The organism is Enterococcus sp. DIV1639a, assembly GCF_050530445.1.
Classification (GTDB): Bacteria; Bacillota; Bacilli; order Lactobacillales; family Enterococcaceae; genus Enterococcus_B; species Enterococcus_B hirae.
Window position 1 is genome coordinate 1,183,186 of record NZ_CP172886.1, and the last position, 115,343, is coordinate 1,298,528.

Consider the following 115,343-nt stretch of genomic DNA (forward strand, 5'->3'; position numbering starts at 1 on the left):
ATCCGCAGCAATGACCCAGTTGTATTTTTGGAACATATGAAACTTTATCGTTCATTCCGTGAAGAAGTTCCAGATGAAGCTTATGAAGTACCATTGGACAAAGCGGCAATTACTCGTGAAGGAACAGACGTTTCAATCATTACCTATGGCGCAATGGTTCGTGAAGCGATCAAAGCAGCTGACAATCTTGCGAAAGAGGATATTTCAGTAGAAGTCGTTGACCTAAGAACAGTCGCACCGCTAGATATTGACACAATCATTCAATCAGTTGAGAAAACTGGTCGTGTGGTAGTCGTTCAAGAAGCGCAACGACAAGCAGGTGTAAGTGCCCAAGTGATTGCTGAAATCTCAGAACGTGCGATCCTTTCATTAGAAGCACCAATTGGACGTGTAGCAGCACCAGATACTGTTTTTCCATTTGGACAAGCTGAAAACATCTGGTTACCAAATGCGGCTGATATTGAAGCAAAAGTCAAAGAAATTGCAGAATTCTAAGAAATAAGAAGGGACGTAAGTAAATCATGGCATACCAATTTAAATTACCTGACATTGGTGAAGGAATCGCAGAAGGCGAAATCGTCAAATGGTTTGTCAAGCCAGGCGATACCATCAATGAGGATGATACGTTATTAGAAATTCAAAATGATAAATCAGTAGAAGAAATTCCATCCCCAGTTACTGGGACAGTGAAAAACGTCATCGTACCTGAAGGAACAGTCGCGAATGTTGGCGATGTACTGGTAGAAATCGATGCACCAGGACATGAAGACAATGAAACAAGTGGCGATGCTGGAGTAGCAGCGAAAGAGCAAACACCTGAACATCCAGCTGCTGAACCAACTGAAGCTAGTGCCGATGGTGGGGTCTTTGAATTTAAATTACCCGATATTGGTGAAGGAATCGCAGAAGGTGAAATCGTTAAATGGTTTGTGAAACCAGGCGATACCATCAATGAAGATGACACATTGTTAGAAGTACAAAACGATAAATCGGTAGAAGAAATCCCGTCGCCAGTGACTGGAACGGTTAAAAACATCTTGGTATCAGAAGGAACAGTTGCAACTGTTGGTGATGTATTAGTAGAAATCGATGCACCAGGACATAATAGTGCGCCTTCTACTACATCAGAAAAAACAGCTGAATCAACTGATGCTAAAGTAGAAACTTCTGGTTCAGCATCAGTAGCTGAGGCAGCTGATCCTAACAAACGTGTTTTGGCTATGCCATCAGTTCGACAATTTGCTCGTGAAAAAGATGTGGATATCACACAAGTCACTGCAACTGGTAAAGGTGGACGTGTGACAAAAGAAGATATTGAAAGCTATCTATCAGGAGGGCATGCGAGTCAAACAGCATCAGCTGAACCAGCTGCACCTGCGACAGAAAAAGCGGTTGAAGCGAAAGCTGAAAGCAAGCCAGCAACACCAGCAAAAGCGTTCAAATCTAATTTAGGCGAATTAGAAGAACGTGTAGCAATGACACCGACACGTAAAGCGATTGCTAAAGCAATGGTTAATAGCAAGCAAACAGCGCCACATGTTACTTTACATGACGAAGTAGAGGTTTCTAAACTTTGGGATAATCGTAAGAGATTTAAAGAAGTGGCAGCTGCGAATGGGACAAAATTGACTTTCTTGCCATACGTGGTAAAAGCATTAACTGCTACTGTGAAGAAATTCCCTATTTTGAATGCGTCAATTGATGATGCGAACCAAGAAATCGTTTATAAAAATTACTATAACATCGGAATTGCAACTGATACAGATCATGGCTTGTATGTACCAAATGTAAAAGATGCAGACCGTAAAGGCATGTTTGCGATTGCGGATGAAATCAATGAAAAAGCAAAACTAGCTCATGAAGGTAAATTAGCAGCTGAAGATATGCGAAATGGCACTATTACGATCAGTAACATTGGTTCTGTAGGTGGCGGTTGGTTTACACCAGTAATCAACTACCCTGAAGTAGCAATTTTAGGTGTGGGAACAATTGCACAACAACCGATCGTTAATGGTGAAGGTGAAATTGTTGTTGGACGAGTGATGAAACTTTCCTTAAGCTTTGATCACCGTATCGTAGACGGAGCGACAGCTCAACAAGCAATGAACAATATCAAACGACTTTTAGCTGATCCTGAGTTATTGATGATGGAAGGATGATAAACAAATGGTAGTTGGAGATTTTGCTGTAGAATTAGACACAGTTGTAATCGGTGCGGGACCTGGTGGCTATGTTGCTGCCATCCGTGCTGCTGAAATGGGACAAAAAGTGGCAATCATTGAAAGAGAATACATCGGTGGTGTTTGTTTAAACGTTGGTTGTATTCCTTCAAAAGCGCTGATTGCTGCAGGACATCATTATCAAGAATCTCTTGATTCAACTTTATTCGGTGTCACGAGTGAAAATGTCACACTTGATTTTGCAAAAACACAAGACTGGAAAGAAAATAAAGTAGTGAAAACACTGACTTCTGGTGTTGGCTTCTTATTGAAAAAACACAAGGTAGAAACAATCGAAGGCGAAGCATTCTTCGTCGATGATCATACATTGCGTGTGATCCATCCCGATTCTGCTCAAACGTATTCTTTCAATAACGCAATCATTGCCACTGGCTCCCGTCCGATCGAAATCCCAGGATTCAAGTTTGGCGGACGTGTACTTGACTCAACAGGCGGCTTAGCTCTAAAAGAAGTACCAAAAAAATTCGTCATTATTGGTGGCGGAGTTATTGGAGCAGAATTAGGTGGAGCCTATGCTAACTTAGGTGCTGAGGTAACGATTCTTGAAGGTTCCCCTCAAATTTTACCTACCTATGAAAAAGATATGGTGAAATTAGTGGAAGACGACTTCAAGAAAAAAGGTGTGACAATCGTAACCAATGCAATGGCGAAAGAAGCTGTTGATAATGGGGACAGTGTGACAGTCAAATATACTGTAGACGGTAAAGAAGAAACAGTGACAGCAGATTATGTTATGGTAACAGTTGGCCGTCGTCCAAATACTGACGATATGGGATTAGAACAAGCGGGTGTCGAAGTCGGTGAACGTGGATTGATTCCAGTGGATCAACAAGGGCGTACGAATGTGCCAAACATTTTTGCAATTGGGGATATCGTACCAGGTGCTGCTTTAGCGCATAAAGCAAGTTATGAAGCAAAAATTGCTGCAGAAGCTATCTCAGGTAAGAAAGTAGCAGTTGACTATAAAGCAATGCCTGCGGTTGCCTTTACAGATCCAGAATTAGCTTCTGTTGGGATGACGATCAAAGAAGCAAAAGAAGCTGGTATTGAAGCTACTGCATATAAATTTCCGTTTTCAGGAAATGGACGGGCGTTATCGCTTGCAAAAACAGAAGGTTTTATCCGTTTAGTGACGACCAATGAAGACAATGTCATCATTGGAGCGCAAATCGGTGGTGTAGGTGCTAGTGATATGGTTTCTGAGCTTGCTTTAGCCATTGAATCAGGAATGAATGCCGAAGACATTGCGTTAACGATCCATCCACATCCATCGCTAGGTGAAATTACGATGGATGCTGCTGAACTCGCTTTAGGTTTACCAATCCATATTTAATTTAGCAATTGGGATATTTTATCCGAACTGTTTCAAAAAAAGTATGGACGCTGGCGATAGTTACCAGGTTAAAAACATCTTTTTGACAAATTGAATTGATACATGATCGATGAAACATCAAAGTTAGCAAAAACTGCTAGCTTTGATGTTTTTTTTGTGGTCTTTTCAAAACCTCTTTTTCTGAAAAAAGAAAAAAGAAAGTCAAGCTTTTTGAAAGAGGGTGTTAGAATAAATGTGGTAAAAGCAATCAGGTCAGCATATTTCTATATCAATGATTTAACTAGCGGAACTAGTTGTTTACTAATTAATTTTTAATCACTTTAAAGGAGATTGACTTTGTGAGAAAAGAAACGATTAAAACACTTCAAGGAGACTGTCATGAGAATGAAAAGAATAATGAAATTGGCGGTCCTAACAATTCAATTAAAAAGAGAAATGAAAGGATTATAGAAGCATACAAAACAGAAAATACATCGATAGCAGGACTTGCTGAGCGATTTGGAGTATCAAAGAGAACCATTGGAAATGTAACACATAGTCTAAAAGAGCAAAATCTGCAACAGCAAAGCTTAACGAATGAGACAACTAAAGAAAAGGAAGAGAGCAATAATCAAAATATCGAAGCATATTTAGCAGAAGACTTGTGGATAAGTAAACTTGTTAATAAATTTAACGGATCAGCGAGAACCATTTTGATGAAAATAAAGAAAGTAAGAGAACAGAAGGAAGAGATGCAGTATAAAACATCGTCAGAAAATGAAATTTTACAGTTAGATAGAAATAGTTTTGAGCAAAGGGAAGAGTTAGTGAAGCAACAAGAGCTGATTTCAGAAGTTCCTCTAAAAGATGAGCTGGAACAGGTACATCCTGCTCAGCCAAGGCCTTTAGAGGACAAAGTCGCTTCATTAAGAAAACAAAAAAGTGTTGATCATGACAGCCAGTCAAAAAAATACAATCTCAATGACAGTTCAAGCAGAAAAAGAAAGATGCAAGAAAATAAGGACCCAGAAAAGTTTTCACTATCGGCGTTCCCAATTGATAAAAATAGTTTGAAAACATCGAGTGTGAAACCTAAGAAGCCAAAGAAATCTCATGTACTTCATGAAGTAGAAGAATATTCACCCAAACTATCACAAATAAGCAAACAAATACATACAACAGAGAATGAGCATTTAATTGATGAGAACCAACAGGATAAACTTCAAGACATCGGTCCTCAACAAAATAAAAACTTTTCTTTATCACTTCCTTTACCAAATAAATTGGAGGAAGCAACAAGTAGTGAGAATCATATCTTCAATAGCAAACAAGTGCAAGTAACTGGAAGTCATCTAAGAGAAAATCAAGAGGAACATCCAATTTTATCAGAGACAGAAGGTGAATTTGGAAATAGCTTGTTCGATAGTTTATCTGATTTTGACTATTCAAATGAGTCCAATGAAGAACGTTCGTTTTTTCAAAATTCAGCAAATTTATTCGGTGAATTGTCAAATCATAATTTCACGACAGACGAAATAGTGGAAGCATTAATGGAAATTGATGAGACGTTAGACTCAGCAAAAAATCTAGTGGACTATGTGAACGGATCGAATGAACTTCCAAAACAATCTAATAATGATTTATTCGAAGATTTATCAAATGATAGTCTCACGACAGACGAAATAGTGGAAGCGTTAATGGAAATTGACGAGACGTTAGACTCAGGAAAAAATCTAGTGGACTATGTGAACGGATCGAATGAACTCCCAAAACAATCTAATAACGATTTATTCGATGATTCATCAAATGATAGTCTCACGACAGACGAAATAGTGGAAGCGTTAATGGAAATTGATGAGACGTTAGACTCAGGAAAAAATCTAGTGGACTATGTGAACGGATCGAATGAACTCCCAAAACAATCTAATAATGATTTATTCGAAGATTCATCAAATGATAATCTCATGACAGACGAAATAGTGGAAGCGTTAGTGGAAGTTGATGAGACGTTAGACTCAGCAAAAAATCTAGTGGACTATGTGAACGGATCGAATGAACTTCCAAAACAATCTAATAATGATTTATTCGAAGATTTATCAAATGATAGTCTCACGACAGACGAAATAGTGGAAGCGTTAATGGAAATTGATGAGACGTTAGACCCAGCAAAAAATCTAGTGGATTATGTGAACGGATCGAATGAACTTCCAAAACAATCTAATAATGATTTATTCGATGATTCATCAAATGATAATCTCATGACAGAAGAAATAACGGAAATATTAATGAGATTTGATGAGACATTAAACTCAGGAAAAAAACCAATGAAGTATGTAATGGAATTAAGTGAACGTCAAGAATCGAACAAATTATTCGATGAATCGTCAAATAGTCAACAGGTAGAATATCCTATAATGGAACAAACAATGGCAGGAAAAGCAGTTAATCAGCCTGGTTCGGAAAATAATCAAGTAAACTTTATAGAGGATCAGAATCAGGAATATCTGATTGATGAAGAAAAACATCCCCAGAATCCGCATAACATACATAATGATAGGGGCACAGGTGAGTTTATACAAAAGAAACAGGATAAGAGTATAAAAAATTCAGAAAACACCCCAGTGAATCAGAATCAGGAAACGGCGCTTGATGAAGAAAGACATCCAAAAAGAGCTGCTGCTCATTTATCTGAGAATCTACATAGTATACAAAACTTAGAAAGTAACCTAGGGCATCAAACAACCAAACAAACGGATAAGCAGACTATTCCTCAAACGGGGTATATTCTTGATCCTGTTCTTCCACAAAATGTCACTAAGAATAATTATTTAGAATATATTCAACTATATCAATCTATTCAGTCGACCATCAAAATAGAGACATTTTGTGACATAATGGAATTGTCACAAGATACATTTCAAGAGTTGCTTAAAGAAGCTGTTCCAGCTGAGTCAACTAATAGTGAATTAGGATATATAGAGAATAAAAGGGAAATTATACCGAGAGAATATAAATTAGAAAAGATCAATTTATATCTCAATTCTCAACATTCTTACGAATCTAAACGGCAGTTTTGTGATAAGAACAATTTAGACTATGATTCCTTTAGATCTTGGATAAGGGAACATAAAAAGGGGGAATTACCTCGTCAATCAATATCGACTATTGAAGAATTGATCAGTAGGGAACAAGATGGGAGAAATCTGTATTGTACTGCTAAGGTTAAGAAAGCCTGTGTACTTTTATGGAGAAGTAAGCGAATAGCACACAAGGTATTGTGTAAAAAATTGAACATTTCTGATGCGACTTTAAGAACTTGGAATAATAGATACGACCAGGCACGTGGTAAGAAGCAGGAGTTAATAACAACTCTCACAGAATTAAAAGAAAGGAAGTTAAAGCTAGGAAAGCTGTGTTGTACGGAGGAAGTTAAAAGAGAATGTGTTCTTTTATATAAGAATCAAGAAATGTCCATAGAGCAATTATGTAAGATTTATCATTTGACTCCGAATACGGTTAATGCTTGGATCGAAGAATATGACCGATTACTCCAAAATTCAGAAAGAACATCCCAAGCACGCCAAACTTTTTCAACTAATGTCGGGAATGCTAAATTTACAACAGTAGACAATAATGCGAGGTTAGCTCATGAACAAGGTAAGAGTCAAGGCAATCAAAGGATGCAACATAGTATACAAAACTTAGAAAGTAACCTAGGGGATCAAACAACCAAACAAACGGATAAGCAGCTTAATCCTCCAGCGAGGCACTCTCTTGACCCTGTTCTTCCACAAAAAGTCAATCAATCATACACTAAAAATGATTATTTAAAATATATTCAACTATACCAATCCATTCAAACGACCATCAAAATAGAGACATTTTGTGACATAATGGAATTGTCACAAGATACATTTCAAGAGTTGCTTAAAGAAGCTGTTCCAGCTGAGTCAACTAATAGTGAATTAGGATATATAGAGAATAAAAGGGAAATTATACCGAGAGAATATAAATTAGAAAAGATCAATTTATATCTCAATTCTCAACATTCTTACAAATCTAAACGGCAGTTTTGTGATAAGAACAATTTAGACTATAGTTCCTTTAGTTCTTGGATAAAGGAACATAAAAAGGGGTATTTAACTCGTAAATCAATCTCTACTATCGAAGAATTGATCAGTAGGGAACGAAATGGGAGAAATCTGGATTGTACCGCTAAGGTTAAGGAAGCCTGTGTACTTTTATGGAGAGGTTGCTCAATGACTAAGACTGAATTAAGTAACAAATTGAACATCAATGATATGGTTGTAAGATCTTGGGAAGATAGGTACAACCGGGCACATGGAAATGAGCAGAAGAAAATAATAACAACTCTCTCAGAATTAGAAAATAGGGATTTAAAGTTCAGGTATTTGAGTTGTACGGAGAAAGTCAAAAAAGAATGTATTCTTTTATTAAATGATACAAAAAATACCAAGGGACGAATATGTCAAAAGTATCATTTGAACGTTAAAACATTTTATAATTGGTACAATAAATATAAACCACTACTTAATGGTGCAGAAAAAGATTCAAAAGAACGCCAAACTTTTTCAACCAATGTCGGGAATGCTAAAATTACAGCAGCAGACAATAATGCGAGGTTAGCCAATGAGCAAAATAAGAGTCCAAATTTATTCTTGGGTAATCAAAAGATCCAATAAAATTCTAATAAGTTAATTATAGGTAAAGTGGAATGAACGTTAAATATAATTGAAATAAATTAAACAATTACTTTGAAAAAAACAATAGTTGGATCTTGATCGAACATTTTTTTCTAAAAAGGAGAAAGAATAAACTATTTGCTAGAAAATTTGATATTAAAATAGATAAATAATTAGAAAAGGAGATTACTATGGAAAATGAATGGACGGAACAACGATACATAACAAAGAATGTAATAGGTTCCAATGGAAATGGGCAACAGTCATATGGTGAGCTAGGACAAGATAATCATCTGGTTAATGAGTCCAGTCCGGAGGAGGAGCTAGTAAGTCACATAATCAACCAAGGTCCTCCAACTATTCAAGAATTAGAAGCGGCGTATACTCTTTTTTCTAATCTTGAACCAAAGGAGCAAAGGATAGGGCAAATAGAGGAACAAGGAATAAAAGATGTCAATATGTTTGATTCAGGAAATAAGCGAGTGCACCCTAGATCAGACGAAAACGTGGGATATCCAAAAAGGCTAAAAGGCGCAAATAACCATTTATTTAATGAGCGAGACACCATAAATGATTCACAATTCCCACCTCAAACGACAAGAGAATCGGTCAATAAGCCCAGTCCAGAAGAAGACCTAGTACGCTACGTGTTCGAACTGGGTCCTCTGACTCGTCAAGAATTAGAATTAGCCGATACTCTTTTTTCTAATCATGAAACAAAAGAGCAAAGGATAGCCGAGGAGAGGAAAGGACAAACAGAGGGACAAGAAATAGAAACTGGAAATATGTTTGATCTGGAAAATAATCGAATGAACTCTGTAGTGGGCCAAAATTCGGAATCTTCGATTGATGAAGAAAAACATCTCCAGAATCCGCATAGCGTACATAATGATAGGGACACAAGTGACTTTACACAAAAGAACATACAAGACAAGAGTACGAAAAATTCAGAAAGCACCCCAGTGAATCAGAATCAGGAAACGGTGCTTGACAAAGAAAGACATCCAAAAAGAGCTACTGCTCATTTATCTGAGGGTCTACATAATATACAGCACTTAGAAAGTCAAACAACCAAACAAACCGATAAGCAGCTTAATCCTCAAACGAGGCACTCTCTTGACCTAGTTCTTCCACAAAAAGCCAATCAATCAGACACTAAGAATGATTATTTAGAATATATCCAACTGTATCAATCCATTCAGTCGACCATCAAAATAGAGACATTTTGTGACATAATGGAATTGTCAGAAGATATATTTCAAGGGTTGCTTAAAGAAGCTGTTCCAGATGAGTCAACCAATAGTGAAATAAGATATCCAAGGGATAAAAGAATAGTTTTCCCGAAAGAATACAAATTGGAAAATGTTAAATTATATCTTAATTCTAAACATTCTTACCATTCTATCACTTATTTTTGTTATAAGAAAAATTTACCCTATATGCCCTTTCTAAATTGGCTCAAAGAGTATACAGAGGGGAAATTAACTCGTGAATCAATATCGACTATCGAAGAATTAATAAGTAGCAAACAAACTGATGGGTATCTGGATTGTACTGATAAAGTGAAGGAGACCTGTGTACTTTTATGGAGAGGTTGCTCAAAGACTAAGACTGAATTATGTGACAAATTGAACATCACTGATGGGGTTTTAAGAGCTTGGATGGATAAATACAATCAAGCACATAGAAATCAGCAGAAGAATATAATAACGACTCTTACAGAATTAAAAGAAAGGAAGCTAAATTCAGGAAAGCTGTGTTGTACGAATGAAGTTAAAATAAAATTAGTTCTTTTATATAAGAATCGAGAAATGTCCGTGAAGCAATTATGTAAGATTTATCATTTGAATCCGAAAACGGTTTATAACTGGATCAAGAACTATGACCGATTACTCCAAAATTCAGAAAGAACATCCCAAGAACGCCAAACTTTTTCAACCAATGTCGGGAATGCTAAAATTACAGCAGCAGACAATAATGCGAGGTTAGCCAATGAGCAAAATAAGAGTCCAAATTTAGTCTTGGGTAATCAAAGGATTCAATAAAATTCTAGCCAGTTAATCACAAGTAAAATTGGAATGAACATTAGATACAATGAAAATAAACCGACAAATTATGTTGACCAAGTCCAATGGATTAATCTTGGTCGAACATTTTTTTCTCAAAAGAAGAAAAAGTAAACTATTTGTTAGAACATTCGATGTTAAAATAGATAAATAATAAATGAATAAAAAAGGAAATGATTATGGAAAAGAAGTCAAATTCCTTAGATTGCATTATATGAACGTTTATAAGTCCCTGATAGTATTTTTAGCGGCTGGACAAAAGCTATAGTTAAGTTGTTATTAAACAGAAACTCACAAAAACGGTAAACTTGTTTTATAAATATTGAATACAACAAAGATTTAGCAGCAAAAATAATAATTGAAGCTCTATTAGCAACGTGACTGACTTAAATTTATTTGCTGAAAAAAATATATAAAATGAATCAAGTCAGATACGTTAGAAAGAAAGGTCGGGAATGATGAGTAAAAGAGAAGAAGGGGTTTATGTTGACCCTCATACAAAAGATGTCAGGTGCCATTCTCAATGGGACGATATTAGAAAAATCATCAACAAGAATCAAATGAACTATTTCAATCATCTATCAAAACTCTTTGAAAAAAAGCCGTTAATTTATTTTGAAATTGAAAAAAAAATGATGGATAAACAGAATATTAAAGGTATCTCTTTATTGGTTTTGTTAAAAAGGGAAGGAAAAGGTCTGGCATCCAGCGAATTATTTTATCCACCATTGAAAAATATTCGAGAGATTATGATAAAAGGATTAATGAAGGAATGTAGACAACAGGCATTCATTCAATTGAATGAAAAATACCAACAAAATGGGCATAGAATTGTTGAAATCACAGACCCATACTTTATATCATCTGACAATAAAGAAGAAAAACGTGATCTAGTGGGGATAAGAGAACATCTGAAGAAGGAGTTCGCAAAATATCCTAAAGAAGAACAAAGTGTAAAAATAGAGGAGAATCGAGATAATCGCTTTTAGCTCTTTGTCCAGCCGGATAAGGTTAGCTAATACATATCAAAATTAGGTTTTTTACAACTAATGTTGGTAAAGAGAAATCTTAGAATAAAAAGGACAGAAAGAAGAAAAATTCCTTTTTGTCCTTTTTATTAGCTATAGATTGTTAGGTCTAGTGTATTTAAGGTATCTTTGATAAGTTGAGTATAAGACAGTTTGAATCCTTTTATGACTTGGTTAATCAAATTCATTCTAAATGGTTTCGAGGTGTCTTTTCTTATTTTTACCTTTTTTTTTGAAAAATAAAAAATCAATTGGATGGACACATTTCGATATCAATTATTTGATCGTCTAGCGGAAGTAGTTATTTACTAACTTAATGTTTAATTACTTTAAAGGAGAGTGACTCTATGAAAAATGAAACGATTGTAATCCCTCAAGAGGGCTGTCATGTAGGTGATGAGAATGAGGAAATAAAAGGTTCGAATAATTTAAACGAGGCAAATGAAGATCATCGTTTGCTTCACCAAGACTCGGGCAATTTATTCAACCCTATATTAAAGGATAAACTTCCGATAGCTCAAACAGTGGAAGTGTCAGACAATACAGTTCACACAAAAAGAAAACAAATGTTTGATGAGCAGGAATCAGTTAATCTTCAAGGATGGGACGAATTATATAATCCGCTGTTAAATGGCAATTATACGATAGAGCAAGCAGTGAAAGTGTTAGGTGAGATATATGAACCAAAAAGAATACGAATATCTGATGAGGCGAAATCAAATGAACATCAAGAACAATCTGATCCTCATAATCGAAATATAAGTGACTTTACAGAAAAGGAAATACAAGATAAGCGTACGAAAAGTTCCAAAAACATCCCAGTGGCTCAGGCAATCAAACAAATTGATAAGCAGCCTATTTCTCAAACGGCGCACTCTCTTGAGCTTGCTCTACCAAAAAAAGTCAATAAAACATATCCTAAAGTGGATTACGTTCAACTATATCAATCCATTCAATCAGTTATCACAAGAGAGACATTTTGTGACATATTGGAATTATCAATTGATACATTTCAAAAGTTGCTTGAATATGAAGAGGTTGTCCCCGATCAGTCAGCCAATAGTGAATCAGAACATATAGATAAAAAAGAGAAGTTAACTCATAAAATAATATCGACTATCGAAGAGTTGAGGAGTAGGGAAAAAACTGAGGAGAATCTGAATTGTACTAATAAGGTTAAGGAAGCTTGTGTACTCTTATGGAGAAGTGAACGATTAACACAGAAAGAATTGTGTGACAAATTGAACATTTCTGATGGGAATTTAAGAAGATGGAATTATAGATACGATCAGGCGCTTGGAAATAAAAACACAATAACAACTCTCGAAGATTTAAAAAATAGGGAGCTAGGGCCAGGGAATTTGTCTTGTCCAGCTGAAGTTAAAGCAGCGTGCGTTCGTTTACTTAAGAATAAAGAAATGACTAAAAAGCAAATATGTGAATATTATCGTTTGGTTCCGAAAACGTTGCATAATTGGAATAAAAATTATGATCTATTACTAAAAGAAATAGAAAGAAAATCACACGGACTTCAAACTTTTTCAACGAGTGTTGGAAATGCTAAAATTACGGCTACAGAAAGTAATATAAGGATAGAACATAAACAAGATACGAGTCCAAATTTAATTTTTGGCGGAAGGACGTAATAAAATTCTAACAGGATAATCATTAGTAAAATCGAATAAACCTTAGAAAAAAATAAAACAAACAAAAAATTATTCAGAAAAAGACCAAGAATTTGATTTTGATCGAACATTTTTTTCTAAAAAGAAGAAAAAGTGAATTATTTGTTAGAACATTCGATGTTAAAATAGAGAAACAATAAATGTATTAAAAAGGAATTGATTATGGAAAATAAGTGAAATGCCTGAGAGTGGATGTATAGACGTTTGTACATAAGTGGTAGTGTTTCTGATAATTGAATAAAATGATCTGAGCAAGTGCTGTTGAACAGAATCTTACAAAAACAGTAAACTTATTTATTAACGGAACATACTAAAGATACAGCAGCCAAAATAATGAATGGAGATTTATTGCCAATAATAATGACTTGAATTTATTCGTTAGAAAAAGATTCAATAAAAATGAATCAAGTCAAATATAATAAAAAGAAAGGTCGGAAATGATGAGTCAAAGAGAAGAAGGCACTCAGGTACCTCCTAATATAGACGATATCAATCGTCTTCCACAACGGAACGATATTATGAAAATTATCAAAAAGAATCAAATGAACTATTTCAACCATCTATCAGATCTCTTTGAAAAAAATCCGTTAGCGTATTTTGAAATTGAAAAGACCATTATGGATAAATACGAAATTAAAGGTATTTCTTTATTGCTTTTGTTAAAGCGAGAAGGAAAAGGGCTTGCTTTCAGCGAATTATTTTATCCGCCATTGAAAAATATTCGAGATTTTATGATCGCAAGATTAATGAAGGAATGTAGACAACAGGCGTTCATTCAATTGAATGAGAAGTACCATCAAAATGGGCATAAAAATGCTGAAATTACTGGTCAATATATTAGTCAAACACTTTGTGATAAAGAAGAAAAACATGATTTAATGGCAATAAGAGAACGTTTGCAGAAGGGTTTCGTAGCATCTCATACAGAAGAACAACGTGTAAAAACAGAAGAGAAATCGAGATAATTATAGCTCTTAGTTCTTTATCAAATCTAATAAGATTTCTAATAAACATCAAAATTAGTAACTTCAACTAGTTTTGATGTTTTTTGCTTCACATTAAAGTATGTTCTTTCATCATTTCTTGTAGTAACTAGGAAAAAGTAGCGTTTTCTCAATCATAGTTAGTTGGTATCTCTTTGTGGTAACAATAAGCTGAAATTCATGGGGAAAGTAAATGATCCACGACTTCATTTGCTGTTGAATAGTGCTATAAAAAATTCCGCATAATAACCTACAACACTCCATTATACTAAAAATTTTTCATATACAGTGTTGTAATATGAACATAATTTTCAAAAAAAAAAATAAAAGGGTCCTCCTTGTAATCGATTTCATGATAAGCTTTTTTTATAAAAAAGTTAATGAACTTATCTAGCTTAATTGGCAATAATTTTAGACTACGGTGATAGAATATGAAAATTGGAGAAAAAAGAGAAAATATCAAAACAATTTGCACACGCACTTATCTAGTTTGAATGATAAGATCTCGGTTACAACACAGAAAATTCAAATCAATCAGATGAGCGATGCTCTACAAACCACAAATAAAAAATGATATAAAAGTAAAAAGTATTGAGAGGGACGTTAGAGAGTTATGTAAAAAAAGAAATGGGGTAAAAAGATGAAGTTTACTCAAATACAAAAAATTCATGTAAATCCAAATGTTGGCAATGTGAATCGACATAATGACTATCGAACAATCCAACGTATATTTGAGAAAAGTGCATACAATTATTATGTTCATTTAACAGATTTATTTGAGAGAGAACCATTGAGGTATGCTGAAATTGAAAATATTATATATGAAAAATATAAAATCGAAGGTCCTTCTTTATTAGATGCGCTAAAAAGAGAAGGAAAAGGGTTCCAACGCAGTGAATTATTATGTGCAAATGAAGGTTTTAGAAAAAGTGTCATCAGTGCGTTGTTTATAGAATGCCAAAAAGAATCTAGAATGGAAATTATTGCCAATTATTATAAAAATGGGAATGATATTGTAGAAACGACATTCCCTGATTTTAGTCGTCTAATAGGCGAAAATAATCGCAGAGAAAAAGAAGCATTCGAACAAAGAGAAAAAAAAAGAATAGAAGTAAAGCGATTGAACGCGATACATAAAGGTTTATCTCATAATAAGAAAATAAATGTAATTGATACTCGGAGCATCTCTCAGTCTATACTTAATGTAGAACTAAATAGATAGCAATTATTAATATTTTGTAGGAGGTAGTCAACAGATGAATAAAGAAGATAATAAACTAACAAAATCTTTTTTACTTAGGCCAGACAAAGATCTTCAAACTTTTGCACATTCAAATAAGATTAGTACCAAAAGTATGAAACAAATATTAGAAGAAAAGCTAAAATTTCCATGGGAAAAATTAAACGATTATTTACCAGAGCTATTAGAAAAATCAAGCTATCATTGTATCGTTGAAAAAATTTTGAGTGAACATTCAGAGTTTGGTAAAGTTGTTCCTCTCAGTGAAGAGGCCAATAGGGAAATAAGCATTATTATGAATAAAATAGGAATTTCTGAACAATCTCAGTTCAGTGAAATTTTACCCAAAGCAATTTTAGAAAATCCAATAAGTTTGGAGAGTTTTTCTGAAAATTTAGAAAAATATGTTTCTTCGTCTGAATTTACGATGTATATTAATGCAGCAGAGATTCCAAGTACTATATCATCAGAAGAGATACTTAGCGATAATATAATAAATTTTGAACTAAACAAAACGATTCAAAAATACAATGAACTAGCTGTTAATGGAGGAAATATCATTACTAAACGAGATGTTAAAAGCACCTTACTTCATTATTTAAGTAGAAAGGATAATGAATCATATAGGCCTAAGGTCGATACAGAAGTACTTATTGAAGTTGTTGTCAAAGCATTGCCACATTGTCATTATATTAAAAATTCGTCTTTATCCTCTCAAAATTGGTTCTATAAGATTTTTTTAGAAAATGAAGGGAATTCTAAATTTGCTGAGCTACAGAAGGGGATGTTTAAATTAATTTCAAAAGATGAAACATACACTGCCACTAAAATAAATGAACAATATCGGATAAATCATAGTTTTGCTAATGAAGCGTCTATGAGCTCGTTAAACATACCTGAACATGAAGGACGTTAGTTTCATATGAAATCCCTTAGGAAAAGTAAAAATGTTAGATCTTTTTCTCTTATCTTAATAAATAAACCTACGTCACCGACAGAATTTATTTTCTCTATTTTGTTAGTGACGGTTCTTTGTATGAACGTGTGAATTTTTATAGACTATTACTTATTTTTCTTAGCTAGCGATATAAAATAGTTATTCAACTATAAATTAATTATGTAAACTAGAAAATCAAAACTATTTGGTTATGTACTTATTCTTATGATACACTGATTTTGACTATAGGAAATAGGAGAATGAAGTATGCAAGATTATCAATACCCGCTTGATTTAGACTGGACCACCGAGGAAATGGTCATTGTGATGAAGATGTGGGAGGATTTAGAGTTAGCGAATGAAAAGGGCATCGATAATGCTCGGTTTCTAAAATCATACCAACAATTCAAAACGGTTATTCCATCTATTGGAGAAGAAAAAAAATTAGGAAAAGAATTTGAAAAAGTATCAGGTTATTCATTGTATCGAACAGTTCAAGCAGCAAAAAAGAATCAGAAAAAAATCCTAAAAATGAATGGGTGAGAACATGAATAAACAAGAACTGATCCATCAGATCAAAATTTGGCTTAAAGAAGCAGCTGAGAAAATCCGTAGGGTACAAATCAAGACGTTGAAGGTTGATCAAAAAACCAATCGAAAAGATCTGGTTACCAATATGGATCGTGAAGTCCAAGCTTTTTTGATTGAAAAGATTCAGGCGTATAATCCAGAAGCAAAGATTCTCGCAGAAGAAGAAGGTTACAGTGAGTTAGAAAGCTTTGAAGGGCAAGTATTTGTTATTGATCCAATTGATGGAACCATGAACTTCGTACTTGAACAAGAGAATTTTTGTATTATGTTAGGCGTTTATCAAGATGGTGTTGGACAACTTGGTTTTATTTATGACGTGATGAAAGAAGCGCTGTATTGGGGTGGAAAAGATTTAGGTGTTTATATGAATGACCATCCGTTAACTAAGCCAGAAGACCTTCGTTTAAAAGATGGACTTATTGGTTTGAACGGTTATCTTTTTAGTCATAATCGGTGGAATGTCCGAACAATTGGTGAACAAAGTATGGGTGTTCGTATTTATGGATGTGCAGGACTAGAAATGATTGCACTTTTAAAAGGGAAACATATTGGTTATATTGCAAATTTGAGCCCGTGGGACTATGGCGCAGGGAATGTTTTACTCGCTGAATTTGGAATGAAATATAGCGGTATCTCAGGAGAAAAGCTAAAATTTCGAGGAAGAGAATATTATATTGCGGCTACACCTCAAGCCTATGATGAAATTCGGGCACTTATTGTTGCGGCTGATTCGCTAAATAAGTAAAAAAAACCGCATAATTAAGAAAAATATGGCTAAAATATTAATTTTCTCGAAAAAATGAAAACATTTTACTATATTTCATGAAAAAAGTTTGCTATAATAAACAGTCGAGTAAAATTGCACTGTCATAAAGAACCGAGAAGGAGTTAGTTACATTGAACTATAGAAATGATATCCGTAACGTAGCGATCATCGCCCACGTTGACCACGGAAAAACCACATTGGTTGATGAATTATTGAAACAATCAGATACATTAGACGCACACACACAATTACAAGAACGTGCGATGGATTCAAATGCTTTAGAAAAAGAACGTGGAATCACGATTTTAGCAAAAAATACCGCAGTTGATTATAAAGGGATTCGTGTCAATATCATGGATACACCTGGGCATGCGGACTTTGGTGGCGAGGTTGAACGAATCATGAAAATGGTTGACGGCGTTGTCTTAGTAGTTGATGCTTATGAAGGAACGATGCCACAAACTCGTTTTGTTTTGAAAAAAGCGCTAGAACAACATATTACACCGATCGTAGTTGTGAATAAAATTGATAAACCTTCTGCACGACCTGAGTTTGTTGTTGATGAAGTATTAGAATTATTTATTGAACTAGGTGCAGATGATGATCAATTAGATTTCCCAGTTATCTATGCTTCAGCATTAAACGGAACATCTAGCTTGTCTGATGATCCAGCTGATCAAGAACCAACAATGGCACCGATCTTTGATACAATCGTTGAAAAAATCCCTGCGCCAGTAGACAATAGCGATGAACCATTACAATTCCAAGTATCATTGCTTGATTATAACGACTATGTTGGACGTATCGGGATTGGTCGTGTCTTCCGTGGAACGATCAAAGTAGGGGACCAAGTTGCCTTACTAAAATTAGACGGTTCAGTTAAAAAATTCCGTGTAACTAAATTATTTGGTTTCTTCGGCTTGAAACGTTTAGAAATTGACGAAGCAAAAGCTGGAGATCTAATTGCCGTATCAGGAATGGAAGATATTTTCGTTGGGGAAACAGTGACACCTGTGGACCACCAAGATGCTCTGCCAATTCTACACATTGACGAACCAACACTGCAAATGACTTTCTTAGTGAATAATTCACCATTTGCTGGCCGTGAAGGAAAATATGTCACTGCTCGTAAAATTGAAGAACGCCTGATGGCTGAGTTGCAAACGGATGTTTCATTGCGTGTTGAACCAACAAATTCTCCAGATGCTTGGACAGTTTCTGGTCGTGGAGAACTTCATTTGTCAATCTTGATCGAAAACATGCGTCGTGAAGGTTATGAACTACAAGTATCTCGTCCTGAAGTTATCGAAAAAGAAATTGATGGCGTGAAATGTGAACCTTTTGAACGTGTTCAAATCGACACACCTGAAGAATATATGGGTAGCGTTATCGAATCATTAAGCTTACGTAAAGGTGAAATGCAAGACATGATCCATACTGGTAATGGTCAAATCCGTTTGACATTTTTAACACCAGCTCGTGGCTTGATCGGTTATTCAACTGAATTTCTTTCAATGACTCGCGGCTACGGCATCATGAACCACACATTTGATCAATACCTACCAATGTTACCAGGTCAAATCGGTGGACGACACCAAGGTGCGTTAGTATCGATTGATACTGGAAAAGCAACAACTTATTCAATCATGAGTATCGAAGAACGTGGAACTGTTTTTGTTGAACCAGGTACAGAAGTTTATGAAGGTATGATCATTGGTGAAAATAGTCGTGACAATGACTTGACTGTTAACATCACGAAGGCAAAACAAATGACTAACGTTCGTTCTGCTACCAAGGACCAAACATCTGTTATCAAAAAACCAAAACAATTGACGTTAGAAGAATCGTTAGAATTCTTGAATGACGATGAATATTGTGAAGTAACACCGGAAAGTATCCGTTTAAGAAAACAAATCTTAAACAAAAATGCACGTGAAAAAGCTTCTAAAAAGAAAAAATAATCATTTGTTCACCTTGTTGATACAGTGATGTTTAGCTTTGAGAAATAAACCGAAGAAGTCCAAAAATAGGAGTAACTATTTTCGGGCATCTTCGGTTTATTTTTGTTCAGATGACTGGTAAATCAGCATTAATGTAGATGAAAAGAAAAATACTGTCGGCAAATTTTGCTTCTCAATTTTTTAGAACGTATTCAATTGTTTGAAATTAAAAGGAGAGAATTGTTTTTCCTTTTTCTAAAATTTTTATCTGTGGAGAAGTTAATAAAAACTATAAGAAAAATTCAATAAGTACGCTAAAAGTTTATTAAAAGTCTTTTTAAAATCTTTGATTACCTTGTTTTTTGTTTCACGAAAAGCGAAAGTTTCACAAAAAGCATGTTGTACTTGATTGCTTGGAGAAGTAAAATATAATTGACGTATTATAGTTATAGAGGGGCGATAGAAGGGTCAATAATAAAAGGTTGCTCTAGGCTTTTTATAAATAAAAAACAACTAAACCGTGGACGAGCGGCAGTTTTTTGACATAAAGCTGAGTTTCGTAAAACATGGGGAGCTGTTTCGAGATTATCATCCTTAATGCTCCTGCGATTACTCGGCGCAGTTTTTACTTGGTGAGCGCTCAGGTCAAAGCGCTCTTTTCACAACCTCTTATTCACGGTGTTCAAGCATCAGCTTCTTTAAATAAGCCTGAATTTTTCAAAACATGAGAAGCTGTTTTAAAAAATTCTTTCTTATTGTCATCGGAGCTTCCCGATGCTTTCACAACCTCTTATTCACGGTGTTCAAGAAGCAACTCCTCAGCAATAAGCGATGATTTTCTAAAATATGAGAAGCTATTTTAAAAAATCCTCTCTTATTCGCTCGGAGCTGATCGCTTCTTTCACAACCTCTTAAATCAACTAAAAAGTAGGGATAAAATGAATGATATATTAAAACAATACTTTGGTTATGAAGTATTTCGCCCTGGACAAAAAGAAATTATCCAAAAGGTCCTTGATCATGAAGACGTCCTAGGGATCATGCCTACAGGAAGTGGGAAGTCCATTTGTTATCAATTGCCAGCATTGATGCTGGATGGCTTGACTGTAGTCATTTCTCCTTTGATCTCTCTGATGAAAGATCAAGTAGATGCTGCCAATCAGTTAGGCATTTCAGCGACATTTATCAATAGTTCATTGGATAGTTATGAGACTGCTTCTCGGTTTCGATTACTCGAACAGCAACAAATCCAATTATTATATGTTGCGCCAGAACGGTTTATCATGCCAGATTTTATCCAATCAATGAAACGTTGGCACGTGCAACTGATAGCGATTGATGAAGCGCATTGTATCTCACAATGGGGACATGATTTTCGTCCAAGCTATCTTCATATGGCAGAAACATTAAACACGTTTAATCAACGACCGATCATTGTGGCATTGACTGCTACTGCAACAAAGCAAGTAGCAGAAGATATTAAAAGACTTTTAAAGATACCAATGGATAATCATATTCAAACGGGTTTTGCACGAGAAAATCTACGTTTACAAGTAGTAAAAGATCAAAAAAAAGAGCAGTACTTAATTGAGTATCTGCGTATCAATAAAAAGCAATCAGGGATCATTTATGCCGCTACCCGCAAAGAAGTTGATCGAATCTATCATTTGTTAAAGAAATTTGATTTCAGTGTTGGCAGATATCATGGTGGGATGAGTGAAAGCCAACGAACAGAAATCCAAGAAGACTTTTTATATGACCGTACAGAATTATTAGTTGCAACGAATGCTTTTGGCATGGGGATCAATAAGAGTAACATCCGCTTCGTCATTCATTATCAGATTCCTGGTTCTTTAGAAGCTTACTATCAGGAGGCGGGAAGAGCAGGTCGTGATGGGCTCTTAAGTGAGGCTGTCTTGTTGTTTGCTCCCCAAGATATCCAGGTCCAAAAATTTTTTATCCAACAATCCCAACGAGAAGAGTCACAAAAACAAAAAGAATACGAAAAATTAAAAGCAATGACGGAATACGTCTACATCGAATCCTGTCTGCAACAATATATTCTTACTTATTTTGGCGAAAAAAGTATCCCATGTGGAAGATGTGGTAACTGTTTAGATGAACGTGAACTAGTCGATGTAACGACTGAAACACAGATGGTGTTGTCTTGCTTGAAACGCATGGGTGAAAATTATGGGAAACAATTGTTGATGAAGGTATTAGCTGGTTCGAAAGAACAAAAAGTCAAGATGCTAGGTTTTCAAGCGTTATCAACTTACGGCTTATTAAAAAAATGGGCACAAAAAGATATTCTTCAGTTGATCGAGTATCTTATTTCTGGTGGTTATCTGTATTCAATGAACGGTGAATACCCCACGTTGAAAGTAACGGAACTAGGAATCGAAGTGTTAAAAGGGAAACAAAAAGTATTTAAAAAAGAAGCTGAAAAAGTCCAACAACTTTCTGATGAAGAAGCTGACACCTTATTTGAAACGCTAAGAGAGTTACGAACTGACTTAGCTTCTGAAGCAGGCGTGCCGCCTTATGTGGTTTTTTCAGATGCGACTTTAAAAGAAATGAGTCGACAACGTCCAAAAGATCGACTTTCTTTATTGCAGATAAAAGGGGTAGGACAAAGCAAGTTAGACAAATACGGGGACGCTTTTTTAGCACTGATACTTTCTAGTTAAGTAGTGTATCGTTTGTAAAATTAGTACATCTATTGTTTTTGCTCATGATAGGCTAGCAAATAGTAAAAAAAGAAGAAAATCCCTGAGCGAAAACTGGGATTTTTCCCCGTTAGAATTTTAAGTATGTTATAATAAATAAACTTAGAATGGGGGTAGGCTTAGATGGATTCTCTATCAAATGAATTTGCAGTTCAAGTGCTTAAAGATGAATCAGAACGAATCAAACGCTTGATCAAAAATCAAAAAAATAGCCTGTGTATCTCACAATGTAAGGCATTTGAAGAAGTAGTAGATACGCAAATGTATGGCTTCTCACAACAAGTCGGATTTGCCGTTCGTGTAGGCATCATCGATAAAACGGAAGGTCAATTGTTGCTGAGTGAGCTAGAGCGTGAACTGAACCGATTATATAGTGAGGTTTACCAAGAAAATTACGATAAAAAAGAAATTGGCAAGGAGGAGTAAACTTGCCTAAGAAAGTAAAAAAAAGGCATTTATTAAACTATAGTATTTTGATTCCTTACTTGATTCTATGTATTTTAGGTTTAATCATGGTCTATAGTTCATCATCTTATTTATTGCTAGAAAATGGAAGCAGTCCTTCCGCCTCTTTTTTTAACCAAAGTTTGTTTTGGGGCGTTAGCTTAGTAGCTATTGGACTTTTATATAAAATGAAAACATCCGTATTAAAAAATCAACGACTGATTATGGCAGCTATTGCTGTACTGACGATCTTGCTATTGATCGTTTTATTCTTCGGGAAAGAGATCAATGGAGCGAAAGGATGGCTTCAAATCGCTGGATTCTCTCTCCAGCCAGCTGAATACTTAAAGATCATTGTGATTTGGTACTTAGCATTAACGTTATCTAAAAGACAAAGAAGCGTTCAAAAAGATTTTGTTTCTACTGTTAAAAGACCGTTACTGTTAGTGTTGGCACTAACAGCGCTAGTTGCTATTTTACCCGATTTTGGTAATGCAACTGTCATTTTTTTAATTATCTTAGTCTTACTTTTGGCTAGTGGTATCAACTACGTTTATACGTTGATCGTTGGGGTCGGTGGGGTTGGCTTGAGTGCTTTAGCAATCTGGTTGATCAATATCACCCACGGGAAAATATTTCCCGGACGTTTACAATATATCTATAACCGATTTGCCATTTATCAAAATCCTTTTTCTGACGAGTTGAACAAAGGTCATCAATTAGCTAATGGTTATTATGCGATGTTCAATGGAGGGCTTTTTGGTCGAGGTCTTGGAAATAGTATCCAGAAAAAAGGTTTTTTAAATGAAGCGCAGACGGACTTTATTTATGCCATTGTGGTAGAAGAGTTAGGCGTGATCATGGGGATCTTGATTCTTGCTTTACTGTTTTTCATGATTGTTCGGATCTTTTTGGTGGGGATTCGCTCAAAAGATCCATTTAATTCTCTATTATGTATTGGGATTGGTGCCATGTTCATGATCCAAATATTTATCAATTTGGGAGGGATAACAGGCGTTATTCCGTTAACTGGGATCACTTTCCCATTTTTGAGTCAGGGAGGATCTAGTTTATTGATGTTATCCATTTGTGTTGGCTTCGTCTTGAATATCAGTGCAGATGAAAAACGAAAAAGTTTAGGTTTATACTAAAAAGATGTAGGAGTGGTTTGATGGAAAAAGTTTTAGTTGCTAACAGAGGAGAAATTGCTGTACGAGTGTTTCGAGCATGTACAGAATTAGGAATTAAAACTGTAGGTATCTACGCAAAAGAAGATGAGTATTCCGTGCACCGGTTTAAAGCAGATGAAGCATATCTAGTTGGCGAAGGGAAAAAACCGATTGATGCTTACTTAGATATTGAAGGGATTATTGCCATTGCGAAAGCCTGTGGAGCGGATGCGATCCATCCAGGCTATGGGTTGTTATCTGAAAATCTAAGTTTTGCAAAACGATGCAAGGAAGAAGGCATCACTTTTGTAGGACCAGACTTACATCATTTGGATATCTTTGGTGACAAGATCAAAGCAAAAGCAGCAGCTATCGCAGCTGGAATTGATTCGATTCCTGGGACTGATGGACCGATTGAAAAGGTCGAAGATGCTTTGTCTTTTGCTGAAACGTACGGTTATCCGATTATGATTAAAGCCGCTCTAGGTGGTGGGGGACGAGGAATGCGTGTCGCCCATGATGAAAAAAGCGCTCGAGAAGGCTATGATCGCGCGAAAAGTGAAGCAAAAGCGGCTTTTGGCAGCGATGAAGTGTATGTTGAAAAATATATTGCAAATCCTAAACACATCGAAGTCCAAATTTTGGGCGATAAACATGGAAATGTGATCCATTTATTTGAAAGAGACTGCTCTGTACAAAGACGTCACCAAAAGGTAGTAGAGGTAGCCCCTTGTGTCTCCATGTCGACTGAACAACGTGAACGCATCTGTCAAGCAGCCGTTCAATTAATGAAACACGTTGGTTATGTCAATGCTGGGACGGTTGAATTTTTAGTTGAAGGAAATGACTTTTATTTTATCGAAGTCAACCCTCGAGTCCAAGTGGAACATACGATTACAGAGATGATTACCGATGTGGACATCGTGACTACTCAATTATTGATTGCCCAAGGGAAAGATTTACACAGTGAAATTGGTCTGCCGCAACAAGCAGATATCAAACTAAATGGTTCTGCGATTCAATGTCGGATCACTACAGAAGACCCGTTGAATCATTTTCTTCCTGATACAGGGAAAATCGATACTTACCGTTCACCTGGTGGTTTCGGAGTGCGTTTAGATGTCGGTAATGCTTATGCAGGATATGTGGTTACCCCATACTTTGATTCACTTTTAGTCAAAGTTTGTACGCATGCGGCAGATTTTGATACGGCAATCCAAAAAATGGAACGTTGCTTAAAAGAATTTCGGATTCGTGGAGTCAAAACCAATATCCCATTTATGTTGAATGTGATTTCCCATCCTGAATTTCAATCGGGAAACGCTAAAACGACATTTATCGATAATACAAAAGAATTGTTTGAGTTCCCTCGTTTACGCGACCGTGGAAATAAAACAATGAAATACATCGGTGAAATTACCGTGAATGGCTTCCCGGGAATCAAAAATGGTGAAAAACCATTTTATGAATCTCCTCGGGTACCGAAAGATTTGATTAAACGCCCAGATTATCTGACAGCAAAAAATGTTTTAGATTCTGATGGTTCGGATGCGTTAGTCCAATGGATCAAATCGCAAGAAAACTTGTTATTGACTGATACGACATTTAGAGATGCTCATCAAAGCTTATTAGCAACTCGTGTTCGTACGAAAGACTTTAAAGAGATTGCTCAATTGACCGGTGAAGGATTACCTGAACTATTCTCAAGTGAGATGTGGGGAGGAGCAACCTTTGACGTCGCTTATCGCTTCTTGAATGAAGATCCTTGGCAAAGATTAAGAAAGATCCGAGCATTGATGCCAAATACGCTGTTACAAATGTTGTTCAGAGGTTCAAATGCAGTCGGTTATTCCAATTATCCGGATAACGTCTTAGTAGAATTTGTGAAAGAAGCAGCGGCTCAAGGAATTGATGTGTTTCGAATCTTTGACAGTTTGAACTGGGTACCGCAAATGGAAAAAAGTATCCAAGCGGTTCGAGACACAGGTAAGATTGCAGAAGCTGCGATCTGCTATACCGGAGATATCAATGATCCTAGTCGTGCAAAATATAATGTCCAATATTACAAGGACATGGCGAAAGAACTAGAACAACTTGGGGCGCATATCATTGCGATCAAAGATATGGCTGGCTTGCTGAAACCACAAGCTGCTTATCGCTTGATTAGTGAATTAAAAGAGACTACTGATTTGCCAATCCACCTTCATACACATGATACGAGTGGAAATGGAATCATTACCTATTCTGCAGCTTCAAAGGCTGGAGTAGATATCGTTGATGTGGCGATGAGTGCGATGAGTGGGAATACAAGTCAACCAAGTATGAGCAGTTTGTATTATGCTTTGGTCAACGGTCCACGGTTGCCAGAGATCAATATTCAAAATGCACAACAATTGAATCATTACTGGGAAGATGTCCGTATGTATTACAAACCATTTGAGAACGGTTTGAATGCACCAGAAACAGAAGTATATATGCATGAAATGCCTGGTGGACAATACTCTAATCTCCAACAACAAGCCAAAGCAGTTGGTTTAGGAAATAAATGGGATGACATCAAACAGATGTACCATACAGTGAACCTGATGTTTGGTGATATCGTGAAAGTTACCCCTTCATCAAAAGTTGTAGGAGACATGGCCTTGTTCATGGTTCAAAATGATTTAACGGAGGAAGATATCTATGAAAAAGGTGAAACAATGAGTTTCCCTGAATCTGTCATTACTTTCTTCCAAGGAGAGCTAGGACAACCGGTTGGAGGATTCCCGGAAAAATTACAAAAGATCATCCTTAAAGGACGAGAAGCGATTACTGAACGTCCTGGAGCTTTAGCTAAACCAGTTGATTTCCAACAAGTCAAAGCAGAATTAGCTGAAAAAATCGGCTATGAACCTAAACAAGAAGAAGTACTGAGCTACTTGATGTATCCGCAAGTCTTTTTAGATTATCAAGCGGCCTATAATCAATTTGGTGATGTGACATTACTTGATACACCAACATTCTTCCAAGGGATTCGCTTAGGAGAAACGGTGAATGTTCAAATTGAAAAAGGCAAGATTTTGATTATTCGCTTGGATGAAATCGGTGAACCAGATATTGAAGGAAATCGTGTCTTATTCTTTAATTTGAATGGGCAACGTCGTGAAATCACAGTGAACGACCATTCGATCATCAGTACTGTACAAACACGTGTGAAAGCTGAACCAACAAATCGTGAACATATCGGTGCAACGATGTCTGGTTCTGTATTAGATGTATTAGTCAAAAAAGGCGATCATGTCAAAAAAGGCGATACATTGATGATCACGGAAGCAATGAAAATGGAAACGGCAATTGAAGCTCGTTTTGATGGTGAAATTGCGCATGTCTATGTAACAGATGGCGATGCGATCGCTTCTGGTGATTTATTGATTGAAGTAACTGAAAAATAAAGGTGGGAAAAAGATGAAACGGCTAGGGTTATTTGGTGCGATATTGTTATCAGTGATCATTGCATTTTACATGCAGCCGGTGTTGTTTCCTCCTAAACTTGAAGTAAAAAAAAACTCAGAGCAAATCACTCAAAATCAAATGACTACGTGGAAATACCAGAAGTTGGAAACATCTGGCTTTTCCACGTATGTTGGTCAATCAGTTGATGAATTAGAGCAACGTTTTGGTGATCCCTATGAACGCTTGACGAGTGGGTTTGGTTTTGAAACAAGATATTACCATGATCAAATCAATCACTTATCCTTTGAAGCGAATATCACAAAAGATAAAGTTTCCACGATTAAAGTATTAAATACGGACAACTCAACGATTGCTCCTTTTTACTTAGGGATGACAATGCAAGATCTAACTGAGATCACCACGATCTATACGAATTTTAATTTTCAATACAATGGAACAGATGTCGGGATCGAATTGATGGAAGAAGATATGAATTATCGACCGTTGATTGCGTTTGATAATGATACGTTTGCTATTTTATTCTTCGACCAAAGTAGTAATGGACTGTTTTCGATCGTTTATTTGGATAAAGCTAGTTTGTTGAAACTTCATCCCTATCAAGTATTTGGTTCAGACTTACCGCAATATAAAATAGACGATCAAGTAGATTGGGCTGAAATCAATCAAGCAAAAGAAGGTCATAGTGTTCGGTTGTTGAATCAGTTAAGGCAATTGGATCGCTTACCACTTTATAAGCAGACGACCGGTTTTTCTACTCAAACGAAATTGCTTTTAAGTGATTATCTTAATAGACCAGAAGATATTTTGACGAAAGAACGATTAGCAGAATGGCAACAAATAGCGGGTAGTACAAACGCAACTGCTAAGTTTTCATTGACTACTGATGAAATTGATTCGTTAGTCGCAAAAAGAAAGCTTCCCCAATCGACCGGTGTCTTTACACATCCAGTGATTGATCCAACGTTTACATTTTTATTTTTGTATAGTGATCCGTACTATCACGACCGCTTTTTAGTTAACACTTCCGATCTATTAGGAATTGCTTTTTCAAAAGAAAATATGTTAGTCTTAATGCAAGAAGAAGGTAAGGAGAGTACCGATAGCAGTGATAATCAATGAGGAATTATTTGCCTTAGAAGATCAATGTCAGAGCTTATCCGATTGTATCAAAAAAAGCGAGACGATGAAAAAATATTTAAAAGCTAAAAAAGTGATGGAACAATCAGCGGATGTCAATTTATTGATTAATGATTTCTCAATAAAAAAAGAACAGTTTGAAAAAGTTGTTCCTTATCAAAAATATGCACCAGAATTTCGAGAGAAGCAAAGAGCTGTTCGGTTAGCCAAACGTCAACTTGATTTGCATGAAAAAGTAGCGGATTTTCGTTGTATGGAAACACAATTGCAAGATCTATTGGATAAAATTAGCCAGCAGTTAGCAGAAACGGTATCGTTGACGATTAAAATTGATGCGGGAAATCCTTTTTTTGAACAAAAGGGGCGTAGTGGATGTGGAGGTAACTGTCATGAATGATGAAAAAAATGAATTTCAACTAACGAAACGACGTGGGTTGATTGTCTGGGTATACAGTTTGAAACAATTAAAAAATTTGAAGAAATTTGGATTGCTTCATTACGTTTCACGTAAAATGAAATATGTCGTATTGTATTTGAATGAAGACACATTTGAGCAAACTGCAGAACGAATCAACAAACTTCATTTTGTTCGCAAAGTTGAACGCTCTTATCGTCCAGACGTCGAAATGAACTTTGCTGATAAGATTGGTACGAAGCAACCAGTCAAAGAAGAAGGTTTTGAGATTGAGGAGATCAACACTAAGATTCGTTTAGCAGACCATGTCTTTTAAACCTGTTTTGTGTAAATCATTCATCTCTTAAATAAAAAAGATAAAAATAACTTGAGAAAGCATGAAATTAATGGCGATCCAAGTTTTTTTATCTTTTTTTTTGGTATACTAGTAACAGCACGATTTTTAAAAGGAGTGAGTCAATGCGAGTAATATCAGGAACATATGGTGGACGACGCTTAAAGAGTTTAGCAGGGGCTAATACACGTCCCACCACAGATAAAGTGAAAGAATCGATCTTCAATATGATCGGTCCTTACTTCGACGGAGAAACAGTCTTAGACCTATTTTCTGGTAGTGGCGGGTTAGCTATCGAAGCAGTTTCTCGTGGCTGTGGGCATGCCTTTTGTGTAGACAAAAATTACCAAGCGCTAAAAATAATCCAAGAAAACATTAAAGTAACGAAAGAGCCAGAAAAATTCACCACGTTAAAACTTGATGCGGACAAAGCCATCGAAAAGCTGGCAAATGATCAGCAAAAATTTGATTATTTATTTCTTGACCCACCATATGCCAAACAAAAAATTCTTGACCAAATAATCAAAATGACGGAGCTGGACCTTTTTAATGATTCGGCAGTTATTGTATGTGAAACTGATAAAACAGTGGAATTACCAGAAAAGATTGCTGATTTTACGCAAATCAGAAAACAAACGTATGGTATTTCAACTGTGACTATCTACAGAAAAGAGGAAGACCTATGAAAAAAGCCTTGTTTCCAGGCAGCTTTGATCCGTTCACGAATGGGCATTTAGATATGGTCGAACGAGCAGCAAAAATGTTTGATGAGGTCATCATTGGGGTATTTGTGAATACGTCAAAAAAACATCTATTTACCGTTGATGAAAAAGTTACATTGATTACTCAAGCTGTTCGTCATCTTCCGAATGTTAAAGTGTACCACCAGGAAAATCAATTAACAGTCGAGATTGCGAATGAATTAGCTGTTCAAACCATCATTCGTGGTATCCGTAGTGTAAAGGATTTTGAATATGAACGGGATATTGCTCAAATGAACCATCATTTAAATCAAGAAATCGAGACGGTCTTTTTATTGGCTAAACAAGAATATAGTCACGTTAGTTCTAGTTTATTAAAAGAAGTCTTACACTTTGGGGGAGATGTCAGTGACTATCTTCCATCAGTAATCAACGAAGCGTTAGCTGGAAAGCGTGAAAATGATGGACTTTAAAAGATGGTTAAAGACAATTCTTGTCATTTTTTTAGGGATATTTATTATTGGGTTCGTGGTAATTCCACTTCCTTTTTATGTGGAAGCACCAGGAGCAACCATCAATTTGAAAGAGCTGATTACCGTCAATGGGAAAAAGGACAAAGATTCAGGTTCCTTTTCATTAACTTCAGTGGGCATCCGTCGAGCAACTGGTTTTACAGCAGTCAAAGCCAAGCTAGCACCGTTTGAAGATTTGATTAGCGCTGAGGAGTTGACTGGCGGGGCGACTAGCGAAGAATACAATCAAATCCAACAATATTATATGGAGTCTTCCCAAAATGCAGCGATTGAGCAAGCACTAAAATTGGCAGGGCGCTCTTACCAGATGGAATTTAAAGGTGTCTATGTCATGAGTGTCGAGAAGAATTCCAATTTCTATGGAAAATTAGCAGTTGGTGATACAGTCACAAAAGTTGATGGACAAACCTTTAAAAGTGCAGAAGCATTTATGAAGTATGTCAAAAGTAAAAAAGTCGGCGATACGGTCACGATCACCTATCTCCGAGATGGCAAAGAAAACGAAACTTCAGGTAAATTGATCGAACTGCCAACGGATAATAAAGCAGGGATTGGGATTACTTTAACCGATCATACGAGTATCAAGTCGGATACAGATGTAATGATTAATTCAGGATCAATCGGAGGGCCGTCTGCTGGTTTGATGTTTACCCTGGAAATCTATGAACAATTGACCGGTAAAAATCTTCGTCAAGGGAAAGAAATTGCTGGTACTGGAACGATCAATAGCGACGGTGAAGTTGGGCGAATTGGTGGTATTGATAAAAAAGTGGCTAGTGCAGACAAAGCTGGCGTTGAAATATTCTTTGCACCGGATGATCCAATCTCAGATGAAATCAAGAAGAAACATCCAGAAATCAAAACCAATTACGAAGAAGCCAAAGCTGCTGCGAAAGAATTGAACTCTTCAATGAAAATTGTACCAGTGAAAACCGTCCAAGATGCCCTTGATTATTTAGAAAAGATGAACTAAAGATTCATTATAAATCGTTTTGTTTCAACAACATTTTTTTATCATTGTTCATGAAACGTCTTTGAACGAATAAATAGACAGACAAAATTTCCTTTAAGATTGATGTTTTCAATGACTCAGCCTTAACGGAAAGCTTGTCTGTCTCTTTTTTATAGAGAAACTAAAATGAATAGAAACTAGCCATGAGGGGATCTATGTGTATGAGGTAAGCTTTTTATATTCGTTGGATCAGTAAAGGTAAAGTTATTTTTAACTGCGTCAGTTGATAAAGAGTTTAAACTTATAATGGAAAAATTTTCGGTGAAATGAAAAAATAGGAAATAAAGTGAAGATGTATGATATAATCGAAGGACAGAAAAATGAATACAGTTAGATGATCAGATCGTTCTAAGTCAGTGTTTTTTTACTGATTCCCTAGTAAAAACTACGTTGGCACACAGCTTTTGATTTTTACATTTATCCGATTCATTGGGTATTCTGAAAATAGAGGAAAGAGCTGGAGAATTTTATTCTTGAAATCTATTTAAAACCAACTACCACTTTTATTTTGTGATCAAGTCCTGTTTGTTTTTCTAAATTTACTTGGAGAGGATTAATGATGAGAAAAAAAGCGATTGTAATTATAATGATTCAATTAGTGATTTATGTTAGCTCAATCATAGGTGCGTTTATGAATAGAGGAGTTATTACAAATTGGCCTTTTTTACTTTTGTTATTCGGAATATGTATCGGTAATTTTGTGCCAATCGAGTATCGGACTAGTTTCAATTCTACTGATCCTGGGATTATTCTAAAAAATCATACAAGACGCTTAGAAAACATTATTTACATGATCGTTACATGTCTCGTAATCGTACTAGTTACCTATCTGGATATGGTATAACGACTAGTTTAGACAATGGAATATTTTGTCCGTAAAAAAATATCTTATAAAATCTATGTAAACTAGCTCACGATTGTTCATGAGGAGAAGCGAGTCTTTGACTTATTTAGGAGATTTGAACACTGGGAAAGTTGATATAATCGAGGCGTTGCGTTTTAGTATAGTGAGAATAATTGTACATAGCCTCTAGAGAGACAGTGGCAAAGATATCGTATTTAGGATTGCTTAGGTAAGTCGGGTACATGCTCAAAAAAATCAAGGAAGAGCTTCGCTAAGAGTGTGAACTTGAAACTATTTTTCAAAAACGGATAGAAAAATAGATAAACATCAAAGTTAGTAAAAGTGATTTTGATGGTTTTTGCTAGGTAATGAAAAGAGGAATATAGACCCTATGTCAACGCCTATTCCTGAAATGTTTAAAGGTATGAAAGATTCATTCTTCATAAAATAATTGTCCCAAAAGTAGGTTTATTTTCATGTAGAAAAATGGTTTGACGTATTTAATCATGAAGAGAAAAAACTTCTTCATAATTTAATGAAAGGAAGCCAATCGGAAAATAGTCACAATGAGCGAAGAATGGAAGAACAAACGAAAGCGTTTCTATACTACCAACTTTTCTTCACCAAAATTTGTGATTGGAGGGATCTTTGGTGTCATAGGAGTCATCATCCTTGGTGGAATGATGGTTCATTTTTTCAGTCAATCAAGTAAAAAGGATCAACTATTTTTGACAAACCAATCGATTGAGGCTCCGGAAAAGAACAGTTCTGAAACGAAGCCAATTGATGAAACGGTGAGTACATCGACTAGGTCAGTGATTTATGTCGATGTGAAAGGAGCGGTAAAACAACCTGGAATGTACGCTTTTGTGGCAGAAGATCGGGTCTTTGATGTCATTCAAAAAGCAGGTGGGCTGACGGAATCAGCTGACGAGAAACAGATCAACTTTGCAGCAAAAATAACGGATCAACAAATGCTGTACGTTCCTGAAGTAGGCGAAGAAATTCCAGAAAGCTCAAATGCTAGTCTAGCGACGGTAGATTCAGCGGACACAAACCCAGATCGAGTGCATCTTAATACCGCTGATCTTTCGCAATTGCAACAAATACCGGGGATCGGTGAAAAAAAAGCCCGAGAAATTATTCAGTATAGACAAGATAATGGATCGTTCAAAAGTATTGACGAGCTTCAAGAAATAGACGGAATTGGTCAGAAGACAGTTGAAAAAATCAAAAACTTCGTTACAATTACTATAGAATAAACGATAGAGGTGGCTAAAATGAGCAATGAACGGATTCCTTGGGACCAATATTTTATGGCTCAAGCAGTATTATTATCATTGAGAAGTACTTGTACACGATTAGAAGTCGGCGCAACTTTAGTAAGAGAAAAACGGATCATTGCTGGAGGCTACAATGGCGCTGTTAGTGGGGATGTTCATTGCATTGATGAAGGCTGTTATATCGTCGATGGTCATTGCTTGCGAACGATCCATGCGGAAATGAATGCTTTATTACAATGTGCAAAACTAGGCATACCTACGGAGGGCGCAGAGATTTACGTGACTCATTTCCCTTGTTTAGCTTGTACAAAAGCCTTATTACAAGCAGGAATCAAAAAAATCAACTATTTACATGATTATCGAAATGATCCGTATGCACAATCATTGATCGAACAATTAGGTGCAACTGTTCATCAAGTATCATTGGATTCTACTCACTTTTCTAAACTCCAAAAAGAATTATCAGGAGAACATGTTTAGTAGATTTTGTGATCAAACACAGAATCGATTCATTTTTCCAGCGATTTCTTCGATTTTTATTTGTTTGTTTTATTATACAGACAGATGGCATTATCGTTTGATTTTCGCTGGATTTTTTTTGTTTTTTTTACGGAAAGAAAATAAACAAATTATTGGTTTAAGTCTCATTTGTAGTACGCTGGTTTTATTTTCTTGCTGGCTTAAAGAAACAAAACCAATCGATGATCAAAGGACGTTTGAACGTATCATGGTCGCCTCAGACACAGTGAAAATGAATGGAGATTTAGTGACTTTTATTGGGCACACAACGGACAAGCAAAAGATTTCTTGCAGCTATTATGCCAAATCTGAACAAGAAAGAAATTCTTTTCTTGTTCTTAGACATGAAGCGATTGAATTAATTGTAGTCGGGGATTACCAAGAAACTTCCAAACAAAGGAATCCTTATGGGTTTGATCAAAAAAAGTATGACCAAATACATCGGATCAAAGGACGCTTTCAGATACGCCAGATCAAAGAACATTTGAATCGTAATGCTTGGCAGAATATGCTGAGCAGAACACGAGGAAGGTTTATTACGTTTATTCAAGAACACTTTAGTCACAAGGTGAGTGTCTATATGAATGCTTTGATCTTTGGCTATAAAGATAGTCAGTTTTTAGCATCAGAAGACACATATAAAGAAACTGGCTTACTTCATTTATTCAGTTTGTCAGGCATGCACATCCAAACTTACTTAGGTTGGCTCTATTATCTGTTTCGCAGAGGAGGGATGACATTAACTGCTAGTTATCTCCCACTAGTTGGGGGGACTTTGGGGTATTTTAGCTTATCTGGGGGCTCTGTGTCAGTGAAAAGAGCGGGGCTGTCATTCTTATTGAAATTAGGGCTAAAACTCCTCAATGTCAAATTTTCTTCTTTCGATCATTATTCGATTATTTTATGGATACTTTTGCTGATCGAGCCGCTTTGTCTTTTCCAAGTAGAGGGCCAGCTAAGTTTAGGAATGAGCTTCTTCTTTCTTTTGTTGTCTCACCCAACCACTAAGTTTCAAAAGTTCACTACTATCGTGTTATTTAGTATCGGCATCATGCCACTGACAGCTTGGCATTTTTATGAGTGGCCACTATTAGGGAGTATGTTGACTCTTCTTTTTGCTCCTGTTTTTAAGAAAGTATTTCTTCCTTGTTTGACGTTTTTATTTGTTTTTGGCAGGGTATTACCTCCAAGTGTTAGCGAGCTGCTTAATTCTTTTTTAGTCCATTTCGAGAGCTTACTAGATTCGTTGAGATTTGCCAATCTAGTGATTGGGCGACCGAATGGCTGGTTGTTAATATTTAGTTTAGGCTTTCTTTTATGGCTTATAGAGAAAAAACAACATAAACCTTGTCAATGCGTGACAGCTGCACTCCTTGTGCCCATTATTCTCATTTTTGGTCGTTTTCTTCAATTCGGAAGTAGTATCACTTTCAACGATGTGGGGCAAGGAGACAGTATTCTTTTCAAAGCGCCGTTTTTAAAAGAAATTGTTATGATTGATACTGGTGGGAAATTGGGTTTTCAAAAAGAAGCATGGCAAGAGCGAAGGGTTAGACCACCTGCAGAGTTTAATCTTGTGCCATTTTTAAAAGGAAATGGTATTCGGCGCATCAATAAACTGATATTGACGCATGACGATATCGATCATGTGGGAGAGATCACAACATTAGCAAAACATTTCAAGATCGATACGATTTATATTGGGTGGGGAGCTGGCAGGAGTGCTTGGCTTTATGCGCAGTTGCAGAAATTGGAAAAAGCAGGAACCACTATTTGTGAAGTCAGGCAGGGTGATTGGATCAAAGGTTATTTTGATTTTTTTGTGTTGTCTCCGATTACCCAGGGGAAGGGGGAGAATGAAGATTCAATTGGCTTGTCAGTGACTCATCAATCCTGTCGTTTTCTCTTTTTAGGTGATTTAGATCAGCATGCAGAAGAAAAGATCGGAAACGCTTATCCAGATTTAACAGCGGATGTGATCAAATTAGGACATCATGGCAGCCGCACATCTAGTCATCCACAGTTCATTTCGCAATTAGAACCAACCTATGGTGTTTTATCCTGTGGCGTGAATAATTTATTTGGTCATCCTCATGAAGACGTACTAGCGACGTTAAAGCAGAATAAAGTCACTCCTTTGCGTACCGACCGTCAAGGCGCAATTACTTTTAAATGGCATCCCTTTTGGTATCCAGAGGGGAAGATCCACACAATGATAGACTAGCAATTCCCAGCTACTCATGGTAGGATAAATTTGAAAGTGGTGAACGAAATGAGTATTCAAGCAGATTTACAAAAAATCCGTAAAGAAAAGCTTGCGCCTTGTTATTTGATTCTAGGTACTGAAAAATATTTACAGGATCAGGTAAGAGCAGAAATCCAGAAAAAAATTCAAATCGATAGTCAAGATGACTTGAATTTCTTAAGTTTTGATATGGGGAATGCTAGTATTGATGAGGTGGTTGCTGAGGCAGAGACTTTGCCATTTTTTGGTGATCAACGCCTAGTATTTGTAGAAAATCCCTACTTTTTAACAGCTGAAAAAGTGAATAATGGGATTGAACAAAATACGGATCTACTGATTGATTATTTAAAAGAACCTTTAGAATCAACAGTTTTAGTGTTTTTTGCTCCCTATGAGAAATTAGATGAGCGAAAAAAAGTAACGAAACAATTAAAAAAAGCTGCTGTGACCATCAATGTTCAGCAATTGAATGAAAAAGAAGTTCGTCAGTATTTATTGAATACACTGGAAAATGCACCGTTTCAAATGGACCGTAAAGCGATTGATCTGTTTTTAAGGTTAACGGATCTCGATCTATCAAAAATGATGAGGGAATTGAATAAATTACTATTGTATGGGCAACAACAAGAACTGATCACTGTTAAAGAAGTGGAACAGTTAGTCCCTAAAACCTTGGAACATAATCTTTTTGATATGACACAATATATTCTTTCCGGGAAAACAGAACAAGCGCTGCGGTTGTTTGAAGACTTAATTACCCAAGGAGAAGAAACCATTAAGATCAATGCCATCTTGCTTTCACAAATACGTTTGTTTTTACAGACCAAGTTTTTGATGAAAATCGGTTATCAGCAGGCTAATATTGCTGAGACTTTAAAGATACATCCTTACCGTGTAAAATTGGCGATGCAAGAGGTACGTAAATTTGATGAAAAGATCCTAAGGCGTTTATTTGACGATCTGGTTGAAATGGATTACCAAATCAAAAGTGGTAAAATCGAAAAAGAATTAAGCTTTCAATTATTTGTCTTACGAACAGGTCAGCTTTTGAAGAGTTAAAAAGAAGAGCAAAACAATCGAAATAAATCCAAAAAGAACGCTTGAAACGATGATGTTTTGAGCGTTTTTTAGACATCAATTGTTTTAGAGTAGGAAGTGCTGAGTCAGCCGCAGCTGGTTTACTAATAAAAAGAATGGAAAGAAACCCAACAGAAGGGTGATCGAATAGACTGTTTGAGACAAAATAAAAAAACCGGCCGTAGCCGATTTCCTTATTTAGCGATTTTTTTGCTTAAACGAGATTTGTCGCGGTTAGCTTTGTTTTTATGAATTAGACCTTTTGTTTCAGCCATATCAATAGCTTTAACAGCTTCTTTATATAACGCATCTACGTTTTCAGCACCTGAAGCTACAGCATCTTCAAATTTTTTGATTGCAGTACGCATAGCGCTTGTTTGAGATGAATTTTTAACGTTCGCATTTTCGCTTGTACGAACACGTTTGATTGCAGATTCAATGTTTGGCATTAGTTTCACCTCCGATAAATTAAGTTCTTACGCGTGTTACCGCATAATTCAACATTCATTATTATACCTAAATGAAGTAATCTTTGCAATATGAACATGACAAGTTTTTTTCCTTAACACTAAAAGAAACTTAATTCTAGGCTTTACTAGCATTGAAAGAGAAGGAAAATGGGCAAATAAAAAACGCTATTGTGGGAGACAATAGCGTTCAACCAAAGCAGATAAATTTATCTTTTTAAACAAAATTTGAATGGGACTGTTTGGTACTCGAACATTATATAACAAAGCGAACCGTTTGCAAAGCTTTTTTTGAAAAGGGATACGTTCCTTGTAGACTAAGCAATCATAACGATACCATTCTTTAGTTATTTTATAACCGTTAACCGTTGGTGTGTCTAAATTTATTCCGGAGTCCCAATAATTTTAATGTATTCATCAATATTTTTGATCATCATTTTTTTGATGACTAATTGATTGCGGCGGTTCCATTTTCCACTGACTTCTAATACATATTTATTTAAAGGGAGCCGAAGAATATATTTTGCCAAGTAACGATCTTTCAACAGACCGTTGATGACACGATTTTCCAGTTGAAGATTTAAGCCAGTCAACATCATAGGTTGTTCTTGTAAGACATACGTATCAATTAAAAGACCTTCAAAGGTTTCCATGAGCGTTTTCCTTTCTATATATAAAGCATAATAGCGAATGATTAAAAATATAAGTGATGCTATCTTGTGTTCTAGTATAACAAAAAATGAAAGGAGGAGCCAAAAAGAAATGAGGATTATTTAATAATATTTTAGGAAACATAAAAGGGGGTAAGTGGTGTAGGGGTAAGAGGAAGAGGTAGGAACATTAAAAACATACTTGATGAAACTCACGCAACTTTTATCAAGTAGATTCCATAAGTAAAGATAAATGAAAAAACAATAAACCCGATAGATAAAGTTTGTTTACTCCATCTATCGGGTTTACTTTTTTCACGATCAATTAAAGTAGGTATTGAACACATTTTGGATCAGATCTGGAAATAAAAGATAAGCTAGTCCTAAAATCAATACGATCGCTAATAAAAACCAACCAACCGTGCCGATAAAGTATTTTAATTTTTCTAACATGTGATCACCTCGGAATAAGTATATCACGAACGATTCGATTCAGAGGACTCAAAACACTTTAACTGTGATCGATTTTTTCATTTACTTAAAGAAAATAATTGCAAAAGACAATAGGTAATACCAGAAGCAATGACTGGACCAGCAGCGATCCCTTTTAAGAAAACGACTCCGAGAATTGTTCCAAAAACCAATGCAACAGTAATCTGCGGGTCTGAAGCAATCAAACCGACTCCTTTGGAAGAAAGGACGGCTACTAGACCACCACAAAACACAGCAATCCAACCGATGGGTGATTTAAAGGCATCTAGTAAATCTTTTAAGCCAATCTCGCCAGTAGCGATTGGAACTAAAATAGCAGCTGTGATGATGGTGACTCCTAGATTAATTCCTTTGCCTTGAAGCCAAGTAAGAAACACTTTCGATGTCGGTATCAATTTGACTAGTAATATAAAACCTGTAGCGATGATCAAGCTTTGATTTTTAGCAAGCAGGGCAACAAGCATGATCAATCCAAGAAAAATCCAACTTTCCATAAAAAAAGAACCTCACTTTCCTGCCATCAATCATATCATTTTTTCAACGGTTACAAAAGTGAGGTTCATCAGAGTGGAAAAACTAGATAGAGTGGTGATTCGGCTGTAAGGGACAGCCAGTGCAACGTGATTTTTTGGAAGTATCTTCAGGTAAGGGTTTCAATAAACGTAACCCATTTAAGATAACCAAGATCGTGCTTCCTTCATGACCAATCACGCCAAGAGGTAAATTTAAAAATTGCAGAAAGTTAGAAAGGATCAGTAAACAAATCACTGTAAGAGAAAAAATAATATTTTGCTTAATGATTTTCTTCATTCTTAGTGAAAGACGGTGGGCATAACTTAATTTTTGCAAGTCATTTTTTACCAAGACGATATCAGCGATTTCCATAGCGACATCCGTTCCTTGTCCCATGGCTACTCCTAGTGAAGCAGTCGCAAGAGCTGGGGCATCATTGACACCATCACCAACCATTGCTGTGACAGCGTACTTTTCTTTTTGCTGTTGTGCATAGTGTGTTTTATCCGATGGTGTGCAGTTAGTCAGTAAGTGTTGAACACCAATTTTCTCTGCAATAGCTGCAGCAGTCCCTTGGTTATCTCCAGTGATCATGCTGGTATCAATTTGCTGGTTATTGAAATAGTCAATGACTTGTTGGGCATTTTCTTTCGGCACATCTAATAAGCCGATGAGTGCTATCAATTGATTGTCTTTGGTTAAAACAATCACTGTCTTTCCCTGTTGTTCGAGTAAACGAATTTTATCAAGAAGTTCTTTTTCAGCTATCGACGTTTTTTCTGGTTCCCATTTACCTACAATCCACTGAGCTTCTTGGTAAACTGTTCGTAAACCAAACCCCGTGATTTCTTCGATTGGTAATTTTTGGATGTCTTTTGGTATAGCAATGTCAAAATGTGTTACGATTGCTTGAGCTAAGGGGTGCGTTGTTTTTTGTTCCATTGAAACTAAGATTTGTTGCGCCAGATTCTGATCTTTTACAAAATAGCTATCAGTTACTATCGGTTTACCTTTCGTTAAAGTTCCGGTTTTATCAAAGGCAATTGCTTTTAAATCAGCTAATTGTTCTAAATGGAGCCCACCTTTGATCAGCACACCGTTGCGGGCAGCGTTAGAAAGGGCTGCTAGTGTTGCAGGTGTCGCAGAGGCAACCAACGCACAAGGAGAGGCGACAACCAGTAAAACCATTCCCCGATAAAAACTTTCTTGAAAACTCCAGCCAAAAATGAAATATGAAACAAGAATCATTAATGGAACAACGACTAACACACCTTTAACGTAGGTATTTTCAATACGAGAGATAAAAGAAGCGGTCTTTGTAGGGGTGCTTTGTGCTTTTTCAACCAGCTGGATGATTTTAGCAAAAACGGTCTCATCACTTTTTTTAGTCACCTGTAGGATCAAAGGATTCCCTCGATTGATCGTTCCTGCAAATAACTCATCATGAGGAACTTTTTCAACTGGTACAGATTCACCACTCAATGTTGCTTCATCAATCGTTGCTTGTTGACTTTCTAAATAGCCGTCAATTGGGATCGTTCCACCTTTTGGGACAAATACCCGATCATCGATCTTAAGATCAGTTACAGCTATTTCTTCTAATTCTTCGTTTGCAGTTAAACGTTGTGCTTTTCGTGGCTGTAGATTCATTAAAGCGGTAATTTCTTGCTGACTTTTACTGGTCGTATATTCTTCGAGAGCGCCACTTAAACAGAAAATAAACGTAAGCATCGCACCTTCTAAAAAATCACCGATCAAACAAGCGCCAATTGCTGCCAAGGCCATCAATAAGTCAACATTCAATGTGTTTTCCTGCCAAAGTTCGGTCAAACCTTCACGAGTCTGCTTGAAACCGCCTAATGAGATGGCGCCTAAATAAAAGATGATACTTAGAAAAGGCACAAAAGATTGAGTAGCCAAACCTAAGATTATAAGTAATAAACAACCGATTGTCGGGATAAATGTCTGTATTAAACGAGTCATATTTGTTTCCTCCTTTACAAAATAAATATACCACACCAAATTTCTAATTGATAATGAAAATCGCTAAATGAGAACGATAATAGTTATCATTTAGAATAATGCTTTTTTGGAAAGGGGATAATTAGAATAAATATAAAAAAGCACCGTAATCATACGGTGCTTTGACTTCGTTTTATTCAGTTACATTGCGATAAACCAGTAACCAATCAAAATGATTCCTAAAATGATCCGATACCAACCAAAAATTGTAAAGTCGTTTTTCTTCAAATAACTTAACAAGAATTTGATGGCTAAAACGGAGACAATAAATGATACGAGGGTTCCAACGAGTAAAATAATCGTTTCTTCCATTTTAAAGGAGTTTCCTTCAGCTAGATACTTCACGATTTTTAAACCACTGGCACCAAACATCACTGGGATACCAAGGAAAAATGAAAATTCTGTTGCTACAAATCGAGAAGCACCAATCAAAATGGCTCCGAGGATCGTGGCTCCTGAACGAGAAGTTCCAGGAACTAACGCTAATACTTGGAATAATCCAACCAGTAACGCCGCTTGATAAGTAAAATCGTTTAAGGTTGTCCAACGTGGTGTTTTCGTCTTGTTTCTTTTTTCCACAACAATGAATGCAATCCCATAAACGATTAAGACGATCGCAACTGGTAGAAATTTATGAAAATGTTCTTCTAACCAATCATCTAAAGGTAATCCAATAATAATTGCTGGAATACAAGCGACTACGACTTTGAACCATAATGTCCAAGTATCTTTTTTCTCAATAGTGGTTTTGCTTGGAGAAAAGGGATTTAACTTATGAAAATATAAAACGACGACTGCTAAAATAGCACCTAATTGAATAACGACGTTGAACATCGACATAAACTGTGTGCTAGCGTCTAGCTTGATGAACTGATCTGCTAGGATCAAGTGACCAGTACTACTGATCGGCAACCACTCGGTAATCCCTTCGATAATTCCTAAGATAGCTGCTTTGATGATATTTGCAAAAAACATACTGACCTTCCTTCCCAAATAAAATACAGTATTAAGTATACCGTTCTTTCTAATGAAAACCAAATGCTTTCTTGATGTTAAGAAAAACTTGAGAAATAGCAAGAGGGCATAAGAAAGCGAGTACTCAAGTGAGTACTCGCAAACCAGTGTTTGATAACGGAATGATTATAAGAAAGAATCTCGCGTGTGGTTTTTTCCCTGCTCAATGTAACTAGTATCGTTGATTCCTTCAATTGAAAAATTGCCTTTTTCATACGTCACTTTTGTCACGCTGCCATTTAATAAGCCTGCTCGAACAGGTTGATGTACGTCAATTAGGCTGAGTAAAAAGCCAATTGTCAACCCATGAGAAACAACTAGGACGTTGCCACCACCATTTTTTTCGCAATGGTGCGCAATGTCTTCAAATCCTGACCATACACGATTTTTTAAAGTATCGTAGGTCTCAGCCCAGCCAGCAGTATCCAAGTTATAAATAGCATTAGCAATTTGTTCAAAAGTTACGTCCGTCGTGAACATCTCATCATAAGTTTTGAAGTTTAATACTCGGGGGATAACTCCCCACATTTCCATGTCATAGCCACCTTCTAAGGAGCCAAAACACCATTCACGAATCCTTTGATCGATAAAGTAAGGGATATCTTTTCCTTTGGCATGTTCACTGAGGATGATACGTGCCGTTTCAATAGCACGACCACTATCGCTAGAATAAGCAAAAGAAAAATCAACGTCTTTCAATCCTTTTCCAAGATAGTGGATTCCTTCTTGGCCTTGTTTGGTGAGTGGTGTGTCACACCAACCTTGGACACGTTCAATCGTATTGAACATCGTTTTTCCGTGTCTGACGATGTAAAGAGTGGTTTTAGTCATATTTACAGCCTCCAATCGATTTGTCAGTTAAGCATTAAAGAAAGGGTTGGTTCTTTTTTCATGTTCAATGGTCGTAGCATCTCCATGCCCAGGATAAACGGCAAATTCATCTGGCAACACAAACAACTGGGTTTGAATACTGTGTAGCAGCTGTTCCAGATTCCCAGTATATAGATCGGTTCGACCGATACTGCCTTTAAATAGTGCATCACCTGATACGACAAAATCATCAAAGATAAAGCTGACACTTCCAATCGAATGACCAGGTGTAGGGACGACCCGAAATGTCATATTCCCTAGACGATAGGGTTTCATTTCAAATTCATATTCAGCAGGTGAAACAATGATATTCGCAATGTCATCATGTCTTCCCAAACCAGAAAGATTTAATATCGGATCGCCTAACCAACTTTGTTCTAATGGACTAACATATACAGGGATCTGATAAAACTGACGAAGTTCTTCGACGGCTCCGATATGGTCATAGTGGGTATGTGTTAGTAAAATCGCTACGGGTTGTTGTTGCGTTTTTTCGATTTGCGTTTTGATTTTTGCTGCATCTTCACCAGGATCAATAATCAGTAAAGCTTCATCGTTATAAACCAAATAACAATTTTCTTCGATCATCCCAGTTTTGATTTGTTCAATATGCATAAAGAGTTCCTCCTGATCGCTTACTTAATTCTAGTATAACTCAATTGATAAGATGAAACAAAAGACCCTACTTGAGGAATGGTCCACGGTGAATCTAAATCGAATTGAATGAATAATAAATGAATTAATTGAATTAATTGAATTAATTGAATTAATTGAATATAGTAGAGCTGAGTCATGTTTTTTTGTAGCTGCGTTTTCTTGCTTCCTAAATGAACCACTTATTTCAATGACAAGATGTAAAATAAAAGTATTGAGAGATTTTAAACAAGAGGACAGAAAATTCTCACTTCTTTTTAATAAGTTGGTGTTAGAGTGAGCTCATCCAAAAATCCTAATTCTATATCCTATTCGAGCTTGCGACAGTGATGTCCAACTCTGAAAAACAAAGGAAAGCATCCGAAAATGCAAAAAGCTATTTTCGGATGTTTTACTTTACTTTCAAGTGAACGATGATGAATGTAAAGGGAGAGAGATATCTGAATAATGTAAACAAATCTATAGCTTTGTGATCCTACTTGTGAAAGGAAGAAGTGACTAAATAGCTGTAATACTTTCATCTGTTGAGGCGTATAAATCGGCAAATTGATAAGCTTGATTTTAGTATTTTGCGATTCTTTTCTTTTTCAGGTAAGCTTATAGTCAAAGGAGTGGGAGTGGTGAAGCAATCAAAAATATCGGTACGTAACCTTGTTGAATTTATCTTAAGGCGTGGCAGTATCGACAATCGTAAAAAAAGTAACCATACCGCACTGGAAGGTGCCAAGATCCATCGGAAGCTTCAAAAAGATGCTGGAGAAGACTATGAAAAAGAAGTCTTTTTAAAGACGACTGTCCACTTCGAGGAATACCAGCTAATCATAGAAGGGCGAGCAGATGGCGTGTTCCAAAAAGAAGGCATCTATTATATTGATGAAATAAAAACTTCGGAACCGAGGTATGAAGACTTAGAAAAAGAACAAATTGATTTATTTTTCCATCAAGCAAGAACCTATGCTTATATTTATTGTCATGAACATGATTTAAAAGAAATTAATTTGCAACTAACTTATTATCAAACTACTGAAGGAATCATTACCCGAAAAGTTGAGCATCAAACCATCGAACAATTAAATGAGTTTTTTAAAAAACTTACAGATGACTATAAAGAATGGCTGATTTTTCAAGAGAATTGGCGTACCGTTCGAAATGCTTCTTTGATGGCTTTGAAATTCCCCTATGACAACTACCGTAAAGGTCAAAGAGAGTTAGCAGTCGCTGCCTATAAAACGATTCGTACAAAACAAAAATTATTCGTCGAAGCACCGACAGGAACTGGAAAAACAGTTTCTACACTGTTCCCCGCTTTGAAAGCAATAGGGGAAGAAGAGGGAGAACGCATTTTTTATTTAACGGCTAAAACAATCACGAGACAAGTCGCTGAAGATGCTTTGGAGGCGCTAAAAGATGTGGGTGCTGAGACCAAAAGTGTGACTTTGACAGCCAAAGATAAGATTTGTTTTTTAGACGAAACAACATGTAATCCAGATCAATGTCCATATGCCAACGGTTATTACAACCGGATCAATGAAGGATTATGGGATTTATTGAATCATGAAAATCAAATCACCAGAGAAGTTATTGAAACTTATGCGAAGAAACATACGTTATGTCCTTTTGAGTTGTCGCTAGATGTGAGTTTATGGTGTGATGTGATTATCGGGGATTATAATTATTTGTTTGATCCGACTGTTTATTTACGACGTTTTTTTGAAGGCGAAAAAAATGAGGATCATCTTTTTCTGATTGATGAAGCCCATAATTTGGTCAGTCGTTCCCGAGAGATGTACTCCGCAAAACTTTCATATCGAAGCGCTAGAAACGTCTATGCACTCATTCCAAAAGAATTTAAAAAGCTAAGACGACGTTTTAATAAGTTACTCAAAGCGTTCGATCAGATCCAGGAAATTTCAAATGAAGATGGGTGGACCTACCACCATCAAAAAGCACCCGCGGACACATTGGTTAATGCTGGTTATCAATTGAGTGAGCACATCCAAGAGTGGTTGGCAGAGTATCCTGAACATGCCATTCAAGAGACGTTACTCCCCTTTTATTTTGACCTACTTCACTTTTTGAAAATCAGTGAATTTTACGATGATCATTATGAAACAACTGTAGAGAAAACTTATCAAGATTTCATCATCAAAGCATTTTGCATCGATCCTAGTGATTTTTTAGAACAATCGTTAGCTAAGGGGAGAAGTAGTATCTTATTTTCCGCTAGTTTTTCGCCATTGTCTTATTACCAAGAAACGCTAGGAGGAAAAGAGAGCTTAGCTTATCGCTTGCCAAGTCCTTTTCCAGAAGAAAATCAAAAAGTGCTGATCACAAATTATTTAGAAACAACCTATCGTAAACGAGAAGAGAACATGCCTCGATTAATTGAAACGATCCAACATTTTACAAAAGAAAAGATCGGAAATTACTTGATATTTTTCCCCTCTTACCAATATTTGGATCAGGCAGTGACAGCCTTTCAAGAAAAACATCCAGATGTTAAGGTGCTGATTCAAGATACCATGATGAGTGAAACTGAAAGAGAAACATTTTTGAAGCAGTTTCAAATTGATCCAGACGAAACCTTACTAGCTTTTTGTGTGTTAGGCGGAATCTTTTCAGAAGGGATCGACTTAAAAGGAACCCGATTAATTGGCAGTATGATCGTTGGCGTGGGATTACCACAAATGAATCATGAGCAGGAGTTGATCAAAGAATATTATGACGAAAAAGAGCATCTAGGATTTGCTTATGCGTACCAATTACCTGGTATGAATAAAGTCTTACAAGCAGCGGGGCGTGTTATTAGAGATGCCAGTGACCAGGGAATCGTTTTGTTAGCAGATCAGCGTTTTACTCGGTTGGATTATCGCCAATTGTTTCCAAGACATTGGCAGTCAGCGACCACTGTCAGAAACCTATCTGAACTCACAAAAAAAATCACCGATTTTTGGCACAAAAGTAAATAATTGGAGATGCGAAAAAACTCTAGCGCTAGTAGTTTAAAATTAAAAACACCTGAATCAACCACAAACGACTGGTAGATTCAGGTGTCTTATCTGTTCAAGCGCGTATTGGATCAATTGTTTCATTGTCTGACAAGTAAAGCTATCTGTTAACGATAGTTAGTAAACTGAAGTTCGATTGGCAGATCTAATTTTCGCAATAAAGCAATCACCGCTTGAAGGTCATCACGGTTTTTTCCAGTTACACGAATTTGATCTTCTTGAATCTGGGTTTTTACTTTAATCTTTGAATTTTTGATCTCAGTTGTGATTTTCTTGGCATTTTCCCGATCAATACCATTGATAAGTTCAGCGGATTGACGTGCTTTTCCTCCAAGGGCATGCTCTGATTCAGAGAAATGGATATTTTTGATTGGAACATTTCGTTTGTTTAATTTACTGAACAAGACATCTTTGATTTGTTCGATCTTGAAATCATCGTCACTGAGAATGGTTAATTTATTGTTATCAAATTTGATATCAATAGTCGAATCTTTAAAATCAAAACGGTTGGTTAATTCTTTTATTGTTTGCTGGATCGCATTTCTGACTTCCTCGATTGTGACCTCTGAAACAATGTCAAAACTTGCATCTTTTGCCATAGTGATCCTCCTGATTTGTTTTTATTTTATTGTATCATAGTCAAATGAGTGTGTTGAAGCTTTACTAAAATTATTCTCATTTATGATTCAAGTATTTTAATTTAATTCATAACCTGTTATTCTTACAATTGGAATAACTTTGAAAGGAAGAGGTGCTTGTGAGTAAGATTATGACAGTGTATCAAAGAAATGAAATATTAAAAAAGATTGTGGTTATCTTAGTCACCGGATTGACCGCAGCGGTTGCCTTAAATTATTTTTTGATTCCAGCAAACGTCTTTTCCGCAGGGATGAATGGGATTGCCCAAATCATTGCCTCGTTATTATCTGACTGGCTCCACGTAAAAGTGGACACAGGTGCCTTTATCTTTATTTTGAATATCCCTGTCTTTATTCTAGGGTTCTTGAAAGTAGGCAGACGAGCAACGATTTTAAGTTTTGTCAATGTAGTAGCCGTATCGGTAGCAACTACCTTACTTCCCACTGGGCAGGTGACGGACAATATTTTAATGAATGCCTTAGTCGGCGGTGTTTTGTTAGGTGTTGGTGTAGGGATCTCACTTAAAATGGGGTTTACAACTGGAGGAATGGATATTATTTCTTTAGTCCTTTCACAAACTACAGGGAAAACCGTTGGAAATTATATGCTGATGTTAAATGGTTTGATCGTGGTGATTGCGGGCTTTCTTTTTAACTGGGAGAGTGCGCTCTATACGATTATCTCTATCTATGCCATGACCCAAGTGATTGATGCGATTCATACGAGTCATCAAAAAGTGACCGCCATGATTGTAACTGTTAAGCCAGATGAAGTGACCGCAGCGATCGCTCAAAATATGGTTCGAGGAATGACCCTCTTACCATCAATCGGTGGCTATTCTAAAAAAGAAGGTAAAACGATCATGATGGTGATCACTCGTTATGAAATGTATGATTTAGATCAAATCGTCCATGAAATCGACGAAGATGCTTTTATCAATATTTTACCAACGCATTCGGTATTTGGCCGTTTTGCTAATGAAAGCGAACAAAATCTTTACCGTTCTACGGGTGTCTTTCCCGAAATAAAGAAAACTCCTTCAAAAACTAAAAAACAATAATTGATTTAAATAAGTCAGAAGAATTTTCTGTTTTCAACCTGCTAAATGAGAATAGAACCTCTCGATTCTCATTTACAAATGAGCAAAAAAAGAGTATGATAAATGAAAATTGCATGAAGGAGTGCTGCAAGATGAGCGAAGCAAACCAAAAATGGTCTGCAGAAGAAGTCAATGAAATCAAGGAACGAATCTTAGCTGCCTTAGAAATGGTCATTGACCCTGAACTAGGGATCGATATCGTCAACCTAGGCTTGATCTATGAAATCGAATTTGATCCAGAAAACGGAGAAACAGTCATTAAAATGACCTTAACAACCATGGGTTGCCCATTAGCTGATATCCTAACTGAATCAATCCACGATGCCTTAAAAGAAGTGCCAGAAGTAACTAAGGCAGAAGTCAAACTAGTTTGGTATCCAGCCTGGACGACGGATAAGATGAGTCGCTATGCACGAATTGCACTTGGTATCAGATAATTTTGACACGGGTTTCATATTCAACGAGTAAACAACTTTTAAACTCCTTTATCAACTTTTAGAAAAAGTTGGTGAGGGGGTTTTTGTTTTGCAGAAATTGATGCTGTATGAAGTAAAATTGTCAAAATATGAATAAATGATAACGACTTTTGTCCCTTTCTCTTTTTCTATTCAAATCGTATCACAAATTTTTTATAAATTAAGTTGTGTTTTATTTTTAACAATGTTAAACTTTGTTTAATTATATTTATATTTTGTTGGGAGGTTAATGAATGGAATGGTTTTTTAATTTAGAACCTGAGGAACAAGTATTTATTAAGAAATTTTTGTTGGCATCAGGTTCCTTAAAGCAGTTAGCAAAAGAGTATGAAGTTAGTTACCCAACAGTAAGATTAAGGTTAGATAGATTAATTGAAAAAATAAAACTTTTTGATATAAAGCAAGAAGATTCTTTTGAAGTATCAATGATGCAACTCGTGATTAACGAAAAGATAAGCTTAGACGTAGCAAAAGAAATTATAAAAAAACATAGGGAGAGTATAGATGAATAATATAATACAACTTTTATTTATTGCAGGTGTGATTGGGTTTCAAACACTAAGTGGTTATATAGGGAATAAATATATGGGAGCGATCTTACCAGTGATTTTCAGTGGTTTAGTTGTTTTTATCGTTTTGACAGGTCATTTAAATCTAACATTTAGAAATATATTAATGCCTATTGTTGGTTTGATTACATTGATCTGTATTTATGAAGGCGGAAAAGAATCAAAGAAAAAAAAGACAATAAAAGAAATGGAAAAAATGAAGGCAAAGGATATCTTGAATCAATAATGAGTTATTGGCTGATACACTAACTTAAACTCTTTTAACAGCTTTTAGTAAGCGTTTTCTGTTCCTGGTTTTCATGATATACTGTTTTTAAGTCAATCAAAAGGAGAATGAACATGAGAAAACAACGAGGTAGCTACTCGATATAGTGGAATGGATAGACCTATATCGAGTATGCTTTATCCAATCGACTATATCGCCGTCAACGATTATAAAATCATAATGACTGGAGCGATAAAAGATGATGGACCAATTAAAAAAAGAGTGGCTTAAAAGTGAGGAACAACAGAAACATTTTACTGGCTGGGATTTTTCCTATTTAGATGGGAAATGGTCGTGTGAAGAGCCTCCGTGGGATTACCGAGAGCTTGTTTTAAATTATTTAACTCCAACTATGTCTCTATTGGATATGGGAACAGGTGGAGGTGAATTGTTACAAACATTTAACCATCCTTATGAGCAGACAGCAGTAACGGAAGGGTATCCGCCTAATTACCAGCTATTATTACAAACACTTGTCCCTCAAGGTGTAACAGTAAAATTTGTGGGGGAAGAGGACGTATTGGATTTTCCAGATGATTCATTTGATCTAGTGATCAATTCTCATGAATCTTTTTCAGTAGCTGAAGTGAAGCGTGTCTTGAAACCAGATGGGTTATTTATTTCTCAACAAGTAGGAGATTTCAACGGGTTGAATTTGGCTTCTCGTTTGATGCCAGAAGTAAGGAAAGAATGTTTTGATTTTCATCTTTCCTTAGTGAAAGCAGAACTAGAACAGCACCATTTTGATCTTTTGTTTTGTGACGAAGCCTATTTGAATCAACAATTCTTTGATATGGATAGTTTGATCTTTTATGTACGGACGATTGAATGGGAATACCCAGGATTTACAGTTGAGAAAAATTTCAAAGAGTTATTGGGACTTTATGAAGAGTTGAAACGACATGGTACGATTTATAATTTGCAGCATCGTTTTGCTTTTGTTGCTCGTAATACAAAATAATGAGTTACTACAAATCATTTTGAAATCCCTTGTGGTGAGCAAGTGATTTAGCAAAAAAGAGTGGGGTGTCATATGCGACCAAAATCAAAAGATGAATTGCTTGAAAAAGCAAACAGCCAATTCGATGATTTATGGAAATTAATTAACGGTATGAGTGAGGAAGATCGCAAGCAATCCTTTCAATTTAGTGAAGAGTTTTTGGCGAAAAAAAAGGAAGCACATTGGCGACGAGACAAAGACTTAAAAGATGTATTGATCCATTTGTACGAATGGCATTTACTATTGTTACGATGGCTTGAAAGCAACTTTAACGGAGAAGAAAGAAATTTCTTGCCTGAACCGTATAATTGGCGAACCTACGGGAAGATGAATGAAGAGTTTGTAGAAAAGCATCAAACAACTTCTTTAGTGGAAGCTGAAAACTATTTGAAAAAAAGCCATGAGCAAGTAATGAAAAAATTAGACGCCTTGAGTGATGAAGAGTTATTCCAGAAAAAGCAATTTGCATGGGTGGGGAATACCACATTAGGTAGTTATTTCATTTCTGCAACTGCCAGTCACTACGAATGGGCGATCAAGAAGTTAAAACAATCTCAAAAAAATAAATGAATAGAATCAATAAAAAAGCGAAGATCCTAAAGAGGGATCTTCGCTTTTTAAACAAGCTATTTTATATTAGTACCAACCGTTTGCTTCCCAGAAAGATTTAGCTGCTTCCCATGAGCCATAACGAGAAGATACGTATTGTTCAGCAACTCGTTCTTGGTTTGCTGCTGAATAGTCACCATTTAAGTAAGAAGAATCTAATTGGTAACGTCCGATGTAACGACCGTTTGTTGCTGTATAAGAACCGCTAGATTCTTTTTGAGCGATCCATTCTTTCGCTGAGCTTGTGTTTGTTGTCGCTGGTGTTGCTTGTGCCGCTGTTTGCGTTGCTTGAGCAACTGGTTGAGCAGGTGCTGCTTGTTGAACTGGTTCTTGCTTCACTGGTTGTTCAGCCACTGTTTTTGTTTGAGCAGGCGCTTGGTAAGCTGTTTGTGTTGTTGCTGCTTGTTCGCCTGTTGGGATTGTTAATTGTTGACCTGAATAAATCAAGTTGATGTTTGAGATTGAATTTTTTTCTGCAATAGTTTGGATCAAGGAGTTATCACCAACGTATTTTTGAGAAATCGTTGATAGCGTATCACCTGATTGAACGGTATAAGCTTCGTCCGCATGTGCAGATGTTCCCATAAAGAATAGTGCGCCGGCAGTCAAAGTTGTTCCTAATAGTAATGTTTTAAGTGATTTCATGTAAGATCTCCTTCATAAATTTAAAAATAGTTTTGTTGTGTCCAACGAGGAATACTTTACCATGGGAAAATATTTCATAGGTAAAAGCTCTATGACACTTTGTAACAAAGATACGTTTTTTGTAACAAACAGATTATCATAAAATGTGAAAAACAATGAGAAAACCGTCATAAACGTTTAAAATAAACCACTAACAAGGACAATTGATGAGAAAAATAAACACTAGAAACAAGTAAAAAAAAGCTACATTTTTTGAAAATAAATACGAAATAATTGAAAACAGCGTAATTTTTTTTAAATTTAGCATGTGATGTTACAATAATAGAAACAAGGAGGCGATAACATGAGTAAGAGATATCAAAAAATAATGGTAGCTGTCGATGGGTCTAAGCAATCAGAACAAGCTTTTTTGGAAGCGCTAGATTTAGCGAAAGATAATGAAGCCGAATTATTTATCGTTTCGATCATCAATAAAGTAGAGTTGACACATAGCGCCTACGCATTTTCAAAAATCTATGCAGAAGAAAAACAGAAGATAGAAGTCGAAATGTTAAAAAAGATCCATGATGCGAAAGAATATGGGATCAATGACATCCATGCTATTGTTGAAACGGGTGATCCACGTAACTTGATTGGGACGGTGTTTCCACAACAAGAAGCGATCGATTTGATTGTCATGGGAGCTACTGGTAAAGGAGCAATCCAACAAGCTTTAGTCGGCTCTACAGCATCTTATGTTGTTACTCATGCGCCCTGCAGTGTGTTAGTGGTCAAATAAGGAGGGGAAAGAATGGTACGTCCACAAGAGGTTACAGCTCCTAAAGAAAAAATAGAAATCCTCAAAATTTTAGAAGATGGTACGCAGACGAAAAAAGGTTATTCTGTTGCTTTAGTGAAATGGTCAGGCAAAACAGCGATTGCCTTACGCTGGGATGGTGATAGTCTGCAAGAGAAAGGATTTCCTGTCACTGTAAATGGGTACCATCCAGCTTGGTTCGTTTTGCCAGATCGATTAACAGATCTTTATAGTAGAGACTATCGGGAGTACCAAGAGTCGATCCGGTTTATCACGTCAAGTGATCAAAAAGAATAGCTTTTGTGCTGCGGAAGAAAGTTCATTGTGTGAAAGAATCGTAAACATTCAACATTGAGACAACCTTTTATATCAACAGGTTCCTAATAACTGAAGTAGGTGAAAAGATGAGTGCTGGTGATGTATTGAATGAAGTCAAGCAACTATGTAAAGAAAAGAAGTACGAAGAAGCAAAAATTTTGATTGAATCAAATAAAGAATTGCTAGAGGACAAATTTTCTGTTGCCCAACAGTTTATTGATTTAAAACAAGCATCAATCCTTGAACGGTTCAAATCTTTCTTTGGTGTAAATGAATGATCAAAAATGAGTGTAAAAAAGTGGTTGCTCACTTTTTTCACACTCATTTTTTGTTCGTTTATTCACAATCTATACACACACTAATCTTGTTTATTTAATAAATAAAATATCCAAAGTATCAGTATAATGACTGAAATAACTAAACTAATGACATGTCTAATTAAGACAGAAGGGATTTCCCAATGGCGGAAAGAAAAGATTTGATAAGTAAAATAGATGCTTGGAAGAGAAACAAGTAAAACAGATAGTTTCTTTTTTGTCCAATTTATGTAATAGAAAAGAATACTTAGCATGATGAAAAATGGAATGTAAAAAACAAGCTGACCAATCGCAATCACGAGAGTGCCTCCCAGAATAATAATGATATCTGATACAAAATAACATTTTGTATCAAATGATGCAAGTTTTTCTTTAATTGATAACCAAGAAGGACATACAAAGGTTTTTGATTAACAAGAAGTTTCTTGCTATAATTGATCCGAAAGAAAGGATGAAATTTTCATGGATCAAGTAATGTTAGAAATCGATTTACATTTAGTAAACAATATACGTGTGATTTACTATGTGGTCAGTAATAGTGTAGAAAAAAGAGTACTGATGAATAAAATCAATGGTATTCTGACGAAAAAAGGTGTACACCAATTCAGCAGTAGCGAAGACAATTATTATAGTATACCTGTTGAAAAAGTTTTATATACAACGGTAAATGTCAGAACAGACCTAGATACAAAAGTAGATCATGAACCAATTTTTACTACGTATTGATTGTGACGGAGGAGAACAATGAATCCATACGAAGCACTTATCCAAGAATTGATTGACGGAAAAATTGAAAAAATTGAGGTCAAAAGAGAAGAGGTCATGCTTTTTCGTGAAGCGTGGCTAAAATTAGAGAATCGTAAATATGTCGTAGGTAAGGCATTATTGAACGGGAATGTAGTTTATCATTATGATCCAACTAGGCTGTATTAATTACAAGAAATTAATCATATGGCAAAATTGTTGCTCATGATTTTATTATTAAAAAAAACGCTTGAAATGGTTTTAGCTGTTTTGAGCGTTTTTTAATATTGAGCATTATTTAGAACAAGGGTGAGCAAAAGCTTTTGTGCCAAAGTAGGAGAAAAATCTCCAACTAGAGGCGGATGAAGCCGTTTATTTTTATGGATATAATGAAATAAAAATAGGAGGTAGAAAAATGAAAGTAGTAAAAGTAGTTATTGGAACAGTATTATTTGCAGGAGTCGCATTAGTGGGCTTGAAGTTTTATACGCAAAATTCCCACGATGAGATGGCAGGTGTGGTAGACCAATTAAATCCGTTGGTAACAAAAGGAGAGGTATACGTCAAGACGAAAAAACCAGATGAAGTCAATTCATATGGAACAGCGACTTATATCCAAAAAGCTGCCGATCAAAAGGGACATAAACGAACGATTGAATTTACAGGTTTATCTATTTTAAAAGAAGGACATTATTTAAAGATCATTAATAAGGGCGCTCACGTCGAGTCATATGAAGAAGTTGACAAAAAAGAAGTACCTAAAAAAGCATTAGCTATCATTGGATAAATATAATTTTATTATGTAAACTTAAAGAGAATATAAAAAAACCAATCAGAAAACTGAGTTTCTGATTGGTTTTTTTATTGGGATGGTAGGGTTCGAACCTGCAATTGCTTGATTCAGAGTCAAGTGCCTTACCAGTTTGGCTACATCCCAATCAAACAATTTGATCATAGCACGACACAAAGAAAATGCAAGAGATTACTCTTTATCCAGCATTTTTTTGACAGTGATCATTCGTCTTTCTAACTTCTTGATTAAACCAGATGGAAGTGGGATTAAATTGGCAATTGATAATGTATTAGAAAGTAACTGAAATTCTTTTAGTGGAGCATCGATGATTCGATAGATCGTTGCCAAACGTTCGATGTATTCAAAATGTGTATAGTTTGTTTGTGAGATTAAAAATTTCAATAAATCAATCGCTTTTGCATAATCTTTCTCAGAATAATAGGCTAATGCTTGACGATAAAGTTTGATCTGTAACTCATTGAGTGAAACTGGGCTATAGCGATCCGTCCATTCCTTGACGGAAACTTTGGTTGGTGTATGACCATTTACATCACGAACGAAAATAATCGGAATTTCATTAGGATCTATTTTTTTATGAATTTTTTCCATTTCCCTCAATCCTTTCCATCATATTTAGCTAGAGTATAATGTATTTTTTATAAAAATACTAGCTTTTCTCTAAAGTCAACATTTGACCACCCATTGAGGTGAAAATTGCCTCAAAATCTTTGATTGCTACGGGTCTATTTTTTTCTCCATAAGGATCATTTACATAAATATTGTCATTGTCATAACCAGTAACTACACAGGCATGGTTTAATGGTGTCACTTTTACTTGCCCATTGTTTGTTTGCCAAGTAACGAAATCAGTATCAGTAGGCACTTGGAAATCTAAAGTAACGGAGGCCCACACAGGCTTTCCTTGTTGTAAAGCTTTCTTAATGTCATTGATTGTTGCATCGGTTTTTGGAAGAGTATGATAATCGGTTTTTACGATTGTCTGTGCCAACGAAGCGATAGGCGGGACATAGACGCCCATTGCCCAATCTCCACCGCTGATGTCCCCAACAAACCCTTCATTAGGATCGCCATGTGTACCATCAGCATTAAAAACAGGAACGTAATTCAATTGTTGAGCTAACTGGTTTTTAGAAGTCTCGTAACCATAATAAGAAAGCAGCATGGACAGTGAAGTGACTTCACAGCCATTTCCTAACGCTGGCTCGGTGAATTGGCTTTCCAAGGGGACATCAAGTAAAACTTGTTTTTTAGCATAACTACTTACTTTTTCAGTATCCTTTCCAACATTGTGTGAATGGTGAAAATAAGTGGTGGCAGAAAAAATAACGAATAATAGGACTGCCACGAATAATATTTTTTTACCAATGAATCTTTTCATAATAATTCCCCTTTTTTCTGATATTTACATATTATAATGCTTTTTTTAAAAATAAAATAAAAAATTTGACATGTTGTTTTCCAAATTTAAAATAAGAAGACAAAAGTCCTGAAAAATCACAGGATCAATAGCCGAATAATTTTTTTTAAATTGAAAAAAATGTTTCGATTTATTGATAGTTTTTAATTGTGAAAACGAAAACAGTACGCTATAATGCCAGTAAGGTCGAAATAAATCGCAGGTCAAATAACAAATGTTTTTAGATGATGTTTATTTGAAAGAGCAATTACTGTTTGAAAAAAACAGTTACCTTATAAAAGAGCTTGGTAGTTTAGGAGGATTTTGATGACGGAAGAAATGATTAATTTAGGAGAGCAATATTCATGTAAACCGATTGGGTTTACAAAAGCAGTTATCGGAGAAGTTGTTTCAAAAATGACGAATTGTGCCGTAGTCAAAGTTGCTCAATGCGCAATGGAAGATCAAGAGTTATTAGAAGAAAAAGCAAGTATGGTTGTTGCAAAATACGAAACATTTGAATAAGAAGAAATGATTTTGGACGTACAGTAACGAAATCGGTACTGTATGTCCTTTTGCTTGTAATTTTTATTTCTTTTTCGAGTATTTGGAAAGAGAAAAGAGGTGTAGTTAGATGATTAGTATATTTACTTTACTATTATTTTTATTTGTCTTTGTTATGTGTTTGTTTTTATGGTTGGTACGTCGAGAAATCGTCTATCGAACGGTTAGAAATCGCTGGGTTTACTTAGTCGTGCCTTTTCTGGCAATCTTAGTTCTTTGGTTTACGCTGATTAGTCAACCAACTGCAGATGAATTGGCAAAAGGGGTCTTGTCAGCGCTAATTTTCATCAGCTTTTTACTAGATAGTCGTGGTATAACAGAAGATGGGCTTGTTCTAAATAGCTTTGATAAAAAAGGTGTTCCTTTTTCTGAGATCAATAAAATCGTTTTGTATCAACCGGAAGGATCTTCCATCATAAAAATGAATTTCTTTCGTAACGGTTGGCGTGGACCCATGCTGAAATTTTCTGTATCAATGGAAGAGTTGGTCACTTTTTTAGCACAGCATTTAAATGATGATGCCGAAATTGATATTATGATCGATTCTGATCAAGAGTAAGTTACTTTAGAATAAGAACAAAGAACGATAGTGAGCGATATATGGGATGAACCTATTTCGGAGTCGCATATATAATAAGAGACTGAGGCAAGTATTAGCTCGGTCTCTTTTTTCTTTGCCTTGCAGACGCTAGATTACACAGCGTTTCAAAATGATTCTTCGTATGAGAAAGAGTTTGTTTATTTATTTTTGAATCGTTGCGATCACTTTTATAATAACATTAAAAAAATTGTTTCACTAATTTGATATATATTAGCTCTATTATAATGAAAGGACTTTTAATTTTAATGAAGAGGATGAAACTCAATTTTTTCAAAATTATATTCTCACTATTCATTTTTTCGATCTCTGTTTTAAAAATAAATAGTGAACTTTCTACCATTAGGTTAAGCAAAGTGTTACAAACAATTAGTAATGAATCTATCTTAAAAATTTTCAGTTTGTTTTTAGTAGGTGCTTTAGGCATTTTCATTCTTTGTCTCTACGACTTTGCATTGATCCGAAAACTGAAGACGATGAAAATTTCTAAAATAAAACTATTAAAAATCAGCTGGATTGCCAATTCATTCAATGCAGTTTTGGGATTTGGTGGAATTTTTGGTGCCAGCGTACGTTATAATTTCTATAAAAACTATATTGACCAAAGCAGAGTAAACCAACTAAAAAAAGCGATTTCGCTATTATTGATCTCATCTATTTCTGGTGTGGGCGTATTATCTGCAATGGTGCTGCTAAATGTTTTTCCAGAAAGTCATTTATTAGAGGGAAATGATACGATCAAGATTGGTTTAATTGTCAGTGCTTGTTTGTTGCCTCTATATATCGGCTACATTAGTATCAAACCGCCACTTCCGGCTGCGAGATGGTTAGGTTTACAATTCACGATCGTATCAACGATTGATTATCTCACTTCTGGTATTGTGATGTACGTCGCGTTTCGTTTTCTTAACTTGCAGGTTCAATTCGTTGATATGGAAAGTATTTTTATTTTAGCAACGATTGCTGGAATTATTAGTATGGTACCAGGTGGTTTTGGTGCGTTTGATGTCATTTTCCTTTTAGGCGCTACACAGGAGCTGCAGATAGATAAAGAAGCAGTATTGATGGCGCTGATTCTGTATCGTTTAGCGTATTACTTCATTCCACTATTGTTTGGTTTATTGTTCAGTGTGAGTGAAGTTCAAATGCTGATTAGTCAAAAAATCAGCAATAATCAATTTACGATTCTTACGAAGGAATTTACGACAGTAGTATTTTCGATTACGCAAGCACAGATGAAGCAAATTGGAAGAACGCTCAGCACAGCCATTTTTCTATTTTGTTCATTAACATTTTTATTTGATTCATGCATTTTATTTTTTGAATATGCATATATGGGAATGAAGTCGGCTTTTTTTATTGCGCCAATTTACGTATGTCTGAGCATTTTATTACTGACAGATGTCGTAGGGATTTATAAAGGGGCGATCGATACTTGGAAAATGTTGCGTTTCAAACTGATGTTATTAGCACTTTGTCAGTTTTATCTTTTTTGGGAAGACCAAAGTTTGACAGCCCTCTTATTAACAACGGTATTATTTGTAGATACTCTATTTTATAGGAGATGGTTAGAGGTCGAAGTCATCAAACAAAGTGTTTTAGAAAAATTGATTTGGACTTTAGCGTGTCTCTATGTATTTGATAGTCTAACTGAAATTTTTCCGATATTGCCTAGACAATCATTCTTTATTCTGAGTGGAACGACACTATTATTGCTTTTACTTTCTGGGCTTTGGTCAGTTATACACCGAAGAAGAAAAAGGAAATCATTAAAGCTTGATTTAAAGCTATTAGATGATGCTGAATATCGAAATTTCTTAGAACAAAATGGTGGAAATCACTTAGCTCATTTAGGTTTTTTAAAGGAAAACCGAGTTGCGTGGTGGGAAGATGTTGCAGTGATTTATCAAGAAAATAACCATTATCTCTTTATTTTAGGTGATCCAGTTGGTAAACAAGAAGCCATTTTTCCTTTTTTGAAAACTTTGGTGTCTAAAGCGAATCAATTAGGCAAACGAATTGTTTTTTATCAAGCTTCCACACAGTACCTTAGTTTTTATAATGATCTAAATTGCGAATTTTTCAAGTTAGGAGAAGAAGCAGTCATTGATTTATCTGAGTTTTCACTATCAGGGAAGAAGAAGAGAGGGTTTAGAGCAACATTAAACCAAATGGAAAAACTAGGATATACGTTTGAAATCATCGAACCGACAATTGTTTCAGAGTCATCAGAAAGCGTGGGCTCAATTTCTTCGGAATTTTCACCAACATCACAGTTATCCCATGATCGTGAACTGTTGTCAGAATTGAAAGAAGTATCTGATCAATGGTTAAGGTCAAAAAATGAGATGACTTTTTCTGTCGGACGATTTGAGAAGGAATATTTAAATTGTGCAGCAGTTGGTATTATAAGAAATCAAGAACAAAAAATTGTTGGCTTTGTTTCCATGATGCCAACTTATACTAATGAGACCATTTCAGTCGACTTGATCCGTTGGTCTATCAGTGAAGAAGTGGCAATGATGGATGCTCTTTATTTATATTCCATCCTATGGGCTAAGGAACAAGGTTATCAAAAATTCAATTTAGGAATGGCTCCGTTCTCTTCTACTTATAAAAACACAATTAATTTAGAGAATACGTTTATTTACAGCGTCTATAATAATACTCAGTATTTGTATTCATTCAAAGGGTTAAGGAAATACAAAGAAAAATACAAGCCTCAGTGGGCTGCAAAATATCTCGTTTACGAAAATAAAACCTGGGTGTTGAAAAACTTATATGCTTGTTATAAATTAATTCATTCAAAATAATAGAAAAAGATGATAATCGTAACAAAGCCATCAGGAAGAGGTTGAGACAAAAGTGTTTAGTATCAAGAAATAAGAAGGAATTTCCGAAAATTGACAAGGAACACAAAAACTCATTTTATTCGTTTTAGAGATACTAGAAGAGACTGAGACAACTTTTGTCCCAGTCTCTTCTAGTATCTAATTTTTTAAGATCATTAAAGGTATCTCTAAATTTTTTAGTGAAATTTGATAGAATTTATTAATAGGCAAGTCTAATAGAACGCATGAATAGACTATTTTAAGATTTTTATGTAATTAATGTAACAAATCCTTCTGGTTAAAGGTAGGATAAAAGAAAATTGATAAAGAGCTCAGGGCGACCTTCGCCCCGAGCTCTTTATCTTTAGTAGTTTAATATAGACAGAAATGGTATCACAGAGTGAACATTAAACCATAAGCAGACACTTTTAAGGAGTTGAAAAGCTATTTTAAAAATGTGCACTTATTGTTCAAGTTAAAGCACGCTATTCACAACCATTAAAGTATTGGGCTAAAAGTTGGTTATTACATAGAGGTTTTAGTTAAATACACGGAAACGATCTTCGTCGTTCATATATTCTTTTTCTCCAGCTGGTGTTTCTGGTGAGCCAAACACTAATTGAGAACGTAGTTTCCAATTAGATGGGATGTTCCATTCTTTAGCGACAGCTTCGTCAATTACTGGATTATAATGTTGCAAGTTAGCTCCTAAACCTTGTTCTGTTAAGGCTACCCATGTATTTGCTGTAGCAATCCCATTTGATTGTTCTGACCAATCTGGGAAGTTGTCAGCATATAATGTAAATTGTTCTTGGAGATTTTTGATGATATCTGTATCTTTAAAGAACAAGACTGTTCCATAGCCTTTTTTGAAGCCCGCTAATTTATTTTGCGTATTTGGAAAAGCTTCAGCAGGTGTCAATGGGCGAAGAGCTTCTTCGGTCATTTCCCATAATTTTTCGTGAGCATCTCCAAAAAGAATGACTGCTCGTGTTGATTGTGCATTAAATGCAGTTGGACTTTCTTTGATTGCTTCTTTGATCAAAGCTGTTAATTCTTCATTTGATAGTGTTACGTTACGTCCTAAATCATAGATAGAACGACGGTTTTGCAAAGTTGTTGTAAATGTTGTCATGGTGAAATCTCCTTTAGTTGCGATCTGCATATTTTATGAGTACAAACGAAGTATATCACCTTACAAAAAGTAAGTGAAATAATATGCTCACAAAAAATAAGTAAATTTTTTAATGAATATTAAAATAATAGAGGTTATTTTAGTTAACGTTTCCATTGTTGTTAAACTAAGTAAAACCCGATCATTTTAAAATAGCAATATATAATTATTAAATATCTGTTTATTTTTTATTATCATTTTCCCATTAAATTTTATTCGTTTTTATAGAAAATAAGTATATATTTCTTAAATAAGTTTTTTAGTTAAATTTTTCAGTGAATATTTATAGTATTTTCTGAAAATTTAAAGAATTGGGGTATGGATTATGGAAAATCAACAAGACAAGGGCTTCTTCGGTCAGCCGAAGGGGTTGTCAACATTGTTCTTCACAGAGATGTGGGAACGATTTAGTTATTATGGTATGCGTGCGCTGTTGCTTTACTACATGTACGATACTGTAGCAAACGGTGGACTTGGATTACCTACCGCAACAGCATTAGCAATTATGTCAATTTATGGTTCACTGATTTATATGTCTAGTATCATCGGTGGTTGGGTTTCAGACCGGGTACTAGGTGCAAAAAGAACTGTTTTCTTCGGTGGAATATTTATTATGCTTGGACATATCGTCTTAGCGTTGCCATTTGGTGTTTCCACTTTATTCGTCTCAATGGCTTTGATTATCTTTGGGACAGCCTTTTTGAAACCAAATGTTTCCGGAATGGTTGGACATCTTTATTCAAAAACTGATTTAAGACGAGATGCCGGCTTCTCTATTTTTTATATGGGAATCAACTTAGGTGCGATGTTAGCACCGATCATCGTAGGAACGATCGGACAGGAATACAACTACCATCTTGGCTTCTCATTAGCTGCAATCGGAATGTTCTTTGGACTGTTACAATACGTGATCCAAGGACGTAAAACGTTGGATGGTATAGGAACAGTTGCTCCTAACCCATTAACAGCAGCAGAGCGTAAAAAATTCATTCGTAACTTAGTCATTGCTTTAGTTGTGATTGTAGCAATCTTTGGTGGCGCACAAGTCACTGGACATTTAACCATTGATTTCTTTGTCAATTCAATTAGTGTTTTAGGTATTCTTTTACCGTTATACTATTTTGTTAAAATGTTAACAGCTAAAAATGTTACAGCAGAGGAAAAACCAAAAGTATGGGCGTATATCCCATTATTTTTAGCAGCGATCATTTTCTGGTCGTTACAAGAACAAGGATCTTCCATCTTGGCTCTGTTTGCACAAGAACGGACACAATCAACATTGTTCGGTATGAATATTCCAGCTAGTTGGTACCAATCATTGAATCCGATTTTCATCTTCGTCTTGACACCAGTATTTGTTACATTGTGGACGAGATTAGGAAAACGACAACCATCAACAGTAGTGAAATTCTCACTAGGATTATTATTTGCTGGGTTATCTTTCTTATTAATGATGTTACCAGGCATGCTTTATGGCACAGATAGTAAAGTAAGTCCAATGTGGTTGATCGGCAGCTTCTTCATTGTCGTAATCGCTGAATTATGTTTATCACCAGTTGGCTTGTCTGCGACAACAAAATTAGCACCTAAAGCTTTTGAATCACAAACCATTGCTATCTGGTTCTTGGCAGATGCTTCTTCACAAGCGATCAATGCACAAATCGCGCGTTTCTATACACCAGGTACTGAATCTGCTTATTTCGGGATTGTCGGTGTCGTAGCAATCGTCGGAGCAGTTGTATTGTTTATGATCAAAGAACCAATCAAAAAATTGATGGGTTCCATTCATTAAACCAAATGAAGTTATAAAAGAAAGCACCAAAGTTAGTGGAAATAACTAGCTTTGGTGCTTTTTTTATATGGATAAGTATAAGAAATAAGTAAAGGATAGCGATTGATGGATGTGAATCACAAGAAGTAGTCCTAAACTTTTTTTGAGAGGATTTGGTAAAATAATCTCTATAAGCGCAAACAATTAATTTCTAAAAAAAATAGGAGAAAGAACAAATGTTCAGTTGTTTTTGGTATAATGAATGAGGAATGAATCTAAGGAATAAGGAGAGGGAAAATGTCTTTACAATTTATTCTCGGGACAGCCCGAAAAGACCACCGTACAGCGTTGATTGATGAATCAGTCGAATGGTTAGCAAAAGATAGTACGCACCAGGTATTTTTCCTTGTACCTAACTATAATAAATTTGAACAAGAACAAGAAATCTTGACAGAGCTGCGTCAAAGAAGTGGCAAAACGTCATTTAGTACAACGAATGTCCAAGTCTTTAGTTTTTATCGTTTAGCGTGGTATTTGTTGCAGCAAACAACGTTATTGTCTGGTAATGAACTTTCAGAATCTGGTTCGGCAATGATCTTGCGACAGATCCTAGAAAAAAATGAAGAAAATTTAACGATTTTTCGGGGAGAAATCAATAAAAAAGGGTTTATTCGCCAGTTGCAAGAATTGCACAATGAATTACGTATTGGAAATATTTCACCTGAAGATCTTGTCTTTTCAGAACTTGCGGATACGGTAAAAGCTGAAAATCAACAGTTGAAAATGAAAGATCTTCAATTGATTTTTACAGCTTTTGAAGAAGAATTGGTCCAACGTGCGCTGCAATCTGAAGATGCTTTGACCATTTTGGCAAATTATTTACAAACGCAAGACATGTCTAAGGTGAAATTTATCGTTAGTGGTTTCACTCGAGTCAATGCGCAAGAATATCAATTGTTGCAAGTCATGATGGAAAAGGGACAGCTAGTGATTGATTTGCTTCTTGATCGTCCTTATATCACGGATATGCCTGAAGTGTTGACATTGTTTCATGAAACAGGAAAGCTCTATTTCCAACTGATCAACAGTGCCAAAGAACGAAGAGTGCCGGTTTTAGTGGAAAAATTTGCCCCAGAACATGAAAGACCGCTTGCACTCATGCACTTGCAAAAAATGTGGGAAGAAACTTCTAGCAACAAAAAAAGCCAGCCGCTGAAGGTTGGGCAACAAGAGGCGTTGAGAATTTGGGAAGCAGAGAACGCCACCGAAGAAGTCAGACAACTAGCTGTGGAGATCCGTCGTTTGGTCAGCGAGGAAAATTATCGCTATCGTGACATTCAAGTGTTAACGAAAGATATGGCGTTTTATGGTAACTTGCTACAACCTGTTTTCAAAGAAATGGCGATTCCTTTTTATATTGATGAAGAGCAGTTGATGGAGAATCATCCATTGATCGAATGGATCAATAGTTTATTCGCTTTAGATCGATATGCTTATCGCTTGAATGATATCATGCGTTTTTTCAAAACTGAATTATTCATTTGTGAAGCGGATGATACACTAGACTTAGCCAGTTGGAGTGAGCAAAGAAATCAGTTCCGAGCAAAATTAGATGTCACAGAAAATGTAGCACTTGCTTATAACTATCAAGGTTCATACTGGACGAGAGAAAAAGATTGGCAGTTCGTGTCTTACGATTTTGAAGCAGAACAACTGGAAGATGTTCAAGAATTAGAAAAACGCTCGAATGATATTCGGCACTTCTTCAAAGAGAAAGTCCCAACATTTTTTGACAAGATAAAAAAATGTAAAAATGGACAAGAAGGCGCGACGGTCTTTTATCGTTTTTTGGTGAACAGTGGCGTACAACAACAATTAGTTTTTTGGCGAAATCAAGAAATTGAACGAGGCAATTTAGCAGCAGCCCGAAACCATGAGCAAACATGGGGGGCGTTGATTGATTTACTGGACGAGTATTCGCTCATTTATGGGGAATCTGAATTTGACTGGCATTTGTTTCAGGAAATCATTACCAGCGGGTTAGAAAATTTAAGTTATGGGAAGATCCCTACAGCAATCGACCAAGTACGCATCAACCGCTTGGAACTGGTACGATCAAACCAGGCGAAAGTCACGTTTGCCATTGGCTTGAATGATCAAGTATTTCCTGATCGGCACGAAACGAAAGGCTTGCTTTCTAGTGAGGAAAGGGAAACGTTGAATGCTCGTTTAGCGGAAGAGAAATTTTTATTTGATCCCGCAAAAGAGAACTTGTCTTTTGAACCATTGCAAGCCTACTTGGTGTTTGCTTCAGCCACTCAGCGTCTATACCTCAGTTACGCTCAAAGTTATGATACAAACACGTTGAAAATCTCTCCTTATTTAAAACGAATCATGGAATACTTGATGATCCCAGCTGAAAGAAAAGAGCATTTGGTTTTAGACCGCGATCCGAGTTGTTATATCGGTACGTATCGTAGTGGGATCAATACAATCAATCATATCTATCGTTTAGCAAAGGAAGAGAAGAAAAAAGTTCCGGTGTATTGGCGCCAACTAAGAGAGCAGATCTTGCAATCACAATGGCGAAATTTTGCATTGCGCATTTTTGAAAGTCAAGAACATCTTAATGTCCCGGTGTCATTACCTAAAAAGATGGCAGAGGAACTCTATGGTAAAGATATTTATACCTCTATTTCCAGATTAGAAAATTTCTATAATTGTGAATATAAATATTTTGTCCAATTTGGTTTGAAACTGAAAGAACGAATGGTCTATGGTTTAACGCCAGCTGCTACAGGTGATTTTTATCATGAATCATTAGACCGTTTCTTTAAATTACTATTTTCAAATCAGATATCGCTAGTAGAAATGACCGATACACAACGTAAAGAGTTTACTGAAAAAGTCTTGCAAGAAGTCTTTGGCGAGTTACGCTTTGAAATTTTAGATAGTTCAGCTCGAATGAACTATATTCGTTATCAGTTAGGACAAACGATCCAAAAAGTAGCTTGGGCATTACAAAAGCAAAGTAAAAATACAGGGATGAAGCCCCTTCAAACAGAAATATTGTTTGGCCAAATTGCTGGCGCTCAAGGTATCCCAGGGTTGGAATTACCACTGAATAATGGTGGGAAATTACATGTTCGTGGGAAGATTGATCGTGTGGATGTTGCTGTTGAACAAGCGGATACCTGGCTTAGTGTTGTCGATTATAAATCAAGTGGACGTTCCTTTGATGTCACTGAAGCTTACTACGGGATGGCTATGCAACTGTTGACCTATCTAGACGTGGCGTTGATGGATGCTGTCAAATTGACTGGAAAAGCATTGGTTCGACCAGCTGGTTCCTATTATTTACATGTCCATAATCCGATTTTGTCTGAAGCAAATGAAATTGAAAAAGAGACATTGAAAAAATTCAGTTATGACGGCATCTTTGTCGATGAACCTGAGTTATTGGAAGTATTAGATCATTCACTGGAAGCAAAAGAGAACTCTTTGATTTATCCGATCAAGAAAAATGCGAAAGATGTCTATCAAAAGGGAAGTTTTAGTAAAGAAAAATTCTATACAGAACAGGAACTCCAACTTTTTATGGCGCATAATCGTGCGAATATGCGTTTAGCAGGGGATAAAATCACGTCAGGGGAGATCAAACTTAATCCAGCATACAAAGACAAGGAGCGGCTTGCTTGCCAAATGTGTCCTTTTAGAAGTGTTTGTACGTTTGATGTGATGTTGCAAGAAAACAATTATCATCGTTTAGAAAAATTAAACAAGGAAGAAGCCCTGCGAAGAATAGAAAAAAGGAGTGAGGAAGAATGACCAAAATTCCTTTGAGACCAGAAAACGAACGATTCACTGACGAACAATGGCAAGCCATTTTTGATCAGGGAGATAACTTGCTGGTATCAGCTTCCGCTGGTTCTGGAAAAACCACAGTGCTTGTCCGTCGAGTAATCGAAAAACTAAAAATGGGGTTCAATATTGATGAACTTTTGATCGTGACGTTTACAGAAGCGGCAGCGAAAGAAATGAAAGAACGGATCCAAGAAGCTTTACAAGAAGCAGTCAATAGTGAAAGCAATCCGGCACGCCAACAACATTTCACGAAACAGCTGATTTTATTGCCGAGTGCTAATATTTCTACTTTACATGCTTTTTGTTTAACGGTCATCCGCCGATTCTACTACTTGATCGATATTGATCCAGTTTTTCGGATGTTAACGGATGAGACAGAAACGATCTTAATGAAAGAAGATGTTTGGGATGAATTACGCGAGGCTTGTTATAGCGAAGATCGGGAAGAGTTTTTCCAATTAACAATGAATTTTTCAAATGATCGTTCAGATGATGGATTGACCAATCTGGTTTTCTCTCTTTATGAATTTGCGCGAGCGAATCCTGATCCCAAACGTTGGTTAGATCAATTAGTGGATAACTATCGTTTAGATGATGGATTAGCTCATTCACCATTGTACCAAGAACAATTGCGACCACTTCTACTTACAGATATGGCACAAAGTGTGCAACTTTATGAAGAAATGGTTGGATTAGCGCAAGAAGAAGGTCTGGAAAAAATGTTGGAACAAGTTGCAGGAGAAAAAGAACAAGTCCAACGCATTTATGATCACTTATTACAAGATCAATTGCCGGAAGCCTATACGGGTTTAGAAACATTGACTTTTACTACTTTTAAAAGCAGTCGCAAAGCAGAGTTGAAAGAACGTTCAGCCGAAGTTAAAAATTTAAGAGATCAGGCGAAAAAAATCATTCAGAAAATTGGAAAAACTTATTTTCCGATTTCTCCTGAACAATTGACCGAACGGACGAAAAAAGCTGCTGTCCTAGTGGAAGAGTTGACGAATGTCACCAAACGTTTCATGGATGGCTTTAGCCAACGAAAAAGAGAAAAGGGAGTAGTAGATTTCAATGATTTAGAACATCTTGCCTTGCGAATCTTGACGACTCAAACAGAAGAGTCATGGCTTCCAAGTGAAGCATCAAAGCTTTATCGTAAGCAATTCAAAGAAGTAATGGTCGATGAATACCAAGATATCAATCAGTTGCAAGAAGCTATCCTTTATTGGCTTAGACAGCCTGATCCGACAAACGGCAATTTATTCATGGTTGGGGATGTCAAACAGTCGATTTATTCTTTTCGACTAGCTGATCCTAGTTTGTTTATTGAAAAGTATGAAGCATTTTCAACAGCTGAGGGTGGAAGACGGATCATTTTGGCAGAAAACTTTCGTTCCCGAAAGGAAGTCCTGTCATTTACCAATCTGGTGTTCCAACAATTGATGGACCCTGTTGTGGGACAAATCGCTTATGATGATGCTGCACAATTACGATTAGGATTTCCCGATTTCCCCAAAGTCGATCGCTTTGAACCAGAACTATTGATTTACGAAAAAGAAGAAGAGCCAAACAGCGACTTTCCAATTGATGAGAATCTAGAGGACAAAACAGAAGGCGAACTCTTTATGACGGGCTTAAAAATCCGCGAACTGATTGATGAAAAATTCCTGATCTATGATAAAAAAATGAAACAGAATCGTCCTGTCGAATATAAAGATATCGTACTTTTAACACCTACAAAGAAGAATAATCTGACGATATTAGAGATCTTTAAAACATTGGATATTCCTTTAGAAATGAATGATGCCCAAAATTATTTTCAATCTACGGAGTTACGTACAATGATTTCTTTACTCCAATTGATTGATAATCCGTATCAAGATATTCCCTTGGCAGCCGTTTTACGTTCACCGATCGTAGGACTGATTGAACCAGAACTGGCACAGATCCGTTTAGCTGATCGTACGCATACTTATTATGATGCGGTGCTGGCTTACCAAACAGCAAATCAGAATGAATTAGCTGATAAATTGCGCCATTTCAATAATCAACTCGAATTGTGGCGAGAACTGGCTCGGCGGTCTTCAATCACTGACTTGCTGTGGGAGATCTATTTACAAACCGGTTATTTAGAATATGTAGCAGGTTTACCAGCTGGTGCCCAAAGACAAGCAAACCTTTATGCGTTGGCTGATCGTGCGAAAGCGTATGAACAAAGTTCGTTTAGAGGGTTGTATCAATTCGTTCGCTTCATCGAAAAGATGCAGGAAAAAGACAAAGATTTAGCGGAGCCGGTGATTTCATCCAGCGATAATGCTGTTCGAGTCATGACGATTCACGCAAGTAAAGGCTTAGAATTTCCTATTGTCTTTTTATTAGATATGACCAAACAATTCAATTTGCAAGATTTAAAAAAGCGATATGCTTTTGAAGAAAAACTAGGTGCGGGGATTCGTTATATGGACCCTGATACTCGGGTGTTGTATGATACCTTGCCTTACCAAGCAATCAAATCAGCCAAACAAAATAAGTTATTGTCAGAGGAGATGCGTAAACTCTACGTTGGTTTGACCCGTGCGGAACAAAAATTATTTATTATCGGCTCGTATAAAAATAAAGAAGATACCTTGAAGAATTGGTCAGAAGCTTCTGAACAAACCAAATTAGTCTTAGAGCCAACGACTCGATTAAAAGGGAATAGCAGCTTGATGAGCTGGATCGGTCTTAGTTTGATGCGTCATCCATTGATGCAAAACTATTTTGCCGAAGCAACCATTCTTTCAGAATTAAAAAACTCTGATAGCCAATTTGCGATTACTTGGATGAATCAACAATCTCTGCTTGAAAAAAGGCAACGTTTAATAGCGCAAGAAAACGATGCTGCTGAAAATAATGACGTGGATCAAACACCACTATCACCTGCTCTGAAAGCACGACTCGATTATCGTTATCCTTTCAAAGAGTCAACGCAAACCACAAGTTATCAATCGGTCTCTGAAATTAAACGTTTGTTTGAAGATCCAGATGATACGCTTGATGCTAAACTTGTCTGGGAAAGTAATGAAACAAGAGGGTTAAACCGCCAATTCCGTTATACGCAAGATACATTGGCTGAACCACGTTTCTTACAAAAAACGCAACAGGTTTCAGCTGCGGCAATCGGAACTGCAACACACTATTTATTGCAATTGCTGCCATTAGAAATGCCGACTACTGAGTCGATCCAAGCATTGCTAGATGAATTAGTCAAAAAGCGTTTAGTGGATCAAAAGGTAGCCAAAAAAATTGATTTTTCTGCTATTCTTTGGTTTTTTGAAACCGAGCTAGGAAAAGAATTGATCAAGCAAAAAGAGCATGTCAAACGGGAACAACCGTTTTCGATGTTATTACCTGCAGAACGGGTCTTTGAACAATACCCAAATGAAGAAGATGAATTGCTGATCCATGGGATTGTTGATGGTTATATCGAATTATCCACGACGATTCAATTATATGACTTTAAGACGGATTTCATTTTAGATCGCAACGATGAAACAGCGATTGATGCTGTCATTCAAAAATATCGTGGGCAATTGAATCTCTATCAACAGGCGTTGACAGAATCTTTAGAAAAGCCTGTCACAGATGTCTTTCTTGTCTTATTAAGCGCAAAGAAAATAATAAATATTAATAAATAATAATAATTGAGCAACTAGGACTTACACTTTGTAAGTAATATGCTATACTCTTAGCAAAGAGGTGAGTAAAATGGAGCTAACACAGACAGAGTTCACTTTATGTCCTAAATTTGAAAAGACCTTTTCGATTTTAGGTAAAAAATGGAATGGGCTGATTATTGATGTATTGCTTGAAAATGGTCCGCAACGCTTTGTTGATCTCGCAGCTAAAATACCTATGGTGAGTGATCGGGTTTTAGTTGAACGATTAAAAGAACTTGAAAAAGAAAAAATCATCGCCAGAAACTTCTCATGTAAAGAGTCCAGCCGTTCAGAATATATGTTAACTGAAAAAGGAGCGGATCTTCAAAAGGCCATTGTTCAGTTACAGGTTTGGAGTGAAAAATGGGTGACAGAAGAAGAATGCAGTTGATTTTGGAAGTGAAATCTTGTAAACTGGCATTAGATGAATAGCTAAAGAACGTTGACGAAAAAGAGTAGTTTGGCTAAACCAGTCCAGGGAGATCTGTCATAGACTGTAAGCAGATCCTGAGTTTGAAAAATGAAGTTCACTTTCTGAGTTCGTCTGATTTATTCAGACCGGCAAATGTCGTTAAAAAAGTAAGTGTACGGTTTTGACCGTAAATTAGGATGGTAACGCGAAGACCTCGTTCCTTTGTAGGAATGAGGTCTTTTTTGTATTTGAATTTGAAGGAGGAAATAGGGAATGTCTCTACAAGCCCAATTAGAAAGCTTGAAAGAAGCCACAATCGTTAAAATAGCGACAGCACACGATTTAAAAGAATTAAATCAAATTCGTGTAGAAACTTTAGGAAAAAAAGGACCAATCACCGAAGTTTTACGGGGAATGAAGGATCTAAGTCCTGAAGAACGTCCGAAAGTTGGTAGTTTTGCCAATGAGATTCGTGATCTGTTGACAGCAGAAATTGAACGTAAAAAGCAAGCGTTAGAAGAGGCGGCACTTGCAACAGCTTTAAGCAAAGAAACAATTGATGTGACCTTGCCAGGACGTCAAGTCAAACAAGGAAACCGCCACATCTTGACACAAATCATGGAAGAAATCGAAGACATCTTTGTCGGAATGGGCTACCAAATTGTTGAAGGGTATGAGGTGGAGTCTGATCATTATAATTTTGAGCGAATGAACTTACCAAAAGACCACCCAGCTCGTGATATGCAAGATACTTTTTATATTTCAGAAGAGATCTTGATTCGTACGCATACCTCACCAGTACAAGCACGTACGATGGAAAAACATGACTTTTCAAAAGGTGCACTTCGAATGATCTCACCTGGGAAAGTATTCCGTCGTGATACAGATGATGCTACTCATAGTCACCAATTCCATCAAATCGAAGGATTAGTGATCGATGAAAATATTACGATGGGTGACTTAAAAGGCACTTTAGAAGTCGTAATGAAAAAGATGTTTGGTGAAGAACGTGAGATTCGACTACGTCCTAGTTATTTTCCATTTACTGAACCTTCTGTTGAAGTGGATGTCAGCTGTTTCAAATGTGGTGGCGCTGGCTGTAATGTCTGCAAGCACACCGGTTGGATTGAAATCTTAGGAGCTGGGATGGTTCATCCAAATGTATTGAAAATGTCAGGTATCGATCCGGAAAAATACTCTGGTTTTGCTTTTGGCCTTGGCCCAGATCGAGTAGCAATGCTACGTTACGGTGTCAATGATATTCGTAATTTCTATCAAAATGACTTGCGTTTCTTAAGTCAGTTCAAAGGGGAGTAAAAAGCATGTTAGTTTCTTATAAATGGTTAAATAAATATCTTGATTTGTCAGCAGTTACGCCAAAAGAACTAGCTGATAAAATGTCAGTGACTGGGATCGAAGTGGAAGGAATCACGGTTCCTGAAGAAGGCTTAAAAAAAATCGTAGTCGGCGAAGTCAAGGAATGCGTACCACATCCTGATTCCGATCATTTATCGATTTGCCAAGTGGATATCGGTGAAGAAGAACTTTCACAGATCGTTTGTGGCGCACCTAACGTGAAGGCAGGGATCAAAGTCATCGTTGCTTTACCTAATTCACGGATCGCAGGGAATGTAAAAATCAAAAAAGGGAAAATGCGTGGTCAAGTTTCTAATGGGATGATTTGTGCCTTACAAGAAATTGGCTATCCAGATAGTGTTGTTCCCAAAGAATATGCTGAAGGAATCTACTATCTTCCACAAGAGGCAATCAATGGAGACCCCGTCTTTTCTTATTTAGACATGGACGATTCAATTATCGAGTTATCGATTACACCGAATCGCGCAGATGCTTTATCTATGCGAGGAGTAGCATATGAAGTAGGTGCGATTTATCGTCAAATACCTCATTTTGCAGAGGAAGAATTAGTAGAAGCAGCACGTCCGGCAAAAGACAAAATCAAGGTGACAGTCGAAGATCCAAAAGCTGTGCCTGCTTATCAAATTCGAATCATTGAGGGCGTAAAAATCCAATCTAGTCCACAATGGTTACAAAATATCTTGATGAATGAAGGGATTCGACCAATCAACAACGTAGTAGATATCACAAACTACATCTTACTGTTGTTTGGGCAACCATTACATGCGTTTGATTATGATCGGCTAGGATCACAAGAAATCGTCGTCCGTCAGGCAAAAGCAACAGAAAAAATCGTTACGTTAGATGGCGAAACACGTGAGTTAACACCCGAAAATCTCGTGATCACTAATGGAGAACAACCAGTCGCTTTAGCAGGTGTGATGGGCGGCTTGGATTCTGAAATCACTGAGACAACGACTACGGTTGCTCTAGAAGCAGCTTTGTTTGATCCAATTTCGATCCGTCGAACAGCGAAACAATTCAATTTAAGAAGTGAATCTTCTGCTCGTTTTGAAAAAGGAATCAATCAAGCAACAGTTGCTGAGGCTTGTGACGTTGCTGCTGCAATGATCGTTTCGTTAGCAGGCGGTGAGGTTCTTCAAGGTGCGGTTGCTGGTTCGACTTATCAAGTAGAAGACGTAACAGTAACGATCACTCTCTCACGAATCAATCATTATCTAGGAACTGACTTAACAGTGAAGGAAGTAAATGAGATTTTTGAAGCACTTGGCTTTGGCTATCAAAGTGAAGGGGAAACGTTCACCGTTACTGTTCCTCCTCGTCGCTGGGATATCAAGATTGAAGCGGATATTATTGAAGAAGTCGCTCGTATCTATGGTTATGATCGCTTGCCTTCCACATTACCAAGTGGAGAGACTGTTGCAGGAAGTTTGACCCAAGAGCAAGCAACAACACGCAAGATCCGTACATTACTTGAAGACAGTGGTTTACATGAAGCCATCAGCTATGCTTTGACAACGGAAGAAAAATCTCGTCAATTTACAATCAAAGATTCCTTAGTTACACGTCTTGATTGGCCAATGAGCGAAGACCGTTCTGTCTTACGAATGAACTTGATCAGTGGGTTATTGGATGATGTGAACTATAACGTAGCTAGAAAAAATAGTGATGTCGCTTTTTATGAAGTCGGAAGAGTCTTCTATCAAGAAAACGATCCATTGACTCATTTGCCGCAGGAAGTGAAACATGTTGCTCTTGCATTGACAGGTACTTGGCAGGATAAAAGTTGGCAAACTCAAGCAGAAGTAGTTGACTTCTATACGATCAAAGGTCTTTTAGAAAACTTGTTTGAACAATTAGGAATAGCAACAGAAATTTCTTATCAAGCGAATGATAGTTTGAAAGACATGCATCCAGGAAGAACAGCGGAAATCTATTTAGGTGAAACAGTGATTGGATTTGTTGGACAGGTTCATCCGAATACAGCTAAAGAATACGATGTTCCAGAAACCTATGTTGCAGAATTTGACTTGAGCTCAGTGATCGAAGCTGCTCAAAAAGGGATGACTTTCCATGCGGTGACAAAATTCCCTTCCGTTTCTCGTGACATTGCGATGTTAGTTGCAGAAACAGTAACCAATCAAGAAATCGTAACGGTTATCCAGTCTGCTGCAGGTAAGTTCTTAACAGACATCCAATTGTTTGATGTGTATCAAGGGAAAAATATCGAGGAAGGACATAAGTCAATGGCTTACAGTCTGACATTCGAGAATCCTGAAGCAACAATGACAGATGAAGAAATTAACCGATCAATGACTAAGATCGAAAAAGCACTAAGTGAAACAGTTGGTGCAAATATTCGTTAAACTGTAAAAAAAGACGCCCTCACAAAGAATGAGGACGTCTTTTTTTATTCATTAACAAGCCAATCAGTTAAAATAATTGATTCCCATTGCAGTTTTGACTTCTGCTAGAGTTTGAGCAGCGACTTTCGCAGCTGCTTCACTACCGTCTCTTAGGATCGCCATCACAGCGGCTGGATCTTTCGCTAATTCTTCTCTTCTAGCACGAATTGGAGCAAACTCTTCTTCCAAAACATCAATCAAATAGCGTTTGATTTTCACATCACCTAGACCACCACGACGATAATGAGCTTTCATTTCTTCAATCGCGTTTTTGTCTTTTCCAAACACATCAAGATAAGTGAACACCATATTGCCTTCGACTTGACCTGGATCTTCCACGTGGATGTGATTTGGGTCTGTGTACATACTCATTACTTTTTTCTTGACCACATCAGCAGGATCAGAAATATAGATGCCATTACCCAATGACTTGCTCATTTTTCCATTCCCATCGATGCCAGGCAAACGGCCCATTCCTTTTGGTGGGAAAACGCCTTTTGGTTCCACTAAGACGTCGCCATACGTGTGGTTGAAACTTTGAACTATTTCTTGCGTTTGTTCAAGCATTGGTTTTTGATCTTCACCAACAGGAACTAAATTCGCTTTGAAAGCTGTGATATCAGCAGCTTGCGATACAGGATAAATAAAGAATCCAGTTGGGACACCTTCACCAAATTTTTTCTGTTCGATTTCTGTTTTAACTGTAGGATTACGACGGACACGCCCGACGCTGACTAGGTTTAAATAGTACATAGTCAATTCAGCTAATTCTGGTATTTGCGATTGGATAAAAAGCGTTGATTTCGTAGGATCTAATCCAACAGCTAAATAGTCTAAAGCAACTTCAAGTACATTTGAAGAAACCTTCTCAGGGTTTTTAGCGTTATCGGTTAGGGCTTGCATATCTGCAATCATTACAAAAAGTTGATTGTTTTCATCTTTTTGCATTTCTACCCGTGTTTTGAGTGATCCTACATAATGCCCTAAATGTAACTTGCCAGTCGGGCGATCACCTGTTAGAATAATATTTTTCAAAAAAAACACCTCTTTACGATTTGTAAGACTAAGCACTTAATATCTTACCGTTTTTTGGAGGAAGAAACAACCGTTCTAAATCAAAAGACGAACAAAATGCAGAAAAATAGCAGATGTAAGAAGCAAAGGAGAAAAATAACGAAAGAAAGTTTCAAAGAAACTTTACAAAATACGTAAGTTTCAGATATAATATGTTCTATTATATATCTTTAAATGTTTTCTTACTAAATAATAATGGGAGTGTAATGATATGGCAATGATTAAATTTGATAACGTGGAAAAATACTACGGCAAATTCCATGCTTTGAAAAACATAAACCTCGAGTTTGAGAAAGGGGAAGTCGTCGTTGTCATTGGTCCTTCAGGTTCAGGTAAAAGTACAATGTTACGATGTATCAATGGATTAGAAACGATCTCTTCTGGAAGATTGTTAATCAATGATATCGACCTTCAGGACAAAAAAACAAAATTGACTGAAGTCAGAAAAAATGTTGGAATGGTTTTTCAGCATTTTAATCTATATCCTAATAAAACCGTTTTAGAAAACATTACACTTGCACCGATTAAAGTATTAAAGCAAGATCAAGCAAGTGCAGTGAAAAACGCGGAAAAATTCTTAGAAAAAGTCAACATGCTCGACAAAAAAGATTCTTATCCATCTATGTTATCTGGAGGACAACAACAGCGTGTGGCAATTGCCAGAGGTTTGGCGATGAATCCGGAAATGCTGTTATTTGACGAGCCTACATCTGCTTTAGATCCGGAAATGATCGGGGATGTACTTGATGTAATGAAAAAATTAGCTCGTGATGGGATGTCAATGATCGTCGTGACCCATGAAATGGGATTTGCAAAAGAAGTAGCAGATCGGGTTATTTTCATGGCGGATGGTCAAGTATTAGAAGATAGCCGCAATGTAAAAGACTTCTTTGAGAACCCTAAAGAACCTCGGGCACAACAATTTATTAGTAAAGTAATCAATCATTGATAGGAGGAATAAGATGCGTAAGAAAACAATGATTCGTTTGCTTTTCCTTTTGGGTCTGGTCTTTTTGATATTAGCAGGCTGCAAAGGAAAAAGTGTCGCTGAAGAAAACATTCTGGAACGAAGTAAGCAAAACAACACCATAACGTGGGGTGTAAAATACGATACTCGCTTATTTGGGATGATGGATATCAAAAGTAGTACGGTTCAAGGATTTGATATCGATATCGCTAAAGCGATTACGCAAGAGATTCTTGGAAAAGATGGGAAAGCAGAATTTGTGGAAGTTACCTCTAAAACACGGATTCCTCTATTAAAAAATGGAAATATTGATGCGATTATTGCGACAATGACCATTACAGATGAACGAAAAAAGCAAGTTGATTTTTCTGATGTTTATTTTGATGCCGGACAATCTTTATTAGTCAAAAAAGGAAGCCCGATTAAAAGCGTAGATGACTTAAATGCTGAAACAACTGTGCTCGCAGTCAAAGGATCAACTTCTGCAGTAAATATCCGAGAACATGCTCCAGACGCAAAAATTCTTGAACTAGAAAACTATGCCGAAGCGTTTACTGCTTTACAATCAGGACAAGGAGATGCTATGACGACCGATAATGCCATTTTATTGGGAATGGCTGACGAGAACCCTGACTATACTTTAGCAGGTGGGACGTTTACCAATGAACCTTATGGAATTGCGATCAATAAAGGACAAACAGAATTTTTGGATGCCGTAAATCAAGCGTTAAAAGAACTCATTGCTAACGGAACATATGATCAGATTTACCAAAAATGGTTCCCAGATACCACCCAAGGAAAAGTGAATTAAGGAGGGGAAAGAATGGCTGAGTTGCTGCAAACATATGGATCAACCTTCTTAGAAGGGTTTAAAATCACTATCTATTCAAGTGTGTTAGCTTTATTATTTAGTTTGATTATTGGAACACTGATGGCAATTTTTCAATTGTCAACGAACAAAGTGATCAGTGGTCTAGCTAAAGCGTACGTGGAATTTTTTCGAAATATCCCGTTGTTGATTATTGTGATGTTCTTTTATGTCGTCCTTCCGATCTATTGGATTAGTTTTGACGGCTTTCAAGCAGGGACGATCGGTTTGACGATCTATACTTCGGCATTTATTGCAGAAACCGTTCGTTCAGGAATTCAAACAGTGCCAAAAGGGCAAACAGAAGCGGGTTTATCAGCTGGTTTGACCTATGCGCAAACGATGCGGTTTATTATTTTGCCGCAGGCTTTCAAGATCGTCGTACCACCATTAGGAAACCAATTCATTAATCTAGTCAAAAATTCATCGATTTTAGCTATCGTTGCTGGGTTAGATTTAATGTATCAAGGGGACTTAATTGCCAGTGAAACTTTCAACACTTTTGATACCTATATCATCGTGGGTCTTTTTTACTTAGTAATTACATTACCTTTGTCTTACTTGATGACATATTTAGAGAAAAAATGGGCAGTTCGTTCATAGGAAGGGGAGAACAAAATGGATTTTAGTGGTGCTTTTTCATGGATGAATATCCGCTTCTTATTAGAAGGATTAAAAGTGACTGTGGAGGTTTCATTATTTTCAATCATCTTTAGTTTTTTGATTGGCGGGATTTGTGGTGTAGTTCGTTTTGCTAATATACCTTATTTTTCAAAAATACTAGGAATACTAATTGATATTATCAGAAATCTTCCATTGCTATTGATCATTTTCTTTACGTATTTTGCCTTACCACAAATCGGTATCCAAATGAATATTTTTTGGTCAGCCGTAGCAGCATTGACGATTTTTGAATCGGCTATGTTATCAGAAATTTTTCGAGCAGGGTTGAATGCCGTTCCTAAAGGACAAATGGAGGCTGGTCTTTCCACAGGATTGTCTTATGTAGAAACGATGAGAATCGTCGTTTTACCCCAAGCATTTAAATCAATGATCCCAGCAATCGTGAGTCAGCTGATTTCATTGATCAAGGATACATCATTAGCAGTGATCATTTCCTTACCTGAATTGACTCACCAAGCACGAATTGTTTACGGACAAAATACCAATTATGTTTTGCCAATGTTTGTGGCAATGACGTTGATGTATTTTGCTGTCTGCTATGCTTTATCCTTACTTTCTTCCTATTTAGAAAAAAGAAAGTACAGCTATTAGTCAAAAACTTAGCATGCTCGTTGTTCAATGAAAATTGTTCAGCGAGTATTTTTATTTGATTCGTCAATGTAAAACTTAGATCGTTTTTCTCTTCAACGATATTGTGAGAGAAAATAGTCGTAGACAAAGATCAGCTTAAAAACATAGCTTACAGTTTTGTTCGTTCAGGTCATTTAAAAATATGGACTGTCTTGACAGTAGGAAGTATACTAAGTGTCGTTAGGTAAACGTATTGAAATGAGAGGATGCCTAACAGAGTTTGTGGTAACTATAATGGATAGAGAAAGAGATGTTGTTAGATGGAAGAGATTATAAATGCTTTTCAAGCAAACCCGATATTTTCTACGGGATGTATTATTTTTATCATAGGTGTGTTAATTTTTTGTTTTGGAAGAAAATTATTTTTCGTTCGTTGGCTATTGGGAGATACCAGTATGTTCGGACAACTATTTTGGGGACTGATTTTATCAGGTATCGGACTAGCAATCATTGTCTATTATCGAATGTAATTGACTAATTGTATACGAATGATCCATTGCTTGCGACAAACAGGAAATGGTAAAAAGAAAGAAGTTTCTGTAAGATTTTCTAGAAATATAGTACATTTTTTGTGTAAGGGTTCGTTTATTTAGGAAAATGTCAAAAATGAATGAACAAATGGGTCGGTTAGAAAACCAGCTGTTCTGAACGACTGCTAAAGCAAAAAAGGGGAGCTTGCGTGAAGTAGAAGTACGATGTTCTAGTGGTCGATAGATCATTCAATCAACAATTTGTGACAAGCAGAAGTGGATAAATTAAGAATCTTCAATTTTAATCTAGTATAGGCAGTCATCATCCATTCTCTATAAGTGGGTGATGACTGCTTTTTGACAGAATGGTTATCGGATAGTAACTCGAAAAACAACATGTTTAGTGATATCAGATGCCAAAAAATTCTTTCTGCAGAAATAAAAGTTACTTAGATACTCCTTTTTTCTGATAGTTTAACAAGGTAGTATATAACTTTTAAAGGAGAGAATAACATGCCAAATGATAAACAAAAAATAGCAGTAATACGGACAGGAAGTCAATATGCTATTGCTCTTCAACTAATCAAGGATCATAAGCTTGTGAGGGGAGAAGCTAATAGTTCGGAAAAGTTAGCAACTTTAGGTAAAATTCTTTCTAACTATAAGAGAGATTCTGCAGAAGGGATTATCTTTTATCTTCCGCTTCTTCCAGAAGAGAAAAAACTGTTACGACAAAGGAACATCCAAATGAATAGTGATGATAGAATAGTAGTGGATGATAAAAATAAAACCTTTTATATTAACTACCTTAATCAAAAGTATGATTTAAGCAAAAAAGCAGTTTTGTCGAAAGAAACAAAACATGCACTAATTCAAGACCTTGATAAATTCTATTTCGATTCTTTGGACCTTAACAGGTTTACTTCCTTTATTTATGATTTAGATGTGATCGCTAGAAGAGATGTTCAGACACTCTTAAAGAAGCAAACGCCCAAGATAGAAAAATCAATAAAAAAGGCTAGAGAAGATATAGCGGTTGATCAAGTGAAAGAAAGATTTAAGATGAACAGACACTATACTGAAATTCCCCCAACACTAATGGTGCAATTTCAAGACGAGTTGAAAAAATCTGAATACATAAGCAAAAAGAGGCAAAAAATAGAAATTGAGAAATTAAAAAATGAATATAAGTCTCCAAGTAAACCAAATGAAAGACAAGAATATTTCAAGATGAGTGTGAAAGAATTTCTTAAAAAAGGAAGCTCAGAACAAAGAAGCCTTACGAAAAAAAGAATTGAGCAATTAAAAACATCTGTACTACCAAAGTCACAGGCATATCTAAACAAAAAGGATCAATTTCAAAGATAGTGATCAATAAACTCTAAAAATAATTACATAATAAATGAGTGTGGGATATTGATCTGATTAATATCCCACTTTTTATGGCTAAATTAAAAATGGGATTAAAAAATCAATGAAATATTATGAAAGGAATTGTTATGTATAGGACTACTCAAATATAATTTCATGATGCATAATTCTTTGAAAATACTATTCTTGACCTTGTATTCTCAGAAATTAAAAGTAATAACCTAGAATTTTAATCAATTAAATGGTATTAAATTGCAAAATTTTCTTTTCTTGGAAATAAAAGTTTTCTTATGTATTCTTTTTTCTGATAAATTGATGAAGCAGTACATAAAATTTTAAAGGAGAGAATAACATGCCAAACAAGGAACAGGAAAAGACAGAAAACGTTCAAAAAAAATCAACTGAATCAAATCCGAGTACAACTAAAGAAAAAGAGGATAAAGCGGTTGAGCAAGCGATAGCAACAGTTATGCGTGATGGAGATATTACTCATGATCCTTCCCGAATATTTCTGGATCTCAAATATGAGTTTGAGGATAGTCCATTTATAAGCGAAAAGAGAGCAGAAGTAGAATTGAACAAGTTTATGAAAGAATATAGAGAAAAAGAGGATAAAGAAAATAAAGCGGTTGAGCAAGTAGAAAAAGAGGATAAAGAAAATAAAGCGGTTGAGCAAGCGATAGCAACAGTTATGCATGATGGAGATATTCCTCATGATCCTTCCCGAATATTTCTGGATCTCAAATATGAGTTTGAGGATAGTCCATTTATAAGCGAAAAGAGAGCAGAAGCAGAATTGAACAAGTTTATGAGAGAATATAGAGAAAAAGAGGATAAAGAAAATAAAGCGGTTGAGCAAGCGATAGCAAAAGTTATGAATGATAGAGACATTCCTCAAAGTAGAATGGGAGTACGGAGCTACCTCAAATATGAGTTGAATAATAATTCAGACATAAGCAAAAAGAGAGCAGAAGCAGAATTGAAAAAGTTCCAGAGTGAATGTAGAACAGAAGCAGAATTTGGAAAGTTCATTAGTGAATATAGAGAAAAAGAGGATAAAGAAAATAAAGCGGTTGAGCAAGCGATAGCAACAGTTATGCATGATGGAGATATTCCTCATGATCCTTCCCGAATATTTCTGGATCTCAAATATGAGTTTGAGGATAGTCCATTTATAAGCGAAAAGAGAGCAGAAGCAGAATTGAACAAGTTTATGAGAGAATATAGAGAAAAAGAGGATAAAGAAAATAAAGCGGTTGAGCAAGCGATAGCAAAAGTTATGAATGATAGAGACATTCCTCAAAGTAGAAAGGGAGTATTGAGGTACCTAAAATATGAGTTGAATAATAATTCAGACATAAGCAAAAAGAGAGCAGAAGCAGAATTGAAAAAGTTCCAGAGTGAATGTAGAACAGAAGCAGAATTTGGAAAGTTCATTAGTGAATATAGAGAAAAAGAGAATGAAGCGGTTGAACAAGTGATAGAAACAGTTATGAATGATAAAAACATTCCTCAAAGTAGAATTGGAGTATGGATATCCCTCGAAAGTGAGTTGAAGAATAATTCAGGCATAAGCGAAAAGAGAGCAGAAGCAGAATTGAAAAAGTTCCAGAGTGAATGTAGAACAGAAGCAGAATTGAGAAAGCTCAAAAGTAAATATAAAATAAATAGAGATGATACAAATAGTTTACACGTTCCAACGAACAAAGATAGAAGAGAAAATCTTAAAGAAAAACTAAATAGAGTATCTAAAGAAGAAAACTCATCCCCAAAAAGAGCAGCTGTATCTCAAGACCTACAGCATAAGCAGGATAACCAGTTACATAGATAACAATCAATAAACTCTAAAAATGATTACATAATAAAACATACTAAGATTAGTGGGTAAGATATTCGACGGAATATCTTACCCACTATTTTTTATAATCAAGTATAGTGAGATTGAAAGGAAGCTCGAACATAATCTCATGGACTTCGAGTCCGAATCATAAAAAGAGCTCCTTCACTGCCATTCTAGAATCTGTTTTAAGTATGTTGGGACTCCGAGTCCGTGTAAAGGAAAGTCGAATCGGAATGAACCAGTGAAGGTATTTCAATCAAAAAAAGGAGAAATCGCATGTCATTTATTTTAGCTTTTGACGTATCTAAAGGAGAAAGTTACAAAGTACTTTACCAGGATCATCACTGTCTCACTGAAGGGAAAATCCCCCACAATCAAGAAGGTTTCTGCCAGTTACTTGAAGAAATCATCGCACTACCAAAATTACCTGAAATTGTTTTTGAAGCTACCGGTGTCTATTCTCGTCCGTTAGAAAAATTCTGTCAAGATAACCGATTAGCCTACTGTCTATTAAACCCTTTGGAGGCAAAAAACAAATGGAAGAGGGTTCACTGCGTAGTTGGAAAACAGATAAGATCGACGCACACAAATTGGCGCAAACTCATTGGAAAAATACCCGTTTGCCAAAAACACATCAAGCAGAAGTATTTCAGGAATTACGTGACCTTGCGCGTTTTTATCAAGAAATCGAAGAGAAAATTTCTCGCATGCGCATGGATCTTCATCAGGCACTTCAATTAACCTTTCCTGAGTTAGAAAACTTCTTTTCCAGTCGTGTCACTCCTTACGCCTTATCGTTAATCGAGGCATTCTCTCACCCCACGTTCGTGCTTACCTCTACTCGAACAAAAATAAAAAATAGCTTAGTAAAGAGCACGCGCAAACATATTTCGGAAAACAGAGCGTGGCAGAAAGCTGATCAACTTTTAGCTTATGCCCAACATTCTTATCCTGCGGTGAATTCCTCCAGTATTCATTGTCAAAAAACGAGTTACTATGTGTGTCTCCTTCAAGATTTACTCGAACAAAAGGAACACTTAATGACGCAAATGATTCAATCCGCTCAGGCACTTGAAGAATTTGAAATCTATCAGTCCATACCTGGGATTGGTGCGCCCACTGCGGCTCTTCTAATTGGTGAATTGGGCGATATTAGAAGGTTTCCTACCGCAAATCAGCTCAATGCATTTGTCGGTATTGATATTCAGCGATTTCAATCTGGGAATTATGTTGGAAAAGATCACATCAATAAAAGAGGCAATCCAAAAGGGAGAAAAATTCTCTATTTCGCGATTCGCAATATGATCCGACAGCAACGTGCTGCACCAAATCATCTCGTTGATTACTATTACAAACTAAAAAAGCAACCCGTCCCTAAAAAGGAAAAGGTTGCCACAGTCGCTTGTATGAACAAGCTTCTGAAGTGTATGCATGCCATGGTCAGGAAGCATACAAGATACGCTTATACGTATATGGCCTCTAACGACCAATAAGGGATTAACCTTATACACTCATTATAGCACAAACCAAGTAAAAAAATTTTCTTGTTACTTGGTTTATTTCGTATACCTTCATTTTCTTCTTCCGAATCTAGTTCAAAAATAAATTATTTGATTTATAAATTCCTCTTGACTAAACGTAGGAAATGAGTGTGGGATATTGATCATAAAAAATTGGCTCTTTGTCAAATGATATTAGTAAAAAGAAATCTTAGAATAATTTGGGCAGAAAGAAGAAAAACTTCTTTCTGTTCTTTTTATTTAATTAAAATAGTTTTATCGTGTCGAATTGTGATCCGTCGTTTGAAATTATAAAAATTTCGAAAACAATAAGTATTGTGTTTTAATACTTTAATATGGTTGTTTAAACATTCTAGTGGTCCGTTTGAATAACTGTAGCGGAGGACATTTTGGATCTGTGGCAGAAACTTTCTAAATGTTCGCAAAGTTATCGCATAAGTTTCAGGTAACTGGCTGACTTCTCTGGATAAACAGTCCTCAAATAGTGAATGATCTCTTTTCTTTACTCATAAAGAACATCTTGGTATAACTGATAGCCTTGTCGTAGATCGGGACAAGTAGCTAACAATCGGTCGACAATCTCACTTTCAGCTAAGTAATCTTTGAAACTGGAACACCAAACCCGTTTTTCATAGTTCAACTTTGCTTCTTCTTTTTGTAGGAGTTTCCAATAACGTTTCATTTTTCTACCAAGCCCACGTTGGTATTGAGAAGTACTTTTAAGTCGTGCATTGGTTTCCTTCACTCGGTGGTTTAAAAAAGTTCTTCCTATATGTTGAATAATGTGGACACTCTTCGGGCGTGTATTGAAGAGTACCTTTGTAAATCAAGCAAAATTTCTCTTTATATCTTTCTTTGGTTTAACAATTTACCTCAAAATAGATAGTTAGGTCTAGAATATTTAGGGGATCTTTGATAAGCTGAGTACAAGACATCTTGAATTATCCTATGAATTGGTTCGTCAAATTAATTCTAAAGGATTTCAGGGTGTCTTTTCTATGTTTTTACATCATGAAAAAGATGTTGGTAAATTTCACCAACATCAAAAAATATAGAGCCCAAATTACATAGTATATGAGCTCGGGTCGTTAATCAGAAAAAATTGGATGAACGACCCGATTTTTATAGCTAAATCAAAAATAGGATTAAAGAATCAATGAAATATTATGAAAGGAACTGTTATGTATAGGACTACTCAAATACAATTTTTTGATGCATAATTCTTTGAAAATACTATACTTGACCTTGTACTCTCAGAAACTAAAAGTAGTAACCTAGAATTTTAATCAATTAAATGGTATTAAATTGCAAAATTTTCTTTTCTTGGAAATAAAAGTTTTCTTATGTATTCTTTTTTCTGATAAGTTGATGAAGCAGTACATAAAATTTTAAAGGAGAGAATAACATGCCAAACATGGAACAGAAAAAAGAAACAAATCAAAAAATTGCAAATAATGAAAGCGAACGACCTCGAAATACTTTATATAATCATGCTACTATAGCTTTTCAACTAATCGAAGAGTGTAAGCTTGAGGAGGGTGAACCTGTTAGTTCGGAAACATTAGCAGCAATAGGTGAATTTCTTTCTGAACTTAAAGATGATGTAGCAGAAGGGGTCATCCAACGACTTCCACTTCATCCAGATGAGAGCAAACTCATACAACCAAACAACCTAATAGAGACCCAAAATACAATAGAAGTAACTAGCCAAAATAAAACTTTTTATATTGACTACCTTAAGACAAGGCATAAGATTCACTCAGATACACGTTTGCCGAAGGAAACAAAAGATGCACTAATTGGAGACCTTAATAAATTTAAGTTTAATCCCTTGACTCCTGATACGTGTATAGCATTTATTCATGATCTAAAAATAATCGCTGAACAGGACGTTAAGGAACTTATAGGAAATCAAACGTCAAGAGTGGAAAAATTAATTGAAGAAAGAAAAGAAAATGAAGCGGTTAAGCAAGCGATAGCAAGTTTTATGAAGAATAGACACTTTACTAAACTTAACCCCACCATATTAAAGCAATTCATAGATGAGTTGGAGAATAGACCAAGAATAAGCCGAGAGAGACGAGAAAAAGAAATTGAGAAGTTTAAGAGTGAATATAACTATGATGAAAAAGAATATTTTAAGGTAAAAGCAACAGATCAAGTTTCATTAAGTGAAAGACTAAATAATTCAGATTTAAAACCAGAAACTCTACTAAACCAAAATGTACAACAAAAGACTCCACCACCGATTCCACCAAAACCAAAAGTATCTGTTCAAAGTAATTCAATAAATGCTACGGCACAGGATAAGCTAGTATCCATGTTGGCTGAATCAGCAAAAAGACATTATCAACTTTCAAAGAATCAACCGACAGCTCCAGAAAAACTACATACAATAGCAAATGAAGTGGTGGATTTAGACCTTAATATAGACCAGAAACAAGAGCTTATAAGTACGCTTCCTATGTCAAAATCAGATAGAGACAAACTTCGGAATATATTCCAAAGTAATGCAATAAATGATAAGGCAGTACCCCTAGTGGTTAAAATAATAAAAGACGATTATCAACTTTCAAATAGTCAATTTACAGCTCCAAAGGTTTTACATGAAATAGCCGTTACCATTGAGAATAGTGTACTTGATCCAAATTATATGAAAAAAGTTCCTGAAGCTCTTGGCATGAGAAGAGAAGATGAAAAAACACTTCGAGATATGATCAGCGAAAGCCTGAAACAGCAACCCAAAAAATTACATGAAAATAAGACAGACACTAAAATAAATGGGAAGACTATAGATCAAGTGCAGACTGAAAACATGATATTGTTATCTGATGCAATGAACGCAGCATTGGGACTTAAAGCGAACAAAAAGGTAGACCCGGAAACGCTATCTATGATGGCCGAATTTATTGTTAACAGTAGCCTTGATAAACTCTCTCAACGCAATTTAGTTGATGAGATTTTGATTACTAAAGAAGATAAAAATAACCTTATCAAAATAATGAAAGAAAAAACAGCGTTGCTGAACAGGGCGTATGGAACTTCACAAGAACCAGCTAAAACAAACCTAAACTCAACAAATCAAGTTTCATTGAGTGAAAGACTAAATAATTCAGATTTAAAACCAAAAACTCTACTAAATCAAAATGTACAACAAAAGACTCCACCACCGATTCCACCAAAACCAAAAGTATCTGTTCAAAGTAATTCAATAAATGCTACGGCACAGGATAAGCTAGTATCCATGTTGGCTGAATCAGCAAAAAGACATTATCAACTTTCAAAGAATCAACCAACAGCTCCAGAAAAACTACATACAATAGCAAATGAAGTGGTGAATTTAGACCTTAATATAGACCAGAAGCAAGAGCTTATAAGTACGCTTCCTATGTCAAAAGCAGATAGAGACAAACTTCGGAATATATTCCAAAGTAATGCAATAAATGATAAGGCAGTATCCCTGGTGATTAAAACAATAAAAAGCGATTATCAACTTTCAAAGAGTCAATTTACAGCTCCAAAGGTTTTACATGAAATAGCCATTACCATTGAGAATAGTGTACTTGATCAAAATTATATGAAAAAAGTTCCTGAAGCTCTTGGCATGAGAAGAGAAGATGAAAAAACACTTCGAGATATGATCAGCGAAAGCCTGAAACAGCAACCCAAAAAATTACAAGAAAATAAGACAGACACTAAAATAAATGGGAAGACTATAGATCAAGTACAGACTGAAAACATGATATTGTTATGTGAGGCAATGGACACAGCATTGGGACTTAAAGCGAACAAAAAGGTAGACCCGGAAACGCTATCTATGATGGCCGAATTTATTGTTAACAGTAGCCTTGATAAACTCTCTCAACGCAATTTAGTTGAGGAGATTTTGATTACTAAAGAAGATAAAAAGGACCTTATCAAAATAATGAAAGAAAAAACAGCGTTGCTGAACAGGGCGCACGGAACTTCACAAGAACCAGCTAAAACAAACCTAAACTCAACAAATCAAGTTTCATTGAGTGGAAGACTAAATAATTCAGATTTAAAACCAAAAACTCTACTAAAACAAAATAATCATTTACCTAAAAAGTCAGATGAATTTAGTCGATGAACAATAATTGCTGGCTCTTTGTCAAATGATGTTGGTAAAGAGAAATCTTAGAATAATTTGGACGAGATTGGGACAATAATACTTTTCAAAAAGAAAATCAGGCTGATTTTTCTTATTTTAGACACTTTTCTTCATATATTTCCCCAATTTTCTCAAATTAAGTGCCATGAGTGCCAAGCCAATATCAATCGTTGCTCCTTGTTTCCCACGTAAGTGAAAACGGCCAAGTGAGCCTTTAGATGCTCGAACACTGGTTCGACATCAATTTTTCGTTTCCGATAAATTGAACCGGTTTTCTCCTCTAAAAGCTTTTTCCTGCATTCTGCTTTGAAATAGCACCAATTATTATTTAAAGGCAACATCCGTTTCTGGAATATATTATTGTTCTACATCTAGTGGTAAAGTTGTTTGATTGATGGTATAATTTTTAAACATAAAAGCATGCTCCTTTTTGATTGGGTTGGGTTACTTTAATCTCACAAGGTTGCGTGCTTTTTGTGTACCTTAAAATCAAAAAAATGGGGCAATAATCAGATTTTTTTTCTGACTATTGTCCCAGTTCAGTTCTTTTTATTTGGTTAAAATAGTTTTATCGTGTCGAATTGTGATCCGTCGTTTGAAATTATAAAAATTTCGAAAACAATAAGTATTGTGTTTTAATACTTTAATATGGTTGTTTAAACATTCTAGTGGTCCGTTTGAATAACTGTAGCGGAGGACATTTTGGATCTGTGGCAGAAACTTTCTAAATGTTCGCAAAGTTATCGCATAAGTTTCAGGTAACTGGTTGACTTCTCTGGATAAACAGTCCTCAAATAGTGAATGATCTCTTTTCTTTACTCATAAAGAACATCTTGGTATAACTGATAGCCTTGTCGTAGATCGGGACAAGTAGCTAACAATCGGTCGACAATCTCACTTTCAGTTAAGTAATCTTTGAAACTGGAACACCAAACCCGTTTTTCATAGTTCAACTTTGCTTCTTCTTTTTGTAGGAGTTTCCAATAACGTTTCATTTTTCTCCCAAGCCCACGTTGGTATTGAGAAGTACTTTTAAGTCGTGCATTGGTTTCCTTCACTCGGTGGTTTAAAAAAGTTCTTCCTATATGTTGAATAATGTGGACACTCTTCGGGCGTGTATTGAAGAGTACCTTTGTAAATCAAGCAAAATTTCTCTTTATATCTTTCTTTGGTTTAACAATTTACCTCAAAATAGATAGTTAGGTCTAGAATATTTAGGGGATCTTTGATAAGCTGAGTACAAGACATCTTGAATTATCCTATGAATTGGTTCGTCAAATTAATTCTAAAGGATTTCAGGGTGTCTTTTCTATGTTTTTACATCATGAAAAAGATGTTGGTAAATTTCACCAACATCAAAAAATATAGAGCCCAAATTACATAGTATATGAGCTCGGGTCGTTAATCAGAAAAAATTGGATGAACGACCCGATTTTTATAGCTAAATCAAAAATAGGATTAAAGAATCAATGAAATATTATGAAAGGAACTGTTATGTATAGGACTACTCAAATACAATTTTTTGATGCATAATTCTTTGAAAATACTATACTTGACCTTGTACTCTCAGAAACTAAAAGTAGTAACCTAGAATTTTAATCAATTAAATGGTATTAAATTACAAAAATTTCTTTTCTCGGAAATAAAAGTTTTTTATGTATTCTTTTTTTCTGATAAATTGATGAAGCAGTATATAAAATTTTAAAGGAGAAGATAATATGCCAAACAAGGAACAGGAAAAGACAAAAACTATTCAACAGGAACCAACTGAATTAAATCCGAGTACAACTAAAGAAAAAGAGAATAGTCCATTCATAAGTAAAAAGAGAGCAAAAGAATTGAAGAAGTTTGAGAGTAAAGTTAGGAAAAAAGAGGATAAAGCGGTTAAACAAGTGATAAAAAAAGTTATGAAGGATGCAGACAGGATTCAAGATCATTCCCAAATATTTAAGTATCTCACATATGAATTTAAGAATAGTCCATTCATAAGTAAAGAGAGAGCAGAAGAAGAATTGAAGAAGTTATATAGAAAAAAAGAGGATAAAGCGGTTAAACAAGAGATAAAAACAGTTATGAAGGATGCAGACAGGACTCAAGATCATTCCCAAATATTTAAGTATCTCACATATGGATTTGAGCATAATCCATTCATAAGTAAAGAGAGAGCAGAAGAAGAATTGAAGAAATTTAAGGGTAAAAATAGAAAAAAAGAGGATAAAGCGGTTGAGCGAGCGATAAAAACAGTTGTGAATAATAGAGACATTACTGGAAGTAGTGTATTGAGGTATCTTAAAAATGAGTTGACAAAAAGTCCATCCATAAGCCGACAGAGAGTAGAAGAAGAAATGGGGAAGTATGAGGGAGGGAATAATGTTAGAAATAGTTCTGAAGTTCCAGAGAACAAAGATAGAGGAGAAGATCTTAAAGAAAAATTAAATAGAGTATCTAAAGAAGAAAACTCATCCCCAGAAAGAGCAGCTGTATCTCAAGACCTACAGCATAAGCAGGATAACCCGTTACATAGATAATAATCAATAAACTCTAAAAATGATTACATAATAAATGAGTGTGGGATATTAATCAGAAAAAATTTGATTAATATCCCACTTTTTATGGCTAAATGAAAACTGGGACAGAAGAATCACTTCTGATTCTATCCCCTAAAAAAGTTAGACAAAAATGATCAGACGACTGATAAAATAAGGATTCTCACGTCATTTATTTTTTATATCTGTCATCAAGCGTCTTACTGTATAGCGGAAATAGTATTGGTTGGAATACGGGAAAGAGAATCAAATAAAAAAAGAAATTACCTATACCATGGGCGAGATCAAAAGGAAGTCCTTGAAAATAGTAAGCCCAAAAAGAGGGAAGTTGATAGATGAAAGTTTCAATTCGTGAAACAATCAAACCGTAAATTAACCCACAAATAAAGCTCAAAATTGCTTGAATAGTCACATGCTTAGCGACTATAGGTAACTGATTCATCCAATGAAAAAACAAAACAATCCCGCTGAAGGCGAGCATTTGACTGATTGTCCAAGTCCCTAATCCTAAATATAGATTAGTGATGAATAAGCTCAATATGGAGACGATTAAAGCATCTGTTAAAGAACCAAATGCCGCAAGTAGTAAAAAAATTGCTGTCATAGGTTGAATATTTGGTAACCAAGCAAAAAAAATTCTGCCTACGACACAGGCAGCAATTAATAATGACAAATAAGCAAATTTGTGAATCGTAAAGTAAGGTTTTTGTTTAAATGTGTTCATCTTTTGAGGCTGCTCCTTCACTGATAATAGTTCTCATTATATCATAAATTTTTTTTATTACAAGATTGAAAAACACATGATGTAGTGTGATAATAATTAACAGACACTATATATAGTGTTTTTTATGATAAGGTGGCGATGGAATGGGAATTTATTCAAAAAAATATATAGAAAAACTTAATCAGGATATACGGAATTATCCAGAGGTCAAACCTATTGATCCACAAATGAAACTGACATTTGAAGGGATTTCACGCTTGGTCATGTTGGATCGATATACTTACAAAGATCCACATAATCAGACGTTAACCATAGGTGATCTAGTCGTCTTGACGGTACATGCGGATCCACAATACCCGGCTCGTGGAATTGGAACGATCATTCAGCACTCTGGAGACGATTTAACGATCGAAGTGGAAGAGGAATTTCGCTCCTCTTTGACTGATCCTGAAGAAATAGCTCGTGGATTCGTTAAAAGAAACAAAAGTGAAGTTGAAAAACCTTTAGAGCTGTATTATGAACAAATTGCTGCTCGAGTTGCTTTCGGAATTAGTCAAGTCGAGGGCGATAGAAAAGCTGAATTTTTTGAAGATTTTTACAAACAATTGACTGAACAAAATTTGATTCCTGCAGGAAGGGTGTTATATGGTGCTGGTACGCAATCAGAAGTCACATACTTTAATTGTTTTGTCATGCCATTTATTCAAGATTCTCGTTCTGGTTTAGCAAAACACCGAGAAGAAGTCATGGAAATCATGAGTCGTGGTGGTGGAGTAGGAACGAATGGCTCAACCTTGAGACCAAAATCAGCTGTCGTACATGGCGTAAATGGAAAATCTTCTGGTGCTGTTTCTTGGCTCAATGATTTAGCTAATCTCACTCATTTAGTCGAACAAGGAGGAAGTCGCAGAGGGGCGCAAATGATCATGCTCAATGATTGGCACCCAGATATTTTTGAATTTATTATTTCAAAAATCCAGAATCCGTTGATTTTGCAACAGTTGATAACTACAAGTAAAAACCCGCTAATCAAACAGTTGGCAAGTGAGAAACTAGCTTTTTCTCCTTTAACTCAAGAAGAAAGGGAGCTATTTGAAGTCTTGCTTAAGGAAGAGGGGCTTTTGCAATTTGCAGAACAAACTTTCATCAAAGAGGCTAAGCAAAAATTAAAAATGGGTGGAAGTTATAGTGTCAAAGATCCTGACTTCTTAACAGGGGCGAATATTTCAATCTGTCTGACAAAGGAATTCATGGCAGCTGTCGCACAAGATAAGACCTATGATTTGCGTTTTCCTGCTATTGACGAGTATACAGAAGTAGAAATGGCTGATTATGATCAACATTGGGCTGAAATCGGTGATGTTCGTGAGTGGGAAGCGACAGGACGTAAAGTGAAAGTTCATCAAACAATTCGAGCCAGAGAGCTTTGGGAATTGATCACTTACTGTGCTACTTATTCTGCGGAACCAGGGATCTTTTTTATTGATAACGCCAATGAGATGACTAATGCTGCTGCCTATGGTCAAAAAGTCGTTGCAACAAATCCTTGTGGAGAACAGCCATTGACACCGTATGCGGTATGTAATCTTGCGGCTATCAATTTAGCGAATATGGTAGATGAGCACCAAGAAATCGATTTTCAAAAAGTTGCAGAAGTGGTTAGAACCAGTGTACGTTTCCAAGATAATGTTATTGATGCGACCCCTTATTTTTTTGACAAGAATGAGCAACAAGCAAAAGGGGAACGTCGTATTGGTTTAGGGGTGATGGGCTTAGCCGACTTATTGATCTATTGCGGCAAAACGTATGGCTCTAAAGAAGGAAATGCGTTAGTCGATCAATTGTTTGAAACGATTGCCGTTACAGCTTATCAAACGTCGATCGAATTGGCAAAAGAAAAAGGAAGTTTTCCTTATTTAGTTGGTAAGAACGAAGAAGAAACACGACAATTACGTGAGCGTTTTATCCATTCTGGGTATATGAAAAAGATGCCAGAACATATTAGGCAAGGTGTCTTAACTTATGGAATCCGTAATTCACACTTATTAACAGTTGCACCAACTGGCTCGACAGGTACGATGACTGGTGTTTCCACGGGATTGGAACCTTATTTCTCTTTTTCCTACTTTAGAAGCGGTCGCTTAGGAAAATTCATTGAAGTACACGCTGAAATCGTTGACGAATATCTAGCGAAACATCCAGAGGCAGATGCCTCAGAGTTACCGGAATACTTTGTCTCAGCAATGGAGCTTTCACCAGAAGCTCACGTGGATGTCCAATGTACGATCCAACGATGGGTTGATAGTTCCATTTCCAAAACAGTCAACGCACCTAAGGGATATCGTGTTAAAGAAGTAGCTGATATTTACGAACGACTTTATCAAGGTGGGGCAAAAGGCGGTACGGTATATGTTGACGGTAGCCGAGATTCACAAGTCCTGACTTTATCAGCGGAAGAAAATAATTTTACCGATGAGCTAGTAACATCAGAGGTACACCCAGATGTTTTGCTAACAGAAGCTTCAAACGACTCAGCAACGAGTGAAGAGCGCTGTCCGATTTGTCATGAAGGTACAATTGAAGAAATCGGAGGTTGCAGTACTTGCACCCATTGTAAAGTACAACTAAAGTGTGGATTATAAGGTTAAAAAGGAGCATGGTACCATGAAAATCTATACTAAAAGTGGTGATGCTGGGATGACTAGTATTATCGGAGGGCAACGGCTAGCTAAGTCAGCTTCTCGTGTTAGAGCTTATGGAAGTGTGGATGAAATCAATTCTTGGGTAGGAACGATCGTTGCAGAATTAGATCCTGATAAATTTGCGCTTTTGATCGAACAATTAATCCAACTTCAACGATTACTATTTGATATCGGAACAGATTTTGCCACACCAACGGAAGTCAAAGAACGGATCGTGACTAAAAAAGATTTGGAGAAAATGGAAGAAATGATTGATTTTTATCAAGAAAAACTACCGGTGATCGACAAATTTATCTTGCCTGGTGGACATCCAGTAGCAGGGCATTTCCATCTTGCCCGAACAGTGACCCGAAGAGCGGAACGTGAAATCACTGAATTGATTTTGGAAGAAACAGAAACGAATCAAATGAGCTATAAACTGATTAATCGGTTATCGGATCTCTTTTTTGTCTTGGCACGTTATGTCAATGTGGTTTATCATATTAAAGAACCATTCTATGAGCGAGCTGGGAAAGTATTCCATTAATTATTATCAGACCTTACTGTTTGAATTAAATCTAACTGTCTAAGAATCATATCTATAATGTTTAAAGTGATAACTTAAGTTAATTCTTTTTACAAATTAATAAATAGGAGTGTTTTTTTTGAAGAAATTCATAGTATTATTAGCTGCTTTATCAAGTATGATCGTTATGACTGGTTGTCAATCACCTACCACGACAGAACAATCAAGCGCTCAATCACAAGCCACTACAAAAAAAGTGACCATCACTTTGCAAGAAGAGGGAAAAGAACTATCGGCAAAAAACGTTACTTACCAACCAAATCAGACCTTGCTGGAATTACTAAAAAAACAGTTTTTAGTGAAAGAAGACAATGGTTTTGTGACGGCAATTAATGGGCATGCACAAGACAAAGATAAAGGATTATATTGGACGTTCACAATCAACGGCAAAATGGCGGAAAAAGGAGCAAATGATATTAAATTATCACCTAACGATCAGATAGTGTTCAATTTAGCGACATTCAAGTAAGAGTGTAACAGTTCAAAAATTAACTTGAGCGTGCGGTCAAAGTATTCGTATGAACAAGCTGAAAAAACGAAAAGCAGTTATTCTGATTTTCGTTTTTTTTTGATTAGTTTTAATATCTGTTAAAAAAAGGTTTTTGGTCAATAAGAACTGATAAGTTGCGCAAAATCAAATCTGGGTCAGAATGTACCTCATTCTATCTCAGCTTTTTTGTTCTTTCACTTTGTCTCATAAATTGATCAAAAAGCTTCTAATTTTCATGTTGATATTGATTTGAATTTGCAGGCTACATGTTCTTCTGTTTTTATAAAGTAATACTATTTTTGCAAATCACCGCACGTGGATGCCAAATATTCCCAGAGATTAAAAAAGATAATCTAGATTTTGAATAAATGCAATAGTATTAAATCCCAAGAATTTCTTTGTTTAGAAATAAAAGTTTTTGATGTCCTTTTTTTTCTGATAAATTTATAAAGCGTATATAAAATCTCAAAGGAGAAAACAGCATGCCAAACAAGGAACAGAATATAAATAAAAACAATGAAGAGAAAGTTAGCATACAGTCCCAAGATCAGCGTGGTTTTTTTTATAGACTATTCAATAAGTATAAATTTACGAAAAAGAAACGTACTGATCTGGAAACATCAGCAGCATTGGATAAAGATCTTTCTAAAGATGATCAAGCTTCAACTGAAGAAATCCCCTCCTATGAAGAAATCTCCACCTATCTAAAATCTTTTCTAGAAGAGAAAAATCTGTTACAACAAAGAAATATAGAAATAAATAGTAATAATAGAACCTTTTTTATTAACTATCTTAATGAAAAACATAGACTTAATTCAAACATGCCTTTGTCGGAAGAAACGAAAGCTGCACTAATTGAAGACCTTGATAAATTCTATTATATTCCTTTAAAAACTAGTACGTGTCATAACTTTATTTTCGATCTGAATATAACTAGAAGGGAATTAACTAGGCTTAAAGATGATCAATTTCTAAAGGTGAATGAATTAATAGCGCAGCTAACAGATGATGCTACTATAGCTATTACAAATAAATACCAACTTTTAGAGAACCACACTGTCTCCGAAGAAAAACTAGAGGCAATAGCAAATGAGGTCATGGATTTAAATCTTGATGAGGAAATGAAAAGGGCGGTTATAGCTAAACTTGAACTATTAAAAGAAGATCGAGCCACTCTTCGGAAAATATACAGAAAAAAACAAGACACATTGAAAACACAGGAAAGTAAGACAGATGCTAATTTAAAAGAGATTACAAAAGATGACGATGAAATATTATTTTATCAGCAAGTAGATGATGCAGCTATAGCTATCATAAATAAATATCAGCTATCTATCCCCGAAAATAAACTAAAGGCAATAGCAGATGAGATAATGGATTTAAATCTTAGTGGGGAACAAAAAGAGGAGGTTATTTTCCAACTGGGACTACAAACAGAAGATAGTGCCACTCTTTGGAAAATATACAAAATAAATTTGATGAAAGCAGAACAGTTATTTTATCAGCAAGCAAACAATGCTGCTATTCATGCTACTATAGCTATTATCAATAAATATCAGCTTTCAGAGAACCAATCTGTCCCTGAAGAGAAACTAAAGGCAATAGCAAAGGAAATTATGGATTTAAATTTTAGTGAAGAATACAAAAGAGAGGTTATTTTCGAGCTTAAAATATCAGAAGAAGATCGAACCACTCTTCAAACAATATATAGAGAAAGACAAGACTTTTTAACAGCGCAAGAAAGTAAGACAGATGCTAAATTAGATGAGAACACAAAAGGTGAAGATAAAGTATCATTTTATCAGCAAATAGGTGATGCAGTTATAGGCATTATAAATAAATTTCAACTATTTGTCTCCGAAGAGGAGTTAAGGAAAATAGCAAAAGAGATTTTAAATTTAAAATTAAGCGAGGAACAGAAGAAAGAGGTTATTATCTATCTTGGAATACAAAGAGAATATAAAGATGTTCTTCTGGAAATATTTAAAGAATTACAGAGATGGCCAACACCACCCCAAAGTAAGTTAGAAGTTATAATAAGAGGGGCTAAAGCATTACAGTTATTTAATCAGCTAGTACATGATTCAGTTACTTATATTACAAATAAATATGAACTTTCAGAAGATCAAGCTACTCATCATAGGAAACTAAAGGCAATAGCAAAAGAGATTATAGATTTAAACCTTAGTGATGAACAAAAAAGAGAGGTTATTAAGGGTCTTGAAATACCAGAAGCTGATAGAGAAGCTTTTTGGAGAATATACAGAAAACTTGAGATATTGCCAAAAATAAAAGAAAGTAAGACAGACTCTAGAGTGAATGGGCGGACACAAGATGGGTATAGTGACGATAGGGCACAATTGATTCATAAAAATAAGAAGCAAATTGTCAGAAGAAATTTTTCCGAAGCAGCACCATTTTTTTTTAAGGGAATAAATGATGCTACTATAGCTATTACAAATAAATATCAACTTTCGAATGACCGACCTACCTACCGAGATAAACTAGAGAAAATGGTAAATGAGATTATAGATTTAAATCTTAGTGAGCAACAAAAAAGGGTGGTTATTAGAGTACTTGAAATATCAAAAGAGGATAGAGTCGCTCTTAAGACAATGTACAGAGAAAGACAAGACTTGTTAAAAATACAAAAAAATAAGACAGACGATGAAGTGTTCTTTTATCATGGAGTAGATGATGCAACTCTAACTATTATAACCAACTATCAACTTTCAGAGGACCAACCTAATCCCCCAAAAAAACTAGATGCAATAGCAAATGAGATTTTGAATTTAAATCTTAATAAGCAACAGAAAAGAGAGGTCATTTTTGAACTTGAAATACCAGAAATAGATAGAGATAAACTTAATGAATTAATAAATAAAAAAACAACGTTGCTAAACCAGGTAGAAACTTTACAAGAATCAGCTAAAACGAACCCAAGCTCAACATTAAGTCAGGGACTAAATAATCTTGAATCAAAACCCACTACGCCACTACAGACGTCATTAAAATCAAAATTAAGATCTCTACTAAAGAAAAGTGAGGATAATCTAGGATCGGAACCACCGATATCGCTAAAACCAAATGCATCAAAAGGTAATCCTTTAAAAAGAGTAAACAGTCTAAGCTCGAAACCACAGACTCCACTAAACCCAACGATTCACTTATCTAAAGGTTTAGATGAATTTAGTCGATGAACCATAATTGCTCAAGCTGAATCATTTTCTGAGAAGGGATTGTTCGGCTCTTGCTGTTTTAGGGATGATTAATATTTTTCATCTCTTCGTCAATAAGTACTGATGAGTGATGCAAAATCAAATCTGGGCAAGAAAGCACCCCATTCTTTCTCAGATTTTTTTGTTTTCTCACATTTGTTCGTTAATTAATCAAAAAGTTTCTATTTTTCATGATGTCATTGAATTAAATCCGTAAATTACGTATTTCTATATTTTTATACAGGAATACTATTTTTTTCAAATCACTACACGTGGTTACGCAAATATATTCAGAAAAAAATTATGAAAGAAATAGTTATGTATAAGTGGACTCAAATAAAACTTTATTCATGCATAATCTTTTTGAAAACACTATTCTTGACTAATTATTTTCAGAAATTAAAAATAATATTCTAAAATTTGAACAAATACCATGGTATTAAATTCCAAGAATTTCTTTATTTGGGAATAAAAGTTTTTGATGTCCTTTTTTTTCTGATAAATTTATAAAGCAGTATATAAAAGTGCAAAGGAGAAAACAACATGGAAAAACTAAATAAAAAAAATGGAGAGAAAGTAAGCGTACAGTCCAAAAATCAGCGTGGTATTTTTTATAGACTAAAGGATAGGTTGAAACTAAATAAAAAAAACGGAAAAAAAGTAATTGTACAAGCCGAAGATCAGCCTTCACTTGCTTATGAACTAACTAATAAGTATAAACTTGAGAAAAATAAATCTGATGATATGAAAGCACTAGTAGCATTAGGAAAAGATCTTTCTAAATATGCCCCAGCTACACTCGAAGGAATCCTCTTCTATCTTCCATTGACTCCAGAAAAGAAAAACCTGTTTCAACCAAGAAATAGAATAGTACAGCCTGAAGATCAGCAAAGTCATGCTTATAGACTAACCAATAAGTACGAACTAAAAATGGAACGTACTAATCCGGAGAAATTCGCAAAATTAGGTAGAGAACTTTCTAGATATGATCCAGCTACAATCGAAGGAATCCTGCTACATCTTCCACTGATTCCAGAAGAGAAAGACCTGTTACAACCAAGAAATAGAATAGTACAGCCCGAAGATCAGCTTGAACTTGCTGATAGATTAATCGATAAGTATAAACTAAAAAATAAACATACTAATCTGAAAACAATGGCAGCATTAGGAAAAGATCTTTCTAAATATGATCCAGATTCAACCGAAGGAATCCTGTTACATCTTCCATTGATTCCAGAAGAGAAAAAGCAGTTACAACCAAGAAATAGAATAGTACAGCCCGAAGATCAGCTTGAACTTGCTTATAGAATAACCAAAAAGTATAAACTAAAACATCAACATACTAATCTAAAAACATTCGTAGCATTAGGAAAAGATCTTTCTAGATATGATCCAGATTCAACCGAAGGAATCCTCTTACATCTTCCGCTGATCCCAGAAGAGAAAAACCTGTTACAACCAAGAAATAGAATAGTAAAACCCGAAGATCGACTTGAACTTGCTGATAGGTTAACCGATAAGTATAACCTAAAAATGGAACGTACTGATCCGGTGACATTCGCAAAATTAGATAGAGAACTTTCTAAATATGATTCAGATTCAACCGCAGGAATCCTCTTACATCTTCCGCTGATTCCAGAAGAGAAAAAACTGTTACAACCAAGCAATAGAATAGTAAAACCCGAAAATCAGCCTAATCTTGCTTATAGATTAACCAAAAAGTATAAACTAAAAAATCAACATACTAATGTGAAAACATTAGTAGCATTAGGTAAAGAACTTTCTAAATATGATCCAAATTCAACCGAAGGAATCCTTTTACTTCTTCCATTGATTCCAGAAGAGAAAAAACTGTTACAACCAAGAAATAGAATAGCACAGCCCAAAAATCAGCCTGCTCTTGCTTATGAACTAACTGAAGAGAAAAAGCAATCTACTAATATGGAAACACTAGTAGCATTAGATAAAGATCTTTCTAAAGATAATCCAACTTCAAGCGAAGGAAACATCTCCAATCTTCCATTGAATTCAGAAGAGAAAAAACTGTTACAACCAAGCAATAGAATAGCACAGCCCGAAGATCAGCCTGCTCTTGCTTATGAACTAACTGAAGAAAAAAAGCAATCTACAAATACGGAAACACTAGTAATAGATAAAGATCTTTCTAAAGGCGATCCAACTTCAAGCGAAGGAAACATCTCCAATCTTCCATTGATTCCAGAAGAGAAAAAACTGTTACAACCAAGCAATAGAATAGCACAGCCCAAAGATCAGCCTGCTCTTGCTTATGAACTAACTGAAGAGAAAAAGCAATCTACTAGTATGGAAACACTAGTAATAGATAAAGATCTTTCTAAAGGCGATCCAACTTCAACCGAAGGAAACATCTCCAATCGTCCATTGAATCCAGAAGAGAAAAACCTGTTACAACAAAGAACTATTGAAATGGATAGCGAAGATAGAACCTTTTTTATTGACTATCTTAATGAAAAACATAACCTTAATTCAAACACGCCTTTATCGGAAAAAACAAAAGCTGCACTAATTGAAGACCTTGATACATTCTATTATCTTCCTTTGAAACCTAGTACGTGTTATAACTTTATTTCCGATCTACATATTATAAATAGAGATGATGTATATGAGCTTCTAAATGATCAAATTCCCAAGGTGAATGAATTAATAACGCAGGTAATAAATAATGCTACTCTAGCTATTATAAATAAATATCAACTTTTAGAGAACCAATCTGTCCCCAAAGAGAAACTAGAGGCAATAGCAACTGAGATCCTGGATTTAAATCTTGGTGAAGAACAGGAAAGGGAGGTTATTGCTAAACTTGAAATCTCAAAAGAAGATCGAGCTACTCTTGAGGAAATATACAGAGAAAAACGAGACTTATTGCAAACACAAGAAAGTCAGAAAGACGCTGAAATAAAAGCTGCTACTATAGCTATTACAAATACATATGAACTTTCAGTTGAAAAAACTACTCCTCAAGAGAAACTAAAGGCAATAGCAAATGAGCTTATAAATCGAAATCTTAGTACATTACAGGAACATGAGATTATTTACCTACTTGAAATAGAAACAAAAGATAGAGACACTCTTCGGACAATATACAAAGAATTAAAAAAAATACAAGAAAATCAGAAAGATGCTAACGTAAAAGCTGTTACTATAGCTTTTAAAAATATATATAAACTTTCAGAGGATCAACCTAACTCCCAGAATAATTTAAAGGCAATAGCAAAAACGATTGTGGATTTAGATCTTAGTGATGAACAGAAAAGAGAGGTTATTCTCGAACTTGAAATACCAAAAAAAGATAAAGACACTCTTCGGTCAATATACAAAGAATTAAAAATAATACAAGAAAGTCAGAAAGACGCTAACATAAAAGCTGTTACTCTAGCTATTACAAATATATATAAACTTTCAGAGGATCAACCTAACTCCCAGAATAATTTAAAGGCAATAGCAAAAACGATTGTGGATTTAGATCTTAGTGACGAACAGAAAAGAGAGGTTATTCTCGAACTTGAAATACCAAAAAAAGATAAAGACACTCTTCGAAAGATGTATTCGAACAAATTAGAGAAGAAATTGCAGAAATTGCATTGGGAAAGAGTTAGTATAGCTACAGCTATTTCAAGTAAATATCTACTTTCAATTGAAAAAACGACCCCTCAAGAGAAACTAAAGGCAATAGCAAATGAGCTTATGGATTTAAATCCTAGTGAAGTACAGGGAATTGGAAAGGATATTTTTCACCTACTTGAAATGAAAACAAGAGATAGAAAAACTCTTAGGACAATATATAACGAACTTAAAAAAACACAAGAAAGTCAGAAATACGCTAACATAAAAGCTGCTACTCTAACTATTACAAATATATATGAACTTTCAAAGGATCAATCTAACTCCCCAGAAAAACTAAATAAAATAGCAAAAACGATTGTGGATTTAGATCTTAGTGAAGAACAGAAAAGAGAGGTTATTCTCGAACTAAAAATACCAGAAAAAGATAAAGCCACTCTTCGAGAAATGTACTCGAACGAATTAGAGAAGAACTTGAATGGGGAAAGAGTTAGTATTGCTACAGCTATTTCAAGTAAATATCAACTTTCAGTTGAAAAAACGACTCCTCAAGAGAAACTAAATACAATAGCAAAAAAGATTACGAAATTAGATCTTAGTGATGAACAGAAAAGAGAAGTTATTAGAATACTTGAAATACCAGAAAAAGATCAAGACACTCTTCGAGAAATGTACTTAAACAAATTTGAGGAGAAATTGAATTGGAAAATATTTACTGCAGCTACAGCTATTTCAAGTAAATATCAACTTTCAGTTGAAAAAACGACCCCTCAAGAGAAACTAAAGGGAATAGCAAATGAGCTTATAGATTTAAATCTTAGTAAAGCACAGGAAAAGGAAAAGGAAATTATTCATCTACTTGAAATAGAAACAGAAGATAGAGACACTCTTCGGACAATATACAAAGAACTAAAAAAAATACAAGTAATTAAGAAAGTTGCTACTCTAGCTATTACAACTGAATATGAACTTTCAGAGGATCAATCTAACTCCCCAGAAAAACTAAATAAAACAGCAAAAAAGATTGCGAAATTAGATCTTAGTGATGAACAGAAAAGAGAGGTTATTTTCGAACTTAAAATACCAGAAAAAGATCAAGACACTCTTCTGTCTATATACGAAGAACAAAAGAAAGCTGCTAATATAGCTATTATAAAAAAATACCAACCTAACGCCCAACATGATCTAAAGGAAATAGCAAAACATATTGCGAATGAAAGACGTAATAATGTCAAAAAAAAATCAACAGAATCAGAACAATTATTTCAGCAGAATGTACATGCTGTTGCTACTACTATTACAAATAAGCATCAGCTTTCAGAGAAACGACCTGCAAACCCGAATAAACTACATAGAATAGCAAATGAGGTTGTGAATTTAAACCTAAATATAGACCAGAAACTGGAGCTCATGCGTACGCTTGCCTTGACACAAGCAGACAAAGACAAGCTTCGGAATATATTCTCAAATAGTGTAATAAATGATAAGATCGTATCCCTATTGGCTGAAGAAATAAAAGTAGCTTACCAACTTTCAGAGAATAAAACTATCTCTCCAAAGGATTTACATAATATAGCAATTACCATTGAGAATAGTTCTCTTGATAAAAAGTATATAGATGCGGTTCCAAACGCTCTTGTCATGACAAGAGAAGATAAAGAGACACTTCGGGATATGATCAGAGAAAGAGCGAAACAACAAACAGAAATAAAACAAGAAAATGAAGCAGACATTAAAATAAATGGGAAGACCATAGCTGAAGTACTAGATGACAACGCACTATTGCTATCTCGAGCAATGGACACAGCATTAGAACTTAAAGAGAACGAAAAGGTAAAACCAGAAATACTATCTATGATGGCGGAATTTATTGGTAGCAGAAAACTTAATGAAATAAATAGACGCAATATGCCTTATATGCTTACTCTGACTAAAGAAGATAAAAAAGAGCTTAATGAAATAATAAATGAAAAAACAACATTGCTAAATAAGGAACTCGGAATTTCACAAGAACCAGCTAAAATGAACCTAAGCTCAACATTAAGTCAAGGACTAAATAATTTAGATTCAAAACCAAAGAATCCACTACAGACATCACCAAAACCAAATTTAAGAACTCTACTAAATCAAAGTGAGAATACTCCAGGCTTGGAACCAAATACGTCGCCAAAATCAGGGACTTTCCCAAAAGCACCAGCCCGAATTAATCTATTAAATGTTGTGGTACAGAATAAGATAGTCTCCCTATTGGCTGAAACAATAAAAGTAAATTATCAACTTTCAGAGAATAAAACTATCTCTCCAAAGGATTTACATGAAATAGCAATTACCATTGAGAATAGTTATCTTGATGAAAAGTATATGGATACACTTTCTGATAATCTTGTCATGAGAATAGAAGAAAAAGAAGCACTTCGGGATATAATCAGAGAAAGAGCGAAACAACAAACAGATAAAAAACAAGAAAATGAAGCAGACATTAAAATAAATGGGAAGACTATAGCTGAAGTAGTGGATGACAACGCGCTTTTGTTATCTCGAGCAATGAACACTGCATTAGCACTTAAAGAGAACCAAAAGGTAGAACCCAAAATGCTATCTACGATGGCGGAATTTATTGGTAGCAGAAAACTTAATGAAATAAATAGACGCAATATACCTTATATGCTTACTCTGACTAAAGAAGATAAAAAAGAGCTTAACGAAATAATCAATGGAAAAACAACTTTGCTAAGTAAGCTTCCCGAACTAGATAGAACAAACCCAAATCCAATAGATCAAGTTCCATTACCATTGAATCAAAGACTAAGTAATCGAGGATCGGAACAAAATACTCTACCAAAACCAAACAAAAATATAAAACAAATGAATTCTTTATCTCAAGGATCAGCTGAAGTTAGTCGATAAACCATAATTGCTCAGAGACTGTGACAAAACTTGTCTCAGTCTCTTCTAGTATCTCTAAAACGAATCGCAATCATTCATGATAAGTGTAGATAAAGAGCAATCTTCATCTGCTAAAAACAACTAACTTAAGATCATTAAGTCAAACTAGTGATTCTTTAGATCGACTGTGTGAGCTATTCAAGCTTTATGGATAGAAGTACAAAGGTAGTACTTGAAAAATCACCTTAAAAAGTCCACAATAAGGAAGATAGAATTTATTGAGAAAAAGGATGATACTATTGACTGATAATCGCCCGATTGGTTTTATTGATTCAGGTGTTGGTGGATTGACGGTGGTCAAAGAAGCATTGAAACAATTACCAAATGAAAATATCTTATATGTTGGAGATACTGCCCGTTGCCCCTATGGTCCTAGACCGGCAGAACAAGTGATCGAATTTACTTGGGAAATGACGAATCATTTGGTGGAACAAAACATCAAAATGTTAGTGATTGCCTGTAATACTGCTACTGCGGTTGCTTTAGAAGAAATCAAGGCGGCACTTCCTATTCCAGTCATTGGTGTGATCTTACCTGGGACAAGAGCAGCTGTTAAACAAACAAGAAATAAACAAGTAGGGATTATCGGAACCCTCGGAACGATCAAAAGTCGTGCTTATGAAACAGCGCTGAAAACGAAGGTACCTGAACTTGCCGTGACTAGTTTGGCTTGTCCAAAATTCGTTTCGGTAGTGGAAAGTAATGAATATCATTCGTCAGTGGCAAAAAAAATCGTTGCCCAGACACTAGCGCCATTGGTTACTAAGAAAATCGATACATTAGTATTGGGTTGTACCCATTACCCTTTGTTACGTCCGATTATCCAAAACGTTATGGGAGAAAGTGTAACATTAATCGATTCAGGTGCAGAGACTGTCGGGGAAGTTTCGATGTTGCTGGACTATTTTGAAATCAGCAATTCAGTCAATGAGGGGCGGACGTTATGCCAATTCTATACGACTGGTTCAGCTAAGCTTTTTAAAGAGATTGCACAAGATTGGTTGATGCTCGATCAGTTGAATGTTGAGCATATTGAATTAGGAGGAAAATAACAGATGCGTCACGATGGAAGACAACCTCAGCAGTTAAGAAAAATAAAGATTGAAACAAATGTTTTTAAACATCCAGAAGGTTCTGTTATGATTCACTTTGGTGATACGATCGTCAATTGTTCTGCTACGATTGAAGAAAACGTTCCGCCATTTTTAAGAGAAACAGGAACTGGTTGGGTAACAGCAGAATATAGCATGTTGCCACGTGCGACTCATACTAGAAATCGAAGAGAAAGCAGCAAAGGAAAACTTTCAGGACGCACAATGGAAATCCAACGGTTGATTGGTCGTTCGTTAAGAGCGGTCGTTGATCTGAAAAAGTTAGGCGAACGTAGTATTATCATTGATTGCGATGTTTTGCAAGCAGATGGTGGGACAAGAACGGCTAGCATCACAGGAGCTTTTATTGCGTTAAAATTAGCAGTCGAAAAATTACTTCAAACAAAAGTTTTACGTGAAGATCCAGTTATTGAACATTTAGCTGCTATCAGTGTTGGGATTTTACCCGATCAGACATGTGTGGCAGATTTAGATTATGAAGAAGATGCTGCAGCGTTAGTCGATATGAATCTAGTCATGACTGAATCTGGCAAATTTGTCGAGATTCAAGGAACTGGGGAAGAAGCAACCTTTGATGGAGAACAATTAAACGATCTGCTCTTTTATGGGAAAACGGCGATTGAGCAATTGATTCTTGAACAAAAAAATGTCTTGTTCGAGCAACGAGCAGAAAGAGAGGACGATTTGAAGACGATCGTTATTGCTACCAAAAATGCTGGAAAAGCAGAAGAATTTAAAGCGATGTTTGGCAAAGCTGGTTATGAAGTCAAAACATTGTTTGACTATCCTGAATTACCTGATGTAGAAGAAACTGGTTCAACGTTTGAGGAAAATGCTCGTCTGAAGGCGGAAACGATTGCTTATTTGTTGAATCAACCTGTATTAGCTGATGACTCTGGTTTGAAAGTAGATGCTTTAGGCGGCATGCCAGGGATCTACTCTGCACGATTTGCCGGTGAACACAAAAGTGACGCAGGAAACAATGCGAAATTACTTTATGAGATGACGGAGATTCCTGATGAGAAAAGAACGGCGCAATTTCATTGCACCTTGGTTTTTGCTGCACCGGATAAAGAAAGTCTAGTGGTGGAAGCGCAATGGCCAGGAAAAGTAGGAAGAATCCCAAGAGGAGACAACGGCTTTGGGTATGATCCACTATTTATTCCTGACGGTTCAACTGAAACTGCAGCCGAAATGTCAAGTGAAGAAAAAAACCAAGTCAGCCACCGGGCACAAGCAATGAAGAAATTGAGCCAAGTATGGCAAAGCTGGTTGGAAGGTGAAAACAAATGAACTATTTAGTTGTCAGTGATAACCATGGTGATCGGGAAATCTTAGCTGATCTAGTTGCTCGTTATCAAACGAAAGTGGATTTCTTCTTTCACTGTGGCGATTCAGAATTATCGCCAGAAGATCAATTGTGGACGCACTTCCATGTAGTCAAGGGAAATTGTGATTTCGGACCAGGATTTGTTGAAAAAGAGTGGGTTGATACTGGGAAAGATAAAATATTTATCACTCATGGACATTTGGCAAATGTTCGTTTTGGTCTTACTCAATTAGCGCTTGAAGCGCAAGCCAACCAAGCAACGATGGTCTTTTTTGGTCATACGCATCAAATTGGTTGTGAGGTAGTAGAAGGGGTCTTGTATTTGAATCCTGGAAGCATTTCGCAACCACGAGGACCGATCCAAATCCCTTCTTATGCCTTGATTGAACACAGTGGAGAACAAGTCAATGTTCAATATTATAATCGAGCGCATCAACCTGTCGAGGAACTGGCTTTCACTTTTTCCTTGTAAGCAAAAAATCTCTAATTTTTACTAAAATCTCGATTTTTTATATGAATTTTGCATCCGTTTTCGGTAAAATAATTATGTTGAAATGAAATTGAAATGGAGGCCCTCCAATGATTGGACCGATTGTAAGAGAGTTATTGCTACAAAATCGAGAGACTTTTTTGATCTCAGCTGAAAATGTAGCGAATGTCATGTATCAACATCCATTATCACATGGTTTGCTTGTTTTATCGAAAGTAGGTTATACGAAGATCCCTGTACTAGGAAAAGATGACCGTTTTGTGGGATTAGTTAGCTTATCTGATGTCGTCAATAAAATGATCGATCTACAAACGATCAGCATGGACCCATTAGAAGGACTAACCGTTGCAGATGTAATGGAAACGAATGTTGCAACGATCGATGAAAATTGGGAACTAGAAGAAGTTCTCCATTTATTAGTTGATTCACCTTTTCTACCGGTTGTTACAGAAGACAAAGTTTTTAAAGGGATCATTACTCGAAAAGAACTACTAAAGGCAGTCAACTATATGGTGCATGAATTGGAACGACGAAACATTGTTTCGCCTAAAGTCGAAGAATTAAAAGAAAAGTTAGACATCGTTAGTTAACGATTAAAGCAAAAAAGATTGAGACTGATTACACTTATTTCTCCATTAAGGTCATTTAATGGAAAGCGTAAGGAATCGTCTCAATCTTTTTTATTTCAAGCTGATCGGGCTGTTAGGAATGGTAAATCCTGCTGTTGTCAATTCTTTTACATAAGAACTCAAAAATTCTTCTTTCAAAACAAATTGTTTCCCATTCAAGGCATAACAAATGGTTCGAATCGCAAAATTACTGTTCCCTAAATCGACTAATCCAAAAATTGTTGGTTCAGTTTGTAAGTCGTCTTGGTATTTTTCAGCTAATCGTTGATTTACACGATCGATGATTTCGTAGATAGAATCATAGCCTTCTTCCGGCACGATGCGAATATCAAGTAGAACTTGCATATTCGCTCTGGATAGGTTGCTGATAGTCGTGATGTTTCGATTGGGAATAAAGTGGACCGTACCGTCTACGGCCTTTAGCTGTAACGTCCGAATACCGACAGAAGCCACTGTTCCTTCAATTGACAGATTTGCTAATTTTACATAATCTCCGACATCCATTTGTTGTTCCATAATAATGAAAAAGCCAGTAATCACATCACTCATAAAGCCTTGTGCGCCCAATCCAATTGCTACCCCAGCAATTCCCGCTCCTGCCAACAATGAACCAATCGGAACACCAATGACGGATAAAATCGCATAAATAAAGAAAAAACCCATCGTGTATTGGAAAATCGTATTTAACAGACTGTGTAACGTTTTTAAACGACTTTCATTCAAAACCGATTTCTTAGAATATTGTTTAAAAGATTTATCAATTAAATATTTTCCGACACGGTTGAGTATGGCAAATAAAAGAATTAAAAAAACTAAATAAAGTCCTTTTTGGATAAAGGTTGCAAAAATTGCATCCCAATCGATCGTATTCCAGAAACGTTGAAAAGCATTCACTTGGTGGACTGCTTGGTCAGTTAATGTTTCACCTGTGGAAGTGGTTGCTGTTGTCGCTAGTTGTAAAAACATAAGATCCCCTTTTCTAAAATATATACTCACTACTGTATTGTAACAAGAACGAGGGAAAAAGAAAATCAGCAAAACTGTTTCAAATTTCAGAAATTTTCCAAAAAATAAAATGACAAACCTCAAGTATAGTGCTAAAATATTCACAAAACAAAGATAGGTGGAATGAATATGCAATTGGATTGGAATAATTTAGGTTTCTCATATATCAAAACTCCTTGGCGTTACGTTGCAAAGTGGAAAGATGGTCAATGGGAAAAAGGAGAATTGACGGAAGACAACTATTTAACAATCCATGAAGGTTCTCCAGCGCTTCATTATGGACAACAATGCTTTGAAGGATTAAAAGCTTACCGAAGAAAAGATGGCAAGATCAATCTTTTTCGACCAGATCAAAACAGCCGTCGTTTGAATCAAAGTGCTAGACGGTTATTGATGCCGATGGTACCAGAAAAAATGTTCATTGAAGCTGTGAAAGACGTAGTCAAAGCGAACGAAGCATTTGTACCACCTTATGGAACAGGCGCAACATTATACTTACGTCCTTTTCTGATTGGTGTCGGTGAAAACATTGGTGTGCACCCAGCGCCAGAGTACTTATTTGTCGTTTTCTGTACACCAGTTGGTGCTTACTTTAAAGGTGGTTTGAAACCAACGAACTTTATCGTATCAGAGTACGACCGGGCAGCACCTAATGGAACAGGGGCAGCAAAAGTAGGAGGGAACTATGCAGCTAGTCTGTTGCCAGGTACACAAGCGAAGGAATTAGATTATTCAGACTGCGTGTATTTAGATCCTGCTACTCACACGAAAATTGAAGAAGTCGGTGCAGCGAATTTCTTTGGTATTACTAAAGATGGGCAATTTATCACACCGCAATCGCCATCGATTTTACCAAGTATCACGAAATATTCACTCTTACAATTGGCTGAAGAGCGTTTAGGCTTAACTGCTGTCGAAGGGGATATCTTTATTGATCAATTAGACCAATTTGCCGAAGCAGGAGCGTGTGGCACAGCAGCGGTCATCTCACCGATCGGAGGGATCTATTATCAAAATAACTTACATGTTTTCCATAGCGAAACAGAAGTTGGTCCTGTAACTAAACGATTGTATGATGAATTGACAGGGATCCAGTTTGGCGATGTAGAAGCGCCTGAGGGTTGGATCGAAGTAGTCGAATAAACAACAGTATAATCTAATAAAAAAGAGATGCTACGATTTCTAGGACAGATATAGATGATCTGTCCTAGTTTTTTTATAAAATTAGTTTTACAAGCTTTCTTGCCACATACTACTTTAGAAGAGTTTATCCATCACCAAATAGAAGATACAATTTCACTCATATTAAAATATAAACTATTTATATTTTAACAATCAAATGGCTTGTAATCTGTCACAATAATCTAGATAGACATATTTCATGCGTATCATCGTCTGGGTCTCATATTTTCTTTAGGGATCAATCAAAATAAGACGACCCAATATTGATAAGCCTATCAATAGTAGGTCGTCGTTTAAAGTTTATTTGAAACCGGTGAGTTCGTTAGTGTTAAACGAATTTTTCCGTTATCTTACTTAAATAAAAAGCGATTCGTGTTGTTTTAAATGGGATGACTAAAGTAAATAGGGTTCTCTTAAGATAAGTGGACGCCTTTATCTACATAAACAATGTCGCCAATCATTCCGCTTGATAATGGGCTAATTAAAAAGGCACAGGCATTTCCGACTTCTTCGATCGTCACACCTTGTTGATCTGGTGTACGTGATTCAGATAATTGGATCAATTTTTGGTAATCTTTCACGCCAGTAACCGCTAATGTTTTGATCGCCCCAGCTGAAATACCGTTGACACGAATGCCTTTAGGAGATAGTTCTGCAGCTAAGTAACGGATGGCTGCTTCTAAAGATGCTTTTGCGATTCCCATCATGTTGTAGTTAGGAATAGCGCGTTCTGATCCTAAATAAGACATGCTTACAATTCCGCTGTTATGTGCTAGATACTTTTGTGCATATTTTGTTACAGCGATTAATGAATAGCTACTGATATCTTGCGCTAATTGATAGCCGTCACGTGAGATATCGGATACGTTTCCTGATAATTCTTCTTTGTTTGCGTATGCGATCGCGTGTACTAGGCCGTGGATTTCTCCAGCATATTCGCCGATTGCATCCATTGCTTTTTCAATACTTTCATCACTTGATACATCACATTCCACCGTAAAGGCATCTTCGCCGACTAATTTAAGCAATGATTTTTTCATGCGTTCATTTTGATAAGTGTAGATGATCTCAGCACCTTGTTTCATCATTGCTTCGGCACAACCCCAAGCAATACTTCGCTTATTTGCGACGCCCATAATGACGATTTTCTTTCCTTCTAAAAAAGACATATTGACACTCCTTTGATCTTAAAAAGATTTAATAGGTTGTATAATAAACAATAATTGCAAAATAATAACCTCTTGATTTTCTATTATTAGTCAAAATGCTTTGATTGTCAAACTATTTTTTTTAATAATAAAAAAAGATTGCTAAAAATTTAAGAATATGATACTTTGATAATCAAAGTAATAATCAAGGCAATTAGCCAAAAAAAGGAGTATATTATGTCTTACGTATTATCAGCTACTGAAGTAATGGACTTGATTCCCAATCGTTATCCAATATGCTATATCGATTATGTCGATACCTTAGAACCAGGAAAGAAAATCGTCGCAACGAAAAATGTAACGATCAATGAAGATTTCTTCCAAGGACACTTTCCTGATAATCCAGTAATGCCTGGTGCATTGATTCTAGAAACCTTAGCGCAAGCTGGATCGATTCTGATTTTAAAATCAGAAGAATTTTTAGGCAAAAGAGCGTATATCGGTGGGATTAACAAAGCGAAATTTCGCCAGAAAGTGGTTCCTGGTGACGTGATGAAATGTCATTTTGAAATCACAAAAATGAAGGGTGCAGTAGGTACTGCTTTATCTGCGGCTTATGTCGAGGATAAAAAAGTTTGTGAGTGTGAGTTTACTTTTATTGTGAACAAAGATGCTTAATTGGGTAAAGCGGCTTTTTTTATAAAAGCAGAATTTACAAGGACCCAGTTATCAGTAAAAGCCGAAGAACAGCGAAGGGCAATGGAGTACCTTTCGTTATTCTTCGGCTTTTACTTAATGATTCGCCTTATGATTCTTTCGCTTCTTGTAAGATGTTGATTTTTTCAATTTTAACCGCTTCTTTTGGTTTATCTGAGGCATCTGTTTCAACCTCTGCGATTTTATCTACAACGTCCATTCCTTCGATGACTTGTCCAAAGACCGTATATTCACCATCTAAACTAGGATAGCCACCATTTTTATACGCATTGATGATTGCTTGAGGGTAATCATCTTTTAATAGTCCGTCATGCATATCATCTGAGTTTTGGACGATAAAGAATTGGCTCCCATTACTGTTAGGATCTTGGGCACGTGCCATGGATAAAGCTCCGCGGATGTTGTAAAGCTGGTTAGATATTTCAGTTTCAAATCCTTTGCCCCAAATACTTTCACCGCCAGTACCATCCCCTTTAGGATCGCCTCCTTGGATCATGAAATCTTTGATCACTCGGTGGAAAGTCAAGCCATCGTAATAGCCATCTTTAGCATGTGTCATAAAATTCTCAACTGCTTTAGGGGCCAATTCAGGGAATAATTTCATTTTGATTGTCCCTTTTGATGTGACCATCTCAACCAGATCTTCATTGGCAGCGACCTCATTGCTCAATTGAGGAAGAGGGAGTGCGTTTAAATCGACACTTTCTTTTGTACTGCTTTCCGTTGTTTTTTCTGTTGAACTTGTTGTTTCAGAAGTGTTTGTTTTTGGTTCACTTTGATTACACCCTGCTGCAAATAGTAGGGTTGCAACCAATCCCATACTTAAAAGAAGTTTTTTTGTTTTCATTTTTGGTTCCTTTCAAAGATAATCAGTTTGTTATCTATAATGATAACAAATAATGATCAATTTACCTATTCTTTTTCTCATAATTTCTTCGTTTATGATCACTTTTCTCAAAGGTGTAGACCATTTAAAGCGCTTTTGTTATAATGTAAGTGGATACAAAAAAGATTTTGGGAGGATTCAACTGATGGGAAAATTAGGTATTTCGATTTATCCGGAACGTTCAACGTTCAAAAAGGACAAAGCATATTTGGATTTAGCACATAAATATGGATTCAAACGTGTATTTACTAGCTTATTACAAATAGAAGATGACAAAGAGAAGGTTTTAGCTGATTTTTCTAAAGTTGTGGAATATGCGAACCAATTAGGAATGGAAGTTATGGTAGATATCAATCCAGCATTATTTGAACAATTAGGGATATCCTACGATGATCTTTCCTTTTTTCATAAGATGGGAGCGTACGGCATCCGTTTAGATATCGGGTTTACGGGAGCTGAAGAAGCAAAAATGACACGTAATCCATACGGTATTAAGATTGAGATCAATATGAGTTCTGGCACTAGTTATGTTGACAACATCATGAGTTATTCTCCGAATACTAATAATTTGTTAGGGTCTCATAATTTTTACCCTCATCGCTATTCTGGTTTGAGTTATGATCATTTTGTGTATTGCTCAGAAAAATTTAGAAATTATAATTTGAATACAATGGCATTCGTCAATTCTCAAACCGCTGATTTCGGACCATGGCCAACGCAAGACGGTTTGTGTTCGCTTGAAGATCATCGAAACTTAGAGATTTCTACACAAGTCAAGCACTTGATGCTTACGGGTTTGATCGATGATATTTCTATCGGTAATGCTTATGCAAGCGAGGAAGAACTAAAAGCGATGGCAGAAGCATTTAATGCAGATTATCCAACGTTGAAAGTAGATGTTGAAGAAGATATCACCGAAGATGAACGGATTTGTTTGTTTGATAATCTCCACAGCTATCGTGGTGATCGTTCAGAATATATCCTTCGTTCAACAATGACACGAATCTACTATAAAGATAAACCATTCCCACCACATAATA

Annotated in this window: 90 protein-coding genes, 1 tRNA gene, 4 pseudogenes and 1 other annotated feature (2 of these 96 only partly in view); of the genes and pseudogenes, 72 read left to right on the forward strand and 23 right to left on the reverse strand. The window is 35.9% G+C overall.

Annotated elements, in window-relative coordinates:
• The 28 genes from IGJ32_RS05390 to holA all read left to right on the forward strand — a co-directional run.
• A protein-coding gene (locus tag IGJ32_RS05390; protein ID WP_010737448.1) for an alpha-ketoacid dehydrogenase subunit beta crosses the window boundary here: on the forward strand, window positions 1–495 show its 3' portion. The gene continues 483 nt to the left of window position 1, outside the view; the window shows 495 of its 978 coding nt (coding positions 484–978); its start codon lies beyond the left edge, outside the window; its stop codon occupies window positions 493–495.
• Window positions 496–521: 26 nt separating this feature from the next.
• Complete coding sequence (locus tag IGJ32_RS05395) at window positions 522–2,159, forward strand: dihydrolipoyllysine-residue acetyltransferase (RefSeq protein ID WP_342082103.1); 1,638 nt, start codon at window positions 522–524, stop codon at window positions 2,157–2,159.
• 7 nt (window positions 2,160–2,166) lie between these two features.
• A complete protein-coding gene (lpdA, locus tag IGJ32_RS05400; RefSeq protein ID WP_010719369.1) occupies window positions 2,167–3,573 on the forward strand; it encodes a dihydrolipoyl dehydrogenase in 1,407 nt (468 codons plus the stop codon).
• A 338-nt stretch (window positions 3,574–3,911) separates the two neighbouring features.
• Window positions 3,912–8,255 carry a hypothetical protein gene (locus tag IGJ32_RS05405; RefSeq protein WP_342082104.1) on the forward strand — a complete coding sequence of 1,448 codons (4,344 nt, stop codon included), beginning with the start codon at window positions 3,912–3,914 and terminating at the stop codon, window positions 8,253–8,255.
• Between the two features lie 191 nt (window positions 8,256–8,446).
• Window positions 8,447–10,300, forward strand: a complete 1,854-nt coding sequence (locus IGJ32_RS05410; protein ID WP_342082105.1) for a helix-turn-helix domain-containing protein — start codon at window positions 8,447–8,449, stop codon at window positions 10,298–10,300.
• A 479-nt stretch (window positions 10,301–10,779) separates the two neighbouring features.
• Window positions 10,780–11,310, forward strand: a complete 531-nt coding sequence (locus tag IGJ32_RS05415) for a hypothetical protein (RefSeq protein ID WP_128427800.1) — start codon at window positions 10,780–10,782, stop codon at window positions 11,308–11,310.
• Between the two features lie 386 nt (window positions 11,311–11,696).
• Window positions 11,697–12,995, forward strand: coding sequence for a hypothetical protein (locus tag IGJ32_RS05420; protein ID WP_342082106.1), 1,299 nt, complete (start codon window positions 11,697–11,699; stop codon window positions 12,993–12,995).
• A 479-nt stretch (window positions 12,996–13,474) separates the two neighbouring features.
• Window positions 13,475–13,999, forward strand: coding sequence for a hypothetical protein (locus IGJ32_RS05425; RefSeq protein WP_373169395.1), 525 nt, complete (start codon window positions 13,475–13,477; stop codon window positions 13,997–13,999).
• Between the two features lie 658 nt (window positions 14,000–14,657).
• Entirely contained in the window at window positions 14,658–15,239 is a 582-nt protein-coding gene (locus tag IGJ32_RS05430) for a hypothetical protein (protein WP_081129095.1), read from the forward strand.
• Between the two features lie 34 nt (window positions 15,240–15,273).
• Window positions 15,274–16,173 carry a hypothetical protein gene (locus tag IGJ32_RS05435; RefSeq protein WP_010719360.1) on the forward strand — a complete coding sequence of 300 codons (900 nt, stop codon included), beginning with the start codon at window positions 15,274–15,276 and terminating at the stop codon, window positions 16,171–16,173.
• 288 nt (window positions 16,174–16,461) lie between these two features.
• The gene (locus tag IGJ32_RS05440; RefSeq protein WP_010719359.1) at window positions 16,462–16,737 is read left to right on the forward strand and encodes a UPF0223 family protein; all 276 of its coding nucleotides are present in this window, start codon (window positions 16,462–16,464) and stop codon (window positions 16,735–16,737) included.
• Between the two features lie 4 nt (window positions 16,738–16,741).
• Window positions 16,742–17,530 carry an inositol monophosphatase family protein gene (locus tag IGJ32_RS05445; RefSeq protein WP_342082109.1) on the forward strand — a complete coding sequence of 263 codons (789 nt, stop codon included), beginning with the start codon at window positions 16,742–16,744 and terminating at the stop codon, window positions 17,528–17,530.
• A 152-nt stretch (window positions 17,531–17,682) separates the two neighbouring features.
• Window positions 17,683–19,512: a translational GTPase TypA gene (gene typA, locus IGJ32_RS05450; RefSeq protein WP_010737451.1), complete on the forward strand. Its 1,830-nt coding sequence runs from the start codon at window positions 17,683–17,685 to the stop codon at window positions 19,510–19,512.
• Window positions 19,513–20,429: 917 nt separating this feature from the next.
• Complete coding sequence (gene recQ, locus IGJ32_RS05455; protein ID WP_081129092.1) at window positions 20,430–22,181, forward strand: DNA helicase RecQ; 1,752 nt, start codon at window positions 20,430–20,432, stop codon at window positions 22,179–22,181.
• Between the two features lie 162 nt (window positions 22,182–22,343).
• Window positions 22,344–22,646 (forward strand): DUF1507 family protein, encoded by a 303-nt coding sequence (locus IGJ32_RS05460; protein WP_010719354.1) that lies wholly within the window; start codon window positions 22,344–22,346, stop codon window positions 22,644–22,646.
• A 2-nt stretch (window positions 22,647–22,648) separates the two neighbouring features.
• The gene (locus tag IGJ32_RS05465) at window positions 22,649–23,815 is read left to right on the forward strand and encodes an FtsW/RodA/SpoVE family cell cycle protein (RefSeq protein WP_010719353.1); all 1,167 of its coding nucleotides are present in this window, start codon (window positions 22,649–22,651) and stop codon (window positions 23,813–23,815) included.
• Window positions 23,816–23,835: 20 nt separating this feature from the next.
• Entirely contained in the window at window positions 23,836–27,264 is a 3,429-nt protein-coding gene (locus IGJ32_RS05470) for a pyruvate carboxylase (protein WP_342082110.1), read from the forward strand.
• A gap of 13 nt (window positions 27,265–27,277) precedes the next feature.
• Complete coding sequence (locus IGJ32_RS05475) at window positions 27,278–28,405, forward strand: CAP-associated domain-containing protein (protein WP_063627027.1); 1,128 nt, start codon at window positions 27,278–27,280, stop codon at window positions 28,403–28,405.
• The gene (locus IGJ32_RS05480; protein WP_010737456.1) at window positions 28,392–28,820 is read left to right on the forward strand and encodes a YlbF family regulator; all 429 of its coding nucleotides are present in this window, start codon (window positions 28,392–28,394) and stop codon (window positions 28,818–28,820) included. The genes IGJ32_RS05475 and IGJ32_RS05480 overlap by 14 nt, the downstream gene beginning before the upstream one ends.
• Window positions 28,813–29,154: a YlbG family protein gene (locus IGJ32_RS05485; protein WP_010719349.1), complete on the forward strand. Its 342-nt coding sequence runs from the start codon at window positions 28,813–28,815 to the stop codon at window positions 29,152–29,154. Before IGJ32_RS05480 ends, IGJ32_RS05485 begins: the two co-directional genes overlap by 8 nt.
• 122 nt (window positions 29,155–29,276) lie before the next feature.
• A complete protein-coding gene (gene rsmD / locus IGJ32_RS05490) occupies window positions 29,277–29,858 on the forward strand; it encodes a 16S rRNA (guanine(966)-N(2))-methyltransferase RsmD (RefSeq protein WP_223603477.1) in 582 nt (193 codons plus the stop codon).
• Window positions 29,855–30,346 (forward strand): pantetheine-phosphate adenylyltransferase, encoded by a 492-nt coding sequence (coaD, locus tag IGJ32_RS05495; protein ID WP_034700679.1) that lies wholly within the window; start codon window positions 29,855–29,857, stop codon window positions 30,344–30,346. The genes rsmD and coaD overlap by 4 nt, the downstream gene beginning before the upstream one ends.
• Window positions 30,336–31,379, forward strand: coding sequence for a SepM family pheromone-processing serine protease (locus tag IGJ32_RS05500; protein ID WP_025480486.1), 1,044 nt, complete (start codon window positions 30,336–30,338; stop codon window positions 31,377–31,379). The genes coaD and IGJ32_RS05500 overlap by 11 nt, the downstream gene beginning before the upstream one ends.
• 670 nt (window positions 31,380–32,049) lie before the next feature.
• Window positions 32,050–32,262 (forward strand): hypothetical protein, encoded by a 213-nt coding sequence (locus IGJ32_RS05505; RefSeq protein WP_232622365.1) that lies wholly within the window; start codon window positions 32,050–32,052, stop codon window positions 32,260–32,262.
• A 566-nt stretch (window positions 32,263–32,828) separates the two neighbouring features.
• The gene (locus tag IGJ32_RS05510) at window positions 32,829–33,524 is read left to right on the forward strand and encodes a helix-hairpin-helix domain-containing protein (RefSeq protein WP_178306007.1); all 696 of its coding nucleotides are present in this window, start codon (window positions 32,829–32,831) and stop codon (window positions 33,522–33,524) included.
• 18 nt (window positions 33,525–33,542) lie between these two features.
• A complete protein-coding gene (locus IGJ32_RS05515) occupies window positions 33,543–34,025 on the forward strand; it encodes a ComE operon protein 2 (RefSeq protein WP_010719343.1) in 483 nt (160 codons plus the stop codon).
• Window positions 34,018–36,288 (forward strand): DNA internalization-related competence protein ComEC/Rec2, encoded by a 2,271-nt coding sequence (locus tag IGJ32_RS05520; protein WP_342082111.1) that lies wholly within the window; start codon window positions 34,018–34,020, stop codon window positions 36,286–36,288. The genes IGJ32_RS05515 and IGJ32_RS05520 overlap by 8 nt, the downstream gene beginning before the upstream one ends.
• A gap of 36 nt (window positions 36,289–36,324) precedes the next feature.
• Window positions 36,325–37,368, forward strand: a complete 1,044-nt coding sequence (gene holA, locus IGJ32_RS05525; protein ID WP_034700673.1) for a DNA polymerase III subunit delta — start codon at window positions 36,325–36,327, stop codon at window positions 37,366–37,368.
• Between the two features lie 212 nt (window positions 37,369–37,580).
• Here holA and rpsT read toward each other — a convergent pair whose 3' ends face one another.
• The 8 genes from rpsT to IGJ32_RS05565 form a co-directional block, all read right to left on the reverse strand.
• A complete protein-coding gene (gene rpsT, locus IGJ32_RS05530) occupies window positions 37,581–37,835 on the reverse strand; it encodes a 30S ribosomal protein S20 (RefSeq protein WP_010719340.1) in 255 nt (84 codons plus the stop codon).
• A 401-nt stretch (window positions 37,836–38,236) separates the two neighbouring features.
• Entirely contained in the window at window positions 38,237–38,506 is a 270-nt protein-coding gene (locus IGJ32_RS05535; RefSeq protein ID WP_342082112.1) for a hypothetical protein, read from the reverse strand.
• A 318-nt stretch (window positions 38,507–38,824) separates the two neighbouring features.
• Window positions 38,825–38,956 carry a hypothetical protein gene (locus tag IGJ32_RS05540; RefSeq protein ID WP_010719339.1) on the reverse strand — a complete coding sequence of 44 codons (132 nt, stop codon included), beginning with the start codon at window positions 38,954–38,956 and terminating at the stop codon, window positions 38,825–38,827.
• A gap of 77 nt (window positions 38,957–39,033) precedes the next feature.
• Window positions 39,034–39,489: a DUF441 domain-containing protein gene (locus tag IGJ32_RS05545; protein WP_010719338.1), complete on the reverse strand. Its 456-nt coding sequence runs from the start codon at window positions 39,487–39,489 to the stop codon at window positions 39,034–39,036.
• 82 nt (window positions 39,490–39,571) lie between these two features.
• The gene (locus IGJ32_RS05550) at window positions 39,572–41,491 is read right to left on the reverse strand and encodes a heavy metal translocating P-type ATPase (RefSeq protein WP_342082113.1); all 1,920 of its coding nucleotides are present in this window, start codon (window positions 41,489–41,491) and stop codon (window positions 39,572–39,574) included.
• Between the two features lie 180 nt (window positions 41,492–41,671).
• The gene (locus tag IGJ32_RS05555; protein WP_010737464.1) at window positions 41,672–42,505 is read right to left on the reverse strand and encodes an undecaprenyl-diphosphate phosphatase; all 834 of its coding nucleotides are present in this window, start codon (window positions 42,503–42,505) and stop codon (window positions 41,672–41,674) included.
• Window positions 42,506–42,670: 165 nt separating this feature from the next.
• Window positions 42,671–43,375 carry a histidine phosphatase family protein gene (locus tag IGJ32_RS05560; RefSeq protein ID WP_161652509.1) on the reverse strand — a complete coding sequence of 235 codons (705 nt, stop codon included), beginning with the start codon at window positions 43,373–43,375 and terminating at the stop codon, window positions 42,671–42,673.
• Between the two features lie 27 nt (window positions 43,376–43,402).
• Window positions 43,403–44,029 (reverse strand): MBL fold metallo-hydrolase, encoded by a 627-nt coding sequence (locus tag IGJ32_RS05565; protein WP_010719334.1) that lies wholly within the window; start codon window positions 44,027–44,029, stop codon window positions 43,403–43,405.
• A 656-nt stretch (window positions 44,030–44,685) separates the two neighbouring features.
• Here IGJ32_RS05565 and IGJ32_RS05570 point away from each other — a divergent pair.
• Window positions 44,686–47,037, forward strand: a complete 2,352-nt coding sequence (locus IGJ32_RS05570; RefSeq protein ID WP_342082114.1) for an ATP-dependent DNA helicase — start codon at window positions 44,686–44,688, stop codon at window positions 47,035–47,037.
• 146 nt (window positions 47,038–47,183) lie between these two features.
• On the opposite strand, the gene IGJ32_RS05575 is transcribed toward IGJ32_RS05570, so the two are convergent.
• Window positions 47,184–47,675, reverse strand: a complete 492-nt coding sequence (locus IGJ32_RS05575; RefSeq protein WP_010719331.1) for a YajQ family cyclic di-GMP-binding protein — start codon at window positions 47,673–47,675, stop codon at window positions 47,184–47,186.
• A 158-nt stretch (window positions 47,676–47,833) separates the two neighbouring features.
• On the opposite strand from IGJ32_RS05575, the gene IGJ32_RS05580 reads away from it, so the two are divergent.
• The 6 genes from IGJ32_RS05580 (at window position 47,834) to IGJ32_RS05605 (ending at window position 51,694) form a co-directional block, all read left to right on the forward strand.
• A complete protein-coding gene (locus IGJ32_RS05580; protein WP_010737469.1) occupies window positions 47,834–48,775 on the forward strand; it encodes a YitT family protein in 942 nt (313 codons plus the stop codon).
• A gap of 131 nt (window positions 48,776–48,906) precedes the next feature.
• On the forward strand, window positions 48,907–49,251 hold the full coding sequence (locus tag IGJ32_RS05585) for a metal-sulfur cluster assembly factor (protein ID WP_010719329.1): 345 nt from the start codon (window positions 48,907–48,909) through the stop codon (window positions 49,249–49,251).
• A 272-nt stretch (window positions 49,252–49,523) separates the two neighbouring features.
• Window positions 49,524–49,802 (forward strand): DUF2089 family protein, encoded by a 279-nt coding sequence (locus IGJ32_RS05590; protein WP_063627040.1) that lies wholly within the window; start codon window positions 49,524–49,526, stop codon window positions 49,800–49,802.
• Complete coding sequence (locus tag IGJ32_RS05595; RefSeq protein WP_010719324.1) at window positions 49,795–50,085, forward strand: hypothetical protein; 291 nt, start codon at window positions 49,795–49,797, stop codon at window positions 50,083–50,085. The genes IGJ32_RS05590 and IGJ32_RS05595 overlap by 8 nt, the downstream gene beginning before the upstream one ends.
• A 238-nt stretch (window positions 50,086–50,323) precedes the next feature.
• Window positions 50,324–51,085 carry a class I SAM-dependent methyltransferase gene (locus IGJ32_RS05600; protein ID WP_342082115.1) on the forward strand — a complete coding sequence of 254 codons (762 nt, stop codon included), beginning with the start codon at window positions 50,324–50,326 and terminating at the stop codon, window positions 51,083–51,085.
• A gap of 72 nt (window positions 51,086–51,157) precedes the next feature.
• Window positions 51,158–51,694, forward strand: coding sequence for a ClbS/DfsB family four-helix bundle protein (locus tag IGJ32_RS05605; protein ID WP_342082116.1), 537 nt, complete (start codon window positions 51,158–51,160; stop codon window positions 51,692–51,694).
• A 66-nt stretch (window positions 51,695–51,760) separates the two neighbouring features.
• Here the strand turns inward: IGJ32_RS05605 and IGJ32_RS05610 are convergent, their stop codons facing one another.
• Entirely contained in the window at window positions 51,761–52,378 is a 618-nt protein-coding gene (locus IGJ32_RS05610) for a LysM peptidoglycan-binding domain-containing protein (protein ID WP_010737411.1), read from the reverse strand.
• Between the two features lie 343 nt (window positions 52,379–52,721).
• Here IGJ32_RS05610 and IGJ32_RS05615 point away from each other — a divergent pair, with 343 nt between their 5' ends.
• The 3 genes from IGJ32_RS05615 (at window position 52,722) to IGJ32_RS05625 (ending at window position 53,770) form a co-directional block, all read left to right on the forward strand.
• Complete coding sequence (locus tag IGJ32_RS05615) at window positions 52,722–53,156, forward strand: universal stress protein (RefSeq protein WP_010719320.1); 435 nt, start codon at window positions 52,722–52,724, stop codon at window positions 53,154–53,156.
• Window positions 53,157–53,168: 12 nt separating this feature from the next.
• Window positions 53,169–53,471 carry a hypothetical protein gene (locus IGJ32_RS05620; protein ID WP_010719319.1) on the forward strand — a complete coding sequence of 101 codons (303 nt, stop codon included), beginning with the start codon at window positions 53,169–53,171 and terminating at the stop codon, window positions 53,469–53,471.
• A 107-nt stretch (window positions 53,472–53,578) separates the two neighbouring features.
• The gene (locus tag IGJ32_RS05625; RefSeq protein WP_010719318.1) at window positions 53,579–53,770 is read left to right on the forward strand and encodes a hypothetical protein; all 192 of its coding nucleotides are present in this window, start codon (window positions 53,579–53,581) and stop codon (window positions 53,768–53,770) included.
• A gap of 80 nt (window positions 53,771–53,850) precedes the next feature.
• On the opposite strand, the gene IGJ32_RS05630 is transcribed toward IGJ32_RS05625, so the two are convergent.
• The gene (locus IGJ32_RS05630) at window positions 53,851–54,108 is read right to left on the reverse strand and encodes a hypothetical protein (protein WP_010719317.1); all 258 of its coding nucleotides are present in this window, start codon (window positions 54,106–54,108) and stop codon (window positions 53,851–53,853) included.
• Window positions 54,109–54,271: 163 nt separating this feature from the next.
• Between IGJ32_RS05630 and IGJ32_RS05635 the strand changes: the two genes are divergently transcribed.
• From IGJ32_RS05635 to IGJ32_RS05645, 3 genes are all read left to right on the forward strand, one after another.
• A complete protein-coding gene (locus IGJ32_RS05635) occupies window positions 54,272–54,535 on the forward strand; it encodes a hypothetical protein (protein ID WP_342082177.1) in 264 nt (87 codons plus the stop codon).
• A gap of 18 nt (window positions 54,536–54,553) precedes the next feature.
• Entirely contained in the window at window positions 54,554–54,742 is a 189-nt protein-coding gene (locus IGJ32_RS05640; RefSeq protein ID WP_010719315.1) for a hypothetical protein, read from the forward strand.
• A gap of 226 nt (window positions 54,743–54,968) precedes the next feature.
• The gene (locus IGJ32_RS05645; protein ID WP_342082176.1) at window positions 54,969–55,340 is read left to right on the forward strand and encodes a YxeA family protein; all 372 of its coding nucleotides are present in this window, start codon (window positions 54,969–54,971) and stop codon (window positions 55,338–55,340) included.
• Window positions 55,341–55,417: 77 nt separating this feature from the next.
• Here IGJ32_RS05645 and IGJ32_RS05650 read toward each other — a convergent pair.
• The 3 genes from IGJ32_RS05650 to IGJ32_RS05660 form a co-directional block, all read right to left on the reverse strand.
• Window positions 55,418–55,490: transfer RNA gene (locus tag IGJ32_RS05650), tRNA-Gln, on the reverse strand.
• Window positions 55,491–55,535: 45 nt separating this feature from the next.
• Window positions 55,536–55,955: a hypothetical protein gene (locus IGJ32_RS05655; protein WP_010737477.1), complete on the reverse strand. Its 420-nt coding sequence runs from the start codon at window positions 55,953–55,955 to the stop codon at window positions 55,536–55,538.
• Window positions 55,956–56,013: 58 nt separating this feature from the next.
• Window positions 56,014–56,745 (reverse strand): C39 family peptidase, encoded by a 732-nt coding sequence (locus IGJ32_RS05660; protein ID WP_010737478.1) that lies wholly within the window; start codon window positions 56,743–56,745, stop codon window positions 56,014–56,016.
• 345 nt (window positions 56,746–57,090) lie between these two features.
• Between IGJ32_RS05660 and IGJ32_RS05665 the strand changes: the two genes are divergently transcribed.
• The 3 genes from IGJ32_RS05665 (at window position 57,091) to IGJ32_RS05675 (ending at window position 60,738) form a co-directional block, all read left to right on the forward strand.
• On the forward strand, window positions 57,091–57,288 hold the full coding sequence (locus IGJ32_RS05665; protein ID WP_010719311.1) for a hypothetical protein: 198 nt from the start codon (window positions 57,091–57,093) through the stop codon (window positions 57,286–57,288).
• 109 nt (window positions 57,289–57,397) lie between these two features.
• A complete protein-coding gene (locus IGJ32_RS05670; RefSeq protein ID WP_010719310.1) occupies window positions 57,398–57,886 on the forward strand; it encodes a hypothetical protein in 489 nt (162 codons plus the stop codon).
• Window positions 57,887–58,281: 395 nt separating this feature from the next.
• Entirely contained in the window at window positions 58,282–60,738 is a 2,457-nt protein-coding gene (locus IGJ32_RS05675) for a phosphatidylglycerol lysyltransferase domain-containing protein (RefSeq protein ID WP_252703133.1), read from the forward strand.
• 556 nt (window positions 60,739–61,294) lie between these two features.
• Here the strand turns inward: IGJ32_RS05675 and IGJ32_RS05680 are convergent.
• Complete coding sequence (locus tag IGJ32_RS05680; RefSeq protein WP_010719308.1) at window positions 61,295–61,891, reverse strand: nitroreductase family protein; 597 nt, start codon at window positions 61,889–61,891, stop codon at window positions 61,295–61,297.
• Window positions 61,892–62,255: 364 nt separating this feature from the next.
• Between IGJ32_RS05680 and IGJ32_RS05685 the strand changes: the two genes are divergently transcribed.
• The 6 genes from IGJ32_RS05685 to pheT all read left to right on the forward strand — a co-directional run bounded on the left by IGJ32_RS05685 (window position 62,256) and on the right by pheT (window position 75,418).
• The gene (locus IGJ32_RS05685; RefSeq protein WP_010719307.1) at window positions 62,256–63,722 is read left to right on the forward strand and encodes a peptide MFS transporter; all 1,467 of its coding nucleotides are present in this window, start codon (window positions 62,256–62,258) and stop codon (window positions 63,720–63,722) included.
• A gap of 276 nt (window positions 63,723–63,998) precedes the next feature.
• Window positions 63,999–67,529 (forward strand): PD-(D/E)XK nuclease family protein, encoded by a 3,531-nt coding sequence (locus tag IGJ32_RS05690; protein WP_342082174.1) that lies wholly within the window; start codon window positions 63,999–64,001, stop codon window positions 67,527–67,529.
• Complete coding sequence (gene addA, locus IGJ32_RS05695) at window positions 67,526–71,242, forward strand: helicase-exonuclease AddAB subunit AddA (RefSeq protein WP_373169177.1); 3,717 nt, start codon at window positions 67,526–67,528, stop codon at window positions 71,240–71,242. Before IGJ32_RS05690 ends, addA begins: the two co-directional genes overlap by 4 nt.
• Before the next feature lie 70 nt (window positions 71,243–71,312).
• On the forward strand, window positions 71,313–71,654 hold the full coding sequence (locus IGJ32_RS05700; protein ID WP_010719304.1) for a winged helix-turn-helix transcriptional regulator: 342 nt from the start codon (window positions 71,313–71,315) through the stop codon (window positions 71,652–71,654).
• 42 nt (window positions 71,655–71,696) lie between these two features.
• Window positions 71,697–71,900, forward strand: a binding site (T-box leader).
• Between the two features lie 48 nt (window positions 71,901–71,948).
• Entirely contained in the window at window positions 71,949–72,992 is a 1,044-nt protein-coding gene (gene pheS, locus IGJ32_RS05705; protein WP_034699979.1) for a phenylalanine--tRNA ligase subunit alpha, read from the forward strand.
• Window positions 72,993–72,997: 5 nt separating this feature from the next.
• Window positions 72,998–75,418: a phenylalanine--tRNA ligase subunit beta gene (gene pheT, locus IGJ32_RS05710; protein WP_342082172.1), complete on the forward strand. Its 2,421-nt coding sequence runs from the start codon at window positions 72,998–73,000 to the stop codon at window positions 75,416–75,418.
• A gap of 63 nt (window positions 75,419–75,481) precedes the next feature.
• Here pheT and trpS read toward each other — a convergent pair whose 3' ends face one another.
• Window positions 75,482–76,492, reverse strand: a complete 1,011-nt coding sequence (gene trpS / locus IGJ32_RS05715) for a tryptophan--tRNA ligase (RefSeq protein WP_010719301.1) — start codon at window positions 76,490–76,492, stop codon at window positions 75,482–75,484.
• A gap of 250 nt (window positions 76,493–76,742) precedes the next feature.
• Here trpS and IGJ32_RS05720 point away from each other — a divergent pair, with 250 nt between their 5' ends.
• The 8 genes and pseudogenes from IGJ32_RS05720 to IGJ32_RS05755 all read left to right on the forward strand — a co-directional run bounded on the left by IGJ32_RS05720 (window position 76,743) and on the right by IGJ32_RS05755 (window position 84,854).
• Complete coding sequence (locus tag IGJ32_RS05720) at window positions 76,743–77,480, forward strand: amino acid ABC transporter ATP-binding protein (RefSeq protein ID WP_010719300.1); 738 nt, start codon at window positions 76,743–76,745, stop codon at window positions 77,478–77,480.
• Window positions 77,481–77,493: 13 nt separating this feature from the next.
• Complete coding sequence (locus IGJ32_RS05725; protein ID WP_010719299.1) at window positions 77,494–78,309, forward strand: transporter substrate-binding domain-containing protein; 816 nt, start codon at window positions 77,494–77,496, stop codon at window positions 78,307–78,309.
• 12 nt (window positions 78,310–78,321) lie between these two features.
• Window positions 78,322–78,969, forward strand: a complete 648-nt coding sequence (locus tag IGJ32_RS05730) for an amino acid ABC transporter permease (RefSeq protein ID WP_010719298.1) — start codon at window positions 78,322–78,324, stop codon at window positions 78,967–78,969.
• A 15-nt stretch (window positions 78,970–78,984) separates the two neighbouring features.
• Window positions 78,985–79,641, forward strand: coding sequence for an amino acid ABC transporter permease (locus tag IGJ32_RS05735; RefSeq protein WP_010719297.1), 657 nt, complete (start codon window positions 78,985–78,987; stop codon window positions 79,639–79,641).
• Between the two features lie 299 nt (window positions 79,642–79,940).
• Window positions 79,941–80,150, forward strand: coding sequence for a hypothetical protein (locus IGJ32_RS05740; protein ID WP_010737487.1), 210 nt, complete (start codon window positions 79,941–79,943; stop codon window positions 80,148–80,150).
• Window positions 80,151–80,663: 513 nt separating this feature from the next.
• Window positions 80,664–81,518, forward strand: a complete 855-nt coding sequence (locus IGJ32_RS05745; protein ID WP_207428556.1) for a hypothetical protein — start codon at window positions 80,664–80,666, stop codon at window positions 81,516–81,518.
• Between the two features lie 355 nt (window positions 81,519–81,873).
• Window positions 81,874–83,352 (forward strand): hypothetical protein, encoded by a 1,479-nt coding sequence (locus IGJ32_RS05750; RefSeq protein ID WP_430610908.1) that lies wholly within the window; start codon window positions 81,874–81,876, stop codon window positions 83,350–83,352.
• A gap of 285 nt (window positions 83,353–83,637) precedes the next feature.
• Window positions 83,638–84,854 (forward strand): annotated as a pseudogene (locus IGJ32_RS05755) (IS110 family transposase).
• Between the two features lie 263 nt (window positions 84,855–85,117).
• On the opposite strand, the pseudogene IGJ32_RS05760 reads toward IGJ32_RS05755, so the two are convergent.
• Window positions 85,118–85,668: pseudogene (locus IGJ32_RS05760) on the reverse strand (transposase); the annotation flags it as partial.
• 618 nt (window positions 85,669–86,286) lie between these two features.
• Between IGJ32_RS05760 and IGJ32_RS05765 the strand changes: the two are divergent.
• Window positions 86,287–88,992, forward strand: coding sequence for a hypothetical protein (locus IGJ32_RS05765; protein WP_373169238.1), 2,706 nt, complete (start codon window positions 86,287–86,289; stop codon window positions 88,990–88,992).
• 21 nt (window positions 88,993–89,013) lie between these two features.
• Here IGJ32_RS05765 and IGJ32_RS05770 read toward each other — a convergent pair.
• Together IGJ32_RS05770 and IGJ32_RS05775 are read right to left on the reverse strand one after the other, a co-directional pair.
• A pseudogene (locus IGJ32_RS05770) lies at window positions 89,014–89,363 on the reverse strand (transposase); the annotation flags it as partial.
• A 199-nt stretch (window positions 89,364–89,562) separates the two neighbouring features.
• Window positions 89,563–90,113, reverse strand: a pseudogene (locus tag IGJ32_RS05775) (transposase); the annotation flags it as partial.
• Between the two features lie 618 nt (window positions 90,114–90,731).
• On the opposite strand from IGJ32_RS05775, the gene IGJ32_RS05780 reads away from it, so the two are divergent.
• Entirely contained in the window at window positions 90,732–91,541 is an 810-nt protein-coding gene (locus IGJ32_RS05780; protein ID WP_161638126.1) for a hypothetical protein, read from the forward strand.
• Between the two features lie 190 nt (window positions 91,542–91,731).
• Here the strand turns inward: IGJ32_RS05780 and IGJ32_RS05785 are convergent, their stop codons facing one another.
• Window positions 91,732–92,283: a DUF6580 family putative transport protein gene (locus IGJ32_RS05785; protein ID WP_342081681.1), complete on the reverse strand. Its 552-nt coding sequence runs from the start codon at window positions 92,281–92,283 to the stop codon at window positions 91,732–91,734.
• 143 nt (window positions 92,284–92,426) lie between these two features.
• Here IGJ32_RS05785 and IGJ32_RS05790 point away from each other — a divergent pair, with 143 nt between their 5' ends.
• The 9 genes from IGJ32_RS05790 to cbpB all read left to right on the forward strand — a co-directional run bounded on the left by IGJ32_RS05790 (window position 92,427) and on the right by cbpB (window position 109,326).
• Window positions 92,427–94,925 carry a vitamin B12-dependent ribonucleotide reductase gene (locus IGJ32_RS05790; protein ID WP_342081682.1) on the forward strand — a complete coding sequence of 833 codons (2,499 nt, stop codon included), beginning with the start codon at window positions 92,427–92,429 and terminating at the stop codon, window positions 94,923–94,925.
• 22 nt (window positions 94,926–94,947) lie between these two features.
• On the forward strand, window positions 94,948–95,511 hold the full coding sequence (locus IGJ32_RS05795; RefSeq protein WP_034699997.1) for a cob(I)yrinic acid a,c-diamide adenosyltransferase: 564 nt from the start codon (window positions 94,948–94,950) through the stop codon (window positions 95,509–95,511).
• 109 nt (window positions 95,512–95,620) lie between these two features.
• On the forward strand, window positions 95,621–96,019 hold the full coding sequence (locus IGJ32_RS05800) for a DUF4430 domain-containing protein (protein ID WP_342081683.1): 399 nt from the start codon (window positions 95,621–95,623) through the stop codon (window positions 96,017–96,019).
• A gap of 503 nt (window positions 96,020–96,522) precedes the next feature.
• Window positions 96,523–99,240: a hypothetical protein gene (locus IGJ32_RS05805; protein ID WP_342081684.1), complete on the forward strand. Its 2,718-nt coding sequence runs from the start codon at window positions 96,523–96,525 to the stop codon at window positions 99,238–99,240.
• Between the two features lie 561 nt (window positions 99,241–99,801).
• Complete coding sequence (locus tag IGJ32_RS05810) at window positions 99,802–105,765, forward strand: hypothetical protein (RefSeq protein ID WP_430610914.1); 5,964 nt, start codon at window positions 99,802–99,804, stop codon at window positions 105,763–105,765.
• A 269-nt stretch (window positions 105,766–106,034) separates the two neighbouring features.
• The gene (gene racE / locus IGJ32_RS05815) at window positions 106,035–106,856 is read left to right on the forward strand and encodes a glutamate racemase (RefSeq protein ID WP_010737494.1); all 822 of its coding nucleotides are present in this window, start codon (window positions 106,035–106,037) and stop codon (window positions 106,854–106,856) included.
• Between the two features lie 3 nt (window positions 106,857–106,859).
• A complete protein-coding gene (rph, locus tag IGJ32_RS05820; RefSeq protein ID WP_010737495.1) occupies window positions 106,860–108,209 on the forward strand; it encodes a ribonuclease PH in 1,350 nt (449 codons plus the stop codon).
• Entirely contained in the window at window positions 108,206–108,718 is a 513-nt protein-coding gene (locus tag IGJ32_RS05825; RefSeq protein ID WP_010719280.1) for a metallophosphoesterase, read from the forward strand. The genes rph and IGJ32_RS05825 overlap by 4 nt, the downstream gene beginning before the upstream one ends.
• Before the next feature lie 107 nt (window positions 108,719–108,825).
• Window positions 108,826–109,326 (forward strand): cyclic-di-AMP-binding protein CbpB, encoded by a 501-nt coding sequence (cbpB, locus tag IGJ32_RS05830; protein ID WP_010719279.1) that lies wholly within the window; start codon window positions 108,826–108,828, stop codon window positions 109,324–109,326.
• 90 nt (window positions 109,327–109,416) lie between these two features.
• On the opposite strand, the gene IGJ32_RS05835 is transcribed toward cbpB, so the two are convergent.
• A complete protein-coding gene (locus IGJ32_RS05835) occupies window positions 109,417–110,331 on the reverse strand; it encodes a mechanosensitive ion channel family protein (RefSeq protein ID WP_034697771.1) in 915 nt (304 codons plus the stop codon).
• A 168-nt stretch (window positions 110,332–110,499) separates the two neighbouring features.
• On the opposite strand from IGJ32_RS05835, the gene IGJ32_RS05840 reads away from it, so the two are divergent.
• The gene (locus IGJ32_RS05840; RefSeq protein ID WP_010719277.1) at window positions 110,500–111,513 is read left to right on the forward strand and encodes a branched-chain amino acid aminotransferase; all 1,014 of its coding nucleotides are present in this window, start codon (window positions 110,500–110,502) and stop codon (window positions 111,511–111,513) included.
• Window positions 111,514–111,965: 452 nt separating this feature from the next.
• On the opposite strand, the gene fabI is transcribed toward IGJ32_RS05840, so the two are convergent.
• On the reverse strand, window positions 111,966–112,721 hold the full coding sequence (fabI, locus tag IGJ32_RS05845; RefSeq protein WP_010719275.1) for an enoyl-ACP reductase FabI: 756 nt from the start codon (window positions 112,719–112,721) through the stop codon (window positions 111,966–111,968).
• Between the two features lie 216 nt (window positions 112,722–112,937).
• On the opposite strand from fabI, the gene fabZ reads away from it, so the two are divergent.
• Window positions 112,938–113,378 (forward strand): 3-hydroxyacyl-ACP dehydratase FabZ, encoded by a 441-nt coding sequence (gene fabZ, locus IGJ32_RS05850; RefSeq protein WP_010719274.1) that lies wholly within the window; start codon window positions 112,938–112,940, stop codon window positions 113,376–113,378.
• A 127-nt stretch (window positions 113,379–113,505) separates the two neighbouring features.
• Here the strand turns inward: fabZ and IGJ32_RS05855 are convergent, their stop codons facing one another.
• On the reverse strand, window positions 113,506–114,264 hold the full coding sequence (locus IGJ32_RS05855; protein WP_010719273.1) for a peptidylprolyl isomerase: 759 nt from the start codon (window positions 114,262–114,264) through the stop codon (window positions 113,506–113,508).
• A 184-nt stretch (window positions 114,265–114,448) separates the two neighbouring features.
• Here IGJ32_RS05855 and IGJ32_RS05860 point away from each other — a divergent pair, with 184 nt between their 5' ends.
• Window positions 114,449–115,343, forward strand: the 5' portion of a protein-coding gene (locus tag IGJ32_RS05860) for a DUF871 domain-containing protein (RefSeq protein ID WP_010719272.1). The gene runs 200 nt beyond the window's last position; 895 of the gene's 1,095 nt are visible here — the first part of the coding sequence; the start codon lies at window positions 114,449–114,451; its stop codon lies off the right edge, out of view.

Coding starts and splice junctions, on each gene's coding strand:
- IGJ32_RS05395 (WP_342082103.1), top strand. CDS start 522: ATGGCATACCAATTTAAATTACCTGACATTGGTGAAGGAATCGCAGAA.
- lpdA (WP_010719369.1), top strand. CDS start 2,167: ATGGTAGTTGGAGATTTTGCTGTAGAATTAGACACAGTTGTAATCGGT.
- IGJ32_RS05410 (WP_342082105.1), top strand. CDS start 8,447: ATGGAAAATGAATGGACGGAACAACGATACATAACAAAGAATGTAATA.
- IGJ32_RS05415 (WP_128427800.1), top strand. CDS start 10,780: ATGAGTAAAAGAGAAGAAGGGGTTTATGTTGACCCTCATACAAAAGAT.
- IGJ32_RS05420 (WP_342082106.1), top strand. CDS start 11,697: ATGAAAAATGAAACGATTGTAATCCCTCAAGAGGGCTGTCATGTAGGT.
- IGJ32_RS05425 (WP_373169395.1), top strand. CDS start 13,475: ATGAGTCAAAGAGAAGAAGGCACTCAGGTACCTCCTAATATAGACGAT.
- IGJ32_RS05430 (WP_081129095.1), top strand. CDS start 14,658: ATGAAGTTTACTCAAATACAAAAAATTCATGTAAATCCAAATGTTGGC.
- IGJ32_RS05435 (WP_010719360.1), top strand. CDS start 15,274: ATGAATAAAGAAGATAATAAACTAACAAAATCTTTTTTACTTAGGCCA.
- IGJ32_RS05440 (WP_010719359.1), top strand. CDS start 16,462: ATGCAAGATTATCAATACCCGCTTGATTTAGACTGGACCACCGAGGAA.
- IGJ32_RS05445 (WP_342082109.1), top strand. CDS start 16,742: ATGAATAAACAAGAACTGATCCATCAGATCAAAATTTGGCTTAAAGAA.
- recQ (WP_081129092.1), top strand. CDS start 20,430: ATGAATGATATATTAAAACAATACTTTGGTTATGAAGTATTTCGCCCT.
- IGJ32_RS05460 (WP_010719354.1), top strand. CDS start 22,344: ATGGATTCTCTATCAAATGAATTTGCAGTTCAAGTGCTTAAAGATGAA.
- IGJ32_RS05470 (WP_342082110.1), top strand. CDS start 23,836: ATGGAAAAAGTTTTAGTTGCTAACAGAGGAGAAATTGCTGTACGAGTG.
- IGJ32_RS05475 (WP_063627027.1), top strand. CDS start 27,278: ATGAAACGGCTAGGGTTATTTGGTGCGATATTGTTATCAGTGATCATT.
- IGJ32_RS05485 (WP_010719349.1), top strand. CDS start 28,813: ATGAATGATGAAAAAAATGAATTTCAACTAACGAAACGACGTGGGTTG.
- coaD (WP_034700679.1), top strand. CDS start 29,855: ATGAAAAAAGCCTTGTTTCCAGGCAGCTTTGATCCGTTCACGAATGGG.
- IGJ32_RS05500 (WP_025480486.1), top strand. CDS start 30,336: ATGGACTTTAAAAGATGGTTAAAGACAATTCTTGTCATTTTTTTAGGG.
- IGJ32_RS05505 (WP_232622365.1), top strand. CDS start 32,050: ATGAATAGAGGAGTTATTACAAATTGGCCTTTTTTACTTTTGTTATTC.
- IGJ32_RS05510 (WP_178306007.1), top strand. CDS start 32,829: ATGAGCGAAGAATGGAAGAACAAACGAAAGCGTTTCTATACTACCAAC.
- IGJ32_RS05515 (WP_010719343.1), top strand. CDS start 33,543: ATGAGCAATGAACGGATTCCTTGGGACCAATATTTTATGGCTCAAGCA.
- IGJ32_RS05520 (WP_342082111.1), top strand. CDS start 34,018: ATGTTTAGTAGATTTTGTGATCAAACACAGAATCGATTCATTTTTCCA.
- rpsT (WP_010719340.1), bottom strand. CDS start 37,835: ATGCCAAACATTGAATCTGCAATCAAACGTGTTCGTACAAGCGAAAAT.
- IGJ32_RS05535 (WP_342082112.1), bottom strand. CDS start 38,506: ATGGAAACCTTTGAAGGTCTTTTAATTGATACGTATGTCTTACAAGAA.
- IGJ32_RS05540 (WP_010719339.1), bottom strand. CDS start 38,956: ATGTTAGAAAAATTAAAATACTTTATCGGCACGGTTGGTTGGTTTTTA.
- IGJ32_RS05545 (WP_010719338.1), bottom strand. CDS start 39,489: ATGGAAAGTTGGATTTTTCTTGGATTGATCATGCTTGTTGCCCTGCTT.
- IGJ32_RS05550 (WP_342082113.1), bottom strand. CDS start 41,491: ATGACTCGTTTAATACAGACATTTATCCCGACAATCGGTTGTTTATTA.
- IGJ32_RS05555 (WP_010737464.1), bottom strand. CDS start 42,505: ATGTTTTTTGCAAATATCATCAAAGCAGCTATCTTAGGAATTATCGAA.
- IGJ32_RS05560 (WP_161652509.1), bottom strand. CDS start 43,375: ATGACTAAAACCACTCTTTACATCGTCAGACACGGAAAAACGATGTTC.
- IGJ32_RS05565 (WP_010719334.1), bottom strand. CDS start 44,029: ATGCATATTGAACAAATCAAAACTGGGATGATCGAAGAAAATTGTTAT.
- IGJ32_RS05575 (WP_010719331.1), bottom strand. CDS start 47,675: ATGGCAAAAGATGCAAGTTTTGACATTGTTTCAGAGGTCACAATCGAG.
- IGJ32_RS05585 (WP_010719329.1), top strand. CDS start 48,907: ATGAGCGAAGCAAACCAAAAATGGTCTGCAGAAGAAGTCAATGAAATC.
- IGJ32_RS05590 (WP_063627040.1), top strand. CDS start 49,524: ATGGAATGGTTTTTTAATTTAGAACCTGAGGAACAAGTATTTATTAAG.
- IGJ32_RS05595 (WP_010719324.1), top strand. CDS start 49,795: ATGAATAATATAATACAACTTTTATTTATTGCAGGTGTGATTGGGTTT.
- IGJ32_RS05600 (WP_342082115.1), top strand. CDS start 50,324: ATGATGGACCAATTAAAAAAAGAGTGGCTTAAAAGTGAGGAACAACAG.
- IGJ32_RS05605 (WP_342082116.1), top strand. CDS start 51,158: ATGCGACCAAAATCAAAAGATGAATTGCTTGAAAAAGCAAACAGCCAA.
- IGJ32_RS05610 (WP_010737411.1), bottom strand. CDS start 52,378: ATGAAATCACTTAAAACATTACTATTAGGAACAACTTTGACTGCCGGC.
- IGJ32_RS05615 (WP_010719320.1), top strand. CDS start 52,722: ATGAGTAAGAGATATCAAAAAATAATGGTAGCTGTCGATGGGTCTAAG.
- IGJ32_RS05620 (WP_010719319.1), top strand. CDS start 53,169: ATGGTACGTCCACAAGAGGTTACAGCTCCTAAAGAAAAAATAGAAATC.
- IGJ32_RS05625 (WP_010719318.1), top strand. CDS start 53,579: ATGAGTGCTGGTGATGTATTGAATGAAGTCAAGCAACTATGTAAAGAA.
- IGJ32_RS05635 (WP_342082177.1), top strand. CDS start 54,272: ATGGATCAAGTAATGTTAGAAATCGATTTACATTTAGTAAACAATATA.
- IGJ32_RS05640 (WP_010719315.1), top strand. CDS start 54,554: ATGAATCCATACGAAGCACTTATCCAAGAATTGATTGACGGAAAAATT.
- IGJ32_RS05645 (WP_342082176.1), top strand. CDS start 54,969: ATGAAAGTAGTAAAAGTAGTTATTGGAACAGTATTATTTGCAGGAGTC.
- IGJ32_RS05655 (WP_010737477.1), bottom strand. CDS start 55,955: ATGGAAAAAATTCATAAAAAAATAGATCCTAATGAAATTCCGATTATT.
- IGJ32_RS05660 (WP_010737478.1), bottom strand. CDS start 56,745: ATGAAAAGATTCATTGGTAAAAAAATATTATTCGTGGCAGTCCTATTA.
- IGJ32_RS05665 (WP_010719311.1), top strand. CDS start 57,091: ATGACGGAAGAAATGATTAATTTAGGAGAGCAATATTCATGTAAACCG.
- IGJ32_RS05670 (WP_010719310.1), top strand. CDS start 57,398: ATGATTAGTATATTTACTTTACTATTATTTTTATTTGTCTTTGTTATG.
- IGJ32_RS05680 (WP_010719308.1), bottom strand. CDS start 61,891: ATGACAACATTTACAACAACTTTGCAAAACCGTCGTTCTATCTATGAT.
- IGJ32_RS05685 (WP_010719307.1), top strand. CDS start 62,256: ATGGAAAATCAACAAGACAAGGGCTTCTTCGGTCAGCCGAAGGGGTTG.
- IGJ32_RS05690 (WP_342082174.1), top strand. CDS start 63,999: ATGTCTTTACAATTTATTCTCGGGACAGCCCGAAAAGACCACCGTACA.
- addA (WP_373169177.1), top strand. CDS start 67,526: ATGACCAAAATTCCTTTGAGACCAGAAAACGAACGATTCACTGACGAA.
- IGJ32_RS05700 (WP_010719304.1), top strand. CDS start 71,313: ATGGAGCTAACACAGACAGAGTTCACTTTATGTCCTAAATTTGAAAAG.
- pheS (WP_034699979.1), top strand. CDS start 71,949: ATGTCTCTACAAGCCCAATTAGAAAGCTTGAAAGAAGCCACAATCGTT.
- pheT (WP_342082172.1), top strand. CDS start 72,998: ATGTTAGTTTCTTATAAATGGTTAAATAAATATCTTGATTTGTCAGCA.
- IGJ32_RS05720 (WP_010719300.1), top strand. CDS start 76,743: ATGGCAATGATTAAATTTGATAACGTGGAAAAATACTACGGCAAATTC.
- IGJ32_RS05725 (WP_010719299.1), top strand. CDS start 77,494: ATGCGTAAGAAAACAATGATTCGTTTGCTTTTCCTTTTGGGTCTGGTC.
- IGJ32_RS05730 (WP_010719298.1), top strand. CDS start 78,322: ATGGCTGAGTTGCTGCAAACATATGGATCAACCTTCTTAGAAGGGTTT.
- IGJ32_RS05735 (WP_010719297.1), top strand. CDS start 78,985: ATGGATTTTAGTGGTGCTTTTTCATGGATGAATATCCGCTTCTTATTA.
- IGJ32_RS05740 (WP_010737487.1), top strand. CDS start 79,941: ATGGAAGAGATTATAAATGCTTTTCAAGCAAACCCGATATTTTCTACG.
- IGJ32_RS05745 (WP_207428556.1), top strand. CDS start 80,664: ATGCCAAATGATAAACAAAAAATAGCAGTAATACGGACAGGAAGTCAA.
- IGJ32_RS05750 (WP_430610908.1), top strand. CDS start 81,874: ATGCCAAACAAGGAACAGGAAAAGACAGAAAACGTTCAAAAAAAATCA.
- IGJ32_RS05765 (WP_373169238.1), top strand. CDS start 86,287: ATGCCAAACATGGAACAGAAAAAAGAAACAAATCAAAAAATTGCAAAT.
- IGJ32_RS05780 (WP_161638126.1), top strand. CDS start 90,732: ATGCCAAACAAGGAACAGGAAAAGACAAAAACTATTCAACAGGAACCA.
- IGJ32_RS05785 (WP_342081681.1), bottom strand. CDS start 92,283: ATGAACACATTTAAACAAAAACCTTACTTTACGATTCACAAATTTGCT.
- IGJ32_RS05790 (WP_342081682.1), top strand. CDS start 92,427: ATGGGAATTTATTCAAAAAAATATATAGAAAAACTTAATCAGGATATA.
- IGJ32_RS05795 (WP_034699997.1), top strand. CDS start 94,948: ATGAAAATCTATACTAAAAGTGGTGATGCTGGGATGACTAGTATTATC.
- IGJ32_RS05805 (WP_342081684.1), top strand. CDS start 96,523: ATGCCAAACAAGGAACAGAATATAAATAAAAACAATGAAGAGAAAGTT.
- IGJ32_RS05810 (WP_430610914.1), top strand. CDS start 99,802: ATGGAAAAACTAAATAAAAAAAATGGAGAGAAAGTAAGCGTACAGTCC.
- racE (WP_010737494.1), top strand. CDS start 106,035: ATGATACTATTGACTGATAATCGCCCGATTGGTTTTATTGATTCAGGT.
- rph (WP_010737495.1), top strand. CDS start 106,860: ATGCGTCACGATGGAAGACAACCTCAGCAGTTAAGAAAAATAAAGATT.
- IGJ32_RS05825 (WP_010719280.1), top strand. CDS start 108,206: ATGAACTATTTAGTTGTCAGTGATAACCATGGTGATCGGGAAATCTTA.
- cbpB (WP_010719279.1), top strand. CDS start 108,826: ATGATTGGACCGATTGTAAGAGAGTTATTGCTACAAAATCGAGAGACT.
- IGJ32_RS05835 (WP_034697771.1), bottom strand. CDS start 110,331: ATGTTTTTACAACTAGCGACAACAGCAACCACTTCCACAGGTGAAACA.
- IGJ32_RS05840 (WP_010719277.1), top strand. CDS start 110,500: ATGCAATTGGATTGGAATAATTTAGGTTTCTCATATATCAAAACTCCT.
- fabI (WP_010719275.1), bottom strand. CDS start 112,721: ATGTCTTTTTTAGAAGGAAAGAAAATCGTCATTATGGGCGTCGCAAAT.
- fabZ (WP_010719274.1), top strand. CDS start 112,938: ATGTCTTACGTATTATCAGCTACTGAAGTAATGGACTTGATTCCCAAT.
- IGJ32_RS05855 (WP_010719273.1), bottom strand. CDS start 114,264: ATGAAAACAAAAAAACTTCTTTTAAGTATGGGATTGGTTGCAACCCTA.